This window comes from Actinomadura spongiicola, assembly GCF_003432485.1.
Taxonomy (GTDB): Bacteria; Actinomycetota; Actinomycetes; order Streptosporangiales; family Streptosporangiaceae; genus Spirillospora; species Spirillospora spongiicola.
In genome coordinates this window covers 284441-399783 of sequence record NZ_QVNQ01000001.1, presented here as the reverse complement: position 1 = coordinate 399783, position 115343 = coordinate 284441, and the positions used below count along the sequence as shown (strand labels likewise).

The following is a 115343-nucleotide window of genomic DNA, read 5'->3' as shown; positions in this document are numbered from 1 at the left end:
GGGATGCCCGGCCTCGCCGACGGGCTGCCCGCGCTCGCGACGCTGGCCCTGCGCGTCCGGGAGGGACGGCCCGCGCAGGTCGGCGACGAGACCCGGTGGGGGCCTTACGAGCCGTGGGCCCGGCCGTTGGTCCTGCTGGCGGAGGACCGCACGAACGAAGCGGCGGCGGCGCTGCGGGCCGCCCCGGAACCGCCGCGTGACCTGCTCTACGAAGCCATGTGGTGCTTCACCGCGCGGGCCGCCATGGCCGTGGGCGACCGCGAGACGATGGCACGCGCCCACGACGAGCTGGCACCCGCGATGGCTGAACTGGCCGGTGCGGGCAGCGGGCTCCTCACGCTGGGCCCCGTTTCCCGCTACGTACACGACCTCACCAGGGAGTAATCGGCTTCCACGTCCCGGCGTGTCGGATTTGGGTGGGTTTACCAACTTCGGACGTTGGGGCGCTCCCCTCTCGGGTAGGGCGGCACAGAAGCAGCGAGAGGAGAGCGTCGTGACGGACGTTTCGAGCAGGGGACCGGAACCGGGGGACGACCGTCCGGTACTGACCAACCGACAGGGCCATCCCGTCTATGACAACCAGAACCAGCGGACGGTGGGCTCCCGTGGCCCCGCGACACTCGAGAACTACCAATTCCTGGAGAAGATCAGCCACTTCGACCGGGAGCGGATTCCGGAGCGGGTCGTCCACGCGAGAGGCGTGACCGCGTACGGATTCTTCGAGGCGTACGGAAAATGGGGCGACGAACCCGTCAGCACGTACACACGGGCGAAGCTGTTTCAGGAGCACGGGAAGCGCACACCGATAGCGCTGCGGTTCTCCACGGTCATCGGTGGACGCGACTCGGCCGAGACCGCACGCGACCCACGCGGGTTCGCCATCAAGTTCTACACCGAGGACGGCAACTGGGACCTCGTCGGTAACAACCTGGCGGTCTTCTTCATCCGCGACGCCATCAAGTTCCCCGACGTCATCCACGCCCTCAAACCGGACCCGGTGACGTTCCGCCAGGAGCCGGCGCGCATCTTCGACTTCATGTCGCAGACACCGGAGTCGATGCACATGCTCGTGAACCTCTTCAGCCCGCGCGGCATTCCGGCCGACTACCGGCATATGCAGGGGTTCGGCGTGAACACCTACAAGTGGGTGAACGAGGCCGGTGACACGAAGCTCGTCAAGTACCACTGGATGCCCAAGCAGGGCGTGCGGAGCATGACGGAGGAGGACGCGGCGGCGATACAGGCCCACGACCTCGGGCACGCCACCCGGGACCTGCACGAGGCCATCAACCGCGGCGACTTCCCGGAATGGGAACTGCTCGTCCAGATGATGGACGACCACGAACACCCGGAACTGGACTTCGACCCGCTCGACGACACCAAGGTCTGGCCGGAGAACGAGTTCCCCGCGAAACCGGTGGGCCGTATCGTCCTCGACCGCAACGTCGAGGACAACTTCGCCGAGAACGAGCAGATCTCGTTCGGCACCGGCGTCCTCGTGGACGGTCTCGACTTCTCCGACGACAAGATGCTCGTCGGACGGACGTTCTCCTACAGCGACACGCAGCGGCACCGGGTGGGTCCGAACTACCTGCAACTGCCCGTCAACCAAGCCAAGAGCACGCAGGTACGCACGAACCAGCGCGACGGGCAGATGACCTACTACGTCGACAACGCCGGTGACAACCCGCACGTGAACTACGAGCCGTCCATCACCGGCGGCCTCCGGGAAGGCCAGTATCCAACGCACGACGAGCAGGGCCCGGAGATCCGGGGACGCCTGACGCGCATGCGCATCGAACGGACGCAGGACTACAAGCAGGCCGGTCAGCGCTACCTGCTGATGGAGGACTGGGAACGCGACGACCTCGTCCACAACTTCGTCGAGCTGATCTCCCAGTGCGCCCGTCCCGTCCAGGAACGGATGGTCTGGCACTTCCTCCTCGTCGAGGACGATCTCGGCCTCCGCGTCGGCAAGGGGCTCGGCATCGCCCCTGAGGACGTCGAACACCTCGAACCGCTGCCCGGCCAGGACCTCAACGACGAGGACAGGGAACGGCTGCGGAACCTCGGCAAGAACGGTCCACGTGACGTCGACGGCCTGAAGATGACGCACTGCGTCCCGAACGAACGGGCCGTCCACCACCGGTAGACGACGACGGTGAGCGCACTGGTCGACCGCACGGCCGGTCGGTGCGCTCAGGGTCGACTCAGGGTCACGCAACCCCACATCCGACCAACAACCCGCAGGTCAGAGCCTTCAACCTTACTGGAACGAAGCATTCCGTTCTGATACACTCAGACACGTACGAACACTCCGACTACGGGTCTCCCGGGGGATTACTCCACCACGGATGAGGGTTTTCCCCTATGGCGATGAGTTTGCCGAACCGGCAGAGTCATATTCAGCAGCAGGGGGACGAGGCCCCCTCCGCAGGAAGAAGGCAGACGATGTCACACACGCCACCCCCCACCTCGCTGAACACCTCCGACCTGGCCGAGGTCCTGTTCTGCTGCGGCCTCCAGGAGTCCGACCACCCCTCCGCCGAGCAGGTCCGCAAGGCCATCGACGACCGCATCGGCGCCTGTGGCGGCGACAGCGCCGCCTGCGTCGCCCTCGTCGCCCAGGAGGCCGGCGACCACCCCGAGACCTACACCCTTCGGATGCGCTGGGCCCTGTCCACCGTCTCCGAGGCCTACCGCGACCTCACCTCCGCCGCCTGACCACCACTGGGAGCCCATCTGATGCGTTCACCGTTCACCGACCGGCCCGAGGACATCGTCCCGCGCACACTCCGCGACCTGCTCGCCACCGACCCGTCCCCGCCCACGAACAAAAAGCGCCCGCGCCGACAACGAAGAACGAACACCACCCGAGGCACCACCTAGCACGCACCCCAGCGTGAATCCCTTGCCGGACCCTCGGGGCTCGTGCGGGCCGTGGGTCGTCTTCTGGCGGGCGGAAAACGTGGCGGCGTCCAGGCGCGATACTGGACGGCATGGTCGACGACGAGCGTTGGAAGGCGCGTTTCCGGGCCGCCCGGATGAGCCTGCCCCGATGGGCGCGTGACGCCCCTAGCCGCAGCATCTACCAGTCGAACATCACGGGGACGTGGGAGATCTACACGTGGGACCGTGACACCGGCGCGCAGCGTCAGGTGACGGATCGGCCCAACGGGACGTGGATGGGAAAGATCGACCCGCCCGGTGAGTGGGTGTGGTGGTTCGCCGACACGGACGGCAACGAGTTCGGTGTGTGGAACCGGGTGCCGTTCGACGCGGCAGAGGGCGCGGAGAGCGCTCCGGCCGTTCCAGAGTTGGAGCCGTCGTACCCGTCTGGGCTTTGTCTGGGTCGTGAGGGTTTCGCCGTCATCGGGCGGACCACTGACACCGGGAACACGATCCATCTGTGCCGTGCCGGTGCGCCGCCGGAGGTGCTCTATCACCACGCGGAAGACGCGCACGTCGCGGCGCTGTCGCAGGACGAGTCCCTGATAGCGGTCGGGCACAGCGAGCACGGCGACAGCCGACACATGGCGTTGCGCGTGCTGCGTCCCGATGGATCCACGGTCGCGGACCTGTGGGACGGCCCCGGCAAGGGCGTGTACGGAGCCGGGTTCGCCCCGGTCGACGGTGATTCACGGCTACTCGTCAACCATGAACGGCGCGGCCGGGACGAGATGCTGATCTGGGACCCGGTCTCCGGCACCGAGCGGGAGATCGTCCTCGATCTGCCCGGGGAGATCGGCGCGGGCTGGTATCCGGACGGGACGGCGCTGCTCATCTCCCATTCGCACGAGGCCCGCGACGAGCTGTACCGGTACGACCTCGCCGAGGAGACCCTGACCAGGGTCGAAACACCGCGCGGGGTGATCGGCGGAGCCGCTGTCCGGCCGGACGGGACGGTCGAGTTCTCCTGGTCGTCGGCCGCCGAGCCGCCGGTGATCCGTTCGACGTCCGGTTCGGTGGTGCTCACGCCACCCGGCCCGGTCGCGCCGCCGTCCGTCCCGGTCGAGGACGTGTGGGTGGACGGCCCCGCCGGACGCATCCACGCGCTGGTCAGCAGGCCGGACGGCGACCGGCCCTACCCGACCGTGTTCGACGTCCACGGCGGGCCGACCGCGCAGGACGACGACTCGTTCGTCCCGTCCGCCGCCGCGTGGGTGGACCACGGGTTCGCGGTCGTCCGCGTCAACTACCGGGGCTCGACGGGATACGGGTCGGCGTGGCGCGACGCCATCGAGGGACGGGTCGGGCTCACCGAACTGGAGGACATCAAGGCCGTCCGCGACTGGGCGGTGTCCAGCGGCCTCGCGGACCCGGCGCGGCTCGTCCTGACCGGCGGCTCGTGGGGCGGGTACCTCACCCTCCTCGGCGTCGGGACGCAGCCGGACGACTGGAGCGTCGCGGTCGCCGCCGTCCCGGTCGCCGACTATGTCGCCGCGTATGAGGACGAGATGGAGGGGTTGCAGGCGTTCGACCGCTCGCTGTTCGGCGGCTCCCCCGACGATGTTCCGGACAAGTACCGCGAATCGTCCCCGATCACCTATGTGTCCCAGGTGAAGGCGCCGGTGCTGATCCTGGCCGGGGAGAACGACCCGCGCTGCCCCATCCGGCAGATCGACAACTACCTGGGCCGCCTCGCCGAGTTGAACCGTCCGCACGAGGTGTACCGGTACGACGCCGGGCACGGCTCCCTCGTCGTGGAGGAACGCATCACGCAAATGGCCGCTGAAATGGACTTCGCCCGCAAACATCTGGGCATGTCCTGATCTTCCGGGGGGCGGACGGAGGCCCGTCCGTCCCCCGCGTTTACAAGATCGAACCTCGGGCATCGCTCCACCGGCCACCCCCCGGTCACCGGACATCACCGATCGGGGGGATCACATGACACGGCCGTACATGACCCGCGCCCGGCGGACGACCCGGCTGTCGCGCTTCCGGACGCCCGAGACCGTCACAACGCACAGCCCGTTCTTTCGCCTGACGGCCGTGCTGACGACCCTTTCCATGGTCACCGCCGCGCTCGTCGTCGCACCGCCTCCCGCGGCCGCCGACCACCCCATGCGATTGCCCGTCCCCGGCGAACCAACGCTCGCGCCCCCGCCACCCTCGCCTGCCCCACCCGTCCCGGAGCGCGAACCGGTCGTCGCTCCGCCGCGATCCGAGGGCGAGGTGCCCGGCCAGGCCGCGAGTCCACCGGCGGGGACGGAGGCGGGCATCGGCAAGGCGTTGGAGGACCTCGCCGACCGGCCCGCGTCGGCGCGGCTGGAACATCGGCTGGTGGAAGAGGTGCTGCGCGCCAACGGCATCGGCTGGCGGTCGAGCGGACGCTGCTCCGACCGGTTGATCGCGAAGTGCACGTCGTTCGAGACGATCCGGTGGGGGACGGTCCAGGGGCTGATCCGCTTCGCGGCGTCGAGCGGCTGCGAGATCACCGTGACCGGCGGTACTGAGCGGGGGCATGCACACGGCCCCCGCAGCCACTGGAACGGCTACAAACTCGACATCGCACCGAGCGCCTGCGTCGACCGAGCGGTCACCCGCTACCCGTCCGTCGGAGTCCGGCGCGACGGCGCACGGCTCCACCGTTCACCCGACGGCGCCCTCTTCGCCCGCGAAAAGAACCACTGGGACATCGCCTTCCCCTGAAGCCCGACTCAGGCGCGGACCTCGCGGACGATGCCTACCAGTTCCCGGGTCACCGACTTGAAGCCCGGCAGGCGTGACATCGACACCATGCGGTTGACCAGCGGGACCGTCCGTTCCACGAGCAGGTAGGTCTTGCGGCAGCCCGGTGAGCTGTCGTGCACCCAGTACAGGACGATGCCCATCGAATAGATCCACAGCAGTTCCGGCAGTTCCTCACGGAACTCTTTGTCGATCTTCAGGTCGGAGCCGTTCACGACCTCGCGGTAGATCGCGACCGCGGACTCGCGGGCGGGACCGGACTCGGCGCTGAACGGGTTGAGCGGGCTGGTCGGCTCGGCGGCGAACTTGAAGAACTTTCCCGCGAACTCGTGGTACGGGATCATAGTGTCGACCCGGGCCTTCAGGACTCCGAGCAGCCGGGGCGCGAACGCCGTCTCCGCGTCCAGGACGGCGCGGCAGGCGGCGACGTGCTCGTCCTGCAACTCGTCGTAGTACGCCTGGATCAGTTCTTCCTTGGAACCGAAGTAGTAGTAGGCGTTGCCGACCGAGACGCCCGCCTCCTTGGCGATCGCGCGCATCGTCGTCGCCTCGTATCCGCGTTCCCTGAACAGCCGCAGCGCCGTCTCGACGATCAGGGACCGTGTCTGCTCCGACTTCACGGCCTTCGTCTCGGTCACGCCTGCCACCCTACGACCCACGTCGCCGTCCTGCTCACGCGGCGGATCCGGGCCGCGCCGCCCCCCTCCCGCCGTCACCCCGTCTGTTCGGCGGCGACGAGTTCGGCGATCTGGGCGGTGTTGAGGGCGGCGCCCTTGCGCAGGTTGTCGCCGCAGAGGAACAGGTCGAGGGCGCGCGGGTCGTCGAGGGAGCGGCGGACGCGGCCCGCCCATGTCGGGTCGGTGCCGACGACGTCGGACGGCGTCGGGAACTCGTGGGTCTCCGGGTTGTCGCACAGCACGACGCCCGGTGACCGGGCGAGGATCTCCTGGGCCTCCCGCTGGTTGGTGCGCTCCTCGAACACCGCGTGGACGGCCACCGAATGCGCGGTCACCACCGGGACGCGGACGCACGTCGCCGACACCTTCAGGTTCGGTAGCCCGAGGACCTTGCGGGTCTCGTTCCGGACGGCGATCTCGTCCGACGTCCAGCCGCCGGGCGCGGGCGTTCCCGTCCAGGGGACGACGTTCATGGCGAGAGGCGCCGGGAACGGTCCGAGTTCGCCGACCACGCCGCGGATGTCGCCCGCGCGGTTGCCGAGGGCGCGGTCGCCGCCGACCTTCTCCAGCTGCGCGTACAGCGTGTCGGTGCCGCTGCGGCCCGCCGACGACGCCGCCTGGTAGGACGCGGCGACCAGTTCCCGCAGCCCGTACCGGCGGTGCAGCGCGCCCAGCGCGACGATCATCGACAGGGTCGTGCAGCCGGGGCCCGCGACGATGCCGCGCGGACGTTCCCGCACCCGCTCGGGGTTCACCTCCGGGACGACGAGCGGCACACCCGGGCCGGACCGGAACGCGGGCGAGCCGTCGACCACCACGGCGCCGCGGGCCGCCGCGACCGGTGCCCACTCGGCGGCCACGGGCGTGGGGACGGCGAAGGCCGCGATGTCGACGCCGTCGAAGACCTCCCGGGTGAGCGGTACGGCCTCCACCGACCTGCCGCGCACGCGGAGGATCCGTCCGGCGGATCGATCGGAGCCGACGAGTCTGATCTCCCCGTACATGTCGCGGCGGGTCGACAGCAGGTCGAGCATCACCGCCCCGACCGCGCCCGTCGCGCCGATGACCGCGAGGGTGGGCAGCCCGGAAGCCGAGTCCATCGTCGCACTCACATCCTCAGAACTACCGTCGTCCACGGCCGGTTCCCGGACGGGATGCTGCCACCGTCCAGGACGTCCAACTGCGTCACGTGACCCGCCCCCACGCGCACGAACACCAGAGCCGCAGATCCGGGGCTCGACGCTCACCTAGAGCCTGTCTCAAAGAGCCTGCCTGAAGGCACTCGCCGCAGCCAGGCCGTCAGCAAGGTCACCATCACTTCACAGGTATCCCCCATACCCGCTTCCCGTCGCCCTTCGGACGCCAGCACGTGGCTGAGGACCATCTTGAGACATGGCCCAGGTCTGTTCCGGGGTGCCCTCAGCCCGCACGCGAACGCGTTACCCGCCCGGTGGAGCGAAGCCGAAGGCGAGCGGAGCCGGGCGGATCGCGAAGCGATGTCGCGTTCGCACCAGGACAGGGCACGTAGCGAGCCGCCAGGCGAGCGCAGTGGGCCTGGCCTGCGAAAAATCAGCGGCCGGTGCCTCCGTAGACGACGGCCTCGACCTGTTCGGCGTCGAGGTCGAACGCGCGGTGCGCGGCGGCGACGGCGGTGTCGATGTCGTCCTGCGCGACCACGACCGAGATCCGGATCTCCGATGTGGAGATCATCTCGATGTTGACACCGGCGTCGGCGATCGCGCCGAACAGGGTGGCGGTGACGCCGGGGTGCGAGCGCATCCCGGCGCCGATCAGCGACACCTTGCCGATCCGGTCGTCGTAGCGCAGCGACTCGAAGCCGATCCGCTCCTTCAGCTTGTTCAGGGCGGTCAGCGCGCTCTGCCCGTCGGTGGACGGCAGCGTGAACGAGATGTCGGTGCGTCCGGTGGACGCCGCCGACACGTTCTGCACGATCATGTCGATATTGATCTCGGCGTCGGACAGCACCCCGAAGATCGCGGCGGCCTCACCGGGCTTGTCCGGCACCCCCACCACGGTGATCTTGGCTTCGCTCCGGTCGTGCGCCACACCGGAGATGATCGCCTGCTCCATGTCCTGTCCTTCGATCTCGCTGCTGTCGACCACCCATGTGCCCTCCTTCTGGCTGAACGAGGACCGCACATGAATCGGGATGTTGTACCGGCGCGCGTACTCCACGCAGCGCAGATGCAGGATCTTCGCGCCGCTCGCCGCCATCTCCAGCATCTCCTCATAGGAGATCTTGGGGATCTTGCGGGCGGCGCCGACGATGCGCGGGTCGGCGGTGAAGACCCCGTCGACATCGGAGTAGATCTCGCAGACGTCGGCGTCCAGCGCGGCGGCCAGCGCGACCGCCGTGGTGTCGGAGCCGCCGCGGCCGAGGGTGGTGATGTCCTTGGTGCCCTGCGAGACGCCCTGGAACCCGGCCACGATGCAGATCGAGCCCTCGTCCAGCGCGGTGCGGATCCGTCCCGGCGTCACATCGATGATCTTGGCTTTGCCATGCGAGCCGTCGGTGATCACACCGGCCTGGGAGCCGGTGAACGAGCGGGCCTCATGGCCCAGATTCGCGATGGCCATGGCGAGCAGGGCCATCGAGATCCGCTCGCCGGCCGTGAGCAGCATGTCCAGCTCACGGGCCGGCGGGAGCGGGCTGACCTGCTTGGCCATATCGATGAGATCATCCGTCGTGTCGCCCATGGCGGACACCACGACGACGACGTCGTTGCCCGCCTTCTTCGTCGCGACGATGCGCTGGGCGACCCGCTTGACGCCGTCGGCGTCGGCGACGGAGGAGCCACCGTACTTCTGCACGACTAGAGCCACGAGTGGCGCTCCTCGGATCGGGGTCAGGCGTTCCGGACGTCGAGTCTACCGAGCCGCCTCCCGTGCGTTACGGGCAGGTAACCGCCGTGCTCAGCCGACATCGACGATCTCGCCGGGTTCGCGGACGGGTTCGTGGACGGCTTCGACCGGACGCGCCGCACGGGCACGCAGCCCGAACGCGGTGATCAGAGCCGCCAGCGCGGCCGCCGCGAACGGGACGATCAGCGCGGTCCGGACGGCGTCGAGGCCCGCGGCGGCGGAGCCGTCACCGCCGAGCGCGGCGACCTGGACGGCGGTGGCCGTGGAGAGGCCGAGCGCGGTGCCGAACTGGATCGCGGTATAGAACAGGCCCCCGGCCAGGCCGTGCTCGCGCTCGTCGACGCCGTCCGTGGCGGCCATCGTCAACGGCCCGTAGGCGAAGGTGAACCCCATCCCCAGCAACACCATGATCGGAAGCATGGTGGTGTACGCCCAGTCGAGCCCGAGCGGCAGGAACAGCCCGTACGCCACGGCCGCGAGGGCGAGACCGCCGAACAGGACGCGGAGGTTGCCGAAGCGTTCCACCAGGCGCGGGGTGAGGGTGGGCGCGAGGACGGTGTCGATGCCGAGGACGAGCATGGCGAGGCCCGTCTGCCAGGTCGTCCAGTCGCGTAGTTCCTGAAGGTAGATCGTCATGAGGAACTGGAAGCCCGCGAACGCGCCGAGGAACAGCGCCGCGCTCAGGTTCGTCCGCACGAGCGGCGCCGACCGGAGGATGCCGAGGCGCAGCAGCGGGTTCGCGGCCCGGCGTTCGACGGCGACGAACACGGCGAGCAGGGCCAGCCCGCCGAGGAGGGTGGACGCGGTGAGCGCCACCCCGTGGTCGGGCCGCTCCAGCCGGACGACCCCGTACGCGAGCAGCAGCATCGCACCGGTGACGGTGAACGCGCCCACGAGGTCGAACCCGCCGCTCGCCTCGGGGCCGGGCTTCCACGTGGCCTCCGGTTCCTTGACGAGCGGAATGGCGGCGGCCAGGAGCAGCGCCGCGAGGATCACGGGGGCGAAGAACACCCAGCGCCAGCCGATCGAGGTGAGCAGCCCACCGGCGACGAGACCGAGCGTGAAACCGCCCGCGCCCGTCCCCGCGTAGAAGCCGAGCGCCCGGGTGCGCGCCGGACCGGCCGGGAACGTGGCGGTGATCAGCGCGAGCCCGGCGGGCATCATGAACGCCGACGCGACACCGGTGACGAAACGGGCGAGCAGCAGCATCCAGCCTTCCGTGGCGAATCCGCCGAGCCCGGAGAACGCGAGGAAAACCACCAGCCAGAAGAGGAAGACGCGGCGACGGCCCAGCAGGTCGGCGGCGCGCCCGCCGAGCAGCATGAACCCGCCGTAGCCGAGCACGTAGGCACTGATGACGCCGCTGAGCATCCCGGTCGACAGCCCCAGATCTTCCCGGATCGACGGGAGTGCGATGTTGAGCATCGCCACGTCGATCCCCTCCAGGAAGACCGCGCCGCACAGCACGAACAACGACGCCCATGCGCGTGCGCTCGTCCGGGCCGGGGATGTGGACATGACAGGCTCCTCTCTCCGGAGGGCCCGGTTCCCGATGGGGAGGCCGGTTCCCTCTTGTTACCGGCCACATCCTGGGACATCATCAGATGTCATGGAAGACGGAACTTTCGCGTCCCCTGGTGACTGCGTGTATACCGCCGTCGACGACGACGTCCTCCAGTGGGACACCCGTAACGACTGCGAGGTCCGGCAGATCCTCGACCGGATAGCGGACAAATGGTCGCTGCTCGTCATCTCACTGCTGGACAAGCAGACGCTCCGGTTCACCGAGCTGCGCCGCCTGATCGATGGCATCAGCCAGCGGATGCTCGCCAGGACGCTCCGGCATCTGGAGCGGGACGGCCTGGTCAGCCGTACCGTGCATCCGACCGTCCCGCCGCGCGTCGACTACGCCCTCACGTCCATGGGTTGCACCCTTCACGAGACGATCCGTTCGCTGGTCACCTGGACCGAGGAGCACCAGAACGAGATCGCCGCAGCGCGCGCCGCCTACGACGCTCGCGTCGAGGCGGAGCGCAAGGCGGCCGAAGAGGAGGCCGCCGAGCGCGCCGCCCTGGACCACGAAATCCTCATGGCCCGCCGCTGAGCCCGTGTCCGACGGTGTGGTGGGGCACCCGGCGTGGTGGGGCACCCGGCGTGGTGGGGCACCCGGCGTGGTGGGGCACCCGGCGTGGCCGGGTGCCCCGCGCGAGCGGAACGGGCCCCGGTCACTTCAGGGTGAGCCCCTGGGACTGCAACGCCTCGTCCAGCGGCTGGAAGAACGACTGGTAGTTGGCCCGGCAGGATCCCGTGGTTCCTCCGGACACGATGCCGACGGCGGTGGTGCCGCTCTGCAACGAACCCCCGCTGTCACCGGGCTGGGTACAGGCGGTGGTCTCGATCATGTCGGTGACCGCGCCCTCCCGGTAGTTCACCGTCCGGCCGTAGCCGACGAGCCTTCCCGAGGTGGTGCCGGTCGTGGAGCCCTTCTTCTGGATCTGGGTGCCGGCCGGTGGACGTCCCACCTGAGTGAGCTGGGCGTTGTCCAGCGGCACCTGGCCGGCACTGCGGATCGTGCCGTAGTCGTTTCCGGGGAAGCTGCTGGCCTGCCTGGTACCGACGAGTTGCCCGTCCCTGGTGCGCCACTCGGCGCCGTTGTTGGTGCAGTGCCCGGCGGTGACGACGTACTCCGTCCCGCCGCCCACACCGATCGCCGCCACCGAGCAACGCGACGAACCGGTGAGGATCGCGTCGCCGGGGCCGAGTTGCAGTCGCGGCGCAGCGGGAACGCGCTTGAACCGGACGACGGGTCCGATGGCGCGGGCCCGCTTGACGAACGCGTCGGTGGCGTCGTTGGTGTCGTTTTCCGGCACGCTCACGACGACGGTGTTGGACATGACGTCGATGCCCCAGGACAGCCCGATCGTGCCGGGGCTTCCCGCGAGGCGGTCGAGTTCCTTCTTGGCGTCCGTCAAGGGCGTGATGCCGTGTTCGACGACCCGGGGTTTCGCCCCGGCGGCCCTGACCTTGTGGGCGGCGGCAGCGTTCGTCACGTTGACGACCAGGTCGCCGTTGCCGTCGACGAACGAACCGGCGTGCTGTGGGCCGAGTCGACCGCTCAACTGGTCGGCCAGCCGTGCGAGCGGGAGATGCGCGAGCCGGACGGTCGCGGCAGGCGGCCGAGTCTCGGCCGACACGGGAACGGATCCGAACAGGGGGAGCGTGATCAGCGCCGCGGCACTGATCAGCGGGAGCACCTTGATGAGGTGCGACGCACGATTCACTCTGGTCCACCTTTCACCGCCGACCACCTTGTCGGCGGCATCTCGGGGGTTGGCGGGAGGTTACGAGCCTGGTGGTATAAGGCGTCGTGATGGGAGCAACGTACGCCGACAACGCGAAAACAACCAGTTATCAGCAGGTAATGAAATTTCATCCTGCCGTTAATTTAGATGATCTTCATTGGCGGGTACGGAAAACACCGACCCGGTCGGTACGCAGCCGTTTCACCTCACGATCGGCCGCTTTCGGTATTGCAAATCGGCGTTTCCGAACGCCTTCCACGCGTTTAGCCGCGGCCTCAACCGTCACCTGAGCGGACGGCCTTGCCCAGTGCGGCAATGGCGGAGTGGGCGGCGAACCTCACGCGTGCATACCGCGAGGCGATACCCCGTTCATACCGGGCCCGGGTCCGCTCGCCGCGTGAGGAACGCCGCCGTCTTCTCGTCGGCGGGCAGGAACGCCTCCAGACGCAACTCCGACAACGTCACGTCCACGGCGGTCGCGAACGACGTCAACGTCGTGATGAGCCGCAGTTCGCCTTCCCCGGCCCGTAGCCGCAGCGGCACGGCGAACCCGAGATGGTCGGCGGACGGCTCCACATCGGGCACGTAGGCGTCCAGTTCGGCGATGAACTCGTCCAGGCGCGGGTCGGGGCTGCGCCGGGCCCGGTCGCGGAGGCTGCCGGTGATGTGGCGCCCCCACTCGGTGAGGTTCTCGACCCTGCGGGCCATGCCGTCCGGATGCAGGGCGAGGCGCAGCACGTTGACCGGCGGTTCCAACAGTTCGGGCGCCGCGCCCTCGGTGAGGACGTCGAATGCCGCGTTCGCGGCGACCAACTCCCCGTACGGGCGGACGACGACCGCCGGATACGGCAGGTGCCCGTCGAGAATGCGTTCCAGCGCCTCCCGCACCGGACCGAGTTCGGGGGCGTCGAGACCCGACTCGGCGTAGATCGGTGCGTAACCACCGGCGAACAGCAGCTCGTTCCGTTCCCGCAACGACAGGCCCAGGGCCTCGGCGAGCCGCACCACCATGGCGCGTCCGGGACGTGAGCGTCCCCGTTCGAGGAAGCTGAGATGACGCTGGGTCGTGTCCGCTCTGATCGCCAGGTCGAGCTGGCTGACGCGGCGCCGGGTCCGCCAACGCCGCAGCTCGCTGCCGAACCGGCCCGGTTCCGCCAGCACCGTCATGGCTCCATTCATATCTGGACGTCCGCGGCGCCGCCGATTCCCTGGAGGGAATCGCGCCACCGCAGGGGCGGGTCCGACACTGCTGCGCATGAGCCCTTCAGTTGAAGCGAAGCAGTTGGTCGAACGTTATGTCGCGCAATGGAACGAGCCCGATCCGGCGCTTCGGAGCAAGATCGTCCGCGAGCTCTGGGCGCCGGACGGGGTGCATGTGCTCGTCGACCCGCCGCAGGAGATGCGCGAGGCCGCCGCGGCGCTCGCGTTCCCCGTGCCGCCGTTGGAGGTCCGCGGCCACGACGCGTTGGACGGCAGGGTGGCGCGTGCCTACGCGATGTTCCTCGCGTCGGGCGAGCACGTCTTCGAGGCCGCGAGTGAGCCGTCCGTCCTGCTGCCCAACGTGATCGCGTTCCGCTGGTCGATGCTCACCACCGGCACGCGGAAGGTCGTCGGGGGCGGCCTCGACGTCCTCGCCTTGGACGACGAGGGCCGCATCCGCAGCGACCACCAGTTCATCAACGCGACCTGAGCAACGACCGGAACTGAAGCCCCGGCCTACAGTTCGTACAGACGCGCCCTAGTACTGGGAGGTAGCCCGAAGGCTTGGGCCGCTTCGGTATCCGGGACTTCTACGTATCTGCCCAAACGATCGCGCCGGTCGAATTCGGCGAGGGCACGCCTGGAGAACAGGCGTTCCATGGCGGGACGCCACTCGCTGCCGTCGCCCGGCTCCGCCACGTCCCGGACGACGGGCACGGCACCGCTGTGATCCAACGTCGCCAGCACGTGAGTGCTTACCCCCGCATGAGTCACCAGGCTCGCGCCCACACGGGCGTAGTCGCCGCAATGAACTGCGAGCGACACACGTACCTGGGAACCGCGCCGCTCCGTCTCGATCGGGACTTCCGCGCAGAACCAGCGCGGTCGCAGCCGCGCGGGCATGGAGGTCGGCCATACGACCGCGCGACCGGCCTCCAGATGCTGGTCGATCACCGGCAGTGCCGCGTCGGCGACCCGTTGGTCGACCTCCGGTAAGGGCGGCCACACGCGCCACGAGAACTCCCACACCGTCCCCCCGCCGACGAGCGCCACGCCGGTGAGGAGAGCCGCCCACGTCTTCCGTTTCATTTGATCCTCCGCAGGACGCCCCCGACCTTGTACCGGGGAGGATTCGAACACCGATGATCAAACCCTCGCACATCGGGCCGGGGCGCGGAAGGAGTGGCGACGAACTCCGGGGCGCCCGGCCCCGGAGTTCGTCGGCGGGGTCAGATCTCCTTGAGGAAACCCGAGTCGACGGCGAAGTCCGCGCCGGTCGTGCTGCCCGAACGCGGCGACGCCAGCAGCGCGACGACGTCCGCGACCTCCTGCGGGGTGGCCAGGCGGCCGGTCGTGAGGCTCATCATCTCGGCGGCGCCGCCGTCCAGGACCGCGTCCCGGTCGGCACCGGTGGCCCCGGCGATGATGTCGGCGGCGCCGCCCTCGTCCGTCCACCAGTTCGTCCGGACCGGACCCGGCGACACCGTGTTCACCCGGACGCCCTGCGGGCCGTACTCCTCCGACAGCCCCTTCGTCAGGTTCGTCACCGCCGCCTTCGCCGCGTTGTAGTCGTAGTTCATCGGCCCGGGACGGCGCGCGTTCCCCGACGAGACGTTCACGATCGACGCCGCGTCGCTCTTCAGCAGGTGGGGGAGCGCCGCCCGCAACGTCCGGACGACGGCGAGGACGTTGAACTCGACCATGTCGCGCCAGTCGGCGTCGTCCAGGGTCAGGAAACCGAACCGGGGGAGGTTCGCCCCGGGCGGGGGGCCGCCCGCGTTGTTGACCAGCATGTCGAGGCCGCCGAACGCCTCCACGGTCTGCTCCACCGCCCGCGCCGGGGCGTCCGGGTCCATGAGGTCCGCCGCGATGTGCAGCAGGTTCGGACCGGCGAGCGCGTCCAGGTCCCCGCCCGATTTGCGGGACACCGCCGCGACACGGGCGCCTTCGTCCAGCAAGGTCCGCGTCACGGCCAGCCCGATCCCCTTCGACGCGCCGGTGACGAGCGCGACGCGCCCAGCAAGCTGCAAGTCCATGGAGTTCGCCTCTCATAGTTCGGGCACGCCCCTCCCGGACGTGCCTCGCCCCATGAACCCCGGCCCGCGCCGTCCGGTTGCACAGAAAGGCCCCCACCACGCCCGGACGTGACATGTTCGAGGGAGATCCGCTGATGTGACGGCGAGGAGAACCCCATGAGCGAGTCACCGGCCGAGGGCGAGCTGCGGCGCCGCCTCGGCGTGCCCGACGCCGTGGTGATCGGTCTCGGGTCGATGATCGGTGCGGGCGTCTTCGCCGCCCTCGCCCCCGCCGCCCGCGCCGCCGGGGCCGGTCTGCTCATCGGGCTGGGCGTCGCCGCCGTCGTCGCCTACTGCAACGCGACGTCCTCGGCCCGGCTCGCCGCCCGCCACCCCACGTCCGGCGGTACCTACGTCTACGGCCGGGAACGCCTCGGCGACTTCTGGGGCTACCTGGCGGGCTGGGCGTTCGTGGTCGGCAAGACGGCCTCCTGCGCGGCCATGGCACTGACCGTCGGCTCCTACGTCTGGGAAGCCCACCCGCACGCCGTCGCGGTGGCCGCCGTGGTGCTGCTCACCGCCGTCAACTACGCGGGCGTCGAGAAGGCCGCGTGGCTCACCCGCGTCATCGTCGCCGTGGTCCTGGCAGTGCTCGCCGCGGTGGCCGTCGCGTGCCTGACCTCCGGCGCGCCGGACGTCGGACGCCTGGACATCGGCTCCGGCACCTCGCCCGGCGGCGTCCTGGAAGCGGCCGGCCTGCTGTTCTTCGCCTTCGCCGGATACGCCCGCATCGCCACCCTCGGCGAGGAGGTCCGCGACCCGGCGCGGACCATCCCCCGAGCCATCCCCCTCGCGCTCGGCATCGCGCTGGCCGTGTACGCGGCGGTCGCCGTCGCGGCCCTGGCGACCCTCGGCGCCGCCGACCTCGGTGCCGCGACCGCGCCGCTGGCCGACGCCGTCGAGCGGGCCGGGGTCCCCGCCCTCACCCCCGTCGTCCGCACGGCCGCCGCCATCGCCGCGCTCGGGTCGCTGCTCGCGTTGATCCTCGGCGTCTCGCGCACCACCCTGGCCATGGCCCGTGACCGCCACCTGCCGCACGCCCTGGCCGCCGTCCACCCTCGCCGCAAGGTGCCGCACCGCGCCGAACTCGCGATCGGCGCCGTCGTCGCCGTCCTGGCGGCCACCACGGACGTGCGCGGCGCCATCGGCTTCTCCTCGTTCGGCGTGCTGGTGTACTACGCCATCGCCAACGCGTCCGCCTGGACGCTCGCCCCGGACGAAGGTCGTCCACCCCGCGTCATCCCCGCTCTCGGCCTGGTCGGCTGCCTCGTCCTGGCCTTCGCGCTGCCGTTCTCGTCCGTGACGTCCGGTGCCGCCGTCCTCGCCGCGGGCGCCGCCCTCTACGGACTCCGCCGCGCCGCCGGGCATGGGGTACGGCCCACCGGGTAGGGGACGCCAAACCCGAAACGAAGGAGGCAGAACCATGGCCGTGACACACGAGACCGGCGACATCACGGGCACCAAGGACAAGGACTACAACCTGATCTGGTTCGTCGAACAGTGCCTGAGCAATGCCCTGCGGCTGGAGACCTACATCGACGACGCCGAACGCGCGGGCGACCGCGAACTGGCCGATCTCTTCCGCCGCGCCCAGGCCGAAAGCCGCAAGGGCGCCGAACAGGGCAAGGAGCACCTGCGCCGCCGCATCGCCGGCTGACCAGACGCGCGAGCCGACCCCGCTCCGCCACATCACCGTGGCCTTGGAGCAAGCGACGCGGTGGCCACCACAGCCCTGGAACGGCGACCTGATCGGCTCGCACCTCACGTCCTACGACCGGTGACGGCACAGCAACCACGGACGTAGGAACGCGATTCTCCTCGGTCCCGATGCGGGGCCCAGCCGTCCGGCCCCATCGGGTTCGCCACAGGCGGGCCATAGGTGACCGTGCCGTCTGGTGGCTAGTCGCTGCGTGACGTCCCAGCCATACTTTAGGCGGCACAGTCAGCGGCCATCCACGGTCGGCATGCTGGACGCACATTTCCCCGTGCCGAACGTCGAGGCGCCGATCGGTGACGAGGAGGCCGATGTGGCAAGACGAAGGCGGAAGTTACGCACCCGAGCAGCGGCCGTGATGGCCGGATCCATCGTCCTGACCGCGCCCGTGGCCACGGCCGGGGCGGCAACCGGTAACGATGCCGCGACCGGCGCCCCGGGCGACCAGGCGACATCGACCGATATCGCCAAATGGGTGGTGGAGATGGACGCCACCAAGTTGCGCGATCTGCTCGCGAGCGGCAAGGTCACCTCGGTCCGCCTGATCAAGGCGTATCAGGCACGCATCGACGCCTACGAGGAGGCTTACGCCGACCAGCCCGGTGTCAACGCGGTCATTCGCCGGGACCCCACGGCGATCGCCGATGCCGCCCGTCTCGACGCCGAGCGACGGCGGGGGCGCGTCCGCGGCCCGCTGCACGGGATCCCAATCCTGATCAAGGACAACTTCGACACCGGAGACCTGCCCACGACCAGCGGCTCCGTGGCGCTGAGGCGCTGGCGCACCGCCGATGACGCCGAGCAGGTCGCGCGGCTGCGCGCGGCCGGCGCGATCATCGTCGCCAAGACCAACATGCACGAGTTCGCCTCCGGCATCGAGACCATCAGCTCGCTTGGCGGGCAGACCCGCAACCCCTACGACCAGACCCGCAACCCGGGCGGCTCCAGTGGCGGCACGGGTGCCGGTATCGCGGCCGGCTTCGGCGCGGCCGGTCTCGGCTCGGACACCTGCGGCTCCATCCGGAACCCGGCGGCGCACAACAGCCTGGTCGGGTTGCGGCCGAGCCAGGGCCTGTCCAGCCGTGACGGCATCGCACCTCTCTCCGACACCCAGGACGTCGGCGGCCCCATGGCCAAGTCGGTCAGCGACATCGCACTGATCCTGGACGCCACCGCCGGGTACGACCCCGACGACCCGTCCACCAAGGCGTCCATCGGACGGATCCCCCGCACCTACACCGCCGCACTGGACGACGCCGCTCTCGGCAACGCCCGCATCGGCGTGTTCACCGACTACCTGAGCACGTCGGAGCCCGCGCAGGCGGCGACGGCACTCGTCCGGGCGGCCGCCCGGGACATGGCCTCGCAGGGCGCGACCATCGTCGAACTGCCGTCCCAGCCCGCGCTGACGGCGGCGGTGGACGGTTCCACCGTGTTCCCCGACGAGACCGAGCGCGACCTCAACCGCTACCTGGCGGCGCCGGGCTCGCGCTTCCCACGCTCGCTGGCCCGCCTGGAGCCACCGGCCGACATCGTGACCCTGCACGACATCGTCACCTCCGGCCAGGTCACGCCCACGGTCCTGCAACGGCTCAAGGACCGGCTGGGCACTTCGACGGGCCCGCAGGACGCCTACCATCAGCGGCTGGCCCGGCGCGTGGAGGCGCAACGGTTGCTCCACAAGCTGTTGAAGAGCCGCGACCTGGACGCCCTGGTCTACCCGGCGGTCTCCCAGCAGGCCGCGCCGATCGGGCAGCCGCAAGGAGGGCTCAGGATCTGCGCCCTCGCCGCCAACACCGGGTTTCCCGCCCTGACGGTCCCCGCCGGTTTCACACCCGACGGCATGCCGGTGGGCGTTGAACTCCTCGGACGTCCGTTCAGCGAGCCGACACTGCTCGGGCTCGGGTTCGACTACGAGAGCGCGACCCAGCACCGCCGACCCCCGTCCAGCACCCCACCCCTGAACTGATCCGCCCCTGAACCCACAGGGACACGGCGACCTCACGCCGAAACCAACCGCCCGAAGGGCCGGGTATCCGTACCTGGCCCTTCGGCCCTCGCCGGACACCGGAGGGCCGACCTCCGAACGCAAAGAACCCCGGAGCCTGCCGCTCCGGGGTTTGTTCCGTCACCGTGGGGTACCGACTTCCGTCGCCACCCGACGAGTGGGCGAGGAGGGATTTGAACCCTCACATCCTTTCGGACACACGGACCTGAACCGTGCGCGTCTGCCGTTCCGCCACCCGCCCTGGGCGTCGACCCGATTTCGGGTCGCTGAAAAGGCTAGCACGGGTATGACAGTGGTTAGGTACCAGATACGCCGCGCGAACCTTCGCACCGATACGATCGTCTACCAGTGGGGAAGGGAGGTGCCCGTGGGCGTCATTCAGCGCTTCGAGCGACGGCTCGAGGGCATGGTCGAAGGGGCCTTCGCCCGTGCCTTCAAGTCTGAGCTGCAGCCTGTCGAGGTGGCCAGTGCTGTGCAGCGCGAGATGGACGATCGGGCGGCGATCGTGGCGCAGGGTCGCACGCTCGTTCCGAACGACTTCGTCGTGGAGATCTCTCAGCAGGACGGCCAGCGGCTCCAAGTGTACGCGGACAGCCTGAGCCAGGAACTGGCGAACCTCGCGCGTGAGTACGCGAAGGAACAGGGGTACTCCTTCGTGGGTCCGGTGCGCGTGCGGTTCGAGAACGCCGGTGACCTCGCGACAGGCATGTTCCGCATCCGGTCGGGGGTGATCCGGGGGTCGACCGTGGAGGGCGGGGAGATCCGCCAGCCGGTGAGCGATGTTCCGCGTGGAGCGCGTGGTGGGGTTTTCGGGGGAAACCCGCGGCTGCTGGTGACCACGGCCGTCGAGGGGTCGGACACGACCCAACGCACCTACGAGATCAATACGCCTGTGACCCTGCTGGGTCGCGGCACTGACTGCGACCTGCGCCTTGTCGATCCGGGCGTATCCCGGCACCATGCTGAGATACGCGTAGAAGGTCCCGAAATAGCTCTTGTGGATCTAGGGTCGACCAACGGCTCGTTTGTGAACGGGCAGCCGATCCGGCGGGTCACGCTGGTGGACGGCTCCCGCGTCACGATGGGCCGGACCACCCTTGTGTTCCGCCGCGATAGGGAGTAACCCCGACTCCGATGTCCCCTTTCACCCTCACCCTGATCAAGCTGGCGTTCCTCGCGGTCCTCTGGCTGTTCGTCATCGCGGCCGTCGGCGTGATCAGGGCCGACCTGTTCGGCTCCAAGGCCGCGACGAGGGCGGCGCAGCGCGCGGCGCAGCCGGAGCCGAGCCGAGCGCGACAGCCCAGGCAGTCCCGGCAGTCCAGGCAGTCCAGGCAGTCGAGCGAGCCGCGCAACGCCCAGCAGGGCGCCCCGACGAAGCTGGTGGTCGTGCAGGGCGAACGGGCCGGTACGGTCATCGATCTCACCGGGGTGCCCATCACCATCGGTCGGGCGAATGACGCCACACTCGTAGTGACCGACGACTACGCTTCGAGCCGGCATGCCCGACTTTATGCGCAGGACGGTCAGTGGATCGTGGAAGATCTCGGCTCGACCAATGGCACGTATCTCGGACGCACGAAGGTGAGCCGGCCGATGCCGGTTCCGCCCGGCGTACCGGTCCGTATCGGCAAGACCGTGATCGAGCTGCGCAAATGACACTGGGAATCCGCTACGCCGCGCGCTCCGACGTCGGCATGCTGCGCGAGGGCAACGAGGACTCGGCGTACGCGGGTGCGCACCTGCTCGCGGTCGCCGACGGCATGGGCGGGCACGTCGGCGGCGAGATCGCCAGCGCGGCGGCGATCGAGGCGCTGCGGGCGCTCGACAAGGACCTGCCCGCGACGGAACTGCTGGCCGCGCTGGAACGCACGGTCAAGGCCGCCAACGACAACCTTCATCGGATCGTGGAATCCGATCCCGCGCTCCAGGGCATGGGCACGACCCTGACGGCGATGCTTTGGGCGGGCAACCAGGTCGCGCTGGTCCACATAGGAGACTCGCGGGCGTATCTGCTGCGGGACGGCAGCCTGTTCCAGATCACCCATGACCACACGCTCGTCCAGTCGCTGGTGGACGAGGGCCGGATCAGCCCCGACGAGGCCGCGTCGCATCCGCAGCGCTCGCTGCTGCTGCGGGCCCTGGACGGCCGCGGCGAGGTCGACCCCGACCTGTCGCTGCGGGAGGCGCAGGTCGGCGACCGGTACCTGCTGTGCTCGGACGGCCTGTCCGGCGTCGTCACGGCAGAGACGATCTTCCAGGTGCTGACGGACGTGGACGAGCCGGAACAGGCCGTCCGGCAACTGATCGACCTGGCGAACCGCGGCGGCGGTCCCGACAACATCACCTGCGTGGTGGCCGACGTCATCGACCTGGAGCGGCAGCCGCCGACGGGCGGGCCCGGACACGCGGTGGGCGCGGCGGCGAACACCACGCCGCCGGAGCCGCCGGGCGGGGGTCCCGGCGCAAACACCACCGCGGCGGACACACCCGCCGGGCGGGCCGCGCAACTCCGCGACACCAGGCCACAGCCGCCGGTCGCGGTGGACGAGATGCCACCGCCACCCGCCCCCGCGCCGCTGCACGATCCGCGAGGCGGCCCGCCGATGCCGGGCGGGATGCAGCAGGCGCCGACGCAGCAGCTGCGGCGGGGCGGTCTGCGCAGATGGACGTGGCTGGTCGTGGTGGCGGGCGTGGTCGTCATCGCCGTGGCGGTGGGCGGGTTCGTGCTGGTGCAGAACGTCCGCAACGGCTACTACATCGGGCAGGAGAACGGCCAGGCCCTCCTGTTCCGGGGCACGCCGCAAACGGTACTGGGCTTCGACATGTCCCGTCGCGCCAACGCCAAGAACCTCCAGAAGATCATGGTGGACGACCTCCCGCAGGACCTCCAGCAGCAGGTGAAGGCCACCTACACGGTCGACGGTCCGGGCGAGTGGCGGATGCTGGTCGACCGCGTCTGCAAGTACAGCCTCGTCGACCAGTCCGGCAACGTCGGCGTCGTGCGCGGGCGCGGCCAGCAGGACTGCAAGGAGAAGAGCGTCAAGACCGCCGCCCTCGCGATCGCCGAGCTGCCCGTCTCGGACGCCACGGCGATCACCAAGGGCGATGTCAAGAACATCATCGGGGCCGACGTGGCACAGGCGAAGGTGCGGGACCTGACCGCCCGCCGCGACGAGTGCAAGCAGCGTGACCCGCGCATCGCGGACTGTCCCTCCGGCGGAGGGAAGTCCTAGATGCAGTCGATCGGCGACCAGATCCGGGCACGTCTGCCGTACCAGCGGCGCAACGCGGCCTCGTTCGCCCTGCTGATCTTCGCGATGGTGCTGACGCTGTCGGCGTTCGCGGAGGTCGGGCTGGCCCGTGACGGCATGATCCCCGGCGGGTTGGTCGTGTACGGCGGCGGTCTCGCGGTACTGGCCTTCATCGCCTACTTCGTGCAGTTGCGCTTCACCCCGTACGCCGATCCGCTGCTGCTGCCGCTGGCGGTGGCGCTGAACGGCCTCGGGCTCGCGATGATCTACCGGCTGGACCTCGACACCAGCGCCGACCGCAAGATCGCCCTCGCCGCGGGCAAGGAGATCCTGAAGGACGCCGCCGACGCGCCCAACCAGCTGATGTGGACGTTCGTCGGCATCGGCCTGTTCGTCGCCGCGGTGCTGATCATGCGGGACACCGACAAGACCGACGCGCCGCTGTCGTTCACGCCGAAGACCGCGCAGCGCTACACGTACCTGATCGGCCTCAGCGCCCTCATGCTGCTGATGCTGCCGATCGTCCCCGGTATCGGCGCGGAGATCAACGGCGCCCGGGTGTGGATCCGGGTGGGCGGGTTCTCGGTCCAGCCGGGCGAGTTCGCCAAGCTGCTGCTCGTCGTGTTCTTCGCCGGTTATCTGGTGAACAAGCGGCAGGCCATGTCGTTGATCGGCAAGAAGGTCGGGCCGCTCAGCCTGCCCCGGGCCCGTGACCTCGGCCCGATCATGGTGATCTGGTTCTTCTGCCTCGGCGTCCTGTTCATGCAGAAGGACCTCGGTACCGCGCTGCTGTTCTTCGGCCTGTTCGTGTCGATGCTGTACATCGCGACACAGCGGGTGTCGTGGGTGTTCATCGGCATCGGTCTGCTGGCGATGGGCGTGTTCGTCGCGACGTTGCTGCCGTTCATGGGCCACGTCAACCAGCGCATCGACATCTGGCAGAACCCGAAGCCGTACTTCGACGGCGGCTGCCTGCTGGAGAGCGGCAAGGTCGTCCCCGTCAACCCGAACACCGAGATCTACAAGAAGTTCGACGCCCAGGACGCGATCTCGCCCGGCGCCTCCGCCTGCGCCGAGCTCGGCGGGACGTACGCCGACAGCGCGCAGCTGATGAAGGGCCTGTACGCGCTCGGGCAGGGCGGGGTGCTCGGCACCGGGCTCGGACAGGGCGAGCCGTGGCGGACGCCCCTGTCCTTCAGCGACTTCATCTTCGACTCGATGGGCGAGGAGCTCGGGCTGACCGGGCTGATGGCGTTGTTGTTGATCTACGCGTTGATCGTGCAACGCGGGATGAAGACGGCCGTGGCCGCGCGTGACCCGTTCCTGAAGCTGTTCGCGGGGGGTGTCTCGTTCGTCCTGGCCCTCCAGGTCTTCGTGATCGTCGGCGGCGTCACGAAACTCATCCCGCTCACCGGTCTCACGACACCGTTCCTGTCGCAGGGCGGTTCGTCGCTGATGGCCAACTGGATTCTGATCGCGATCCTGGTGCGGATGAGCCATGACGCGCGCAAGCCGGCCCCGCAGGCGATCCAGGACGAAGGCATGACCCAGATCGTGAGCACGAGGTGATTGGCGTCCCATGAGCATGGACAAGCCGGTTCGACGGGTGGCGATCTTCGCATTGCTGCTGTTCTTCGGCCTGATGGCGCAGGTCAACTACGTCCAGGGCAGCCAGGCGGAGGACCTGCGGACCGACTCCAACAACGCCCGGCAGTACGCCGACGTGTTCAACTCGCCGCGCGGGCAGATCTCCGCGGGCGGCGAGGTTCTGGTGACGTCGACGGAGACCGGCAAGGACAACCCGAAGTACGGCCGGACCTACAAGGACGGCCCGGTCTTCGCGCCGATCACCGGGTACTTCAACGGTAACGCCACCCAGCTCGAACGGGCCTACAACTCGCTGCTGGGCGGCAAGGACAAGCGGATCACGCAGCAGCACTGGTTCGACACGTTCATCGGCAAGAAGGCGGACGGCGCGAACCTGGAGCTGACGATCGACCCGGACGCGCAGCGGACGGCGTACGAGCAGCTGAAGGCGAAGACGCAGCAGGGCCGCCGCGGCGGCGCCGTGGTGATCGACGTGAAGACCGGCGCGATCAAGGTCGCGGCGTCGTGGCCGTCGTTCGATCCGAACGAGGTGGCGCCGCAGACGGGTGAGAAGGGCGCCAAGCGGCTGGAGGAGCTGAACAAGGGCAGCGGAGTCCTGCGGCCGCTGGTCGACAACGCGCTGAGCCAGACGTTCCCGCCCGGCTCGTCGTTCAAGGCGGTCACGTCGGCGATCGCGATGGAGCGCGACGGACTCAACAGCTCCACCACCGTCAACACCGGACAGCTGATCCTGCCGGAGTCGGGCAAAGCGCTGCCCAACTCCCACGACAGCGGCAGCTGTGCCGGCACGGCCACGTTGAAGAACGCGTTCGCCGAGTCGTGCAACACGACATTCGGCAAGATGGCTCTCGACATGGGCATCCAGCAGCTGCACGACGGATCCACCAAGTTCGGGTTCGGCGAACGCGTCAAACTGGAGCCCGACATGTTCGCGGCCAAGAGCGAGGTGCCGGTGTCGTACACCGACGCGGAGGGAAAGACGGTCCCGACGGGCAAGGACGGGACCGCCCGATCCGGCATCGGCCAGGAGAACGTGCGCGCCACCCCGCTCCAGATGGCGCTGGTCGCGGCCGCGATCGCGAACAAAGGCAAGATCATGAACCCGTACGTGGTGCAGAAGGTGCGCGCCAAGGACCAGAGCGAGCTGCAGAACGCCTCCCCCAAGGAGCTCGGCACGGCGATGAGTGAGGACCACGCGGAACAGCTCGCGGACATGATGCGGGCCGTGGTCGCCAGCGGCACCGCCACGAACCTGCGAGGTCAGCGGGTCGCCGGTAAGACCGGCACCGCCGAGCAGGACCCGGCGTCCGGTCTGCCGAACTCCCGGTGGTTCGTCGGGTTCAGCCCGGTCGAGAACCCGCGTTACGCCTTCGCCGTGGCGACCGAGGGCCCCGGCGACGGCGCGGCCAACGCCGGACCGATCGCCGCGGCGATCATGGCCAAGGTGTTGAAGAAGTGAACGGGGGCCTCGTCCTACACGGTCGCTACCGGCTGCTCGAGCGGCTGGCGGTCGGCGGGATGGGCGAGGTCTGGCGTGCGTCCGATGACGCGACGGGACGTCTGGTGGCGGTGAAGCTGCTGCGGCGCGAGTTCGGGTCGGACGCGACGGCGCGTGGACGGTTCGCCGCGGAGGCACGGTTCGCGGCGGAGCTGCGGCACCCCGGGATCGCACGTGCCTTCGACTTCGGCGAGCAGGACGACCGGGCGTTCCTGGTGATGGAACTGGTGGCGGGCGAGCCGCTGGACAGGATCCTCGCGCGGGACGGCGGGCTGCCACTGGAGGCCGTCCTGGACCTGCTGGCCCAGGCGGGCCGGGCGTTGACCGTCGCGCACCGGGCGGGCGTCGTGCACCGCGACGTGAAGCCCGCGAACCTGATGGTGTCCCCCGACGGCATCCTGAAGATCACCGACTTCGGAATCGCGCGGCAACTGGCCGCGGCGTCGCAGACCGCGACCGGGATGGTCATGGGGACGGCGCACTACATCTCGCCGGAGCAGGCGCAGGGCCTGGAGCTGTCCCCGGCCGCCGACCTGTACTCGCTGGGCGTGGTCGCGTACGAGTGCCTGACGGGAGCGCCTCCGTTCGACGGTTCCACCCCGGTGGAGGTCGCGCTGCGGCATGTCAGGGAGGCGCCCGCGGAGCTGCCGGGGCGGATCCCCGTGGCGGCCCGTGACCTGATCATGGAGATGCTGGCGAAGCGGCCCACGGATCGTCCGGCCGACGCGGCGACCGTCGCCGAACGGGCGCTGGAGATCCGGGCGAGCCTCGCCACGGGCCGGATACCCCGGGTCGATGTGGGCGGCCGGCGCTCACGACCCACCCTTGTTGCCCAATCAACCCCTTTGTCTGGATTTGACGCGTCCGACGCGAGGGATAACCTCGCTTCGAGGCCGTGGCGCGGACAGCACCGACTCAGCGGGCGACCGGTGATGACGTACACGTCGGTGGCGGCGGTCCTGCTGGTTGTGTGCGTCGTCATGGCCGGATCGCTGTGGCGCGGATACACCGGTTTCAGCGAGAACAAGCACGAGCCGCCCGGCGCACCCGCCACACGACCGGTCGGCGACGGAACCTTCGACAACCCGGCCGCCTCCCCGGGCGGCGCGGCGCGACACTGGTCACGTACCACACCCAGGCCGACTGTCATGCCACGGCAACCGACGCGTAGGATCCGTCCGTCAACGCCGGAGACGACCGAAGCGTCCCCTACACAGAGGACACCCACGAAACCACCCGGGGCGACCCCCACCGCCCCCGAGCCGACACCCACCCTGCCGGAGAACCCCAGGACTCCGTCAACTCCGAGCCCGGATCCCTCTCCCACCGAGAGCGGGAAGCTAGGTTCAGGAGACAAGGTGTAGACGTACGAGGGAAAGTGCGCATATGAGTCAACCTCGGCTGCTCGGCGGCCGCTACGAGCTCGATACGGTGATCGGGCGAGGCGGCATGGCCGAGGTCTACCGTGCCCGTGACCTGCGCCTCGATCGCGTCGTCGCGGTCAAGACGCTGCGATCCGACCTGGCCCGCGACCACACGTTCCAGGCCCGGTTCCGCCGTGAGGCCCAGTCGGCGGCGTCCTTGAACCACCCCTCCGTCATCGCCGTGTACGACACCGGCGAAGACATGATCGGCGAAACCTCCATCCCGTACATCGTCATGGAGTACGTGGACGGAAGCACGCTGCGCGACCTGCTCAGAGAGAACCGCGCGCTGCTTCCGGAGAAGGCCCTGGAGGTCACCGACGGCATCCTCAGGGCCCTCGACTACAGCCACCGCGGCGGGATCGTCCACCGCGACATCAAACCGGCGAACGTGATGCTGACCCGGCAGCACGAAGTCAAGGTCATGGACTTCGGCATCGCCCGCGCCATGGCGGACTCCGCCGCCACGATGACCCAGACCGCGCAGGTGATCGGTACGGCGCAGTACCTGTCACCAGAGCAGGCGCGCGGCGAACGCGTCGACGCCCGCAGCGACATCTACTCGACGGGCTGCGTCCTGTACGAACTGCTCACCGGCAAACCGCCGTTCACCGGTGACTCCCCCGTCGCCATCGCCTACCAGCACGTCCGGGAGGAACCCGTCCCGCCGTCGCAGGTCGACCCGCAGATTCCGCAGTGGGCCGACGCGATCGTGCTGAAGGCCATGGCGAAGGAGGCCGACCACCGCTACCAGAACGCGACGGAGTTCCGGCAGGAGCTCCAGCGCGTCCTCCAGGGCCAGCCGGTGGCGTCCACGGCCGCGTCCACGATGCTGATGGGCGCCCAGCCCCACGGCACCCAGGTCATGGGCGGATACCCCGGCCCCGCGCACACCCAGGTGCGGCGCCCACCCGACGACTACGGCCTGCCGCCCGTCCGGTACGACGACGACCAGCCCGAACGCGGCGGCGGAGGCAAGAAGGCCGCACTGTGGGTCGGCCTCGCCGTCCTGTTCATCGGCGGGGCCGCCCTCATCGGCTGGATGTTGAGCGGCGGCGAAGGCAGCAAGACCGAACAGGTCGCCATCCCGCAGAGCATCGTCAACGTTTCCGCGCAGGACGCCACCGCCGAACTCACCAAGCTCGGCTTCACGGTCGGCGACCCGGAGAAGAAATACGACGACGACATCAAGCGCGGCTACGTCATCAGTTCCACCCCCGAGCCCGGAACCAACGCGGCCAAGGGCGCAGCGGTGACGCTGATCGTCTCCAACGGCCCCAAGCCCCCCGACGACGTCGAAGTCCCCGACGTGACCGGCAAACCGTACGCGGCCGCCAAGGCCCTACTGCTGAAGAGCGGCTTCGACGTCGAAAAGAAGGTCGAGTCGAACGACAACGTCCCACGCGGCACCGTCGTCAGCACCAATCCGGCCGGCGGCTCCAAGGAACCCAAGGGCGCGACCATCACCGTGGTCGTCTCCAACGGCCCCACCAACCTCAAGGTGCCGGACCTCTTCAACAACAGCGAACGCGCGGCCTGCGGCAAACTCGCCCGCCTCGGCCTGAAGTGCAAGGTCCAGAAGGGCCCGCCCCCGCCGGAGAAGTCCGTCGCCCCCGGCTTCGTCTTCGACCAGCAGCCGACCCCGGACGCGACCGTCGCCCCCGGCGAGACCGTCACCATCTTCGTGGCGCAGGAACAACAACCGCCCCCGACCGACGGCCCGACCGGCCCCCCGAACTCCAACCTCCCCTGGCCACCCGGGGGCGGAGGAGGAGGCTGACCTGGGCGTTCGTCCGGCGCTACGGAAGATCTGAAAATTTCTGTTCAAATCCGTAACGTCCTAGGGCGCCGTGACGAAGACCATAACGAGGGCTTCCGCCATTGCCCCCGAGTGGCGGAAGCCCTCGTGCTTATTGCAGTGCACTCCTCCTTCGGGCGCTGGGCGCCCTCCATCGTCGTGCACTGCGTGCGATCGCTGCATCGCTCCGGCTCGCCTTGCGGCTCGCTGCGCGATCAGGTTCTCGCTTCGCTCGCACCTGCCTTCGGACGCGATCGCAACGGCCGGGGTCGTCGCGTGGTTGCTGTAGCGGGCTGAGGCAGTTGCGTCTCGAAGGCTGACCACGTCCCAGTGCTGTGTCTACGGCAGTGGGGTTGTCGCGTGGTTGCCGTGGCGCTCTGAGGTAGTGGCGTCTCAGCGGCGTGGCGTGTCCGGGCGGTGCGGCATGCGCGTGACGGCTGGGGGTGAGCCTTCTTCGTTTTGCGTTGTGGGGGTTGTTGGGGCGGTGAAGGTGGGGTGTGGTGCTCCTGGTGGGGGTGGGTCCGCCTTGGGTTAGGGGGTGGGGGTTGGGGTGCAGGTGGTTAGCCAGTTGTGCAGGAGGTGGTGGCCGCCTGTGGAGAGGATGGATTCTGGGTGGAACTGGACGCCTTCGATTGGGCGGGTGCGGTGGCGGAGGCCCATGATTACGCCCTCGGGGGTTTGGGCCGTTGTGTGCAGGGTGGCGGGGATGGTCTTTGGGTCGACGGTCAGGGAGTGGTAGCGGGTGGCGGGGAAGGGGGAGGGGAGGTTGTGGAAGACGCCCTGGTTGTTGTGGATTATGTCGCTGGTGTAGCCGTGGAGGAGTTCGGGGGCGCGGGAGACCGTGGCGCCGTAGGCGTGGGCGATTACCTGGTGGCCTAGGCAGACGCCCAGGAGAGGGGTTCTGCGGCGGTCGGCTTCGTGGACGAGGTCCAGGCAGACTCCGGCGTCGGCGGGGTGGCCGGGGCCGGGGCTGAGGAGGACGCCGTCTACGGACGCGGCGTCCTGGACGGTGACGTCCGAGCGGTCCTTCACCTGGCAGTCGGCGCCCAGTTCGAGCAGGTACTGGACGATGTTGTAGACGAAGCTGTCGTGGTTGTCGACGATCAGGATGCGCATGGGCGTCATCCGGGGATTGTGGAGCTGGTGGGCGTTGGGCGGTCGACGACGCCGTGGTCGAACTGGAGTTTGGGCTCCAGCCAGGGGAAGATCATGTACCAGAAGACGGCCGCGACGGCGATGACGAGGCCCAGGGCGGTGGCGGTCTTGGTCGGCCACTCGCCCGGTAGGCGGCGCCAGATCCAGGCGTACACGAGGGCCTCCTAGGTCTTGGCCACGCGGGGCAGGGTCGAGGCCAGCTCGCCAAAGATGATCATTCGTTTGGCGGCGGAGTACTTGGGGTGGCAGGTGGTGAGTGTGATCATCCGCTTGGTGGGCTTCCGCTTCGGATGGCGCGGGACGGGTGCGGTCACCTCGGTCGCCGACGGTTTCACGATAGCGCGGTCGGTCACCTGGTAGACGTACTGCGTGTCGCGGGTGTCGATGAGGATTTTGTCGCCGCGGTCGAGTTCGCCCAGGCGGTTGAACGGGGCGGAGTAGGTCGTGCGGTGGCCGGAGACCACGAAGTTGCCGACCTGGCCGGGCAGGGCGGTGCCGGGGTAGTGGCCGGGGCCCTTGCGCAGGTCCTCGCGGTCGACGCCTTCGATGATCACGTAGTTGTAGTCCTTGCCGAAGCGGGGAATGCGGATCGTCGCGAGGCCCTTGCCGAGCTTCACCCGTTCCGTGGTGACCTTGCGCCAGTCCTTCTGGAGTTCGTCGCCCAGGCGGGTTTGTTGGGCCTGGGTGTAGCGGCCGGTGCCCCACAGTTCGTAGGTGACGAAGAGCATGACGATCAGTCCGGCGGTGATGCACAGTTCGCCCAGGCCACGGATGATCGTCCGCAACTCGTGTCCTCTCGGTCAGCCGGTCGGCGTCGCGTACTTCATCGTCACGTTGCCGGTGTAGGGGGGCAATGTGGCGCGCTCCACGGTCCGTACCGTGTAGCCGAGCCCGTGGGCGCGGACGTACCTGCGGTAGATCGCGATCTCGCGGGACGCGCCGAGCGCCGCGTGGAGCCGGGCCGGGTCGCCGACGGCGGTGATCCGGAACGGCGGCGAGTACACGACGCCCTGGAGGATCAGGGTATTGCCCACGCAACGGACGGCGCTCGTCGAGATCACGCGCTGGTCCATGATCTGCATCCCGGTGGCGCCGCCCGCCCACAGCGCGTTGACGACGGCCTGGACGTCCGCCTGGTGGACGACGAGGTCGTCGGGGCGGACCCCGCTAGGAAGATCACCACGTGCTGGTGCGTCGTCGAGGGAGACCTGCACCGCCCGGCCGGAGAGTGGGGTGAATCCGGCGTTGGTCGCCAACCGGTCCGCCTCGGACTGGGCTTGTTTCACCCGGGCATCGTGACGTCCGGCCTCGCGAGAGATACCGTCGACTTCGTGGCGGAGCCGCCGGTACTCGGCGCGCTCCTGGCGGATGGCACGTTGTTCCGCGGCGATGAGCTCGGTGATCCGGGTGCGGCCCTGCTCGCGCAGGCTCGTACCGCGGGCCGTGCTCGCGCTCGCCGCGAACAGGGTCCCCGCAAGGAGCGTGAGAACTGGGATGATGCTTCCCCACGCTGGAAGCCGTACTCTGCACACCAGCGACTACGCTAACCGACAAAACACCCATGCGCGGTCCGGCGCTCCGGCCGCCGGACGCCCGAGGAGATCGAATCCACCGTGGCCAAGTCGAAAGTGCGCAAGAAGGCCGTTTACACGCCACCGCAGAAGTCCAAGGCTCCCGAGGTCAGCCCGCGCTGGCTGGTGCCCACGATGGTCGCGCTGTGGCTCATCGGCCTGATCTGGATCGCAGTCTTCTACGTTACCGCCAGCACCGGCACCGACGTGCCGTACATGACCGACCTGCACAACTGGAACCTCGGCATCGGTTTCACGGCGATCATTTTCGGCGTGATCCTGTCGACCCGTTGGCGCTGACCGCCAGTTATCCACAGGCTGGGGACCTCCCACCCCGGCTTTCCCCAGGTTTTCCACAGGAACGCCGCTGCCGTGTAATGCGGGCAGCGGCGTCCGTGGCTAGAGCGTCGGGTTCAGTTCCGCCGTTCTGAGCAGGACGAGGGCCGTCAGCAACACGAAGACGAGGACGGGCGCCCCGATGTGGAACAGGTTCCGCCGGGCGGACGGCGCGTAGCCGTACGCGGCGGCCAGGGCCGCGCCGACGACGAGCCCGCCGACGTGTCCCTCCCAGGAGATGTTCGGCACCGAGAACGTGATCACCAGGTTGATCACCAGCAGGAACACGATGGACCCGACCGGGCGGCCCAGCGCGCGGCCGAGGACGAAGTACGCGCCGAGGAGGCCGAAGATGGCACCGGACGCTCCGACGGCCGAGGACTGCGGGGCGCCGACCATGTACAGCAGCACCGAGCCGCCCAGGCCCGACAGCACGTAGAGGGCGAGGAAACGCCACCGTCCGAGCACCTGTTCCAACGCCGGGCCGACCGCCCAGAGCAACCACATGTTGAACAGGATGTGCGTGACGCCGAACGTCCCACCGCGCTGGTGCAGGAACATCGCGGTGAACAGCCGGTACCACTCGCCCTCGGCGACGCCGCCGACCTCCCCGTCGGGCATGATGGCGCGGCCGAGCATCATGAACTCCCACACGACGTTCCACGACGCCAGCTCGGCGAGGTAGGCGGCCACGCAGGCGCCGATGAGCGTGTACGTGACGACCGGCGTGGTCGACGCGGCGGCCCGCGCCCCGACCGGAGTCCGCGGAACGGCCGTGCGGACGCCACGGTTGCCCTCGCGGACGCACTCGACGCACTGGTGCCCGACGGCCGCGTCCCGCATGCACTCCGGGCAGATGTAGCGGTCGCACCGGGTACAGCGCACGTACGTCTCCCGCCCCGGATGCCGGTAACAGGTCGGCACCGAGGTTTCGGACGGATGACTCTGTTCTGTGCTCATCTGGGACTCCGGCCGTCGCGGGTTCTCACCCTGTGAACGACTAACGCCGTTCGATCGTCACCGACTCCAGAACGACGTCCGTCTTCGGACGGTCCTGGCGGCCGGTCTCGACCTTCCCGATCCGGTCGACGACGTCGGTGCCTTCGATGACCTTGCCGAAGATGGTGTGCCGCCCGGTCAGGTGCTGGGTGTGGCCGACACTGAGCGTGATGAAGAACTGGGAGCCGTTGGTTCCGGGCCCGGCGTTGGCCATCGCCAGCAGGTACGGCCTGTTGAACGTCAGGTCGGGGTGGAACTCGTCCTTGAACTCGTAGCCGGGGCCGCCGGTGCCGGTGCCCAGCGGGTCACCGCCCTGGATCATGAACTGGCTGATGACGCGGTGGAAGATCGTGCCGTTGTAGAGCGGCGCGTTCGACTTCTGGCCGGTCCGTGGATCATGCCAGGTCCTGGTGCCCTCGGCCAGCTCGACGAAGTTCGCCACCGTCTCCGGCGCCTGCTCCGGGTACAGCTGGACGACGATCGCGCCCAGGGACGTGTTCAGCCTCGCGAAGATCTCGTTGGCCACGCTCTCTCCTCGTATTTCGGTGATGGTGATGCGGCGGGCTCCGTCATGCCCGAATATGTCACGCAGAGTAATCGAACGGTCGCGTGTTCAGGGTTTACCCCCCGGTCTCTGGGAAGGCTGCATGACAGGACCTCGCAAACAGGGAGGTTAGCGTGTCCCTAATGATCAATATCCGTCGGAAGCCGCCGGAGGACGTGCGGTCGCCGATCGGGCGCGCCCAGGACGCGGCCCGGCAAGGCGCCGAACTGTGCCGACAGGGGGCGTCTTCGGCGGCGGAGCGGATCATGCCCGTCGCGGGTGAGCGGGTCATGATCGTCCGTGGTTGGAGCGCACCGAGGCTCCAGCGCGCCGCCCGGTATGTGGAGACCGGGCTGGCTCCGCGGGTGAGCTCGTTCCTGAGCGATGTCGCCCATCGGGTGGAGCCGCCGAAACCGGCGAAGCCCGGGCGTGGCGGCCTCATGACGATGATGGGGGTGGTCGCGGCCGTCGGCGTGGCCGGTGCGGTGGCGACCCGGCGCGGTGCCCTCCGCGACCTGACCAAGGGTTCCGATGAGCACGCGGCGGACGCCACCTCGGCCGACTCCATGACCGTCAGCGGTTCCGACGTCGACGGTCAGGTTCAGTCGCCGCACTGAGCCGTCCTGAGTAGGTTTCGGCGGAGGGCCCGGCCACGGAAGGCCGGGCCCTCCGCCGCGCCGCCTCCGGTAACTACCTACCGGTACGGTGAACGCCATGTCGCGGAGACACTCGTTCCGGCGTGAGGTGGCGGCGCAGGCACGCCAGGGTGTCCACCGGGCCGTGCATCATGTCTGGGAGTGGGTCCGACGGCACGGTGAGATCACCCCGCAGACACCCGGTGGCCGGAAGTTCGCGTACCTGGGGGAGGGCGCGTGCATCGGGTTTCCCGTCGGCGCCATCTACGGCGAGCCGTGGATCTCGATCGGCGACCACACGCTCGTCGGAACGCATGTGACGATCTCGGCGGGATTCGTGCCGGGCCTCGACCTCGGCCCGGACGTCATCGTCCGCATCGGCCGGAGCTGCTCGATCGGACGCGGGACGCACATCGTCGGCCACCAGTCGATCGAGATCGGCGATGACGTGTTCACCGGCCCGAACGTGTACATCACTGATCAGAACCATACGTACGGCGATCTGGACACGCCCATCGGACGGCAGTGGCCGGAGAACAACCCGGTCGTGATCGGCGACGGCTGCTGGATCGGCACCGCCGCGATCATCCTGCCGGGCACCCGCCTCGGCCGGAACGTCGCGGTCGCGGGCGGCGCCGTCGTCCGCGGCGAGTTCCCCGACCACGCGGTCATCGGCGGCGTGCCCGCCAAGATCCTGCGCAGACATGACGGAGAGAGCTGGCAGCCACCGTTGCGAGGCGCCCCGATGGCATCCCTGGACGACCTCACGTCGCTACCGATGCCCGGCGTCGACGGTCTTCAAATCGTCCGGGACGGGGAAGGCCCTGCCGATTCCCGTGACGGCGGCGTACTCAGCGAAGAGGCCGGATAGGCCCAACGCCCTGCCCGAGAGATGGTCGGGCAGAGCGCCGATGGGTCCGTTGTGGCGGGCCGTTAGGCCGCGGCGGGCAGAGTTACACGGGCCTCCGCCCGCCGAATGTCGTGAGAACTGCCGCCCGTGCCGGGTCGCCAGCACTCCGCTCACCACGGCCGGAGTAGAGCCCCAGCGCCATGCCCAGAAGCGGTCGGGCAGAGGGCCGATGGGTCCGTTGTGGTGGGCCGTTTGGCCGCGGCGGTCAGAGTTGTAAGGGGCCGTTGCCTCGGCGGTCGCCGCGAGAACCGCCGCCCGAGCCGAGGCGCCTCCACCGCGCCGCTCGTCGGCGTCGGAGTAGAGCCCCGGCGCCCTGCCCGGGATGGTGGGCGGGCAGGGCGTCGTGGGTCAGTTGTGGCGGGCGGTTTTGTCGCGGCGGTCGGAGTTGTAGGGGCCGTTGCCTCGGCGGTTGCCGTGGGAGCCGCTGGTGGTGCGGGGGCCGCCGCGGCGTTCGCCGTTGCCGGAGTAAGAGCCTCGGTGGTCGCCCTCGCGGCGCTCGTGGGAGCCGCGACGGCCGTCCTTGCGGTCGAACGAGCGGGGGCCGCGGCCGCCGCGACGTCCACCCGGGCGGCCTCGTCCGCCCTCGCGGCGCGGACGTTCCGGGATGATCGGGCCCTCGATCGGGATGCCGGACGGCGGCCTGGCACCGGTCAGCCTGACCAGTTCCTCGTCCCCGGTGGTGACCCGGACGCGGGGCGCTTCGATCCCGGCGCGGCGCGTCATCGCGGACGTGGAGCGCACCTGGTGCGGCAGGACGAGCGTGACGACGGTGCCGTGCTCGCCGGCCCGCGCGGTGCGGCCCGCGCGGTGCATGTAGTCCTTGTGGTCGGCGGGCGGGTCGACGTGCATGACGAGCGACACGTCGTCGACGTGGATGCCGCGGGCCGCGACGTCGGTGGCGACGAGCACGCTGATGGAGCCCTCGCGGAACTCGGCGAGGGTGCGGGTGCGCAGCCCCTGGCTCTTGCCGCCGTGCAGGCCCGCCGCGCGGACACCGGCCTGGACGAGCTGCTTCGCGAGCCGGTCGACGCCGTGCTTGGTGCGGGCGAACAGGATCGTCCGGCCCTCACGGTTGGCGATCTCGGCGGTGATGGCGGCCTTCTCCTTCGGCGCGACGAGGAGGAGGTGGTGCTCCATCGTGTCGACGGACTCGTCCACCGGGCCGATCGCGTGCGTGACCGGGTCGTGGAGGTACCGCCGGACGAGGACGTCCACGTCCTTGTCGAGGGTCGCGGAGAACAGGAGTCGCTGCCCACCGGGCTTGGCGGCGTCGAGGATGTCGGTGACGTCGGGCAGGAAGCCCATGTCGGCCATGTGGTCGGCCTCGTCCAGCACCGCGATCTCGATGTCGGACAGGTCGCAGGCGCCCTGCCGCATCAGGTCCTTGAGCCGTCCGGGCGTGGCGACCAGGACCTCGACGCCGCGGCGCAGCGCGTCGATCTGCTTGAACATGGAGGTCTGGCCGATGACGGTCTTGAAGTGCAGTCCGAGGCCGCGGCCGAGCGGCTCCAGGTTCTTCTGGACCTGCTGGGCCAGCTCGCGGGTGGGGACGAGGATCAGCGCCAGCGGGCGCTTGGGGGCGGCCTTGCGGCCGGAGAGACGGACGAGCAGCGGCAGCCCGAAAGCGAGGGTCTTGCCGGAGCCGGTCTTGCCGCGGCCGAGGACGTCACGTCCCGCCATGATGTCGGGGATCGCGGCGGCCTGGATGGGGAACGGATTGTCGATGCCCTGACGGCTGAGGGTGTTCACCAGCGCCGGCGGTATACCGAGGTCGGCGAACGTGGGAACCCGCTCGTCGCCCGTGTCGGCGGGCAGGGTCGGGTTCGGTGCAGGGGCAGCTGTGGTCACGCATTACCTTCCGAGAGGGGGCACGTCTCGGGAGGCACCACGGAGTGTGTGGGCTGCAAGGACGAGCCGGACGCCCTGGAGGCGTCGAAGAATGATTCCTCAAGTCTAACGGCGGTGGGGTACCCCGTTATGCCCCGTCCCTAAGGGAACATTCCGGCTCGTTCACCCCATCGGGCCTCAACAGGCACAGGAACCGGCGTCGACAGGCACGGTCAGCGGGTCGGGAGAGCGGCGCGTGACGGTCCCCGGAGCGGTCTCCACGGGGAGCCCTTCGCGGGCCCAGTACTCGAATCCGCCGATCATCTCCTTGACCGGATGGCCGAGCTTCGCGAACTCCAGCGCGGCCTTAGTGGCGCCGTTGCAGCCGGGTCCCCAGCAGTAGACGACCACGGTCGCGCCGGTGGGGACGAGGGACGCGGCGCGTTCCGCGATCTCGGCGGTCGGAAGGTGGAGGGCGCCGGGGATGTGTCCTTGGTCCCAGCTTTGGGTGTTGCGTGTGTCGATGACCACGATGTCGTGGCTAGTCATTTGGGCGGCCACGTCAGACACGTCCGTCTCGAAGGACAGGCGTGCCGCGAAGTGTCGGATGGCCTCCTCGGTGGAGGCGGCGGGCGGGAAGGCGTTCATGACGGCTCCGAGAGTCGGGGGTCTGTACGCCTTCATGCTGGGGGGTGGTCGGTCCGGCTCGACAGTGGCGCGATCGCCTGGTGTCGATAAGATCTCGCCATGCGGGTCGCTTCGCCGGGGCGGCGGCACACGGTGTCGGTGCTGGCCTTCGACGGCATGACGCCGTTCGAGCTCGGCGTGGTCGTGGAGATCTTCGGGCTGCCGCGGCCTGAACTGGACGTCCCCTGGTACGACCTCCGGATCTGCTCGCTGGAGCGCGGCCCGATGCGCACGGTCGGCGGCCTGACGATGACCGCTGAGCATGGGTTGGAGGCGTTCGCGTCCGCGGACACGGTCATGGTCGTCGCCGTGCCCGACGTCCGGGACGATCCCGCGCCCGAGGTCGTCGCCGCGCTTCGGCGGGCCCGCGCACGCGGCGCCCGCGTCGTGTCGATCTGCTCGGGCGCGTTCGCGCTCGCGGCGGCGGGTCTGCTGGACGGGCGCGAGGCCACCACCCACTGGCGGTACGCCGACCTGCTGCGGCGCCGGTTCCCGAAGGTGCGAGTCAACCCGGACGTCCTCTACGTGGACGGCGACGACGTGCTCACCGGGGCCGGGAGCGCCGCGGGGCTCGACCTGTGCCTGCACCTGGTCCGCAAGGACCACGGCGCCCGGGTCGCGAACGCGGTGGCGCGGCGGCTGGTCGTCCCGCCGCACCGGGAGGGCGGGCAGGCGCAGTTCGTGGAGGCCGCCGTGAACCGTCCGGACGGCGACGGCGACGGCGACGCGGTCGCGCGCAGCATGGCGTGGGCGCTCGCGCATCTCACCGAGCCGATCACGGTCGCGCGGCTGGCACGGGAGGCGTGCCTCGCGCCGCGCACCTACATCCGGCACTTCCACCGGCAGACGGGGACGAGCCCGCTCCGCTGGGTCATCGCACAGCGGATCATGGCGGCGTTGCCGTTGCTGGAGGAGGGCGGCATGCCGATCGAGCGGGTCGGCGCGGCGGTCGGCTTCGAGAGTCCGGTGACGTTCCGGCACCATTTCGTCCGGGCGATGAAGATCTCACCGTCCGCCTACCGGCGCGCCTTCCACGCGACGACTCCGAGCTGACCCCGGTTACGGGAGGCTTTCGAGGCCGGTCAGAAGGCGTGCGACGTCCAGGCCGGAGGTCAGGTAGTCGACGAACAGATGGTTGTTCAGGGCCCATTTCGACCGTCGATACCGGATGAGGAACACCGCGTCGTCCCCGGCGATGTCCGCCAGGCGACACACCGCCTCCAGTTGAGCGGCGGTCAGTGGGCCGTCGGGCATTCCTTCGTAGTGGTGGTCGACGTGTAATGGCGGGCCGTGCCCGTCCCGCTGGTACAGGCTGATGACGGTGTCGAACTCGTCCCGCACGATCGCGGGGACGCGTTCCCCGGACGCGGCGGTGTGGTGGTGCCCGCCCATCCACAGGTTCGGGACGATCTCGTTCCACGGATGTTCCGCGTCCGGCGCCCCTCTGCCCTTGGTCCGCATCGGCCGGGTCAGCCGCCCTAGATGGCGACCCGGCCGGCGGCGGACGCGGAGGCCGTGGCCTGCCGGTCGATCTCGCGGCAGAGGGCGGTGACCATCGCGTCGAAGGACGCGGCGCCGTAGCGGGAGCGGAGGGCGGGGAAGACGTTCTTACGCGCGGCTTCCTTGAGCATCCAGCTCAGGTCCTGATGCGGGACGCGTCGTCCCTGAGCCAGCCGGTCATGGGTCTGCCGGGTCACCCGGAGCAGTTCCGGGTGCGCCGCGGACTCGGTGAGGATCATGCGCGTCGCGTCCCCGAGGTCCATTCCGGGAGTGTAGATCAACAGGTTCGATCGGGCGGGCGGATGTGGCACGGTGTCATGACAACACGTAGAGCTTACGAACAGTTACACTCTGTGCCATGCACTGGGTGACAGGCAGATTCGGCGGCGCGTCGACTTTGCAATTTCTGCCCATTTTGTCGGGTCTGTCCAGGTCGGCCGAATCTGATTCTTCCTGCGTGCCGAAAGCCCGGCTACCATCGCGCTGCCAGCACGCTCGACGCCGGTACGAGCGATGTCGGTACCCGGGGGGCCCGAAACACCGCCATTGCCGATCCGCTTCGCTCCCACCCGCCACCCGAGTTCACTGAGAGGACCCCCCGCCATGCAACGACGCATTATCGGCGCACTCGCCGCAGCGTTCCTCGGTGCCGCGACCCTGACCGCCGGTACGTCGTCCGCCGCGCTCGCCGCCCCGGCGCCCGCACCCGCGTCCGTGACCGCACCCCGGCCCGTCAAGGCTCCCAACTTCACCTCGATCATCGCGCTCAGCAACTGCTCCGGCTCGCTGGTGCGCGTTCCCGGTGCGGCCGACACCGATCCCGCGCTCGTGCTCACCAACGGGCACTGCATCGACGGCGGAATGCCCTCCGCCGGTCAGGTCATCAAGAACCAGTCGTCCAGCCGGTCGTTCACACTGCTGAACTCCAGCGGGGGGACCCTCGGCACCCTGCGCGCGACGTCGCTGCTGTACGCGACGATGACCGACACGGACGCGGCCCTGTACAAGCTCAGCAGCACCTACGCCGACATCCAGCGGCAGTACAGCACCCCCGCGCTGGAGATGGTGCTCTCGCGTCCGTCGTCCGGTGGCACCCTGCACGTGGTCTCCGGTTACTGGAAGCGCATCTACACGTGCAGGCTCGACGGCTTCGCCTACCGCATTCGTGAGGCCAACTGGACGTGGAAGGACTCCCTGCGTTACACGCGCGAGTGCAACGTCATCGGCGGGACGTCCGGTTCCCCGGCCATCGACGACGCGTCCGGGAAGGTCATCGGTGTCAACAACACCATCAACGAGAGCGGCGGTCGCTGCACCATGAACAACCCCTGTGAGGTGGACGAGCAGGGTCAGGTCACGGTGCGTCGCCAGATCGGGTACGCCCAGCAGACCTACACGCTGGCCAACTGCATCGCGCCCGGCACCCGTCTCGACATGAACCGCCCGGGCTGCACCGCCCCCCGGTAACCCTTCGCGAACGTCTTCGAGGACCAGAGCCCGCGGCCCGCACCGGCCGCGGGCTCTGCTGTGATCGATATAACGACGCGAGGTAGTACTACAGCTCGTAGTATGTTCCACAGGTCGTAGTACTACAGCTTGTAGTAGATAGCCGGAGAGGCCCGCGCCATGGACACGGTCGACATCGCACGGTGGCAGTTCGGGATCACCACCGTGTACCACTTCCTGTTCGTCCCGCTGACGATCGGGCTGTCCGCGCTGGTCGCGGGGCTGGAGACGGCCTGGCTGCGGACGGGCAGGACGGCCTACCTGCGCGCCACCAAGTTCTGGGGCAAGCTCTTCCTGATCAACTTCGCGATGGGGATCGTCACCGGCATCGTGCAGGAGTTCCAGTTCGGCATGAACTGGAGTGACTACTCCCGGTTCGTCGGCGACGTGTTCGGTGCGCCGCTGGCCATCGAGGGCCTGCTCGCGTTCTTCGTCGAGTCGACGTTCCTCGGGCTGTGGATCTTCGGTTGGGACAGGCTGCCGAAGAAGATCCACCTGGCCTGCATCTGGCTCGTCGCCATCGGCACGCAACTGTCGGCGTTCTTCATCCTCTCCGCGAACTCGTGGATGCAGCACCCCGTCGGCTACCGCGTCGACGAGGAGACCGGACGAGCCGTCCTCACCGACTTCTGGGCCGTCCTGACCAACTCCACCCATCTCGTCGCGTTCCCGCACACGATCACGGCGGCGTTCGTCACCGGCGGCATGTTCATGGCGGGCGTCAGCGCCTGGCATCTCGCCCGCCGCAAGAACGTCGAGGTGTTCCGGCCGTCGCTGCGGCTGGCCCTCGCCGTCACGGCCGTCGCGTCCATCGGCGTCGCCGTCACCGGCGACCTCCAGGGCAAGGTCATGGCGGAGCAGCAGCCGATGAAGATGGCCGCCGCCGAGGCGATCTACGAGACCGAGCGGCCCGCCGGGCTCTCGCTCCTCACGATCGGCACGCTCGACGGCGACGAGGAACTGTTCGGGATCAAGCTGCCGCGCGTCCTGTCGTTCCTCTCCACCGGCAGCCTCGACGGGGAGGTCGAGGGCATCAACGACGTCCAGGCCGCCGAGGAGGCCCGGTACGGGCCGGGGGACTACCGGCCGTTCGTCCCCGCCATCTACTGGAACTTCCGGCTCATGGTCGGTGTCGGGATGATCACCGCGTTCGTCTCGCTCGCCGGGCTGTGGCTGCTGCGGCGCGGGCGCCTGCCGTCCAATCCCTGGGTGTACCGGATCGGGATGGCGTCGCTGACGCTGCCGTTCATCGGCAACTCCGCCGGTTGGATCTTCACCGAGATGGGACGCCAGCCCTGGTCGGTGTACGGCGTGATGAAGACGTCGGCGAGCGTGTCGCCCAGCGTGACGGCCACGTCGATGCTCATCTCCGTCATCTCGCTGACCGCGCTGTACGCCGTCCTCGCCGTCATCGAGGCGGGCCTGATGCTCAAGTACGCCAAGGCCGGACCGCCGTCGGAGGACGAGGTGCTGCCGCCCCCGCCCGACGACGACGATCCCGACCGCGACTCCGAGCGCTCGCTCGCGTTCGCCTACTGAGAGGGCGCCCGGTCATGGAACTCACCACCGTCTGGTTCATCGCCATCGCGTTCCTGTGGACGAGCTACTTCTTCCTGGAGGGATTCGACTTCGGCGTCGGGATGCTGCTGCCCGTCCTCGGTCGCGGCAACGTCGAACGCCGCGTCGTCATCAATACGATCGGGCCCGTCTGGGACGCCAACGAGGTGTGGTTCATCGTCGCCGGGGCCGCGATCTTCGCGGCGTTCCCCGAGTGGTACGCCACCCTGTTCAGCGGCTTCTACCTGCCGCTGCTCGCGATCCTGCTCGCGTTGATCGTCCGTGGTGTCGCGTTCGAGTACCGGGGCAAGCGGGACGACGCGCGGTGGCGGTCCCGCTGGGACAAGGCGATCTTCTGGGGCAGCCTCGTGCCCGCGTTCCTGTGGGGCGTCGTGTTCGCGAACATCGTGCGGGGCGTGCCGCTGGACGCCGACCACGAGTTCGCCGGGACGCTCGGCGACCTGTTCAGCCCGTACGCGCTGCTCGGCGGGCTCACCACGATGATCCTGTTCGTGCTGCACGGGGCGGTGTTCCTCGCGCTCAAGACGTCCGGGGACATCCGGGAGCGGGCCCGGCTCGTCGCGGGTATCGCCGCGATCGGGGCCGTCGCCGCCGGTGGGAGCTTCCTGCTGATCACCCAGGTGGAGCACGGTGAGCCCGTGACCTGGCTGACGGCCGCGGGGGCCGCCGCCGGGCTGGTCCTCGCCGCCGTGGCGATCCGGCGCGGGCGTGAGGGATGGGCGTTCATCGGGACGGGCGCCGCGATCGTCCTCGCCGTCGCGACCCTTTTCGTCGCGCTGTTCCCGGACGTCCTGCCGTCCACCCTCGTCGAGGCGCACAGCCTGACCACCGACAACGCGTCCTCGTCCCCCTACACGCTCAAGATCATGACGTGGACGGCCGCGGTGTTCACCCCAATCGTGCTGGTCTACCAGGGCTGGACGTACTGGGTGTTCCGGAAGCGGATCGGCACCGACCAGATTCCCCGGCCGAAGAACGAGCCGGTGCGATGAAGCCCCTCGACCCCAGGCTGCTGAAGCACGCCAGGACGACCCGGATCTTCCTGGTCGCGTCCGTCGCGCTCGGCACCGCCACCGCCGGGCTGATCATCGCGCAGGCCACCCTGCTCGCCGACATGATCACCCGGGTGTTCCTCGGCGGCGCCACGCTCGGCGACCTGCGCACGCCGCTGCTCCTGCTGCTCGCCGTCGTCCTCGGCCGGACGCTCGTCGCCTGGCTCCAGGAGGTCGCGGCGCACCGCTCGTCCGCCGCAGTGAAGTCCCAGCTGCGCGGCAGGCTGCTCGCGCACGCGCTGCGGCTCGGCCCCCGCTGGCTGTCCGGCGAGCGCAGCGGCGAACTCGCCACCCTCGCCACGCGCGGGATCGACGCGCTGGACGACTACTTCTCCCGTTACCTGCCGCAACTCGTCCTCGCGGTGATCGTTCCGGTGGCGGTCGGGGCGCGGATCCTGCTCGGCGACTGGCTGTCCGCCGTGACCATCGCCACGACGCTGCCGCTCATCCCCGTCTTCGCGATCCTCGTCGGGCTCACCACCCAGCGGAAGATGGACCGACAGTGGCGCACGCTGTCCGTCCTGTCCGCGCACTTCCTGGACGTCGTCGCCGGGCTCCCCACGCTGAAGATCTTCGGCCGCGCCCGCGCCCAGGCGGACAAGATCCGCGAGGTCACCGACCGGTACCGCCGGGCGACGATGTCGACCCTGCGCATCGCGTTCCTGTCGGCGCTCGTCCTGGAACTGCTGTCGACGCTCTCCGTGGCGCTGGTCGCCGTGTCCATCGGCCTGCGTCTCGTCGAGGGCGGGCTCGGGCTGGAGACCGCGCTGCTCGTCCTGATCCTGGCGCCGGAGGCGTACCTTCCGCTGCGGCAGGTCGGCGCGCAGTACCACGCCAGCGTCCAGGGCCTCACCGCCGCCGGACGGATCTTCGAGGTGATCGAGACACCCGCCCCGTCCACCGGAACGCGCACCGACCTCCCGGTCGACCCCGTCCTCCGCCTCGACGCGGTCACCGTCGCCTACGAGGGCCGCGACACGCCCGCGCTCGACGGGTTCTCCCTCACCGTCCACCCCGGCGAGACGGTCGCGCTCACCGGCCCGAGCGGCGCGGGAAAGTCGACCGTGCTCGCCGCGCTGCTGGGGTTCGTCCGGCCGGACTCCGGTCGTGTCCTCGTCGACTGGGACGACCTCGCCGACCTCGACCCCGACGCCTGGCGCGCCCGGATCGCCTGGGTCCCGCAACGACCCCACCTGTTCGCCGGGACGGTCGCGGCGAACATCCGCCTGGGCCGCCCCGACGCCAGCGACGCGGACGTCCGGGAGGCCGCACGAGCCGCCAACGCGCTGGACTTTCTCGACACCCCGCTCGGTGAACGCGGCCTCGGCCTGTCCGCCGGGCAGCGGCAGCGGGTCGCGCTGGCCCGCGCGTTCCTCCGCGACGCGCCGCTCCTGCTCCTGGACGAACCGACCTCGAACCTCGACGCGGAGAGCGAGGCCGCCGTCATCCAGGCCGTCCGCAGGCTCGCCGCGAACCGCACCGTCGTCCTGGCCGCCCACCGCCCCGCCCTGGCGGCCCTCGCCGACCGCGTCGTCTCCCTCGAACCCGCGGCGGTGACGGCATGATCCTCCGGCTCCTCTCCTTCGCGCGTCCCGCCCGGGGACGGCTCGCCCTCGCCGTCCTGTTCGGGGTGCTGGCACTCGGCAGCGGCGTCGCGCTGATGGCCACGTCCGCCTGGCTGATCTCGCGGGCCGCGCAACACCCACCGGTCCTCATGCTCATGGTCGCGATCGTCGCCGTCCGCGCCTTCGGCCTCGGACGCGGCGTCTTCCGCTACCTCGAACGCCTCACCGGACACGACGCGACGTTCCGGATCCTCGCCGACCTCCGCGCCCGCGTCTACGAACGGCTGGAACGACTCGGACCCGGATTCCACAGCGGCGACCTGCTGAACCGGCTCGTCGCCGACGTCGACGCCGTCCAGGACCTCTTCCTGCGCGTCCTGCTGCCCTGCACGGTCGCCGCCGTCGTCGGTGGCCTGTCCGTGGGCCTCGCCTGGGCACTGCTCCCCTCGGCGGGAGCGGTACTCCTGTGCGCCCTGCTACTCGCGGGCGTCGTCGCGCCTTGGCTCACCGCCACAACGGCCCGACGCGCCGAACATCGCACCACCGACCTGCGCGCCGACCTGACGTCCCACGTCGTCGACACCCTCCACGGCGCCCCCGAACTCATCGCCTACGGCGCCGCGCCCGCCCGACTCGCCGAAGCGGCCCGGCTCGACCGCGACTTCACCCGCGCCTCGGCCCGTTCCGCGACCACCGCCGGTGCCGGTGCGGCCGTCTCCGCCCTCGCCGGTGGCCTGGCCGTCTGGGGCAGCCTGGCGGTCGGCGTCCCGGCCGTCCGCTCCGGCGCGTTGGACGGCGTGCTCCTCGCGGTCATCGTCCTCCTGCCCCTGGCGGCCTTCGAGGTCGTCAACGGCCTCCCACTCGCCGCCCAGTACAGGGAACGCGTCCGCCGCTCCGGCACCCGCGTCTTCGCCGTCCTGGACGCCCCCGAACCCGTCCCCGACCCGGAAACCCCCACTCCCCTCCCCGAAGCGCCCTACACCCTCGAAATCACAAACCTCCAAGCCAGATGGACGCCCACAGCGCCCCTGGCCCTCAACGACATATCCCTCACCCTGACCCCAGGCCGCCGCTGCGCGATCGTCGGCCCAAGCGGCTCAGGCAAGACGACCCTCACCGCCGTCCTCCTCCGCTTCCTGGAACCATCGAGCGGCCAGGCAACCCTCAACAACACAGACATTCGCGACCTCACCGGCGACGACGTCCGCCGCGTCATCGGCCTCTGCGCCCAGGACGCCCACCTGTTCGACTCGACGATCGGCGCCAACATCCGCCTCGCCCGCCCCACCGCCACCGACGAAGAGATCCGCGACGCCTTGAACCGCGCCCGCCTCCTCGACTGGATCGACACCCTCCCCCAGGGACTCGACACCCACGTCGGCGAGCACGGCGCGCAAGTCTCCGGCGGTCAGCGCCAGCGCATCGCCCTGGCCCGCGCCCTCCTCGCCGACTTCCCGATCCTCCTCCTGGACGAGCCCGCCGAACACCTCGACGTCGCGACCGCCGACGCCCTCACCGCCGACCTCCTCACCGCCACCGAAGGCCGCACGACCCTCCTCGTCACCCACCGCCTGACCGGCCTGGACGCCGTCGACGAAATTATCGTCCTAGACGAAGGCCAGGTCATCGACCGCGGAACCCACACCGACCTACTCTCCCGCCCCGGCCTCTACCGCACCCTCTGGCACCACGAACAACCCCCCGAACCCACACTCATCCAGTCCGCGTAACACGGAGTGTTACGCGGGCCGTATGACCAACAAGCGGTTCAGCATCTCGATGGACCCGCAGGTACACACGGCGATCAAGGAGCACGCGGACGCCACGGGCCTCGACATCTCCGGTTACATGGTCGCCGCGGCCGTGGCCCAGATGGCGGCGGACGCCGCGGCCGAGGCCGTCTTCGCCCCCTGGACGCCGACAACACCGAAGCACTGAACGAGGGCGCGACACTCCAGCCGCCCCCGCAGCCGACGCTCGAAGACCTGAGCGCCGAAGATCAGGCAATGGTCCGCAGAATAATCTCCTCGGCCCTCGGCACAGACCAAACCGACGTCGCGTGACCACCCGAACGGTCGTCTACGACACCGGCATGCTCCTGGCGATGCTGGCACGCGACCTACGAGCCCTGACACTGCACCATGGCCTGCGCGCCGCACCACACCGGCCCATCGTCATAGGCCCCGTCCTGGCACAGGCCTGGCGCCCTGACCCGAAGAGCATTTACACCTTCAGCGGCTACCTGAAAGACTGCACGGTCCCCCAGACACGCGGCAGCACACCGATCCGCGGAGCAATCTCGACCTCAGGATGCGTGGCGTGCGCGAAGACCGCCACCCTGGACGTCTGCAAACGGGCCGGATCGATGCTCGCCAAGGCCGACCTACCGGCCAAGAAGCGTCCAGACGCCATCGACGCGCTGGTCGTGATGACCGCTGCCCTACACGTCCCCGCCCAAATACTTACACGCCTTCGGCCTTCCGACCGCCGGGCCACTACGTCGGGGGCAGGTCAGGCGGGCACGAACTTCCGGGCCTTTTCGAACTGGACCTGTACCGGCAGGTCGCTCACGGTGGGCCAGTTCGGTGTGGCCCCACCAGCAGCGTGTGCTGCCGTGCGAATGATGTCCAGAGCACGTGTCAAGGCAGCCCTGGGGTCTGCGGTGTCGAGGATCAACAGCTCGATCCTGATGGTGTTCGCTTCGGCGTTGGTGCTGACCGCCGAGTCGGTGAAGTCGCCGCTGCAGCCCTCAAGGTGGAGAAGCTCCTGCATCACCCGCTCACCGTGGGCGTGCACGTCCTCACGGCTGGCTCCCGGCGCCAGGAGTAGCGGAAACTCAATACCGAGCTGAGACGCCTCCGTCTGACTCACGGCCCCTCCTTCCCCTCGGGTTCTCCTGGCGGGCATACGCTCCTGCACCACCTCACGGCTTGCCTGAAGTAGTTCGGGTTCGACGGGCTGAGGTGGATCTGACGCTGATGCACGCCGCACGGGCACTTGACGGTGTAGTACGTGGGTGGATCTTCAACCCGCCAGCCCATGGCCGAGATCTGCTGCAGCGCGTCCTCGCCTTCTTTCTTAGCGTGCTTCTTCCAGTTGGCCAACTGCCTGTCGCCTTTGAGTGTACGTACCCGAGTGGCCTCGGGTTATAGCGATTCTGTGACAACGCTACGACGTACAGTGACGGTCCGGTGGTTGGCGCTGGTAACTCCTGGTGGCCACATCGTGCCAGGTCCGTTAGGCGCGCGGAGGCTCGGCGGGGTCCCCGGCGGTTGCGGACAACCGCAGACCCTTCAGCGCTTCGAGGGCGTCCATGCACTTGGCGTGGTGGTCGTGCCTCCACGTCATGAACACCCAAGTGGCGTGGACGCTCGGCGATCGTGGTGAGGTCATCGACGCCCGGGTGGTGGGCCAGGCCACCGGGGGCCGTGGGGTGGCAAGGCGCGTTTCTGTGCGGCGGTGAAGCGGTTGGTGGCCTGCTCAGGCGGCCGGGTTTGTTCGTTGGCCTTTGGTGGCTGGGAGTGGAGAAAGGCCTACTTGGTGGGGTGGTGCGGTGGGAGAGTTGAGGGAGCGTCTCACCCGTCCGGAGCCGAGTTCATGAGCCATGCCGTTGTGAGGTTCGACGTCACGCTGCCCGCGGGCGCCGATGTGCGCGTCGCGAGCGATTTGCGTAGTCATCTGTTGAAGTCGGGGGCCGAGGCGGTCGAGCCCGTCCGTGTCCGGCACACGCCGTCGCGGGGGCGGCCCGGGGAGGCCGAGCGGCCCGCCGAGCTCGTCGAGATCGCCGGGCTCGCGGTGAGCTTCGCGGGTGATCTGATGCAGGCGATCGACGTGCTGGGCTCCTGGCTGGGATACCGGCGCAACGCCGGGACGGACGATGACGAGGAAAGGCAGGTCACCTCGATCCGCTTGGAGATCGACGGGGACGTCATCGAGATCACCAATCCGCTGCTCGAACACGAGCGGGCGCTGGTGGAGTTGTTCGTGCGCAGGCACGGCGGGCGGGTGTCCTGGACGGAGCGGCCATGACGACCTTCGAGGCGCCGGATTCCGACTCGCTGACGACCCTGGACGTGCGTGCCAGGGACAAGGGTGACGGCACCGCGCAGTACCTCTACCAGTTACGGTCCGCCGAGGGCTCCGCGATAGGTCCGCTGGAGCAGGAGTACTCCGTGGACGTCCACCAGTCGCTGGTCCGGATGCTCTGCACCAAGATGAACAAGGTGCTGCGCGCGAAACCGACCACGTCCGGCCAGTCGCGCGTGGTGGACCTGAGCAGGGTGGGCCACGCCCTCTGCGAGGCGCTGTTCCCGTTGCGGTACGGAAATGTGCCCGACCTGGTCACGCGGCTGCGGGAGTCGTCCGGGCCGCTGCTGGTCCGCACCGATGAGATGGTCGTTCCCTGGGAGCTGCTCTTCTTCGAGGACGAGTTTCTGGGGCTCAACCGTGAGATCGGGCGGCGCTCGGTCGTGCAGCGGCGGGTGGTGCACGGACGCAGGATTCGCGGCATCAACCGGGCTCTCATCGTCGGCGATCCCCTGGGTGACCTCCCCGACGCCGCCCGGGAGGCGGAGAACGTCGCCGAGTGGATGCGGGCGAAGGGGACCGAGTGCACGGTGCTCCTGCGTGACCAGGCAAATCTCGCCGACGTGGTCATGGAGCTGTCGGAGCGGCGCTACGACCTGTTCCACTACTGCGGGCACGTCGCGACCGCGTCCGGTGCGGGGACCACCGGGCTGGTGCTGCATGACCGGATGTTGCTGGACGAGCGGGCCCTCCCGTCGGAGGTGCCTCCCGTGGTGTTCATCAACGGGTGCAAGTCGGCCGGACGTGTGGAGAACATCTGCGTCTCGTTCATGGTCATGGGAGCCCAGGCCGTCGTCGGCACGAGGACGGAGGTCCCCGAGGAGAAGGCGCGGCGCTTCGCCGAGGAGTTCTACCGGCTGCTGACCGACATGACCACCGGGGCGGCCGTGCGGGCGGCGCGGCTGGCGCTGTCGGCCGACGACGATGACCTCACCTGGGCGTCCTTCATGCTGTACGGCGACCCGACCGTGCGGATCACCGGTGGCGGCGGGAGCGATCAGCAGGGCGGGCGGCAGGACGAGAAGCTCGACTTCGAGGACGGGGCGCAGGACGTGCTGAGCCGCGCCTTCGACGCCGCGAAGGGGCAGCGCCTGCTCACGTCCGTGCATCTGCTGCTCGGTCTGATCGGCAGCGCCGAACTGCGTCCGCGGATCACGGCGTCGATCGGCGCCGACCGGCTCACGCAGGTCACCGAGCGGCTGACGTCCGTCGGGGTGGTGGACCCACGGGAGGAACCGGAGGTCTCGCAGGAACCCGACGAGGGCGGCGGCACGGTACCGTCCGACACCGTCACCCATGTGATCATCCGGGCGGACGAGTTGGCCTCCGCGGTGGGTCGCACGCGGGTGTCCGTCCACGACCTCACGGTCGCGTTCCTGGAGTCGGGCGCGGGCACGTCCTCCCGCGAGGTCGAGTCGTGCGGGGTGACTGTCGAACAGTTGCTGTCGGTCGGAGCGATGGGCGGTGAATCCGGGCCCACCCCGACGGTCGGCACGCCGCTCACCGGTCGCGGCCGGATCCAGCCGGAGCAGCTCGACCCCGCCGTCGCACACGCCGTACGGACCGCCCTGGCGTTGTCCGTGCCGCGCGGCGAGGTCATCGGCACCTACGCTTTGCTGCTCGGCTTCGGCCTGTCGGGAAGTTCCGTGCTTCGCGAGGCGTTGACGGCGCAGGGCGAGCGGGGGCGGCGGGCGCTGCGCCTGCTGTTCGGCGAAGAGGACCCGGGCGGTGCCGCCTTCTCCAGGCGGACGCTCGCCGCGCTCGAAGCCGCCCACGCCGCCGAGCCGGACCGGCCGCTCGGCGAGGCGGCCGTCCTGCGGACCCTCCTCAAGCCCGGGTCGACCGCCGGGGGGCTGCTGAAGTCCCTCGGCGTCGACCCGGAAGCGGTCAGGAAGAGCCTTCCACCACCAGGCTGAGGCCGCGGCGGGCGAGGGGATCGTCCGGGCGTCGCTCGCACACCAGTTCCCAGTGTCGGCGCGCCTCCGTGACGTCGCCGAGACGGTACCCGGCCAACGCGAGGGCGTTGCGCGCCTCAGTGTCGGTCGGACACCAGTGCACCACCGCCGCGAAGTGGTCGCGCGCCACCGTCAACCGGCCCGCACGCGCCGCCGCCAACCCGCGGTTGAACAGGTACGCGGTGTACGCCGTCAGCCGGGCGTGGCCGCGCACCGGTGTGCCGCACCGCTCGCACTCGTCGGCGTCGAACGGGTTGTCGGCGCGGCACCGGGCCATCGGGCACGGGATCACGGGACCGCTCATGCCGCTCCTACCATTCCTCGGCCACCTTCCCCCCTGCGGGCGGGCGGCCGGGGCCGTCGCCGCCGACCGGGTCGCCGGTCGTGCCGCCGGATCCGCCGCCGGGCTTCTGGCGGAGGACGTTGTTCAGCTGGGACAGCCGTTGCAGAAGCCCGGGCGTCCGTTCCAGGACGCCGCGCGCATCGTGACCGACCCGCTGCGACAACTCGTTGATCTTCTGGGTGATCTCATCGACCTGGGCGCACAGGTCGGCGCGACCGGCCGCCTCCGCCAACTGCCGGACCTTCGCCGCCGACCGGCGGCACAGCTCCAGCGCGTCCACGGCGCGTTCGGTGTCGGTCTTCTGCGGTTGCGGATGCGCCCGCCGGTACACCGCGACCATGTGGTCCTGGTATCCCAGCAACTGGCGGATCGCCTCCCCGTACGCCCGCTGGTCGCCCGCCCGGTGGGCGTTCTCGCCCTGGTCCCGTTGCGCCTCGATCGACCGGGACATCTCCTGCGCGTCGTAGGGCTGCTTCAACTCCCCGGCGTTGCGCTGGAGGTGGGAGTTGAGGTCGACGCAGTCGCCGACGAGCTGGTCGAACTCCTCCTTCGGCGGTTCGAGGACGGTACGGAACTTGGCCGCCTCGACCTCCAGCTCCTCCAACTGCTCGAACTCGTGGACGGCACCCGCCCGGTCCCTGGCCCGCAACGCCTCCTCCAACGCCTGCCGGGCCATCCGCCGTTTGATCTCGAAGTTCTGGCGGTCCCCGGCGGGGAGGAAGGCGGCGACATCGTCCAGCCTGCGGTCCAGCCGCGTCACCTCGTCGCGGGTGGGCATCTCCCGCTCGGGCGGCAGTTCCACCGCGGCCTCGAACTCGTGCTCGCCCACGCTGCCGCGGACGGTGATGAACGAGTGCTTGTCGACGTGCAGGTCGAACCGGATCGGCGTGCCCCGCGGGGTCGTCGGCGGCACCGGCACGGTGATGACCTGGATCTTCTTGCTGCGCTGGTACAGCGGGAAGATCACCGCTTCGGTGTCGCCGGGGTGGCTGAAGGCGTACTCCACGCTCGTCGGCAGCTCCTCCAGTTCCGGGACGAGCACCTTGCGGTAGGTCTTGCCGCCCCTGGACACCTCCAGCAGCACCGGCTTCGTGGAGATGGCCAGCGAACTCGGCCGGGGCAGGCGGATCTCGGCGTCGTCGCTGTGGGTCACGGGACGGCCCACGGTGGCGATCACGTCGTCGTCGGCGTCGAGGACCTCGAAGCCGAACTGCGACTCGACCCCGGGCTCCAACGGCACCCCGGTGAACGCGAACGCGCCGGACGGGTGCAGGTCCGCCTCGTCCTCGTCGCCGTCGGGGGTGATGAGCCGGACGCGGCCGTCGCGCAGGTCCACGCCGGGCGCGAGCGCGTGGACGGTCCCGCCGATGTGCGTCCTCGTCGCGCCGGTGGCGGAAGCGCCGCGGAACGACACCCGGACACGGCGGTCGGAGTCGTAGACATCCAGCCCACCCGTGACGGCCGCGCGGACCGCCGCGCCCAACGCCACCACCGTGTCGACCTGCTCGTAGACCGGTTCGTCGCAGCGGGCCCCGGCGCACAGCTCGGCGGTCACGATCTCCCGGACCAGCGGCATATGGGTGGAACCACCCGCCAGGATCACCTGGTCGATGTCGGCGAGGTCGACCTTCTCCTTCAGCTTCGTGCGTTCCAGCGCCTCGTGGCAGTAGGGGATCGTCCGTTCGATGAGCGGGCGGGCTACGGCCTCCAGGTCCGTGCGGTCGAACCCGGCGTCGATGGTGACGTGGTTGCCCAGCTTGTCGATGATGCGGCCGTTGTCGCGCAGGGGGAAGTCGCTGCTCGCGCTGAGCCCCTTCTTCACGCCCTCAGCCAGGAGCATGAGCTGGTTGAAGCGCAGCCGGTCGCCGGGGTCGTCGGCCGGGTTCAGGTCGAGCGCCCAGCCCATCTCTACGAGCATGTCCTGGAGCCGCCGGGCAAACGCGGTGTCGATGTCGTCCCCGCCGAGCCGGTTGTTCCCGCTGATGCCGAGCACCTCGTACACGCCCGCGGTGGCGCGCACCACGCTGACGTCGAAGGTGCCGCCGCCCAGGTCGTACACGAGGAACGTGCCGTCGCGGGTCTTGGTGCGCCAGCAGTGGTAGCAGGCCGCCGCGGTCGGCTCGTGCAGCAGGTCGAGGACCTCCAGCCCCGCCATCTCCCCCGCCTTGCGGGTGGCGTCGATCATCGGCAGGTCGAAGTAGGCGGGGACGGTGACGATGGCGCGGTCGACCAGCCAGGACGTGTCCGCGGTCGCCAACTCCGCCACGTTCTGCTCGATCTGCCGTTTCAATTCGGCGAGGATCGCGGCGGAGACCTCCTCGGGCGTCATCGGCTGACCGCTCACGTCCACGGTCGTCGCGCTGCCCATGAGCCTTTTGATCGACCGGATCGGCTCGGGTCGGCCGCCGATCCGGTTGAGCGCCTTGCGGCCGACGACCAGCTCGCCGGTCGCCGGATCGCGCCATACGCAGCTCGGCGTCGTCCGGGCCCGTGACACCTCGTCCCGGTGGATGATGATCTCGGTGTCGCCCGGGTCCATCACCCCGACCGCGCTGTTGGTGGTGCCGAGATCGATCCCGACCGCCTTGCTCACGACCTGTGTCATCCCTGCGGTTCCTCCTCGTCGGATTCGTCGTGCTTCCCGGCGTCCCGCGGCGGCGCGCCGACGGTGATCCGGCCGAGCCGCACCACCGTTCCCCGGTGGCGGACGACGGCGTCGTGCACCTGCGCCACCACCTCGGCGGCGTACTCGTCGGAGTGCAGCCAGCCGAGCACCTCGACCCGGTCGGACACCTCCGCGAGCGGCCGTCCGCGCAGCTCCTCGACGGTCACGCCGCCGCCGCGCAGCGCGTCCAGCATCTGCTCCCTGACCAGCCGCAGCTCCCGGTGCACCCGGTCGAGCCCGGCGTCGGCGAGCGCGCCGCGGTGGCGTTCCAGGACGTCCTCCAGCTGCGCCACCAGGACCGCCTGGTCGACGGCGACGGCCAGCACCTCCTCCACCGCGTCGCGGCGGCGTGCCCGCTCCTCCCTCAGCGCGGACATGTACCGCCGCAGGACCGCGCGCATCTCCTTCGCGGGGGAGTCGAACTCCATCTCTTCTGGCGCCGGACGTTCGTCGAAGGCGTCCCAGCCGTACGGCGGTTCCTCGGTCGACGGCAGTGGCTCAGCCGAAGAGGACATCGGTCACCTCCAGCGGCGGGGCGCCAGGTCCGGGCGGCAGCGGCGCGTGGCGCAGGGCCTCGGCGACGTCGACCGTCGGTGGTGTCAGCAGCCAGTCCAGGATCAGGTCGAGGACCGCGGGCAGGTCGATGTCGGTGTCCCGCAGCGTCCCGGCCGACTCCTTGAGCGCCTTCACGTTCGCGGGGTTGCGCCGGTGTCGGCGCGCGAAGTCCCGCCACTCCTCGTCGCGGTACGCCGCGCCGGGCGCCTCCGTCAGCGCGTGCACCAGCCGGACGCCGGGCGCGCCGATCAGCTCCCGCATCGCCCACCCGCACAGCGTCCGCTCCTCCTCGGTCGCCGCGAGATCCGACAGCTCCCGACCGCGCCGGGCGATCGTCTCGCGGTCGGCGTCGGTCGGCAGCCCGAGGACGTGGAACGGGTTGGTCCAGGTCTCGTCCCTCATCAGCCTCACCTGTCGTATTGGTCGAGATAGCGGCGGGCCAGTTCGTTCTCCGGGTCCAGTTCGAGCGCCTCCACCACCAGCCGACGCGCCCGCTCGCCCCGGGCCAGGGTCCGGGCGGCGGAACCGGTGGTGACATCGCGCAGGTTGATCGCCCACAGGGTGAGGACGGACGCCAGCCGCTCCCGGACGAGCTGGACGTCATCGGGCCGCTCGGCGAGTTCGAGGGCCCGCCGCAGCTCGTCCGCGGCCTTCTCGAACCGCTGGTCCGGGGGCAGAGGGCCCGCCAGCCCGCGGACGGCGTGCTCGTCGTTCGCGATCCGTGTGCCGCGCCCCAGGTAGGACTGGAAGAGCACGCGGGTGGCGTTGTCGTTGGCGGGGTTCCAGCGCAACGCCTCCTTCATCTCGGCGATGGCCTTCTCGTCGGTGTCCGTCACCACCCCGCGCAGCAGCAGGTACCTCGACACCGCCTGGTTCTCGGGCCGATGCGCCTCCCCGGGCGCGCAGAGCCGGACGAGCCGGTCGCAGAACTCCCGCCCGGACGCCAACACGTCCTTCATCTGGTCGAACGCCCTGTTGTTGTAGTGGCACATGGCCCAGTCGTTGTGCCATTCCATGCCGGTGACGAGGACGCGCCGGACGGCGACTCCCAGGCGGATGAACGGTGCCAGCCTGCCGATCCCGGCCTCGTAGTCCTGGTCGATTCCGTCGGGTAGGGCGCCGACCGCCACCGGGTCCGCGACGCGGCTCTGGGCGTCCTCGACGAGGTCGTCGCACCACCGGTCGACGGCGGCGGCGGCCAGGCGCGCCGTTCCGGTCAGGCGTCGTGGGTCCACCCGGCGGTCGTTGCGGACGCCGAACTCCTCAAGCAACTCCCGGACCGCTTCGGGGTCACCGGAACGGCAGGCGTCCAAACAACGCAGGTGCAACCGGGCGGACACGGCCCGGTCGGCGGCGAGCGCCCGGGCGCCGTGCGCGGCGTGCAGATCGAGCAGACCTCCGATGATCTTCTCGCGTGGGGCGTCCTCGTCGTCCCGGGCGACCCCGGCCCGCCGCCAGAACGCCTCGTCCGCCAGGAGCAGCGCCCACAGGGTCGTCGCGACCGCCAGGCGCTCGCCCGCCGAACCGGTGCGGGCGTTCTGCCGCAGCGCCCGTTCCCGGTAGAGGACGGCCAGGTCGTGGTGCAGGTCGAGGTCGCTCGTCCGGGCGTGCAGGCATTGCCGCCACCGCTCGCCGATCCGTGTGTCGTCCCGCGCGAGCAGCGCGGCGCGTAGCTCGGCGTCGCCCTCGATCACCGTTTCGAGGACGCGGTGCCGCCCGGCCCGGTCGGGCGGCACCGGCTCGTCCTCGCCGATTTCGGGGAAGATGTGGGCGAGCAGCCTGTCGGTGCACACCTGAAGTTCGACGGCGGCGGCGAGCGCGCTCAACGACTGCACGGTGGGCGCCATCAGGACTCCCAACGTCCGCGCAGGGACCCGGTATGGGCCAACGCCTGCATCTCCTCGAAGTGCTGAAGCGCCTTCGCGACGTTCCCGCTGGTCGCGAGGCTCCTGAAGCGTTGGAGGGCACGGCCCCACTCGGCGGTCAGCACCCGGGCACGGGTGCCGGTGAGGTTCGCCAGCCGCTCCTCGTAGAGCCGCCGCACCGCGTCGACCTCGTCCTCGTCCGGCAGGAACTGCTCCGGCTCGTGACCGTCCAGGATCCCGGCGCCCTTGCGCAGCAGCCGGACCGCGTTCAACGGGTCGCCGCGACGCCACGCGGCCGTGGCGCGATGGCACAGGAAACGCCCGTACTCTTGCCGGACGACATCGTTCTCGCCGGGCCCGGCCGCGCGGAGCGCGTCCCGCCACGCACGATCGGCCGTCTCGTGATCGCCGACCGCGGTGGCGCAGCGGGCCAACGTCAGCGGATCGAACGGAACGGTGGCGGACACGGTCCGCAGGACCGCCGCCAACTCCCGGGGCCGGGCGCCGCCGCCGCGTCCCGGAGCCGCGCACAGCGCGGGCATGACCCGGCTCAGATTCACCAGACCGGTGATGTCGTGCGCGGCCGCCGCCTCCAGGAGCAGGGCCCGGCCGCGGTCAGGATCGGTACCGGCGAGACCGGCCGCCTGGACGAGGCGGAGCGCGGCGGCGACCGGGGTGGGTGCGCCGTCCGGCGGGGCTGGGTCCTCGACGGGCGCGCCACCGAGCCCGGCGACGAGGATGCCGTGAATCCTCGCCTCGCCCGCATCGGCCGGAACCGCCTCGCCAAGCAGCCGCAGGCCCTCGGCCCGGTCACCACGGGCAAGCGCATGCCGTGCCACGACCAGGGCCCCAGGCACGTCGGTCAGCACCTGCCCCGAGCCACCTGGCGTAGGCGCGCCGCGCAACGCGGCAGCGCGCGAAAGCCGAAGCAGCCGCCCCAGATCATGCGGCCCCGCATCGAGAACGGGGTCTCCGGCGGGAGGAAGGTCCCCCGCATCCGGCGAAACGGCAAGGGAGGCCAGACCGCTGACCATGCCGGACAGCGTGACCGCTAGTTCACCGTCCCCCGCCAGGACAACGGCCCTGGTCAGAACCCCCACCAGAGCCGCCACGGCCGAAGCGGCGGGCAGCGGCCGCACGCTGTGAAGCTGGGTCACCAATTGCCCGCACAAAGCCAGGTCCAGATCGGCGCCGAGCCGGTCGCCACCAAGCTGGTCAACGTTGCGCTGCCCGCTCCGGCGCTGCTGAACGCCGGACCGGCCGCTGCTCGGCTGGAGACTGCTGGCCTGGTGGGCAGCAGGCTGGTGACCGCCGGGCAGCTGGTTACCGGACGGGTCGCTGCCGGACTGGGCTGCGCCGGGCTGGTTGCTACCAAACTGTTGGGCGCCAGACTGGCGACTGCCGGATCGATGGGCGCTTGGCTGATGACTGCTCGGCTGAAGACCGCCTGGCTGAGGACTGCTGGCCTGGTGGGCGCCGGGCTGGTCCCTACCGGACTGGTGGAAGCCTGCCTGATGACTGCCCGGCTGAAGACTGCTGGCCTGGTGTGCGGCGGGTTGGTGACTGCCGGGCAGCTGGCTGTCGGACCGGTCGCTGCCAGGCCGGTCGGCGCCGGGCTGGTTGTTACCGGACTGTTGGGCGCCGGGCTGGTGACTGCCGGATTGATGGGCGCCGGGCTGAGGGACGCCCGACTGTTGGGCGTCGGGCTGGTGGACGCCGAATTGGTGGGAGCCGGGCTGATGAGCCGCGGACTGATTGTCGCGGAGCTCGTGGGCGCCGGGCTGGTGACTGTCCGGCTGGTGGGTGGCGGGTTGGTGGGTGGTTAGTTCTGCGAGGCCGAGGATCCAGGTGGCCCACGAGTTTGCGGTGGCCTTTCTGCGCAGTTTGCTCAGATCGGCGGTTTCGGCGTGTCCGGTGGCGAACAGGTCGGCGGCCGTGGCGAGGGCGCGGGTGTCGGGCGGGATCAACCGGTGTCCCGCCTCGGCCGCGGCGTCGAAGTCCTCCTTCGCCTTGAGCGCGAGCCGGGTGGCCTCGTCCGGACGGCCCCGGTCCTGCTCCCTGACCGCCTGGTGCAGACGCAGATGTCCGACGGAGTAGCGGGCCTTCGGCAGCGGGTGCACGGTCAGGCGTTCGAGCTCGTCGACCGTGGCGCTGTTGTCGAGGCTCACCGTGAGCCAGGTGCGCAGCAGGTCGGCCTTGGGCCCGGACGGGACGCCGTGCTCGTCCAGCAGGCGCAGCGCCGACGCGGTCTGGCCGTCCTGGGCGTCATGGGTCGCGAGGACGAGCGCGGCCCGGCCGTATCCATGGGTGCGTGCGGCCTCGGTGAGCAGCTCACGAGCCTGGTCGGGCCGGTCCAGCAGTGCGGTCACGCCCGACCACAGCAACCGTTCGGGCGCGGGCAGCCGTTGGAACAGCGGCAGGGCCATGGCCTGGTCGAGCGCATACCGGTTGTGTCGGGCGAACCGCAGGGCGAGGACGGTCCGCAGCGCCTCAAGATGGTCCGCGAGGGCGCCGCCGTCCGCCAGCCAGGAGGGCGGTTCGGCGCGCGGGCGTCCACCCTTGATCAACTCCGTGCGCGCCTCGGCCAGCTCGGCGTAGGTGTCGGGCGCCGCCGTGTCCGGGGCGGCCGCCGGGTCGACGTCGCGCAGAAGGCAGCCCACGGCCCACGCGCCGGGCCGTCCGCGCACACGATCGAACCGGTGCGCGACGCCCACCCGGTCATCGCGCAGGATTAGGGCCCAGGCGGCGTGGTAGTCCCAGCCGGGCCGTCCCGGATACGCCTCGGCCAGGGGTGGCAGCAGTTCCGCCGCCCGGAGCGAGTCGCCTTCCAGCAGGTACAGGCGGCCGATCGCGTAGTCGAGCCATTCCCCCGCCAGCGCCGTGACGGTGTACCTGGTGAGGCGGTCCGCATCAGCCGGTGCGGGACCTGGCTCGGCCGGGTCGTCCAGCCATGCGAGTACCTGGCTGAGCTGGATCAGCTCGTCGGCGGCTCGTAGGGGTGGGCGTGCGGGGTCTGCGGCCATCCGCGCGAGCTGCGCGTGGTCGCCCGACCGCAGCAGGGCGGCGAGCAGACCCGCGAACGCGCCGCCGTCCCCCGGTCGGGCCCGCCACGCCCGCGTCAGCGTCGCGACCGCCTCATGTGCAACGCCGTCGACGAGGAGGCGGTGCAGGCCGAGGACGCGGTCCAGGTCAGGGTGGGTGGCCCCGGAGCGCGCCAGCAGGTCGGCGACCTTGGCCGCCTGGGCGATCCGGATAGTGCCCGCGTCGTGTTCGACCGCGAGCAGGTCCGTCACGAGCGCCGCCACCCCATCTGGAGGACGAGCGGGCCTGCCCAGCACGTCGGCGTAGATGCTCAGCTGCTCGGGCCCCACGGCCCCGAGGGCCGCGAGGTCGTCCGCGGCCTCCGCCCGAGCATGATCATCGGCGTGTGGCGAGCGGCAGAGTCGGGTGAGCAACGCGACGGCCGCGTCCAATTCGCCGCGTGCGTGACGGGCCCGGACGAGTGGACGCCAGGCCGCCAGGAGCACGGTGCCCGGTGGCCCGGCCGCGCCATCGTCGGCGGCTGCCTGGGCGTTCTGCTCGCCGTAGGTCGCCAGGGTGTCGAAGTCAGCTTCGGTCAGCACCGGCAGAAGCCGGGCGTCCAGCATCGACTCCAGGAAGTCCGGCCAGACCTCGACGGCGATGGACGGGTTGCGCGCGAAACCAGCGGCGGCCTCGCGCATCCGTTCCACCGCCCGCACCGGATCGGGTTCGTCGACCGCGGCGGCCCAGAGCCTGCGCAGCCGTCCACCTCGGCTGAACCGGCTCCCGAACGCACGTTCCGAACTCATGGGCCACCGTGGCTCTCTTCACGGCGGCGGAGTTCGTCGAACCGGTTCGCCTGGTAACGGTTGCCCGCGTTCGTGTACGCCTCCGCGATCCTCCTGAGCAGTGAGACGCGTTCTTCTCTGGTGCGCAGCAGGCTCGGAGAGCGTTCGAGCAGTTGCCAGGCCGTCTTGTACCGGAGCGCGGCCTCCGCGTGGTCGCCCAGCACGCCGAGGGTCTCCGCCGACTCGTGCAACAGCGCGAACTCGTCGGACGGTGGCCAGGTACGTCCGTCCAACAGGTGTTGCAGGGTCGCGCGGGCGCCGTGCGGGTCGCCCTGTTCTCGCAGGTTCCGCGCCTGCCGGATCTCCTCGCCCACGTCCGGGCGGGCGTGACGCCTGGACGAGCGCGGCGCGTCAATCTCCGCGAGGACCTCCTCCGCGGTGGCGAACCGGCGGGCCGGGGAGTGCTCCAGGCAGCGCAGGACCAGGGCGTCCAACTCCCGGGGCACGGTGTTGTTCAGCAGCGACGGCGGCTCGATCCGGCATTTCGCCCGCGCGTCGAACAGCCAGTCGCCGTGCAGCCGCGTGGGCAGATCGTCCGGCGGGTGCAGGTGGCTGAACGGGAGGCGACCGGTCAGCCCCTCGTAGATCAGGAGCCCCAGCGAGTAGAGGTCGGAGGCGGGGAAGCTCTCCCCCCGCCATGTCTCCGGCGCCATGTTGGAGAGCGTCCCGGCGACCCCTTCGGCGTAGCCGGTCTCCAGCAGCCGGGCCGCCAGACCGAAGTCGACCAGTCGAACCGTGCGGTCCAGCCCGAGCAGCACGTTGTCGGACTTCAGGTCGCGGTGCAGCAACGGCGGCACCATCGCGTGCAGACCGCGCAGCGCGACACAGATCTGCCGGGCCCATTTCATCAGCAACGGCGCCGGCACACCTCTCGGGTACGAGTCGAACTGCGCGGCCAGCGTCGAACCCTGGACGTACTCCATCGCCAGATACGCGCGCCCACCGACGTCGGCCGCGACCCCACCGTCGTACAGGTGGACGAGATGGGCGCGGGCCTCGGTGTCGGTCATCCCGTCCATGGTTTCGGCCAGGATCAGCGCGTCGGAGAACAGCTTCCGCGCCGTCTCCTCCGTCATCCCTTGGCGCCGGGACAGTTTCACGGCGACCCGCCGGATCGGTACGCCCATCACCTGCTGCTCGCTGCGGAACACCGCGCCGAACGCGCCCTCGCCGAGCCATTCACGGAGCCGGTACCGGCCGTCGACGACGCGTCCCTCGAGCCCCTTCAGTTCGCCTCTCACGCCCCCGCCTTCCGCAGCCGGACCCTCCGGTCACCAGGGGCGGCGGCCCCGTCGACGGCGGGGTCCTGTTCCTCGGGCGTCAGGAAGACGGCCTCCACCTGCGGTTCCCCGCCGGGTCTGAAGCGCAGTTCGACCCGTCCGCACCGGTGGAACGCGTCCGGCGCCCGCTCGGCGGCGATCGTGATCGGATCTTCGACGAGTTGGGACACCAGCCGGGAGATGATCCGCCCGCCCCTGGCTCCTCCGGCGGCCTCGTTGGCGGCGTGGCCCCGGTCGGCGATATGTCCGATCAGCGCCTCGGGGACGACGAGGCGCTTCTCCCTCCGGTCCCGCCAGAACCGGCGCTGCCTGGCGATCTCCTGGCGGCAGATGCCCTCCATCGCCGCCCGGTCCAGTGGACGGAAGATGACGATCTGGCGTAACCGGGCCAGGAACTCCGGTGGGAACACCACCTCGCCGGACCGCGGATGGCGCACCTGGCGCAGATGCCGCTCGACCGCGTCGGCGGTCTCCTGCATGGGACGGCCCTCCGCCGCCATCCGGGCGATGATGTCGTGACCGGCGTTCGTGGTAAGGACGAAGATGGCCCGGTCGCCGAACGCCTTCGTCCCGCGCTGGTCGACGATCCAGCCCTCGTCGAACAGGTTGAGGAAGGGCCGCCACACCTCCGGGTGCGCCTTTTCGGCCTCGTCCAGCAGGAAGACGCAGTACGGGTCGGCGTTCAGGTCGTTGATCAGCCGTCCGCCCTGGTCATGACCGACGTATCCGGGCGGCGACCCGAGGATCCCCGCGACGCTGTGCGGCTCGGTGAAGTTCTCCATCGGATACGTCTGGATGCGTTTCGAGGCCGAGTAGAACCTGGCGATGGTCTTGGCCAGTTCGGTTTTGCCGACCCCGGTGAGCCCCGCGAACAGCATCACCGAGGCGGGACGTCCCGGAGAGGCGAGCCCCGCCTTGATCCTGCGCAGCTCACCGGCGACGACCCGCACCGCCTCGGGCTGCCCGACCACCGACTCGCCGAGGGCCCGCTCCAGATCGATCCGCTCACCGCCGGTACCTGCGATCTGCGCGACCGGCACCCCGGAGAACTCGGCGACCACCGCGGCGACGTCGTCCGGACGCACCGCCTCCTGGTCACTGCCCGCCTGGGTCCGGCGGTAGTGCAGGTCTTCGCAGGCGCGGCGCAGCACCCGCACCGCCTTCGCGGGCAGCCGTTCGTTCAGCATGAAGTCGACCGACAGCAGCACTGCGCGTTCCACGGCGCGTTCGTCCACCCGCAGCTTGAACCGGGAGGCGAACTCCTCGGCCGCCTGCGCCGCCATCTCCAACGCCTCGGCGCGGCCCGGCTCGTCCACCTCGATCCGGGCGCACAACTCCGACAGCGCCCGGTCGGACGCGATCAGGTCGTCATGGTCGTGGACGGACAGCACGCCGATGAGGTGGATTCGCCGCTCCTTCATCGCGGCGCGCAACGGCAACCGGTGGTCGGCGCCGGACGGCCCGCGCAGCAGGGAGCCCAGCCCGTCCACGCACACGACCAGGTCGGTGCGTCCGGTCACGTGCTCGATGAGCCCGCTCAGCTTCGTGCCGCTCTCCGTGGGCGTCACGTCCCGGCAGTCCACGTAGAGGAACCGCTTGCGCCGCAGGAACGGGATCTGTCCGATGGCGGCCCGGCGCGCCAGTTCCCGCACCAGCGTGGTGGTGCCCACCCCCGGCATCCCGGTGATCAGGACGTGCGGGGCGCTCGCGCGGTGCAGCGCCCGCAGCAACGGGTCGAAGTAGCGGTCGACATGAAGCGCCGGTGCGGGCTCGTCGGTGCGGGCGAGCCAGGTGAGGTCCTGCGCGGGCGGCAGGGTCGCGGGGAGCCGGAACGCGACCTCGCGCGGCTGCGTCGTGGCGCGCTGCCGCAGCGCCTCGTCGAGATGGTCGCGCAGCAGGCTCGGGTCGAGGCGCAGCGGCGGCGCCCGCAGGACGTTGTCCAGCCGGGGCGGCATCTCCGCCAGGACCGCGCCGAGCAGATGCGGCGCGTCGATCCGCTCGGCGTTCCACGAGGCGGCGGCGCGCCGGGCCCGTCCGAGCATCGCCAGGAACGGTTCGCCGAGCCCGGCCCGGTCGAGAGGCAACGGTTCGGTGGTCCGCGGGCGTTCGATCAGCCGGAACGCGTCGGCGACCGTCGCGGCGACCTTCGCGGGCCCGACCTGCGGCGCGACCTGAAGCCGGACGAGATGTTCGGCCAGCCCCTCCGTCTCACCCAGCAACGCCAGCAGGCAGTGCGGTGGGAGCACCCGGTCGTAGCCGAGCAGCGCCGCCTGCTCGGCCGCCTGTTCAAGCGCGGACCACGCGTCCTGGGTGAACTCCTCCGAGCGGAGCCTTCCGGACTCCTCGTCCAGCAGAGAAGGCAGCGGCTCCCGCGCGGCCCGCACCTGGGTACGCAGCACCGCGGCGGCCGCGGGGGCGTCCAGGGTCACCAGGTTCTGCCGGTCGCGCGCCTCCAGGTGCTCCAGCACGCAGGCCACCAGCAGTTCCAGTGCCGTGGCGCGCCGTTCGTCCGGCGATGACTTCCCGTACTCCTCACCGAACGCGTCAAGTGCCGCGAGGCTTTCCGCGCTGAACTCGTCCCGGCCACCGCCGAACTCGTCGGCCCCGGAGCCGGGCGCCCGCGCGGGGCTGTAGATCTCGATGCCCTCCAGAAGGTGACGCACCTGCACCCCATCGGGCAGGGCCCGGCCGAGCGCGGTCAGCAGCGGCGCGTCCTTCGAGGCGAGAGCGGCCCGCAGCAGATCACTGGTCCGCACCGAACCGGCGGCACGCTCGACGGCGGCGTGCAGGACGTCGACCGTACGCGGATCGTCGACGGCCCGAGGATCGAAAACACCGTTGTCGAACAGCAAAAAGAGCGCTCCAGACGTTTCAGGAACGGCCGTTCTTTCCTTGCTGCGGGGCCTCTCATGCTCTCAAACCCACCACCCCCCGACCACATCCTTTCCATGATCCCCGTGGCACATTGGGAATATGGCCAACCACGGCCATCCCCGCAGGCAGACCCACCTCCACCCAAACGATCAACCGGCGCGCCCGAACCCGCCGACGCCGCCTCGAACCACGGTCACAATGCCTTACTCAGCCCCCAATTTCGCCACGATAATGATCAAGTACCGATCTCCGGGCATGCCGGGTACGCCCCACCCTGCGATGATCGAGCCATGCCCACGGAGTTCCTGAACCATGGCGGGACGGTCTATCAACTGCTCAGCTTCTACGCCCTGCCCGATGACGCCTGGAGCGTCGAACTGACCGACGGCAACGGGGACGGCGCTCCGCTGGCGCATGTCCTCGTTCCGGACGAGGACATGGACCGCCCATGCGAAGTGCTGGCACTGGACCCGTCACGCATCCCCACAGAAGTCCTGCGGCACCTACTTCTCGCCGTAGCAGAGTGCGGCCGACACGCAGGAGCAGTCTTCGTCCGCGAGCAACAGCCCCCATCAACCTGACGCCGCCCACCCTGCATCCCATCGTGCACGGACCGGCATCGTGGGAGCATGACGGATGACCACTCATGAGCACGCCCAAATCTGGGCCGGCGACAAGTCCGACGGTCAACCGGCCTATGAGATGGTGCCCGTAGAGCGCTTACCAGACGGGCAATACAAGATCGTCGGAACACCCGCGCTCGTGCTCGGATGCGCCGCCGGCGACACCGTCACCCTCGACGAGGCGATGCGAGTTCGAGTGCTCCACCATGGCGGAAACCTGGCGATCCAAGCGTTCCCAATCAAGGAATTCGCCCACTCGGATGTCGAGCGATTGCGCGAAGCGATGACTCCGTTGAGTGGCCTGGTCGAAGCCCCCGCCAACCTCCGATTCATCGTTGTGACCGTCCCCATGTCGGCGGGCATCCCTCACATCAACTCGACCATGAACGAATGGGCCGCCACGGCCAACGCCGAGTGGTCGTACGGAAACGCCCCAGACGCCCTGTGCTCTACCGCTTCAGGGCCCGATACCGCCTGAGCAGTACCGCGATTCTCGCGGGGTCCCGGCCTCCGTTGAGCTCGGCCAGAAGATCGTCGGGGCACAGCTCGTAATGGTCCCCCCCACCACCTACGCCCCTTGGTGTCCCAGACGCGGTAGCCGCCGGGCACCCCACGGGCCACGTAGCGCCTCTTCGCCCCAGGACACCACCCCAGACAGCCGCTCAACCACGCCACCGAGCCTACGAACGGGCCTCGACGAAAGCGACCGAATACGCCCCGCACGTTCCCCGGGATCCCTGCACACGATGACCGGCGCGGAACTCAAGAAGCGATCGGGCACGCAAGCGAGAGAGGCGATCGTGGGAAACGAGAGCCCAGGTCGGGCTTCGGGTCTGACCTGGGCTTCTGCCGGGTGGAGCCTAGGGGATTCGAACCCCTGACACCTGGCTTGCAAAGCCAGTGCTCTACCAACTGAGCTAAGGCCCCTCGATCTCCTGTTGTCTACCTGCGGAAACACCGAATCGGCGCAACCGACGTCGATCGTACACCGTGGAGACAGCACAGGCTTTCCGGACGGGGCCAGCCAGTGGGGCGCCGGCGTTCAGCCGTCCCTCCGAAGGCCGAGGCCAGGGTGAGTCGGCTCGACCCTTACTCGCCGATGACGAACTGCACGCTCCTGGGCATGTACAAGGGCGTCACGGCGGGAAACGGCGATCGCGCCGAAGGTTCGGCCCACCTCCGGCACACCCGCGAACGCCTCGGAGACCCAGGACATCGTCCCCGCCGTGGACCCTCACCCCCATGGCACCGCTCGCCCGCACGTTCGGTAGATCTATTCATCGACCTTTTTGCTGTAGAGCGTGATCGTAGTGTTCTCGGTGACCCGCGTCCCTGCGCGGGGACGCTGCTTGACGACGACCCAGTTCCGGTCCCACAGCAGGAGACGCCCTTGCCCGGTGGCGTCCTCCTCCATGAGTCGGAACAACCCGACCGCCTGCATGGCGTTCTGGGCTTTCTGGTGGTTCATCCCCACCACCTGCGGGACGCGGATCCGCTTCGGACCCGTCTTTGACGGCGTGGCGGAGGGTGTTGTCCTGGCTGTACCCGTCGCCGGGGCAGTCGTTTCAGTGGACTTCGGCGTGGGCGTGGCCGTGACGGTACGCGTCCCCCGCGAAGCCGGTGGCTCCTCAGGGGCCGCACAACCCGCGGCGAGAACGGCGACGGTTGTGGCGGCAAGGAGGTGGATCGGGGTCCGCATGGGATTCCTGTCTGTGAGGGCTCCAAAGCGGGGGGTGATCGTGAGACGTCTGGAGGCCGCGTCCGGTTCACGGCTGTCCGGTCACGGTCGAGGCCGCGGCTCTAGGCCGGGTTCGCGCCCACACATCCGGCCCGACCTCCAAGGTTGTGCGCCGAAGTATGCAGGTCGCGACACGATCTGCGGGTAGCACGACACGCCCCCGCCCGGGACGCGTTGGAACGAGGCGGCGCGCCCCTTCTCGGCACATTCGCCGGGCACGTCACCCACTGACAGGAACCGACGGCACAGCCCCGGCCCTGGGAGCGTGCCGGTCGCGTGACCTGTGGGGGACGGCAGGCCCGCCACCGGCACGCTGAAACGGGTGGCGCGTAGCGGAACGCTCGCCGGGCACGCCATCCACCCGCCTATCCACCGGGGCCGCGGGAGTCTGGACTGAGGAACCGCCCGCGCCGCCCCAGGTTCAAGGCCCGCCGTCGCCGTCGAGGGTCGTCCGCACGTCCATGGTTGGCACGATCACCTTCGCGGCGTCCTCCGGGTCGGCGCCCAGCGTCTCCCACGGGCCGTCCTCAGACCGCCACCGGTACGTGGCGCCGGTCCACTCGGCCAGCATCGCCCCGTCCCGGTAGGCGATCCGGACCTGCGACAGGCCGGTCTCCTCGTCGCGGACGATGTCCACGCCCTTTGCCCGGCCGCGCCCGCGGATCGCGGCCAGCAAACGCTCGGCCCGGCCGAAGTCCTCAGGTGTCTCCATGGTCGTCCTCTCAGGGTGGGCCACCCCCGGGCACCCGCGCAGGCTCCGGGGGATGTGGCGTTGGGAGGGGCGGCGCGGCCGGGACGGCGAGCACCAACGGCGCCGCCCCGGTCTACGGCGAGCCCGCCCGGCGCTCGCGGGCGCGGGCGGCGCCCCGCTCGATGATGGAACCCAGATACCGCTCCCGGTCGACGTCTTCAGCGCCCCTGACGTACCGCGACGCGGGGACGATGACCTCGTCCATGAGCTTCATGTAGGCCGCGAGCGAGAACTGAAGGTCGGTCCACCCGGGCGGCGGCTCCGGCGGCTGGGTCACAGCGCCGACCTCAGCGCCCCGACGATGGCGACCGCCGCGTCGATGACGCGATCGGCTTCGGCGATCGGGTGTGGCTTGGGGCCGTGCAACCAGAACCACAGCCTCTCGCCGTCTCCCGGCCGGGGATAACACATCACCAGGACGCACAGACGGCGCCCCATATCGTTCACCGGCGCGATCACCAGCAAGTCATTTCCGACGGTTTCGGCCTCGAAGCCGCGCACCTTAAGGTGTTCTGCCAGCGCGCGCAGCCGTACGGCGGCGTCGGGGTGAGTGGCGGGAGCGTCCGCGGGAATCCCGTCGAGCGCCTCCGGGACCTTGCTCATAGCCGGACTCCGTTTCCGGTCAGGCCCCGGAACCCCCGGCGTTCGCGCGCCGGCCGGGGCCGTTCTGCGTTGCGGTCACTCTTAGTGACTCTGTGGCGAGTGCCACACATCCAGCGGAGAGTTGGGGAGAAGAAGGGGAGCGATGGGGAGTCGCTCCGGGCAAGAGCGTCGTCGACGATGCCTTCGAGGTGGGCGATGCGCTCCGAATTCTCGCGCTCACCTTGCCAATACCGCGACTCCGGCACGATCTCATCCAGCCAGCGCATGTATCCGAGGACCGCCATGCCCAGGTCCCGGGCGTGGTCGCGCCGGTCTTGGGGGGTCACGCCTCGGTCCAGGTCAATTCAGCCCACATGGTCTGGCCGGTGGCGGTGATGTCGTGGCCGACCTTGTCGGCGAGGGCGTCCACGAGGATCAGTCCGCGACCGTAGTCGCCGAGGGTCTCAGTGGCGTCCGGGCGGGACCAGTCACCGGCCCCGGAGTCGGAGACGGCGATGCGCGTCCGCCCCGGGCCGACCTCGACGGTTACCGACAGGTGGCCGCCCTCCCCGCTCGGTGTGTGCTGTAAGGAGTTCGCGGCCAACTCGGCGACGACGAGTTCGGCGTCGTCCACGCGAGGGGAGTCGGTTAGAAGGCCTCGCACGTATGCCCTGATGGCTGGCACCATGGACGCGCGACCTGGGTAGGTCTGAGACCACGCCATGACAGAGACACCCCCAAGCGATCGTGTCTTAACGCTGGGTGAAGCTGAGTACTCAGCTTGCAAGCGGAGTACTCAGGTTGTCAAGCTTGGTCTGGAAACTGTCGCCGCCAGTCACCCGGGAGCCGCACGTGGCCCAGCCCGCATACCTGCGCATCGCCGATGACCTGCGACGCCAGATCGTCGAGGGCCGCCTCACGCCGGGCGACCGCGTGCCCTCCCGCCACCAGCTCGCCGAGCAGCACGACGTGTCCGACCGCGTCGCAGTCGAGGCGGTGCGCCTGCTGGTATCCGAGGGCTACGTCGAGACCCGCTCCGGATCGGGCACCTACGTCCGCCACCGCCCGCAGGTCCGGCGCCTCACCCGGTCGTGGTACCGGGAGCGGCGGGGCTCGCCCTTCGCCGCGGACATGCAGACCCAGGGTCGAGCCGGGACGTGGCGCTCATCGTCGGAGACGACGACCGCACCACCGGCCATCGCCGACCGGCTCAGTGTCGCCGAGGGCGCCGACGTCATGCGGACCGCCTACACCTTCCTCGCCGATGGGGAGCCCGTCATGCTCTCCACGAGCTGGGAGCCCCTGGAGCTGACGCGCGGCACGCCGGTGATGCTGCCCGAGGCCGGGCCGCACGCCGGCGCCGGTGTCGTCGCGAGGATGCGGGCGATCGGGCAGACGGTGACGCTCGCCGCCGAGATCGTGACCGCGCGGGCGATCCTCGCCGAGGAGGCCGATCGGCTCGGCGAACCGATGGGGTCGATCGTCATGGTGATCCAGCGAACCTACTCGGGCGACCGACCGGTGGAGACCGCGGACATCATCGTGCCGGTCGACCGGTACGAGCTGGCGTACGTGATTCCGGTGGACTGAAGCGGCCGGCTATAGGTAGCCGATCCATCCCAGTAGGAAGACTAGGGCGGCGAGGAGCCAGTAGAAGGCCGTCACGCACAGGGCGGTGACAGCCGTCCGACGCCAGATCGATGGCGACGGCACGTTGCGCGAGGCGGGGGCGGGCTCGTCGTAGTAGTAGAGGTAGCCGGTGGCGAGGTGGCCGTGCGTGATCTCGGCGAACCGGGCGGTGTCGCCGCCGGACGCCTTCCATGTGGCTTTGCGGACGCGGCGCCTCGCGGTGATGCGGGCGTAGTAGTGGGTCCGGCGGGCGTCGCTGGTGAGCATCTCGTCTCCTGACCGGAGACGAGAGACCTGGTTACAGCACCACTGGCCACCTGCGCTAATCCCTGGTCGTGCACCGATTGACCTGGGAGCTAGTGCTCTGCCAAGCGAGCTAAAGCCCCTTGCTTCCCGCGGGTCTGCGGCGGGGCAAGCCTACCCGTGGTCGGCGGTCACCGTGTCGGCGACGGGGGCGGGGAGGATCAGAGCGGGAAGGGCGGCGACGCTGGGGAGGACGTGGGTGGCGCCGGCGGCGACGAGGCGGGCGCGGTCATGGGCGCCGGTGAGGACGCCCGCCACGATGGACGCGCCGGAGCGGCGACCGGACAGCATGGCGTTCGCGGTGTCACCGCAGACGGCGATGTGGCGGACGTCATCCACGCCGAGCCGGAGGGCGGCGGTGAGAAGGAGGTCGGGCCACGGACGGTCGCGCGGCACGTCCTCGGGACAGAGGGTCAGGTCGACGCGGTCCCACCAATTGAGAGTGTCGACGATGCGGGCCTGCGTGTTGCGTCCGAAACCGGTGAACAGGCAGACGCGGACACCGGCGGCGCGGATCCGCAGGAGGGCGTCGGCGGCGCCCGGAACGGGTTCCAGGCCGCGGCGGTCGATGAGATCGTCGTAGGAACGCTGGAACGCCAGGTTCGCCGCCTGGGCGCGGGCCTCGTCGAAGAGCGAGCGGAAGACACCGAGCTTCGATGTGCCGCGGGAGTCGACGAAGCGCGCCAGGGCACGGTCGTACGCCGCCGTGCCGGAGACGATCCCGAGCGCGGCGATCGCCTCGGCGAAGGCGGTGCGGACGGCGTCGCCGTCGACGACAGTGGTCCCGGCGAGATCGAGGCAGGCGACGGTGATCGGGGCTGCTTCGCTCACGCCGGGGCCTTGATCGCCGGTCTCTGGGTGAACGCTTGTCATCCTCCGTGCCCGTGCGAACAGGCCGGATGAAAGTTGTTCAGTTTTCGGACGACGTGGCCTCGGTCCACAGGTCCAGCTCAGCGCGGTCCTGCTGCAGCCGGCGCCAGACAGCGAAACCACCGAGTGCGACGACGGCGAGGATGAGCAACTTCTTCACGGTGGGACCCCTTCACCTCGGCTATTCATTCAGCCCCGGGGAAAGGATTACCTCAGTGCCTGCTTCCCCCCGGGCTCTCCGCAGCCTAGCAACCGTTCCCGGGCGATCCGCACCCCGTCACCGTTATCGGACCCAACGTCCACACTTGGTGCGGGTGCCGTCACCTCCAAGCCACCTGGCCGGGACGACCGTCGCGGCCCCCTTGATCGGCGAGCCTCTGCGGTTGGACGAGCGCACCGATCGGACGGCCTGGTTCCTACCGGGGCGTCGAGGTCACCGGGGACGCGGCGCCGCTCGTCCTGTGGCGGTGGGCAGGCCATGCGAATCCTTGCGGCAATTGGGCGAGGAACGGTAGGGACAAATCCGGATCCCCAGGTGATAATCCGGACAGTCCCGCTTGATCAACGGGACGAGTCGGGCGCAACGTCCCCCTGGGCGGCACCCCCCGCCTGCCGTCTGCGCCGCCGCGAGGAGGTCTGCCATGTGGACGGGACGGACGACGGCGATCGGGGCGGCGGCCGTGACCGTCCTGTCCCTGACGGCGCTGCCCGCGCGAGCGGCGGACCCCAAGGACGCGACGGTCGTGCCGGTCCAGGTCACCGGCGACCCCGCCAAACGCTTCAACCTGGTGATCCTCGGCGACGGGTACACACCGGCGGACATGCCGAAATTCCGCACCCACTACGCCGAACACCTCAATGACCTGTGGACGATCGAGCCGTTCAAGTCGTACCGCAGCTACATCAACGTGTACGCGGTCGAGATACCGTCCGGGGAATCGGGGGTGAGCTGCGACCCGTCGCTGTCGTCCCCACGCCGCAAGACGCCGCTGAGCATGGCGTTCTGGAGCGACTGCCGGACGGACGGCGTCCAGCGACTTCTCCTCATGGACTCCGCGGCGGCCAAGACGTACGCGGACCTCGTCCAGGGGACGACCACGGCGAACCGGCAGATCCTCGCCCTCGCCAACAGCGACACCTACGGCGGCGCGGGCGGCACCTACGCGACGGCGTCGGGCGGGAACGCGATGTCCGCTCTCATCGCACCCCACGAACTCGGCCACTCACTGGGTGCTCTGGACGACGAGTACGACTACTACCAGCGTGGGGTGCCCGGTGGGACGTACACCGGTACTGAGCCGGAATCCATCCACCACACGCTGCTGACCGAGCAGGAGATGAAGTCACAGAAGAAGAAGTGGTGGCGGTGGCTCGGTGAACGGAGCGAATCCGGAGGAACCATCGGACGCTACGAAGGTGGGCTCTACTTCAGTAAGGGCGTGTGGCGGCCGAGCCAACACTCGATGATGAAGTCACTCGGCTACTACTTCGACCAGGTCTCGCGTGAGCGGATGACGGAACGTATCGCGTCCAAGGTCAACCTCGTCCAGGACCACACCCCGACGACCGCGCCCGTCGGCGACGACCGCGTCCTGTGGGTGGAGACGATGCATCCGACCGGTCACCAGTTGACCGTCACCTGGACGGTGGACGGAAAGACCGTGCACAACAAAACGAACCTCGACCTGTCGAAGCTGAACCTGAAAGAGGGGACGCACACCGTCCAGGCCACAGTCACCGACCCAACGGCCTTCGTCCGGGACCCGGCCATACGTTCGTCGGCCGCGCTCCGTCAGGTACGCACATGGACGGTCGACACACGTGTGACCACCCCGCCAGACAACGCACCGGTCGATTTCAGCTCGTCCACACCGACTGACAAGCCCGTCGGAAGCGACTCGGTCGTATACGCGGAAACAACTCACCCCGTGAAGAACGTGCCCGTCGTCCGATGGGAAGTCGACGGAAAACGCGTGAGCGGCGGCGACAGGAACATCGATCTAGGACGGCTCCGCTTGTCGAAGGGCACCCACCAGCTGGTGGCACGCGTCGATTCCAAGAGCCGAACCTGGACGATCGACGCCCAAGCCCCCACGGTGAAGTACGAACTGTCCAAGGCCGCAAAGACCCGGACACGTCCCGGCCGTACACCCGAGTACGTCTTCGACGGTCCGTTCACCATGCGCCTGACCGGCTCGGACGACCGTCCAGGTGTGGTGGTCTCCGAGTTCCGCATCGACGGGGACGGCTGGTTCAACTACTTCGGTTGGCCGACCGACTCGTCCGCCCCCTGGCTGTTCACCGAGAACGGCACCGTCATCGACGGCCTCACCCACGGCAAGCTCGGCAAAGGCCGTCACACCATCGAGTACCGCGCCATCGACCCCGCAGGCAACATCGGAGCCCCCGGCAAGTTCATCGTCACCCTCCGCTAGCCACCTCTCCCCCTTCGACTACGACTCTCACCCGATAAGACATGCCATCAGCCAAAACACCGACCCACCACACGACAAGCCGGAACTTAAGCCCCGCACCTCAAGCACCCTCTGGGCCCCTCTTGGCGTCGTGGTACCCAGCCCAGAATCTGATGGACTTGATGCCCAACAGGCTCGCCACAGGCTGGCGTAACCCCACTCCACCGACAGCCCAGTCAAGTTCTGCCCCCGGCGCGGACATCTCCCTCGCCAGTGCTGGACGGGCACACCACAGCCCGACCGCACCACAAACAAGCACCTTGCCGATGCCGCTCCCTCCCCAACACAGACCCCCCCCGGGAACAGCACCGCCGAGTGGGCCTCGACTGAGTGACGCCCAGGAGGCAGGCACTTGGATCGGCCGAGGCGTTCGGGCCGGTGCCGGAATGTTCGCTACCGGCCGTACAGCCCCGAACCGTCACCTTGGCTGGGTGGTTTCGTTTTGTTCGCTGTGGACGTCGCGCCGGTGTTGCGCCTGATCCTCTGTGGTCTTCGTGGATGGGGCCGCTGAGGGGCGGTCCGCGCTGCGATTCGCGGTGGCGAGGACGGAGCCGCCGAGGATCAACGCGAATGAGGCGACGATCGTCCCGGTGAGGGGCTCGCCGAGGAAGGCGATTCCGGCGACGACCGCGACCGCCGGGTTCACGTAGGTGAAGACCATGCCCCTGGACGTGCCGACCTCGCGGAGCAACTCGAAGAACAGAATGAAGGCGAGTGCCGTGCACACCAGGCCGAGCCCGGCGAGGGCGACGAGGACACGGCCGCTCGGCATCGACCCGGGCCATGTCGCGGCCGCCGGGACGGTGTAGATGAGTGCGGCGATGGTCAGCGCGAACGCGGCCAGTTGCAGGCTGGGGAGGTCCCGCATGTGCCGGACGGCGATCACCGGGGCGATGGCGTAGCCGAGCACGACGAGCAGGACCTCGCCGATCGCCCACGCGCTGCCACCGCCGAGATGCGGCCCGGCCAGCACACCGACACCGGCCAGCCCGACCAGCAGCCCCGCCCACCGCACCGGGCCGAGCCGCTCCCCGTCGCCGGCGAGCATGCCCACCAGCACCGCGACGATCGGCACGGCGGCGATCAGCAGCCCGGTCATGGAGCTGGTCAGCCGGTTCTCGGCGTCCGACAGCAGCGCCCACGGGCCGAGGATCTCCACGGCGGTGAACACCAGGAGCGGGCGCCAGTGTCGGCGGACGACGTCCAACTGCCCGGCCCGGATCGCCAGCGGCAACAGGACGGCGGCGCCGAGCGCGGTCCGGGCGAACACCACCATGGGCACCGAGACTTCCTCGACCGCCACCTTGATCATCAAGTAGGGCGTGCCCCAGATGACGCTCATCAGCGCGAACAGCACCCAGCCACGACGACTCACCACGACCTCCGTTCTCCGTCCACCCGTCGCTGCACGACCGGGGTAACGGAAATCAGGATGCGCGCAACCGGACGATGCCGTCTTGAACGCTGTTGCGGTACGCGCCGGGTGTGACGCCCACGACACGCCGGAACCATCTTGTGAGGTGCGCCTGGTCGGCGAACCCGACGAGCGTCGCCGCCTCCGCGGGCCGGTGTCCGGCGTCCAGCAGCGCTCGGGCCCGCGTCACCCGATGCTGGGCGAGCCACGCGTACGGCGGCATGCCCACAGCGTCACGGAACGCGCGCAGCAACTGGTAGCGCGAGAGGTCCAGGTCTGCGGCGACCTCGGCGAGGGTCGGCGGGTCGAGCATTTCGTCGGACAGGCGTGCCGCGACCAATCGGGCGATCCGGGTGGAGTCGGCCCGCCGGTGCCGCGGAACCTCTACCGGACCCGAGCCCCCGTGGCGCCGGACGAGTGTGCCGAGCACCCCGAGCAGTCGGGATTCGCCCTCCAAGGCGTCCTGGCCGAGCCGCAGGGCCCGGTGCGCGAACCGCAGCGCCTCACCGAGTTGCCGATCGTCGATGATCGGTTCCCGGAAATGCGGCCACACCGGCTCCTCGTCGGAGGTCGTCGCGGCGCCCAGCAACCCGGCCCCGGGGTAGAGGCACAGGTAGGAGAACCCTTCGGCACAGGCCGGACCACCCGTGTGCGTCTCTCCCGGCTCGACGATGACGACGGTTCCGGCATCGGAGTAGATGCGCTCGCCTCGGTAGTGCATCGTCTCCAAGCCGGAGAGGGTCACGCCGATGGCGTACTCCTCGTGGATGTGCGGCGCGTAGTGTCGACGGCCGATCCGCGCCAACAGCAGGTCGAGCGGCGCCCCTTGAATCCCGTCGACCCGCGTCCACAGCGTCCGATCATCGGTTCGCCCGCCCGCCACTCTCCCCCCGGCGGGCCGCTCATCCTGGAGTTCGTCAGCTCGATACACACTTCTCCCCTGCCCCTGGACGAACCGAGCCCCCGCCGAAGGCCGCCAGCCCATCAACGCCCCGCCTTTCCGGGGTTCTTCGCCGGCGCCCCACACCCGGAACGCGACGTACTCGGCAACGCCTCTGAAAGAGCACGCCGCTCCGACCAACCCCCGAAACTCCTGACCGGCGACCCGCACCCAGGACACGACGTCCTCGGCAACGCGACTGGAAGAGCACGCCGCTCCGACCGGCTGCCGGAACTCCTGACCGGCGACCCGCACCCAGGACACGACGTCCTCGGCAGCGCTCCCTAAAGAGCACGCCGAGCCGTGACGAGATGATGTGGTCGCGCTGTGCCCACCGGCTCATGACGAACTGTGGCGGAGGCAGGGCCACCGGGGTCTCCAGCCGGTGCGAAACGCCGTGGGCGGCCACCGGTGTCACGTCGCTTGGCGATGGAACTGGTGTCAGGCTGCGAGCCGGCGGGCCGAGGGGAGGCTCGTCAGGCCGAGAAGACGTGCCGGATCCGCCATCGGTCTTCGTCACGGCCCAACTCCGCGACGGCCACGCCTTCGGCGCCCGTGACGCGGACGCGGTAGACCCGGCCCTCCGGAGCCGTCCCGTAGGTCTTCAGGACCTCGTTCACGGCGTAGCGCGTCCCCCGCCACTCGTAGGCCGTGAGCCGGCCCACCGTGTCGTGTTCGGCCCGGATCGGCTCGTTCAGCAGCTTCCCCATGCCGGGAGACTAGCACGCATTCGAACTGGTGTTCGCAGGTGAGGAGGGGTTTTCGGGGCCTTCCCGCACCGGCGCCGGGCCATCGCGAACCCGCAGGTTCCTGCGGGGCCGGGCGTGGCGCGGTGGCTGACGTCATGAGGCCATTTAGCCGGAACGGGACGGCCGTGTACAGGGTGCCGGGGACCACCTCCCTCGTTCCGGCGGTTCGGCACGTACCGCCGGGAAAGGATCGGAACAGGGGATCGAGGGGGACTAATGATCAACGGGGCGCATGTCATCATCTACAGCCGCGACGCCGAGGCCGACCGAGCGTTCATCCGGGACGTCCTGGGGTTCGCCAACGTCGACGCGGACCACGGCTGGCTGATCTTCAAACTGCCACCGGCCGAACTCGCCGCCCACCCCACCGAAGGTGAGCCGCGGCACGAGTTCTATCTGATGTGCGACGACATCCAGAGCACGCTCGAAGGGCTGGGCGCCCGTGGCGTCCAGGTGGACGTGCCCGTCACCGAGCAGAGTTGGGGTCTGCTCGCCGCGATCAGACTGCCCGGCGGCGGGGAGTTGCCGATCTACGAGCCGCGCCATCCGGTGGCGAAGGACCTCTAGGCCTATTTATCCACAGGCTGGGGACAACCTCCGTACACACCTCCTTCGCCACGTCGGCAGGCGTTCGAGGGGGTCGCGTCCACAGACGGATCCCCAGAACAGCCCGCTCTTCCACGGGATTCGCGACGTTTGACTCGTCGTCCCCTCCAGCATCGGTCAGAGCGGAGGGCCATGCACGGAATCCACAACCTGTGGATAACTTTTGTGCACAGCCTGGGCACAACCGGCGATCACACTGTCCACCATTCTTCCCCAGGTCGTCCCCAACCGGTGGGACCACTCGTCCACACCGTGGATAACGCGTTGACCAGCGGATAAGCCCCCTGCGCGACACCTTCCCCCACACCCCTTTCACAGACTGTGGACGACCGGCCTCCACAACCCCGGTCGACAGGTGGACAACGCTGCCCACCGACAATCCCCAGCCATGTCCCCAACCGCGGGTGATCAGACTGGAAGTGCGCGCCCGGTTCGGGTTACCTGAGATCCGAGATCGACATCGGGCTCGTCCGCGACCTCCACACCCAACTCAAGGGGCAACTCCGAGACTGCGCATCGAGTTATCCACAACCTGTGGAAGATCGCCCCACTTCACCCTTGACCTGCGCCGACCAGCCGCCTGACCGTGATGACAGCGCGACTCTGGTGTGAACATCCAGCTGTGCCAGAAAGTCCCCCGCGCCCTTAGACCGCCGCGGGGGCGGGCGCCGGGGGCGTGCTGCGGGAGAAGTCGGTCGTGGTGAAAGTCGGCCTTTTCGCTGGTCGTTCGGGCTCCGGCAGTTCGTGTTGGCGCACCGCCGGCGCGTCGACGAGTACGGAGACGAACGAGGCGGACCGGACGGGCGTGCATCCGGCCCCTGCCGCGTCCGCCCGGGACGCTCGAAGGGGGCGAGCGTCGGGTGCGGCGCCTACTGGCGGAACGGGTGGGGCGAGTTCTCGTGGAGCTCCTCGACTAAGCCGCTCGGGACCGCTGCCGTAGACCGGCGGCCGTACTGCCGGGGGAGAGGCAGCCGGTGCGCAGTGGGCGGCGGCGCTCCCGCAGAGCCGTCGCAGCGTGGTCGGGGAGGCTACCGACGGCCATTTCGAGCACGAAGTACGAGAAAGGAAGCCGCATGCGCATGCGCTCGGCTCTGCTGGCGTTGACCATGGCGACCTTCGGCGTCGGGGTCCTGAGCACCGGCACGGCGAACGCCGCCTCTCTGACGGCGTCCATCACCTGCGACAGCGCGACCAACCGGATCTCGACCCGGCTGACCGGGCCGTTCATCTCGAACCGATCCTTCGTCGTGAGGTTCACGGTCCTGACCGGCAGCCGGGTCACGACCGGCGGCGCGATCGGCCCGCTTCCGGAGTCGGGTAGCAGCGTCTCGGTGCCGATGACCACCGGGTCCGACCCGAATGTGGACGTCGCGGGCTACACAAGAAGTTGGAACGCCTCCGACTATGCCTTCTACAGCGAGACCGTCCGGGTGTCGCTCCTCACCCCGGAGGGGGTCCAGTACACATACCGTGATGCGTCCTGCAGCCGTGACGAGCGCACCACGGTCCAGCTTCGCTGTGACCCCGAGGCGCGTACCATCACCGCGACCACGACGGGCGTGAACTTCGCCCAGAACCGTCCAACTCAGACGGAGTATCGCTGGCTCACGACGCATCAGGCGGAGAAGAACAGCCCGCGGTTCTCCGGCCCGTACGGGGACGACCGGCCGTTCGTGACCCGCAGGGTCACGGTGTCCGAATCCGGATCCTGGTCCGACACCGGATACGTCCATAACATCAGCGAAGACCCGTACTACTACGACCAGACGGTCACGTTCAAGGTCCGGGACGTCTGGTCGAACCTCCTGGTCGGGCAGGGCACCGCTTACTGCCTGTACGCCAACAAGGGTCGCTGACGCGGCTCCCGCACAGCCGGATGCTGCCAGGCCTGCGCGGCGGCCGAGACCCCACTCCGACAGACGTGCGCTAATGCCCGGCAAGGTTCTGTCCACAACCACGGCATCGGGCGGCCCGCGCTGAAGGTCGTGCGGTAGGCCGCGGCTGCGAGAGATCACGCGGACAAGTCCCGTTGGTCGATGACCGGCGGGGCTCTCCGCCGTCCACCCATATTCCGTCGTCGACGATGCCGCGCGGCGTGTCTGGGGTGCGCGAGACCGCAGTCGCGGCTGACACGGTCCGGCCACAGTGGCCGCACTACCGACACACCCGGCGAGCAGCGAGAACGCGCACAGGGCGATGATGCCAAGGCAGGGGCACCTTTACGCTGCCGTGTTGATGGCGGGTAGCCCTGCGATCAAGGATCGGTACGACCGCCTGCAAGCCCGGCGACGGCGAGGGAGGCCGCTGGACGGCTGGTTCTGAACGAGCTTCAAGGCGCGGAAACGGCAGGCCTTACCGAGGTGCCTGGGATCGGTGGGGATTGAACCCACGACCGCCTGTATATATAAGACAGGTGCTCTTACCGGGGGAGCCGTTCGGGACGGCGGAGAGCTGAGCCGTTGCTGTCACTACCGCTGTCAAGAGCCTCCGCCGGTGACTTGGTGGGGGCTTGAGCTGGTGGGCCTAGATGGACTTGAACCATCGACCTCATCCTTATCAGGGATGCGCTCTAACCGACTGAGCTATAGGCCCGGGTTGTGCCGCTGTGCTGGCGGCGCAACGTGAGGTTACCCCATCTGGCAGGGCAACCGGAAATCGGTTACTCGGCCTCCTTGAGGGTCACTTCGACGCCGCCGACGAGGTCCGCCGCGAGGTTGTAGATGACGGAGCCGACCGTGGACAGGGCGGTGATGAGGAGGACGTTCAGGGCGCCCACGAGGACCGTGTAGCCGAAGACGCGGAAGAAGGAGAACCAGTTGCCCGCGTCGACGCTGCCGGTCGACTCGCCCTGTTCCTTCGTGAGGCTGTTGATCGTGTCGCTGATGGCGTCGAACACCCCCAGGCCGGACAGGATCGCGTACAGGACGATCACCGCGACGAGGAGGACGACGAAGCAGACCAGCGACATGACGAAGCTGAACTTCATCACCGACCACGGTTCGAGCCGGGCGAGTTGCAGTTGGGCCTTGCGGGCCGACTTGCCGCCGGTCGTGGTGGTGGACGGGCGTTTCACCGGGCTCGTCGACGGGGGACGGTCTTCGAGGACGGTCCCGGCGAAACCCGGGCGGTTCGAGCCGCCCGACGACGACGTGCCGGAGCCGGAGTTCATGCTGGGCGAGCCGCTCGGTCGCGACGTGCTGAACGGCCTCTTCAGCTTCTCCTTCCGTCCCGCGGGGGGCGGGTCGGACGGCTTTCCGGCCGGGCCGGAGGAGCGGCTGGGCGTGGTCGACGTCGACGTGGCGGTCGAGGTGGAGCGGGCGGGTGTGGCGCTTCCCGAGGTCGAACCGGCGGGCCGTCCGGTGGACGACTTGTCGGAGGGCGCCGGGTCGGTGGGACGCGAAGCGGGTTCGGCCGGGGTGCCCGTCGACGGTGTCGAGTCGACGGGCTTGTCGTCCTTGGGCGGTTCGGTGGTGTCCTCGACGGGAGCGATCTCCGGCGAGTCGGTCTTCTTCACCGGCTCGTCGACCTTGGTCAGGTCGGTCCTGGTCTCGTCCGCGCCGGGCGTGATCTCCACGGTCGCCTCGTCCCGGCCCGGCTTGGCGGACGCCGCGGACACCACCTTGCCCGATTTGGACGACTTACGGGGGCGTTTGGCGCCGGGTTCGGCCCCGGGCTTCTCGGCGGGACCGTCCGGCTCATCCGTGCCGGGCCCGTCCTTGCTCTTGCCGGGCTCGGTGCTCACGTGTCCTCCTGGCCTAGCGGTTCGGTGACGAAGGCGAAGGAAATGACGCGACCGGAGTGGTGTGCGTCATTCACCGTCGCTCCCCTCTGCCTCGTCTGAGTCCTCCATGGACTCTACGTTCCTCGCGATGGCCACCACGCTGTCCCCGTCCGCGAGGTTCATCAGGCGGACGCCCATGGTCTGCCTGCCGGACTGCTTGATCTCCGCGGCCGTGGTACGGATGACGCCGCCGTTGGACGTCATCGCGAACACACCGTCGTCCGGGCCCACCATCAGAGCGCCGACCAACATTCCGCGAGATTGCACGATCTTAGCGGTGAGAACGCCCTTACCCCCACGTCCCTGCAAGGGGTACTGGTCGATGGGGGTCCGCTTGGCGTAGCCGCCCTCGGTGGCGACCAGGACGTCCTGGGACGAGTCCTGCACGACCAGCATGTTGAGGACCTCCTGGTCCTCGTCGAACCGCATGCCGATGACGCCGGACGTGGCGCGTCCCATCGGTCGCAGCGACTCGTCGTCGGCGCGGAAGCGGATCGCCTGGGCGCCGGTGGAGACCATCAGCAGGTCGTCGTCGGCGGAGACGAGCCGCGCGGCGATGACCTCGTCGTCCTCGACCAGGTTGATCGCGATGATGCCGCCGGTGCGGGGGGAGTCGAAGTCCTGGAGCGCGGTCTTCTTGACGCGGCCCTTCTTCGTGCCGAGGACGAGGTAGGGCGCCACCTCGTAGTCGCGCAGGTCCATGACCTGGGCGATGTGCTCGTCCGGCTGGAAGGCCAGGAGGTTCGCGACGTGCTGGCCGCGGGAGTCACGTCCGGCGTCGGGCAGTTCGTACGCCTTCGCCCGGTAGACACGGCCCTTGTTCGTGAAGAACAGGATCCAGTGGTGCGTCGTGGTGACGAAGAACTGGTCGACGATGTCGTCCTGCTTGAGCTGCGCGCCACGGACGCCCTTGCCGCCGCGCCGCTGCGCCCGGTACAGGTCGGTGCGGGTGCGCTTGGCGTAGCCGCCGCGGGTGATCGTGACGACGACGTCCTCTTCGGCGATGAGGTCCTCGTACGACACGTCGCCGTCGAACGGGATGATCTGCGTGCGCCGCTCGTCGCCGAACTTCTCGACGATGGGGGCCAGCTCGTCGCCGACGATCCGGCGCTGCCGCTCCGGCGAGGCCAGGATGTCGTTGTAGTCGGCGATCTCCGCCATGAGCTTGTCGTACTCGTCGGTGATCTGCTGGCGTTCCAGGGCGGCGAGCTTGCGCAGCTGCATGTCGAGGATGGCCTGCGCCTGGATCTCGTCGATCTCCAGCAGCCCCATCAGGCCCTGCTGCGCCTCCTGCGCGGACGGCGACCGGCGGATCAGGGCGATGACCTCGTCGATGCGGTCGAGGGCCTTCAGCAGGGCGCGCAGGATGTGGGCGCGCTCCTCCGCCTTGCGGAGCAGGAACCGGGTGCGGCGGACGATGACTTCCACCTGGTGCGCGACCCAGTGCCGGACGAACTGGTCGATCCGCAGCGTGCGGGGCACGCCGTCGACCAGCGCGAGCATGTTCGCGCCGAACGTCTCCTGGAGCTGCGTGTGCTTGTACAGGTTGTTCAGGACGACCTTGGCGACCGCGTCGCGCTTGAGGACGATGACGAGGCGCTGACCCGTCCGGCCGGACGTCTCGTCGCGGACGTCCGCGATCCCGTCGAGCTTGCCCTCCTTCACCCCGTCCGCAATCTTCAGGGCGAGGTTGTCGGGGTTGACCTGGTAGGGCAGTTCGGTGACGACGAGGCAGGTGCGGCCCTGGATCTCCTCGACCTCGACGACGGCGCGCATCGTGATGGAGCCGCGGCCGGTGCGGTACGCCTCCTCGATGCCCTTACGGCCGACGATCAGCCCGGCGGTCGGGAAGTCGGGGCCCTTCACCCGTTCGATCAGCGCCTCGAGGAGTTCCTCGTCGGACGCGCCGTAGTTGTCCAGGTACCAGCGGACGCCCTCGGCGACCTCCCGCAGGTTGTGCGGCGGGATGTTGGTCGCCATTCCCACCGCGATGCCCGCGGACCCGTTGACCAGCAGGTTCGGGTACCGGGACGGCAGGACGTCCGGTTCCTGCGAGCGGCCGTCGTAGTTGGGGGAGAAGTCGACGGTCTCCTTGTCGATGTCGCGCAGCAGCTCCATCGCGAGGGACGCCATGCGGCACTCGGTGTAGCGCATGGCCGCGGCGGGGTCGTTGCCGCGCGAGCCGAAGTTGCCGTTCCCGTCGACCAGCGGGTACCGCATCGACCAGGGCTGTGCCAGCCTGACCAGCGCGTCGTAGATGGCGGAGTCGCCGTGCGGGTGGTAGTTCCCCATGACGTCGCCGACGACGCGGGCGCATTTGAAGTATCCGCGGTCGGGCCGGTACCCGCCGTCGTACATCGCGTACAGGACGCGGCGGTGCACGGGCTTCAAGCCGTCGCGGACCTCGGGCAGCGCACGTGCGACGATGACCGACATCGCGTAGTCGAGATAGCTCTTCTGCATCTCGACCTGGATGTCGACGGGTTCGATCCGTTCGCCGGGGCCGTCGCCCTCTGTGGTCACGTCCGTCACTCTGAAGACCTCTTCTGCTCGTTGGGATGCAAGTACGGTCGCCTGTGGGAGTCAGGCCGGGAACTCAACCGTCCGCGGGGCCCTTCGTCGCGGGTTCCCATCGCGGTCCGGTCGTCCGCCGGTGTCCGGGCCGGACGCTTCGCGCTGCCCGACCGGCCTTGACCGTGGGCTGCGGGCGCGTCCGCCGGGGGACTCCGTCTCCGGCGGCCGGGGGCACTGGCTCGGGACGCCTGGCCGCTAAGGGGCGGGTCATCGGGAGCTTGGCCGTCCGGCCGCTGGGAGCTCGGCGTGGGCCGTCCTCAGATGTCAAGGAAGCGCACGTCCTTGGCGTTGCGCTGGATGAATTCCCGGCGGGGCTCGACCTCCTCGCCCATGAGCACGCTGAACAGTTCGTCCGCCTGGGCGGCGTCGTCGAGCTGGACCTGGAGCAGGACCCGGTTGTCGGGGTCCATCGTGGTGTCCCACAGCTCGTTGGCGTTCATCTCGCCGAGGCCCTTGAAGCGCTGGACGAGGTCGCGGGGACGGGGGTCGCGCTTACCGGCGGCGACACCGGCCTCGATGATCGCGTCCCGTTCGGCGTCGGAGTAGGCGTAGTCGGCCTCCGTGCCCCGCGCATCCCACTTGATCTTGTAGAGCGGGGGCTGGGACAGGTACACATGCCCGGCCTCGATCAGCGGCTTCATGAACCGGAACAGCAGCGTCAGCAGCAGCGTGTTGATGTGGTGGCCGTCGACGTCCGCGTCCGACATCAGGATGATCTTGTGATAGCGGAGCTTGGCGATGTCGAACTCGTCGTGCACGCCGGTGCCCAGCGCCGTGATGATCGCCTGCACCTCGTTGTTCTTCAGGATCTTGTCGATCCTGGCCTTCTCCACGTTGAGGATCTTGCCGCGGATCGGCAGGATCGCCTGGAAGTGCGGGTCGCGGCCACCCTTGGCGGAACCGCCCGCCGAGTCGCCCTCGACGATGTACAGCTCCGACTTACCGGGGTCGGTGGACTGGCAGTCCGACAGCTTGCCGGGCAGCGACGTCGACTCCAGCAGGCTCTTGCGGCGGGTCAGGTCACGGGCCTGCCGCGCCGCCACCCGCGCCCGCGCCGCCTGCGACGCCTTGTTGATGATCTCCTTGGCCTCGCCGGGGTTCTCCTCGAACCAGTCGCGCAGGTGCTCGTTGCAGGCCTTCTGGACGAACGACTTGGCCTCGGTGTTGCCGAGCTTGGTCTTCGTCTGCCCCTCGAACTGCGGGTCGGCGAGCTTGATGGAGATGATCGCGGTGAGGCCCTCGCGGACGTCCTCACCGGTGAGGTTGTCGTCCTTGTCGCGCAGCAGGCCCTTGTCGCGGGCGTACCGGTTGACGATCGTGGTCAGCGCCGCGCGGAACCCCTCCTCGTGGGTGCCGCCCTCCGCCGTGTTGATCGTGTTCGCGAACGTGTGGACGGACTCGGCGTAGGACGAGTTCCACTGCATGGCGATCTCGATCGACATGCCCGTGGTGTCGTCGCCGAAGTACACCACCGACTCGTGGACGGCGTCCTTGCGCGCGTTGATATAGCGGACGAAGTCTTCGATACCGCCGTCATAGTGGTAGCGGATGACGTTCGGCTCGCCGTTCACATGGTCGGGACGTTCGTCGCGCAGGGTGATGGCGAGGCCGCGGTTCAGGAACGCCATCTCCTGCATGCGCCGCGACAGCGTCTCGAAGTTCCACTCGGTGGTCTCGAAGATCTCCGGGTCCGGCCAGAACCTGATGAGGGTGCCGGTCTCGTCGGTCTCCTCCCCCTTGCGAAGTTCGGTCTCGGGCCCCTGCCACGTGTACGACTGCCGCCATATGTGGCCGTCACAGCGGACCTCGGCCTCCATCCGGGTGGACAGCGCGTTCACCACCGCGGAGCCCACCCCGTGCAGACCGCCCGAAACGGCATAGGACTTGCCGTCGAACTTGCCGCCCGCGTGCAACGTGGTCAGCACCAACTCGATCGCCGGTCGCTTCTCCACGGGATGCTCGCCCACGGGGATGCCGCGCCCGTTGTCGAGCACGCTCACCCCGCCGTCGGCCAGCAAGGTCACCACGATGTCGTCGGCATATCCCGCCAAGGCCTCGTCGACCGCGTTGTCCACGATCTCGTAGACCAGATGGTGCAGGCCGCGCTCACCGGTCGAGCCGATGTACATGCCAGGGCGCTTGCGAACCGCCTCAAGCCCTTCAAGCACAGTGATCGAACTAGCGTCGTACGCCAAAGGAGATCCTCCTGCCGGGGATGTCTGCCGCTCCGCGCCCGAGGGAGGCACGGTGTGCCCCGAACACACATGAGAGGGCGCCCGCGTGCTCTGCGTCGTGCTCGGTCAGAGCCCTGGGCACCCGTTGGCGGCGCAGCATCCTGAACCGATTCCATTCTACCGGGTGACACGACGAAAAGTGGCACTGTCGAGCGCTGTGTGCGCGTGTGGCGGCCCAGCGTCCCTGGAGACACATCCCCCTACAGGGTTGGGGGTGTTCATTGGCCTACGCGCCGCTCGCCGTTGAATCACCGTCTGGCACCCCGAACAGATGTTCTCATCCGCCACCGACGTTCATCCCCGCTGTGGACGCGCCGATCCCGGGCACGTCGAGCCGCGCGTCGCCCCTTGGCCACAAGGGATTTCGGGGCTCGGCTCGACATGGACGCGGTCCACCGATCTATCGGGCGCGCCAGGCTCCGGTGCGGCGCGGCCCGGACGGGCCCACCACCTTGACCCGGCGGACGGTGCCGTGGCCGAGTTCCTCGTTCAGGCGACGGACGAGCGTGGACGACAGCAGTCGAAGCTGTGTCGCCCACGTGGCCGAATCGGCGACGACGGTGAGTTCGCCGTCCTCGAAGTGGTCCGGGCGGGTGTGCTCGGCCAGTTCCGCGCCGACGATGCCGGGCCAGTTCCCGAACACCCCGCCGACCGCGGCCCGCTGTTCCCACCCGCGGGAGGCCAGCAGGTCACGGATCGCCGCGCCGAACAGTTTAGGGTCACCGCCGCGTCCCGGTTCCCTCACCCGGACGACGCGTCCCCCGCTTCTGCGCCTGCCTTTCTGTCCGGGGACGGAGCCGCGTTTCACCGCGTCCGCCTTCGCCTGGGCGAGGGCCTCGCGGGCCAGCTCGATCCCGGACTTTCCCGACACCCCGCTTTCCGGCTTCGTCGAAGGGGTGTCCGTGTCCGCGTTCGTGTCCGGGGACGGCTCGGGGGAGTTGTGCACATCCTGTGGGTCGTCGTTCACGCGCTCGCCCTCCCGGTCAATCGCGCACGATCTGGCCGTCGGAGACGGTATACGAGCACCCCGTCAGTTCGGCGGGGACGTCGGCGGGGACGGCCGCCGTGATGAGCACCTGCTCGGCCGGGGCGACCATCTCCGCCAGCCTGCTGCGGCGCCCGGTGTCCAACTCGGCGAACACGTCGTCCAGGATCAGCACCGGGTCGTCGCCGTCGGCCCTGAGCAGGTCGAACGCGGCGAGACGCAGCCCCAGCGCGAACGACCACGACTCGCCGTGGCTGGCGTAGCCCCGCGCGGGCAGCTCCCCCAGCCGCAGGACGAGCTCGTCCCGATGCGGGCCGACGAGACTCACTCCCCGTTCCAGTTCCTGTTTGCGCGACTCGCCTACCGCCGTCAGCAACTGTTCGGCCAGTTTTCCACGGTCTGTGGACAACTCCACGTCCCCCAACGAGCTCTTGTAGAGCAGGTCGGCCTCGTCACCGCCTGGGGCGAGTGCCGCATAGGCGCGGACGACGAGCGGACGGATCGCCTCGACGAGACTCAAACGCGCCGCCAGCAACTCCGAACCGGTTCGCGCGAGATGCGAGTCCCACACGTCCAGCGTCGCGAGCACCTCAGGGCCGGGCGAGCGCCTGTGCGCGGCCGCCGATTTCAACAGGGCGTTGCGCTGTTTGAGGACGCGGTCGAAGTCGGAACGTACGCCCGCGAACCGGGGAGCCCGCGCGGTCAGCAGTTCGTCCATGAAACGCCGCCGCTCCCCTGGGTCGCCTTTGACGAGCGCCAGGTCTTCAGGGGCGAACAGGACCGTCCGGAGCATCCCCAAGATGTCGCGCGGCCGGGGGACCGGGGACCGGTTGAGCCGCGCCCGGTTCGCCTTCCCCGGGTTGATCTCAAGCTCGATCAGTGCCCTGCGGTCGTCCTTCACCACCCCGGCCCGCACGATCGCGCGTGGCGTGCCGTGCCGGACGAGCGGCGCGTCCGTCGAGGCCCGGTGACTGCCGTGCGAGGCGACATATCCGATGGCCTCGACCAGGTTCGTCTTTCCCTGCCCGTTCGGCCCCACGAACGCCGTGACTCCCGACTCCAGCGCGACCTCGGCGGTCGGGTAGGAGCGGAAGTCCTGCAGGGAGAGGTGGGCGACGTGCACGAGACACGAGCGTAGAGCCTCCGCCGCCCCTACAGCCTCGTGGGGCACGGACGTGAGCCTGTGGACAAGCCTTGTCGACAAGCCCTGTCGACGAGCCTGGGGACGCGGCCTGTGGACGGAGTCTCCGGTCAGACGGACGGGGGAGTCACGTCGGCGCCGGGGGAGTCGCCATCGTCACCGACGCCCTGGACGGCGTGGCCGCCGAACTGGTTGCGGAGGGCGGCGACGACGCGCATGGCGGGGGAGTCGTCCTGGCGGGACGCGAACCGGGCGAACAACGACGCGCTGATCGCGGGCAGCGGAACGGCGTGCTCGACCGCGGCCTGGACCGTCCAGCGGCCCTCTCCGGAGTCGGCGGCGTAGCCGCGCAGATCGTCCAGCTCGGGGTCGGCGGCGAGGGCGCGGTTCAGCAGGTCCAGCAGCCAGGAGCGGATGACCGTGCCCTCCTGCCAGCTCAGGAACGTCTCCGGCACCCTGGTCACGAGGTCGCTGGCCTCGATGAGCTCGTAGCCCTCGCCGAACGCCTGCATCATCGCGTACTCGATGCCGTTGTGGACCATCTTCACGAAGTGCCCGGCGCCGATCTTGCCGGAGTGGACGAAGCCGTACTCCCCCTCGGGCTTCAGCGTCTCGAAGATCGGCATCAGCCGTTTCACGTTGTCGTCGTCGCCGCCGACCATCAGCGCGTAGCCGTTCTCCAAACCCCAGACGCCGCCGCTCACACCGCAGTCGACGAACCCGATGCCCTTCGCGGCGAGCTGCTCACCGTGCTTCTGGTCGTCCACATAGTGTGAATTGCCGCCGTCCACGACGAGGTCACCAGGCTGGAGGACTTCCCCCAGGCTGTGGATGGTGTCCTCGGTGGGCTTGCCCGCGGGCACCATCACCCACACGGCGCGCGGCGGGGACAGCCGTTCGACCAGTTCCTCCACCGAACCGACGTCACTGACGTCCGGATCACGGTCGTAGCCGATGATCGTGTGGCCGCCGCGGCGCAGCCGCTCGGCCATGTTGCCGCCCATCTTGCCCAGACCGATGATCCCAAGCTCCATGACACTCTCCCTCTGCGTAACTGCACGTCGCCAGGTATCCGCGCGTGCGCGGCCGTGCGGGCGGCTCCCCCGCGGTACGTCGTCCGAGGGGCGGCCCCGGGTGCGCTCGCGGATGCGGGCTCCAGGGCGCGGTCGCCGGTGGGGCCGCGCGAGCCCGGGGCCCCGCGCGGGTCGCCGTCCTGTGGGGGTGCATGCCCTGGAGTGAGCCTTTCATCCGGCGTGTCCCACCGCGTCACCGAGACGAAAGGCTCACCGCACTACCCGGAAAGCCGGACCGGCATGATCAGGTAACGGTAGTTCGGGTTCTCGCCGTCCTGCGGGGGTTTGCCGGTGAGGACGGCCGGCTTCGTCGGCGTGGTGAACGACAGCCGGGCGACGTCCGAGCCGATCGCGGAGAGCCCGTCGAGGAGGAACGCGGGGTTGAAGGCGATGTCGATGTCCTCGCCCTCCAGCGTCGCCTCCAGCGCCTCCACGGCCTGGGCCTCGTCCCCGGTGCCGGCCTCCAGGACGACCTCGCCCTGGCTGAACGACAGCCGTACGGGGGTGTTGCGCTCGGCGACGAGGGAGACGCGTTTCACGGCCTCGATGAACGGCGCCGTCTGGATGTCGGCGAGGCCCGCGTACTCGCTCGGCAGCAGCGACCTGTACTTGACGAAGTCGCCGTCCAGGAGGCGGGACGTGGTCCGGCGGCCGCCGCCCTCGAAACCGATCATGCCTTCGCCGGTGCCGCCCGTCCCGCCGAGCGCGATCGACACCTCGGCGCCCGCCGTCAGCGACTTGGCGGTGTCGGCGAGCGTCTTGGCCGGGACGAGCGCGACGGCGGAGAAGTCGGGGCGCTCCGGCTTCCAGTGCAGCTCACGGACGGCGAGACGGTAGCGGTCCGTGGACGCCAGCGTGACGGTCTCGCCCTCGATCTCCACCCGGACGCCGGTGAGCATCGGGATCGTGTCGTCCTTGCCCGCGGCGATCGCGACCTGCCCGACGGCCGCGGCGAACTCGTCGCTGCCCACGGACCCGGCGGCCGGGGGCATCTCCGGCAGGGTCGGGTAGTCCTCCACAGGCATGGTGAGGAGTGTGAACTTCGCGCTGCCGCAGCGGAGCATCACCTTCGCGCCGTCCGTCGTCACCTCCACAGGGTGTGGAGGAAGGCTGCGCGAGATCTCGGCGAGGAGGCGGCCGGAGACCAGGGCCGTGCCCGCCTCCTCCACGTCGATGTCCGTGGACACCTGCGCGGAGACCTCGTAGTCGAACGCGGACAGCTTCAGCCGGTCGCTGTTCTCCTCCCCTCCGGCGACGATGTGCATGCCCGCGAGGACCGGCACCGGGGGACGTACGGGGAGCGTGCGCGCGGTCCAGGCCACGGCGTCGGCGAGGGCGTCTCTGTCGATGCGGAACTTCAAGGGGACCCGCCTCCTGCAGGTGTCGAACAAGGCTGAGGTGATCCTGGCATGGCCGGGGCACTCGGGTCGGGTTGTCCCCAGGCCCTGACTTGAGATGGATCTTTTCTTGGGTAGAGAAGTAGTGCAGTACTAGTAATAGGGGCTGTGCATACTGTGGACAGACCGCGTCTGCCCAGGTGAGACCCCGTTTCTCTGTCCACCGGGGCTGTGCATGGACGGTGGACGGCGCAGCGGCGCCTGGGGACGACGAAATCGTCCCCACACGTCATCCTCAAGCTATCCCCCGGTTATCCACGAGTTCTCCACGGGTATGCCGTCTGTTTCGGCGGCTTGTGGACACTGGGCGGATGACCACGTGGTCGGCCCACCGGGCCGTCCCCAGGCCTTCCCCAGGTTGTCCACCGGTCATCCACGGGTTTTCCCCAGGGCGCCGGGTGTCCGTGCACGGTAATCCACATCCGTCCACTGTTCATCCTCAGGTTCTCCAGGGGTTGCCCACCGGGTTATCCACGAAAATCCCCAGAGTTTTCCACAACTTGTGAGTAGCGACTCGGCTTCTTGGGCGAAGCACGTCTTTTGTCGGATCCGTCCGGCGGACGGGGTGTGGACAAGGCGATCGGCGGCCGTCCACAGGGGTGTCGCCGGTCTGTCCACACTGTGCACAACGGCGACGATCAGCGTTTGCGGGCCTGGTGCTTGATGCGTCCGGTCAGCTCCGTGACCTGGTTGTAGATGGCGCGACGCTCGGCCATCAGCGACCGGATCTTGCGTTCGGCGTGCATGACCGTGGTGTGGTCACGGCCGCCGAACTGCTGCCCGATCTTGGGAAGCGACAGGTCCGTCAGCTCGCGGCACAGGTACATCGCGATCTGCCGCGCGGTGACCAGCATCCGGGAGCGGGACGGCCCGCACAGGTCGTCGATCGTCGTGCCGAAGTACTCCACGGTCTGCGCCATGATCATCGCGGCGGTGATCTCGGGCCCGGAGTCGTTCGGGATGAGGTCCTTCAAGACGATCTCGGCGAGCTTCATGTCGACCGACTGCCGGTTCAGGCTCGCGAACGCCGTAACCCGGATCAGCGCGCCCTCCAGCTCGCGGATGTTCGTCGCGATCTGCGAGGCGATGAACTCCAGCACGTCCGGCGGCGCGGCGAGGCCCTCCTGCCGCGCCTTCTTCTGCAGGATCGCGATGCGCGTCTCCAGCTCGGGCGGCTGGACGTCGGTCGTCAGCCCCCACTCGAACCGGTTGCGCAGCCGGTCCTCCAGCGTCACCAGCTCCTTGGGCGGACGGTCGCTGGAGATCACGATCTGCTTGCTGGCGTTGTGGAGGGTGTTGAAGGTGTGGAAGAACTCCTCCTGCGTCTGTTCCTTGCCCTCAAGGAACTGGATGTCGTCGACGAGGAGGATGTCGACGTCCCGGTAGCGGCGGCGGAACCCGTCGGCCTTTCCGTCGCGGATCGAGTTGATGAAGTCGTTCGTGAACTCTTCGGAACTCACATAACGGACACGCGCGCCATTAAAGAGGCTTTGCGCGTAATGCCCGATCGCGTGGAGAAGGTGTGTCTTGCCGAGACCCGAGTCGCCGTAGACGAACAGCGGGTTGTACGCCTTGGCCGGTTGCTCGGCGACCGCGACGGCGGCCGCGTGCGCGAACCTGTTCGACGAGCCGATGACGAACGTCTCGAACGTGTACTTCGGATTGAGACGGGCGTGCTCGGACGCCACGGCGCCCGCGTTCCCTCCGGACCCGGGCGCCGGAACGCCCGGGCCACCTGCGGGGGCGCCGCCCGGGGCGCGGGCGTCGGAGGCCTCCTCGTCCCGAAACCCGCCCTCGCCGCGGTACGGCTCCTCACCGCGAAACGGATCGCCGCCAGCGCCGTACTGCTCGGAGCCGCTGCCGTACTGGTCGGACCCCAGGAAGGGCTGCTCTCCTCCAGGGAACGACGGGTGCTCACCCTGGAGGGTGTCCTCCGCGTGGCCGAGCGACGGATCAGAGCCGCCGTGCTGGGGTTCGCGGCCTGGTTGCTCCACGCGCCCGCCCGGACGCATCGGGCCGAGTGTGCGGTCGTTCAGATGCGAGTGCGGGGGACGCCCCGGGGGCTCCCCACCGAAGCCTTCCTGCGCGCCGTAGCCCGGATAACCCTGCGGACCCCGACCTTCGTACGACGGGCCCGGGCCCCGTCCACCCGGACCGGGTCCGTAAGGGGACGGATACGACTCGCGCTCGTCATCCTGAGCCTGTGGATAACCTCCGGGGCCGCCACCGGGGCTGTGGGTAACTCCCGACTGCGGTCGATACCCAGGGTCGCCGTACGGCTGCTCCATGTACGGACGGTCCGACCGTTCGCCGTAGGGCTGCTCGGTGTAAGGACGCTCGCGGTCACGTTCCCGGTCGCGGTCGTCGCGCGACGGGTCCGGGTAGGGATCGCCATAAGAAGAAGGTGCGGGCTCGTGCATTCCGAGCCCGCCTCCAGGACCTGGACCGGGAAGCGGCGCCGTCAGCGGCTCGCCCGCCCCCGCCCGCGACGCCCCACCGGGCGGCTCCGGCTGGACGGTCACCGCGACGCGGATCTCCCTGCCAAGCTCGCGGGAAAGGGCCTGCGTGATGAGGTTGCGCAGGCGTGTTTCCAGCGCGTCCTTGGCGAAGTCGTTCGGCGCCGCGAGGAGGGCCGTCCCCTCAACCAGTGCCAGCGGTCGGACCATCGGCAGCCATGCGCGGTAACTCGGAGACAGGTCGCTCTCGGCCAGGGCGGTGAGGGTGCGGGCCCAGACTGATCCGAGATCCTGACCGTCCATGCGCAAGCTCCCCTCCCCCTCCGTCCGACGGAGTACCTCACTGCCTGGTTCTCCCACAGGACACGTCCGGCCTCACAGAGCACGGCCGCGACGCGGAAGACTTACTCTCTCACGAGTTGTCCACAGAGTTGTCCACATGCTGTGCATAAGCATGAGGCGCCCTGTGTAAAACCCGGCACGCGGGTTCCTGTGAACAGGGTCGGGAGTCTCCGGCCTTCACGTGGCCGATACGGGGTGTGGTTCTGAACGGGGGCTTGAGTGGGCAGAGTGCCCGAGGGGGGTTCGACGGACGTCGGTTCGCCCGGACGACCCTAACCGCTGCCGCCCCCGCCCGCAACACGGCCACGACCCCTCCGACCTTACCGATCATGGTCCGTCCGGGGGTCGGCGGCGGTCGCCTCGTTTGACCGTCTGCGCCGGAGCCCGTAACGTTCTGAGGTCGAGTCGCATCGACGGGGATGACGCGTGCCCGCCGACAGCCCCTCCAGACAGGCTCGGGTGGGCCCCCGCTGCGGGGGACCGGACGCGGCCCTCGATGCGAACTATCGAGCTTTTTTCGCCGACCAACCGACCGCAGCACTGGAGCCTCAAGTGAGCAAGCGTACTTTCCAGCCGAACAACCGTCGTCGCCACAAGAAGCACGGCTTCCGGCTGCGCATGCGCACACGCGCCGGACGCGCGATCCTGTCCAACCGGCGCGGCAAGGGCCGTGCTCGCATCGCGGTCTGATCCACCGCTCAGCGTGCTGCCGTCCGGAAACCGGATGCGGCGGCGGGACGACTTCACGTTGGCCGTCCGGCGCGGTCGCCGCGCCGGACGGCCGAACGTCGTGGTTCACCTGCTTCACCCGGACCAGGCTCCCGACGCGGCCCCCGCGCCGCTGGTCGGGTTCATCGTGGCGCGCACCGTGGGAAACGCGGTCGTCCGCAACACCACGCGGCGGCGGCTGCGCCATCTGATGCGCCCGCACCTGGACCGGCTCCCAGCGGGTAGCCTGCTCGTAGTACGCGCCACCCCCACCGCGGGGACGGCGCGTCCTGACGAACTGGCCGCGGATCTGGAGTCGGCGCTCGACCGGCTGCTGCGGCCCACGTCCAAGGGGCGGAGATGAGGAGTCAGGGGATGACGTTCCCCTCGGATCACCCGGCGGGTCCCCCGGGCCCCGTCGCGGGCCTGCTGATCCTTCTCGTCCGCGCCTACCGCCGCTTCTTGAGTCCCCTGCTCGGGCAGCAGTGCCGATTCCAGCCCAGTTGCAGCGCCTACGGCCTGGAGGCCCTCCAGGTGCACGGCGCGTTGCACGGCACATGGCTGACGGCCCGCCGAATCGCGCGGTGCCACCCCTTCCACCCCGGGGGTCACGACCCGGTGCCGCCGAAGAAGTCGTCCAGGACGCGCTTCTCCGAGGGGCCTGAGGGGACGACCCCCCAGGCGCGATCCGCGGCGGCTTCCTCGAACTCCGGCCGCCAAGAGAGCGGCCCCGCCCTAGCAGAGCCCAAGGAGCTGCCCGGTGCTTGACTGGTTGTACGAGATCGTCGCTCAGCTCATCGCGTGGATCCACACGGGGCTGAGCACCGTTCTCCCCGAGGACAGTGGATGGGCCTGGGGCGGCACGATCATTCTGCTCACCGTCCTGCTGCGGCTCGTCATGGTTCCGCTGTTCGTGAAGCAGATTCACGCTTCGCGGAAGATGCAGGAGCTGAACCCCAAGGTCCAGGCGCTGCGTAAGAAGTACAAGAACGACAAGCAGCGCCTCAACCAGGAGGTCATGAAGCTCTACCAGGAGAACGGCGCCAACCCGCTCTCGGGCTGCCTGCCGCTCTTGGTGCAGATGCCCGTCTTCATCGGCCTCTTCCAGACGCTGCAGAAGATCTCGGACGCCAAGGAGGGCGAGTCCGTCTTCGCCCTCTCCGCCGAGGTGGTGTCGAGTGCCCAGAAGGCCAGCATCTTCGGCGCCCACATCCCCGACACCTTCCTGAACGCCTGGGGCGACGACCCCAAGAGCTGGACGGCCATCGTCGTCACCGGCCTCGCCGTGATCATCAGCTCCTGCACCACGTTCTTCACCGTCCGGGCGAGCATCAAGCGGCAGCCCGTCACCGACGACGCCAACCCGATGATGCAGGCGCAGAAGATGATGGTCTTCCTCGCGCCGCTGTTCGGCCTCTTCGGGCTCGGCTTCCCGCTGGGCGTCCTGATGTACTGGGTCACGTCCAACACCTGGACGCTGGCGCAGCAGCACTACATCTACAAGAAGTACCCGCCGCTCGGTAAGGACGGCGAACCCGCGCCCACCGCCAAGACGGGTCCGAAGAGCGCCGGGTCCAAGAACGGGCAGCCTCCGTCCGGCACCAAGACCAAGCTGAAGAAGGCGGCCGAGCCCGCTCCCGAGCCGGACGACAAGCCGAAGGTCGTCCGCAACCAGCCGACCCGCAAGCCGCGCAGCAAGCGCAGCGGCACCCAGAAGCGCTAGTTTGAACCCCGAGTACGTGCCGGAGAAGGAGAACCCCGTTGAGTCAGACCGACACCACCGAGGTCGACGTCCAGGCGCTTGAGCAGGAAGGCGAGATCGCCGCCGACTACATCGAGGGCCTCCTGGACATCGGTGACTACGACGGCGACATCGACATGGACGTCGAGGGCGAACGCGCGATCGTCGCCGTCGTCGGCGGTTCCCTGGACGAACTGGTCGGCAAGCGCGGCGAGGTCCTGGAGGCGCTGCAGGAACTGACCCGCCTGGCCGTCCACCGCCAGACGGGCAACCGCACCCGGCTCATGCTCGACATCGGCGGCTACCGCGAGCGCCGCCGCGCCGAACTCACCAAACTCGGGACGGACGTCGCCGACGAGGTCAAGCAGGCGGGCGAGCCGAAGCCGCTCGCGCCGATGACCCCCTTCGAGCGCAAGATCGTCCACGACGCGGTGGCCGCCGCGGGCCTGCGCAGCGAGTCCGAAGGCGAAGAACCCGACCGCTACGTCATCGTCTACCCCGCCTAAGCCTCACCCGACACGACTCACTGCTCCACCGGCCCCGGCGCCCACCAAGCCCGGGGCCGTCCCGTATCTCCACCCCGCCAACCAAGAACCCGCCCCCCCACCACCCCACGCCGTGCACCTGCTGCACGTCAGGCAGGCCGCACCCGGCCCGTGCCCGATCGTGTGCGACAAGGGATGCGCCGGCGCCGGGGTGGAAAAGGCCGCCGCCGACCTGGGCCATGTCCTGATCTGCCCCCGTCCGCCACGACGAGCCTCAGCCCGCGGTGAAGGTGTTCCCGGGCTGGTTACGCCAGCGCATCGAGCTGTTGGGCAGGGTGCGGTTGAGGAGTTTGAGCAGCTCTTCCCAGTGGCGCCGAAGTCCGGAGGGGTCGAAGGCGTCGGTGTCGGACATGGTGAACCCATGGCGGGTGCCGGGGTAGACCTCGATGGTGTAGTCGACGCCTGCGGCGTCCAATGATCGGTTGAGTTCGCTGATGGCATCGGACGACAGGTCCCCTTCGGCGAGGCCGAGATGAACCTGGGCGGTGAGCGTGGCGGCGTGGCGGTGCGGGCTGTCGGGCGCGTCGGTGACCAGGGCGCCGGGGTGGAAACCGGCGACGGCGGCCACCTGTTCGGGGTGGGCCGCCGCGGTGCGCATCGCCAGGACCGCGCCGAAGCAGTAGCCGACCACGGCGACCGGTCCGGCCCCGACCTCGGGTCGGGTGGTGAGAAAGCTGAGGTAGGCGTCAGCGTCGCGCAGGATCCGTTCGGGGGTGTGCTCCTTGATCCAGGACAACGCCCGGGCGATGAGCACGGGCCGGGTCTCCTCGCCGATGTGCTCGGGAAGCTCGAACACCGGTGCCGGGCCGTGCCGATAGTAGAAATTGGGGACGAGTACGTAGTACCCGTGCTCGGCCAGTTCGCGAGCTTTGCCCTCCAGTTCGGGCCGGACACCGAAGGCGTCGGTGTACAGCAGCACTCCCGGGTGCGGCCTGCCATCGTCGGGGAAGGCGACGAAAGCGTCGGCTCGGCCGTCCGCGGTGAGGATCTGCAACGTCTCGCTGGGCATGAACTCTCCTGTCGTGGGCGAGCCTCTGATCAACACGACAGGTGGGGAGCCCGCGCCGCAACGCAAGGTCCTCTGTCGTCTGGAACCACACCCCGCCCGCAGGGCGGTCGACAGAGCACCGGGCCACCAAGCCGTGCGTGGCGCAACGCCCCTTCCGGTAGTTATCGCCTTACCACCTAACCATCCAGCAGATGACCACATGCCCGGACGACGCCTCTTGACCTCTCAGTCCTCTCACCGACGAGCGTCCATCTCGCCACCGAGTTGGCGTGCTACGCCGCGCAAGACCGCTGACCAGATGCCCGCCACGACACTCGAGTTCCGGGAACGCTACGCCGATCCGCTCCGCCGCATCACCGGCACCTCTCCGGACGCCCCGGTCAGCCGAACTACAAGGGCGGTGGCGCACAGGCTCGCCGAACGGGCCGTGCAGCGGGACGACGTCGGTTCGTGGACGCAGGCGGCGGCCTGGGAACGTGAAAGCAGGGGAGGGCCCCGCGCCGCGGGAGCGCGGGGCCCGGGTGCTCGGTGTGACCGCCGCCCAAGACACACCGAGCGGGATCGGACGGTCTGTTCCGTGTCAGCGGGTCGTTCGGCGCCACCTGCGTCGCTGGGTGACGGGTCGCGCCGGTGAGTCGACGATGGACGTGGTGTTCTCCGTGGCAGGGTCCTGGGCGTGCGCCGGGTCCTGGGCGTAGGCCGGGTCCTGCGCGAGATGGCCGGTCGGCTGTCCCGCGTCCGCCGGGTGCTCGATCACACGTTCGACTCGCTCGGCGGGACGGCCGACCGGCGCCGGGTCCTCGATGATGTGCTCCTCGCGGACTATCGTTCCGGGCTCGTCCCCGTAGGCGGGGTCCGCGCCGACGACACGACCGACGCGGCGCCGGGGCCGCGTGTACTTCAGGGTGAAGCCCATGCTGATCAGCCCAACCAGGATGAGGATCCAGCCGACCAGGTGAATGTCAATGCCGCTGAGATCGACGCGAAGGGCGAACGCGAGGATCGCACCAAGGGCGATGAATGCGAGACTGACTCCGATTCCCATCTGTCGGAGCTCCTTCCGGGGGCTAGGGGGGCGACACAGCGGGCCCTATACCCGACCGGTGCGGGATATGCCACAGGGTGATGTGGTTCTTGCCATGGCGTGAGGGTCCCGGCGCGTGGGCTCCGCTTTCACCGGCACGTTTCGCGTGCACGCTCCCCGGTGCTTTTGTGGAACGATTCGTCGGGTGGGGATTGGACGTGAGGTGGTCTTCGGTGATGCGCTCCCGGTCGCGGAACGCTACGCGGCGTTCCTTGAGACGGCCGGGGTCGAGCGCGGGCTCATCGGGCCGCGGGAGACCGATCGCCTCTGGGAACGTCACCTGATCAACTGTGCGGTGGTGGCGGACGTGATCCCACCGGACGCGCGGGTCGTGGACGTCGGGTCCGGGGCGGGCCTTCCGGGTATCGTCCTCGCGATCGTCCGGCCCGATCTGCGGATCACCCTGCTGGAGCCGCTGCTGAGGCGCACCACCTTTCTGACCGAATGCATAGAAATGCTCGATCTGCGCAATGTCGACGTGCGGCGGGGACGGGCCGAGGACATGGTCGGGGAGATCACGGTGGACGTCGCCACGGCACGCGCCGTCGCACCCCTCAAACGCTTGGTGACATGGGCGCTTCCGTTGCTGCGTCCGGGCGGAGAACTGCTCGCGCTCAAGGGAGAACGGGCCGCGGTCGAACTGGACGAGGCGGAGACCGTCCTGAAACGGTTCGGTGTGCAGAGCACGGAACTGCTGCAAGTCGGGCGCGGTATGGTCGATTCGCCGACAACGCTCGTCCGTGTCGTCGCCGGCCGGGGCGAGGTCGTCGGGCGACGACAGCGCGCGCCCCGGCGTGCTAAAGGGTCGAGGAAGAGGTCTTCATGAGCACGGGACCAGGACTTGGTAGGCCTGACCGCGCCGACGAATCCCCCGACGAACAGCCGTCCGGCCCGGCCGGGCCGGATGAGGACGCCGCTCGGACGGCCGTGCCCGCCGGGACGCGGGGGGAGGCGGCTCCGGGCACTTCACCGGGGCCCGCGCCCTCCGGACACGCGATGTGGAGCACCACGACGTCCGGAACCGCGGAGAACGTCGGCCTTGTGCCGACGAACGCCGGTGGCGCACGGCCGCCGGCTCCGCGCAAGGGACCAAATCAGGGGGAGTCAGAACTCGTGCGCGAGGCGCTCAAGGACGCCAAGGTTTCACGTGAAACAACGGCCACGGCGGTGAAAACGGCATCGAGCCGCAGGGACAGGGAATGGCCGCGGCCCGACCACTGCCGTGTGGTCACCATCGCCAACCAGAAAGGCGGCGTGGGGAAGACCACCAGTTCGGTGAACCTGGCCGCATCACTCGCCATGCACGGCGCCCAGGTCCTCGTGGTCGACCTCGACCCCCAGGGCAACGCGTCCACCGCGCTCGGTGTCGAGCACCACGCTGAGGTCCCGTCGATCTACGAGGTGCTGATCGAGGACATGCCCCTGGACGACATCGTCGTCCCGGCCCCGGAGATCCCCAACCTGTACTGCGCGCCCGCGACGCTCAACCTCGCCGGAGCCGAGATCGAACTCGTCTCCAAGGTGGCGCGCGAGTCGCGGCTCCGGCGGGCGCTGGACGCCTACGACACCAACAAGTTCGACTACGTCCTGATCGACTGCCCGCCGTCCCTCGGGCTGCTCACCGTGAACGCTCTCGTCGGCGGGGACGAACTACTCATCCCCATCCAATGCGAGTACTACGCGTTGGAGGGCCTCGGGCAGCTGATCCGAACCGTCGACCTCGTCAAGGCGCACCTCAACCAGAAACTGAGGGTGTCCACGATCCTGCTCACGATGTACGACGCCCGGACGCGCCTCGCCGCGCAGGTGGCCGAGGACGTCCGGAGCCATTTCGGTGACGTCGTCCTCAACACGGTCATTCCCCGCAGCGTCCGGGTGTCCGAGGCTCCGAGCTACGGGCAGTCCGTGATGACGTACGATCCCGGTTCGAGCGGCGCGCTCGCCTACAGCGAAGCCGCCTACGAAATGGCCCATGGAGGAGCCGTCCAGTGAGCCAGCAGCGACGCGGTCTCGGCAGGGGACTCGGCGCCCTCATTCCCACCGCCCCGGTCCCACCACCGTCCGGCGACCCGGACGGCGCACGCGAGCCGGGCCTGCCGGGCGGGACGAACGGCATCGGCGTGTCCGCCCCGGCTCTGGAGCCGGTCGCGGGCGCCCATTTCGCGGAGCTTCCCGTCCGGTCCATCACCCCCAACCCGCGTCAGCCCCGCAGCCACTTCGACGACGCGGCCCTGGAGGAACTCGCCGAGTCCATCCGCATCGTCGGACTCCTCCAGCCGGTCGTGGTCCGCAGGGTCACCTCGGGTGAGAGCGACTACGAGCTGATCATGGGTGAGCGCCGCCTGCGGGCGGCCACCCAGGCCGGACTGGCCGTCATCCCGGCCATCGTCCGCGACACCAACGACGATGATCTGCTCCGTGACGCCCTCATGGAGAACCTCCACCGGCAGCAGCTCAACCCGCTGGAGGAGGCGGCGGCCTACCAGCAACTGCTGCAGGACTTCGGCGCCACCCACGAGCAACTCGCCGGACGCATCGGTCGGTCGCGCCCGCACATCACCAACACGCTCCGGCTTCTGAACCTGCCGCCGACCGTGCAACGCCGTGTCGCCGCCGGTGTGCTGTCCGCTGGACACGCCCGCGCCCTCCTGTCGCTCGACAGCTTCGAGGCACAGGAGCACCTGGCGCTGCGGATCGTCCAGGAGGGCCTCTCCGTCCGCGCGGTCGAGGAGATCATCGCCCTCCGCGAAGTCGACGACGAGCCGAAGGCCCCCCGCGCGGGCCGCCGCAAGAAGCCCGTCGCCCCCGGGCTCCAGGAACTCGCCGACCGTCTCTCCGACCGCTACGAGACCAAGGTCCGCGTCGACATGGGCCGCAACAAGGGCAAGATCGTGGTCGAGTTCGCCACGCTGGAGGACCTGGACCGCATCATCAAGTCCATGGCCCCCGACGACGGCATCGAAACCTGACCTTCCTCCAACGCCCCGGCAGCCCAAACGAGCCGCCGGGGCACGTCACCACGCCCCACCCGAAACGCACCGACCACACCATCCCCGCCGCGCCACCAGCACGACGCCGCCCGGCGCGCGCTCGCACCTTCCAGCTGCCCTTCCGGTCCCGCACCTTGCCCACCCCTTCGGCCCATGAGCCAAACAAGGTGCAGCCGTGACGCGTCCTTGATGCACGAACCGCATCATGTCCCCCGATACACCGCTGACCGAGCGGCGAACGATGGCCCACTCGTTCGACTGCCGGAGCACGCGGCACCGTAGCGGTCCTCCCAGCGAAAATCCCGGTCGGACGCGGCCCGGCGGCGGGAAAGCGAGTAGGACCGGGCCCCTCGCTGACGTCCGTAGCGAGGTGCTGGAGGCGACGGTGATCGGCCGCTCGACCCGAGAGAGGCCGTCGGACAACCAGCGAATCGACAACGAGGGTCACGCACGGGTTAGCCAGATCCTCCTGGAGCGGCCCACCGCCGGGGGCGTTCGACAAGTGGCTCGTAAGGGCATGCACACGCCCCAGCGCCGGACGATGCCACACCCGGAAACGCGCTACGAACGACAGAGCTGTTTGCTTCGAGAGGTCTTCGTTCAACGTGGAACCCGCCCCGCAGGCAACCAGCCCCGCTAGCACCGCGATGTTTCCCGTGAAACATCGCGGATTGATCGAGCGTTCGTTCGCTTGTTTGCGGTGGGTTCGTCGGGCTTCGGCTGGAGTGGCGTGGTGAGGCGTCCGATGGCCTCCGGGTGGCGGTCCGATGTTTCATGGGAAACATGGGGACGGATGGCGATCGTCGGGGGCGTGTGCGGTGTGTTCAGGAGTGGTCGGAAGGGGGTCCACCTACGGCGTGTGCCTCATGGGTGTGAGAAGTGAGGGTCAGGTATCGATATGTCGACCCTTGGAGATCTCGTCCCTGCGCAGGTGCGCCGTGGTCGACAACTTGCCGGGCGGGACCAGCGCGTGATCGGCTGGCTCGGCGACCGTCCCGCCGGGTGGCTCGCGCTTCAGGTCGCCGCGTCGTCGCGCACCGGCGGCGTGCTGGTTGGGCCCGCATGGTCGTGGAGCCGACGTTCACATCCCGGCCGATCAGGATTGCCGCGTCGGCGCGGGTCTGCAGGGCGGCCAGGGGGCTGCGCCCAGGCGCCGCTGTGCTGCCAGTGGCGAAGTAGTCCGTAGGCGTTAGGTGAGGCGGGTTAGGAGGAGGTCGCGGCAGACCTCGCCCAGGTCGAGGCCGGCGACGCTGATGGCGCGGGGGAAGAGGCTTGTTTCCGTCATGCCGGGGGCGACGTTGACTTCCAGGAAGTGGACTTCGCCGTCGGGGGAGATGATGAGGTCGGTCCGGGACAGGTCGCGGAGGCCCAGGGCGCGGTGGGCGGTGACGGCCGCGGCGGTGGCGCGGGCGGTGGCGTCGGGGGTTAGGCGGGCGGGGGTGATGAACTCGGTGTCGCCGGCGTCGTAGCGGGCGGTGTAGTCGTAGAGGCCGCCGGGGGCGACGATCTCGACGGCGGGTAGGGCGGTGGGGTCGCCCTGGCGGTCGATGACGCTTACGGAGACTTCGGTGCCGGAGACGTACTGCTCCACGAGGGCGGCGTCGCCGTAGGCGAAGCAGCCGACCATGGCGGCGGACAGGTCCGCGGCCTCGTGGACGACGGACGCGCCCAGCGCGGAGCCGCCACGGGTGGGTTTGACGAACAGCGGAAGGCCGAGGCTGCGGATGATCTGGTCGAGCACGGACGAGGCGCCAAGGTCGTGGAAGACCTCTTTCGGCAGCGCGACCGAGTCTGGGGTTCGCAGGCCCGCCCGTCGGACGACGGACTTGGCGGTCGGCTTGTCCCAGGCGACACGACACGCGTCCGGTTGGGCGCCGACATAGCGGACATCGAGGAGTTCGAGGACGTCGCGAATCGAGCCGTCCTCTCCGGCGGCGCCGTGCAGGACGGGGAACACGACGTCCGGCGGGTCGTCGGACAGCGAGTCCAGGAGTGTCGCGTCCGCGTCGCGTAGTTCGACGGGAATGTCGAGGGCGCGGAGCGCGTCGGTGATCCGGCGGCCGGAGCGGAGCGAGACCTCTCGCTCATAGGAGAGTCCTCCGGCCAGGACGACGACATGACCGAGTTCCACTGAGGCTGCCCCTTAGCTGGTGCGGTGATCAGAGACGGCGACGCGATCGCGCCGAGGCGACGCGTTTCACGTGAAACATTCAGATGATGTCCGGTCCGGGAGCCTGGAAGCCGGTGGAGGCGTCCGCGGCGGTTCCACCGAACATGTCCCGGAGGCGGATCTCCTGTTCCACCACCGCGGCGAGGCGGCGGACGCCCTCCCGGATCCGGTGGGGTTCCGGGAAGCAGTAGGACAGGCGCATATGCCGATGGCCGGACCCGTCGGCGTAGAAACCGGTGCCCGGGACGTACGCCACGCGCTCGGCGATGGCGCGTGGGGCCATCGCCTTGGCGTCGAGGCCCTCGGGGAGGGTCAGCCAGACGAAGAACCCGCCCGCGGGACGTGTCCAGGTGCAGCCGTCCGGCATGAGCTGCTCCAGGGATTCGAGCATCGCGTCGCGGCGGGTCCGGTAGAGCTCCCGGAAATCCTTGATCTGCTCGCGCCATGGCTGGGTGGCGAGATACTCGCGGACGGCCAGCTGAGAGAAGTTCGACGGGCAGAGGATCGCGGACTCGGCGGCCAGGACGAGCTTCGCCCGGACCGCGTGCGGGGCGAGCACCCATCCCACCCGGAGCCCGGACGCGATCGTCTTGGAGAAGGAACCGAGGTAGATGACGCGTTCGGAGTCGTCGGCGCGGAGGGCGCGGATGGGATCGTCCTCGAAGCCGAGGAGCCCGTAGGGGTTGTCCTCGACGACGAGCACGTCGTATTCGGCGCAGATCTCCAGAATCTGGGCGCGGCGGGCGGTGGTGAGGGTGACGCCCGCGGGGTTCTGGAACGTCGGGACGGTGTAGAGGAACTTCACCCGGCGGCCGGCCGCCCGGAGCCGAGCCAGGGTTTCGCGGAGGGCGGTGGGAATGAGGCCCGCCTCGTCGAGCGGGACATGGACGACATCGGCCTGATACGCGGCGAACGTCCCCAGCGCGCCGACGTAGGAGGGGGCCTCGGCGAGGACGACATCGCCCGGATCCACGAAGATCTTGGTGATGAGGTCGAGCGCCTGCTGGGCGCCGACCGTGACGACGATGTCGTCCGCGGACGCCTGGACGCCTTCGAGCGCCATCACGTCGCAGATGTGCTCGCGGAGTCGTTCGTCGCCCTGCGCGGAGCCGTACTGCAGCACCTCGGCGCCCTTGCCCGCGACGAGGTCGCCGATCATCTGACCGACGGCGTCGAGGGGCAGCGCGGAGACGTACGGCGCGCCGCCCGCGAGGGAGACGATCTCGGGACGGGCCACCATCGCGAACAGAGCCCGGATCTCCGAAGGCACCATGCCGGCGGCACGGGCGGCATAGCGATCGGTGTAGGCATCCGTACGCGAGTGCTGTTCCACGAGGCACCTCCGAAATGAACTGGCCTTCCTGCAAACTACGGCATCGAACGTCCTGCACCTCGGTGACCCCCCGGACGGCCGGCGGCAGAAGTGTCTTCCGGACGAGCTCGCATGCGGGCACTTCACCCATTTCCGGCCAGTACCGGCTGACTTCGCGCCCATCATGGGGCGTCCATCTCGTTGGGAAACGCGTTCTTTGCGGGGAGGTGGTGCCGCTGGTGACGGGGGTGTGGGGCGCCGTCCGATACGATGCCCGAGGATCCCGGAAAAGTCCGGGAGCTTCAGCGAAGAGGCGTTCCGTCAGGCCGGCGGACGAGGATCGCAACAGGGGGTGCCGTCCCGGTGTCGCGTCGTCTCGTCAACATCACGCTGGACAATCTGAGTGATCTGCCGCATCGCTGCCGCGGTTGCGTGTTCTGGGAACTGGATCCGGTGAGCCGGGACCGCGCGCTGGACAGCGGTGACTCGGGCCTGGAGAAGGAGGCGTGGATCTCCTCGACCCTGCTGGAGTGGGGCAGCTGCGGCAAGATCGTCTACGTTGACAACGTTCCGGCGGGTTTCGTGATGTACGCGCCGCCCCTGTACGTGCCGCGGTCGGTGGCGTTTCCGACGAGTCCGGTGAGCGCGGACGCGGTGCTGCTGATGACCGCGCACATCCTGCCGGAGTTCGCGGGCGGCGGGCTCGGGCGCATGCTCGTCCAGGGCGTCGCGAAGGACCTGACCCGGCGCGCGGTGAAGGCGATCGAGGCGTTCGGTGATCTGAAGGGCGAGGAGGGCGGGTGCATGGTGCCCGCCGACTATCTGCTGTCGGTCGGGTTCAAGACCGTCCGCCCGCATCACCGGTATCCGCGGCTGCGGCTGGAGCTGAAGTCGGCGCTGTCGTGGCGTGAGGATGTCGAGGTGGCCCTGGAACGACTTCTGGGGTCCATGACTCCGGAAGGGGCGCTACGGCCCGTCTGAGATGTTCTGAGGCGCTTTGCACGTGTGGCCCGCACTCTCGAACGGAGTGCGGGCCACACGGCTGTGGACGGTCAGATGAACTCGGCCAGTTCGCGGAGCAGGGCCGCCTTCGGCTTCGCGCCCATGATCTGCTTGACGACCTCACCGTTCCGGTAGATGTTCATCGTCGGGATCTGGATGACGCCGTACTCCTGCGGCACCTTCGGGTTGTGATCGATGTCGAGCTTGACGATCTCGATCTTGTCGCCGTGCTCCTTGGAGATCTCCTCCAGGATCGGCGCCACCATCCGGCACGGGGGGCACCACTCGGCCCAGAAGTCGACCAGGACGGGCTTGTCGCTGGCCAACACCTTGGACGCGAAGTCCGCGTCGGTCACCGCTTTCATCGTTCTCCTTATGCCTGGGGCACGGTCTCCGCGGCGTCCCGGTCCTGCAGCCACCGTTCGGCGTCGATGGCGGCCGCGCAGCCGGTGCCGGCGGCGGTGATGGCCTGACGGTAGATGTGGTCCACCACGTCCCCGCAGGCGAACACGCCGGGCAGCTTCGTCCTCGTCGACGGCGCGTCCACGAGCAGGTAACCGTCGGTGTCGGTCTCCAACTGGCCCGCGAACAGCTCGCTGCGCGGATCGTGGCCGATCGCGATGAACAGTCCGGTGATCTCCAGCGCGGACTGCTCGCCGCTCTTGGTGTTGCGGACGGTGACACCGGTGACGCGGTCCTCGCCGTGGATGGCGGTGACCTCGCTGTCCCACAGGAACTTGATCTTCTCGTTGGCGAACGCCCGGTCCTGCATGATCTTCGAGGCGCGGAGCTGGTCGCGGCGGTGGATCACGGTGACGGAGCGGGCGAACTTGGTGAGGAAGATCGCCTCCTCCATCGCGGTGTCGCCGCCGCCGACGACCGCGATGTCCTGCTCGCGGAAGAAGAAGCCGTCGCAGGTCGCGCACCACGACACGCCACGTCCCGAGAGGCGCTTCTCGTCCGGCAGGCCCAGCTCGCGGTACCCGGACCCGGTCGCGACGATCACGGTCTTGGCGAGGTGGGTCTCGTCGCCGACCTTGACGACCTTCGGGTCGACGGTGAGGTCCACCTCGGTGACGTCGTCGGTGACGAGCTCGGCGCCGAACCGTTCGGCCTGCTTGCGCAGGTTGTCCATCAGATCGGGGCCCATGATCCCGTCCGGGAAGCCGGGAAAGTTCTCCACGTCGGTGGTGTTCATCAGCGCACCGCCGGCCGTGACCGAGCCTTCGAACACCAGCGGTTTCAGGTCGCCGCGGGCCGCGTAGACGGCGGCCGTGTAGCCGGCGGGGCCCGAGCCGATGATGATGACGTTGCGGACGTCGCTCACAGTTCTGCCTCTCCTCCATGGCCGCCGGTGCCGCGCGACCCGGCCTGCCAGTCGCGTCAACAGATCCTAGGCTGTATTTATTCGCTCCCGCTCAGGCACGCCCGCCCGGCGACCGTGTTCACTGAAACCTGTACAAGGCCGCTCGCAGCCCTGCGCGTAATGTGCGAGCGCTGCGCCGCTTCGCGACCTGTTCGAGAGGCTGCCTACGGCGTCGCCGGCTCGATCAGCCCGGTGATGTCGACGACCTCGAACACTGCAAGTGGCGGACCGGGAACGCGGACATCCAAAGCTCACCGTGTGGTGGACGGGACGCCCGCGCTGCACGCCGCACGTTTCTCGGGGGCGCACCGGTCCGGTGGGTCGCTGCGACCGTTCCCCGGTCGGTTGGAGGCGGGGCGTCTTGGGGCGCGTTCGTGGGGGGCTTCTAGGGTGGGGGTATGGCACGGGTTCTGCTTCTTCACTCGATGTACGGGCTGCGTCCCGCGGTGCGGCAGGCGGCGGACAGGCTGCGCGCGGCGGGGCATGAGGTGCACGTCCCCGACCTGTACGACGGTCGGGTCGTCGACACGGCCGAGGAGGGCATCGAGATCAAGGAGGAGATCGGACGGGACGAGCTGCTGCGCCGCGCGATCGCCGCGGCCGCGCCGCTGGTGGACGACGGCGGCCTCGTCTACGCGGGGTTCTCCCTCGGTGGCGCGCTCGCCCAGAACCTCGCGTTCGCCGATGCGAAGGCGGGCGGGCTGCTGCTGATGCACGGGACGTCCGACATGGCGGACGACGCGTCCACCGACATACCGGTGCAACTGCACGTCGCCGACCCGGACACGTGGGAGCCCGTCGACTGGCTGAACGCCTGGTATCTGCGGATGCGGAAGGCGGGCGCGGACGTGGAGGTCTTCCAGTACCGGGGCGCCGGGCACCTGTTCACCGACCCGGACCTGCCCGACTACGACGCCGAGTCCGCCGAACGGGCCTGGGCGATCGCGCAGGACTTCCTGGCGTCTCTGTAACGCAAAACCCCTGGACGGTGGTGGGCATGTCGCTCGCCGCCGTCCAGGGGCCTTCGAGGCGGGTGGTCAGCCGTTCTTCACCGTGTGGAGAACGTGCTGGTTCTGGGCCGAGCAGTCGGGGCCGACGACCCACAGGTGCAGTTTTCCGGGCCGGTCACCGGGCACGGCGATCACGGTCGCCGGGTTGCCCTCGTACTCGGCCCGGTCGACGAGAACGGGCTTCTGGTCCCGGACGATGCCGAGGACGCAGCCGCGGAGACGGGTGTCCGGCGCGTCGGCGGCGCGCAGTTCCCGGTTGCCGGACATGACCTGGGCGGCCTGCTCGGCGAGCGTCCCGGCCCGGTAGTGGGTGCGGCTGTGGGTGACCGCGAACGCGGTCGCCGGCTCCGCCTTCGGGGCCGTGCCGCGCTCCCCGGCGATGCTGGGGTGCGCCTTGTCCTGCGGCGGGGTCGCCGCCCGGGTGCTGTCGCCGCCGGTGTCGTCCATGGCGATCTTTCCGACCGCCGCTCCGCCGCCTAGCACGACCACGGCCGCGGCGGCGGCCGACAGTATCCGCCAATGCCGCCTTCCGCGCCGCTGCTCCAGGCTCACCACGGTGGCAGAGTTCAGCGACTCCGCCGCGATGGCGGTGTCGATGCGTTCGGCCAGTTCGGCGGGCATGGACGGCGCGGGTGCCTCCGCCAGGAGCCGGGACACGTCCGCAAGGTCGGCGGACAGGTCACGGCATTCGGCGCAGGTGTCGAGGTGCGCGTTGACGGAGGCGGCTTCGTCGTCTTCGAGTAGTCCCTCGGCCAGGTCGGCCAAGACGTCGTAGTCGAGATGTGCGGGGTTCACTTGGGCATGCCACCTCCTTCCACACCTCCGACGTTTTTGCGTTCCCGTCGGTTCCGGTGGTGGTGGAGAAGGGGGGCCAGCCTGGCGCGTCCCCGCGCGCAACGGCTCTTGATCGTTCCGGGTGGGACTTCCATGACCTGCGCGGCGTCGTCGACGGAATAGCCCATCATGTCGACGAGGACGAGGGCGGCGCGCTGCTCGAAGGGGAGCTGCCCGAGCGCGGTGTGGACGTCGAGGGAGACGCCGTGCGCGTCGGTCGGGTCGGGCATCTTCGGCGCGACGGAGTCGAAGGCGGCGTCGTCGCCCATCGGTGTCGCCGGGCGGACGGACTTGCGCCTGATGCGGTCCAGACAGGCGTTCACCACGATGCGGTGCAACCATGTGGTGACGGCGGCGTCGCCACGGAACCGGCCGGCGGCGCGGAACGCGGAAAGGCAGGCGTCCTGGAGCGCGTCCGCGGCCTCCTCGGGGTCGCCCAGGGTGCGCAGCGCGACGGCCCACATGCGGTCGCGGTGCCGGTGGACGAGTTCGGCGAAGGCGTGCGGGTCCCCCTGGGCGTGACGGGCGAGGAGCTCCTTGTCGGGCACCTCGTCGACGCGACGCATGCTCACCGACGTCATGAGCGACCGCTTTCTCGTTCGGGACGCCCGGAAGGCGCCGGACGTCCACGACCGGCTGCTGGGGTTGGCACCACAGGTTCCTGGGGGGGCGAAGGGACAATCTGCTCACAGGCACGATACAGACAAGCGCCGCCCCACGTCACAGCCGTGAGTTCCGGTGAGTGGAGGCGGATCAGTTACGCGAACCGAGGACGGTGACCTCGCTGACCTCGGCGCGCAGTTGCCCGTCCGAACCGTTGGAAAGCTTGGTGAACCACAGCAGCACGTACTGCGCGGTTCGCGGGCTGGGGAACTTGACCGACGTGGAACCGGACCGGGACGTGGTGATCGTCTGGACCTTCTGCATCGCGCTCGGATCGGACGAGTTGCCGACCTTCAGCTGGATCGTGGCTCCGGCGGATTCGGGGAGCCGGGCCTTGACCTCCTTGATCGTGACCGGCCGGCCCATGTCGAGCAGCAGCCCGACACCCTCCTTGAGGTTTCCGAACTCCGGTGACGTGTAGTAGGAGCTTCGCCAGACGGTGCCGTCCTTGCCGTCGATGGCGAGCCGCCCCTTCTCCGGGCCCTTCCCGCCGTCCTGGCCGACGGGGTCGATGCCCGCCGCGCTCTGGATGTCGAGTTCGGTGGCGGAGGGGGTGGGAGGCGCGCTGGATCTCTTCGGGTCGGCGACGCCGGTGGTGCCGGGGTCGTTCTCGGAGTCGCCGCCCATGAGGGCCCAGGCGCCGAGGCCGACGATGACGGTGAGCGCGGCCGCCGCGACGCCGAGGAGGGCGCGGTTGCCGAAGCGGCGCGGGGCGCCGTGCGCGGCGCGAGCGGGGCGGGTGGCCGCCGACGCCGGGGGCGGAGGTTCGGGCCGGTTGCGGGTCCGTGGCGGCGGGACGTGCGACGAGACCGTCGTCTCGGGGGGCGGGGCGGGCTGATGATGGTGCGAGGTTCTGGGGGCGGGCGCGGCACCGCGGCGGTGGGACGGCGGGTGCGGCGCGTTGGGCCGTCCGGCCGGTGGCGCGGGACGCGGGGTCGGCGGCTGGGGGTGGCCGAGCCCCGCGAACAGTGGCAGCGGGGTGCGGGGCACGCCGCGCAGGGCCTTGGCCAGGTCGGCGGGGGTGGCGAGCGGTTCGCCCGGTCCGATGCCGAGGCAGCGGCAGACGATCGCGTCGATCGCGTGTGAGATTCCGGCCTGGACCTGGCGGGGCGCGTGCGGAACGCCGTCGGTGGCGGGCGCGGCGGGCAGGTCGGACCGGTCGTCGTCGCCGGGCCAGTGCGCGGTGAGCGCGGCGTACAGCATCCGGCCGAGGCCGCGGACGTCGTCGCCCGCGGGGTCGTCGGAGTGCCGGTCGCCGAGGACGGCGTCGGTCGCGATACCGAGGATCTTGACGGTGCCGCCCGTCGTCCAGACCAGGTCGCGGGGCGTGAGACACAGATGCGACAGGCCCGCGGCGTGCGCGGCGGCGATCGCCTCGGCCGCCTCGTACAGCAGCGTCGCGGCGCGTCCGGGTTCGAGCGGCGCCTTGCCGAGCATGACCTCCAGGGTCTCGCCGACGACCCATTCGCTGACGACATAGGCGCTCTCGCCGCTGTCGTCGGCGTCGAACACCTGGGTGAGGCGCGGGTCGGTCAGCCGGCTCGCCGCGCGGGCGGACGTGACGACGTCGGCGATCCTGGGATTTTCGGGATCGAAGGTGCGGACGGCGACGGCCCGCGCGAGGATCTCGTCGATGGCCTTCCAGAGGGATGATCCGCCGGAGTCGCGGATGCGTTCCTCGAGACGGTAGCGGCCGGCGAGACGGGTACCGGGCTCGATGACTGACGTGCTCACGGCAACGTCCTGCACAGGTGGTCAGATCCCATGTTCGTGGCGTGGCAGCTTACGCCTCCGACCCTCCTCTTTGCGTTCCCCAGGGTGTCGCCCCGCAAGCCGTAGTCCCCCACATGGTAGTGGCTACTCGTCCGAGTGGCCGCCTTATCGCCGCGCGTCCTTTTTACTTTGCGTCTTTCCTTTGCCCGGCTTTCCGACGTCCGGCCGGGTCACCGTGCGATTTCGGGCAAGCGGGACAAAACACCTAGAGGGTCGGTGGGTCGGCCCGCGGAGCCGCCGGTCAGCGTCCCGGGAGGCGGCGGGCGAACATGGCGATCGTCGACTGGATCTCCTCCACCCGCAGCAGCTTGGCGAAGACCACGTACAGCAGGCCGCCGCCCGCGGAGCCGACGACCAGGGTGACGAGCGCCGTGAGGAGCGACCCGGTGTCGCCGAGGGCGTCCGCGACGGTGCGGGCGGCGTACGCGAGACCGATCAGCGGCCAGAGCGCGACCAGCAGCTTCAGATGTCCGCCGACGATGCGGCGCCCGTCGATGCCGCCGAGTTTGCGGCGCAGCACCAGCCAGCAGGTGAGGGCGCCGACCGTGTTGGTGACCGCGAATCCGCCCGCGATGCCGACCACGATCCACTTGACGTCCAGGACGTTGTACGCGGCGAACGCCATGACGATGTTGCACGAGACGGCGACGAGGCCGATCAGCGCGGGCGTCCGGGTGTCGCCGTGCGCGTAGAAGACCCGCAGCATCAGCTGGTACGTGGAGAACGGCACGAGCGCGATCGCGAACATCTGCATGACGCGGGCGATGACCAGGGCGTCGTCGGACGTCGTGTTGCCGTGCGCGAACAGCACCGTGGTGATCTCGGGCCCGAGCACCAGCATCAGCGCCGCCGCGGGCATGATGATCACTGAGGAGAGCCGGAGCCCGCTGGAGAACGCGGCGCGCACGTCCGCGGTCTTCCCCTCGGCCGCGAACCGGCTCATCCGCGGCAGCAGCGCGGTGATCACCGAGACGCCGACGATCGCGTAGGGGAGCTGGAACAGCTGGTAGGCGTTGAAGTACGGCGTGTACCCGTACCCTTCGCCGAACCCCTGGACGGTGGCGAGTTTCCCGGCCCGGTTCGTGAGGGCGGTGACGACGGCGAGCCCGGCCTGGGTCGCGAGGACGTACACCAGCGTCCACCCGGCCATCCGCGCGACCTCGCCGATCTCGCCGCGCTGGAAGTCCAGCCGGGGCCGCCACCGGAACCCGACCCGGCGCAGCGACGGCCACAACGCGATCGTCTGCAGGACGATCCCGCCGGTGGTGCCGAGGGACAGCAGCATCATCTGACCGTCGGAGATCGAGGACGGATCGACCCGTCCCGTCGTGACCGCCAGGAACGCGCCGCCGACCGCGATCACCACGATGTTGTTGAGCACCGGCGCCCACATCGGCGCACCGAAACTCCCGCGCGTGTTGAGGATGGCCCCCGCGAACGCGCCGACGCCGTAGAAGAAGATCTGCGGCAGGAAGAACTGCGCGAACAGGACGGCGACCCTGCGCTGGTCACCGGTGTAGCTGCCCGCGAGGACGTCGATGAACAGCGGCGCGCACAGGACCGAGACGACCGTGAGCACCCCGAGGCCGAGCACCGCGAGCGTGAAGACGCGCTGCTCGTACCGTTCGCCATAGGCGCGGTCGCGTTCCTTGGCCCGGACCAGGATCGGCACGACGACGCTCGTCAGGATGCCGCCGAGCAGCAGGTCGTAGATCTGGTTCGGGATCGTGTTGGCGGTGTTGTAGGCGTTGGCGAGCAGCCCGGTACCGAGCGCGGCGACGATGACCGCGGTACGCAGGAAGCCGGTGACACGGGACGCGAGCGTGCCGATCGCCATGATCGCGCCGGAGCGCAGGACCCCACCGGACCCGCCGCCCTTCTCACCATCGCCGGGGGCGGCGTCGACGACGGTCTCCCCGATGGGGGCCCTACCACCCGCGGTGGGGATGTCGATCGCCGTCTCGGCCGCGAGGTTTCCCGCGCCCGGAATCGGCGGGGGCCCCGGGCGCGTCGCCGGGTTCGGCGGCGCCTGCCTCCGGTGTCGCGGCCCCCGCTCTGGATATCCGGAGAACGGCTCCCCGGGCGACGACTGCCCCTGAGGCGCCTGTCCTTGAGGGAGGTGCGGGTGGTGCCCCTGACGTGCCGCTCCTTGGGACGCCGGTCCCTGAGGTGTTGGTCCTTGGGGTGCCGGTCCTTGAGGCGCTTGCCCTCGGGGGGCCTGCCCTTGGGGTGCCGGTCCGTGGGGTGCAGGACCTTGAGGCACGTGCCCTTGAGGCGCCGGCCCCTGGGGCGCTGGTCCGCGAGGTGCCGGTCCCTGGGGCGCCCAGCCGTGAGGGACGTTCCCTTGAGACGCCGGTCCATAGGGCGCCGGTCTCTGAGGTGCCGATCCCTGAGGCGGCGGTCCGTGGGGGGCTGGCCCCTGGGGCGCTGGTCCTTGAGGGGTTTGCCCTTGAGGGGCCGGTCCCTGAGGTGTAGGTCCTTGGGGTGCCGGTCCCTGAGGGGTTTGCCCGCGGGGGGCCTGCCCTTGAGGTGCTGGTCCTTGGGGGGCTTGCCCTTGGGGTCCGGGACCTTGGGGCGGTCGGCCGTAGGGAGGTCGTCCGTGTTGGGGCGGCCTTTGGGGTGCCGGGCCCTGAGGTGGTGGGCCTTGGCGCGGGCCTTGAGGTGGTCCCTGGTATGGGGAGCCCTGGTGCCGTGGGCCCTGTGCCGGGGGGTGGCCTGGTGTCGGGTAGCCCTGGCCCTGCGGCGGACGTGCGTGGGACGGGCGGCGTCCGGGCGGGTCAGCCGGGCCCGTCGGGCTGCCCTGCGCCGGATACCCCGGGCCCCGAGGGTCGCTCTGCGTGGGGTAGCCCGGTCCCGGGGAAGCGCTCTGGTCCGGAGGCGGGGGCGGGCCCTGCGTCGGGGAGCCCTGTCCCGGGTGTTCCGGGGAATTCGGCGGCGGATAGCCCGGACCCTGGGAATCCGGGTCCGGGGTACCCGTTTCCTTGTCCCGTCGTCCCTGCCGATCCCGATCCGATCGACCCGTCACCGGCTGCCTCCGATTTCCGGCGGCGCCTTGCTCTGATGGCCCGCACTCCGACGCCCACGAAGAGTACGGCAAGTCCGCCACCGGTGATGAGCAGGGCGATACGTCCGTATCCGGTGGTCCGGACGATGATGGTCTCACCGCTTCCGAACGTCCGGCCGCCCGAGTTCGGGATCACCAGCGTGAGGTCCACCTCGAAGTTGCCGTTCCCGGCGGCCTTCGCCGGAATCCAACGCTGGGCCCGTTCCCCGGGGCGCAGTTCGATCACCGCGTCCTCGGGGTCGAGTTGCCCGAGCCGCAGCTTCGCCTTGTTCTCCGACTTCGCGACGAGGCGGACCTTCACGGACTGGTTCTTCAGCGTGTTCTCCACGAGCACCGGCAGTTTGCCCGTGCTGCCGCCCATCAACACCCGTTTGTTCTTGGTGGTGACGATGCGGACGCCTTCCATGTGCTCGTCGAGTTCCGCCGCGAGGGCCCTGCGGGCGACCTTGGCGCGGCCGGGGCCCGTCCGCCACGACACCGACTCCATGCGCAGGACGGCCCGCTCGTACGAGATCACGATGTCGCCGACCATGACCGCCCGGAAAGCGGCGGCGTCCCGGGCGATGTCGCGCGTCTGTTCCAGGTGCGCGTCGCTGAGCTCCAGGGCCTCGTTGTCGTCGTCGTAGATCTGGAGGACCCTGTCCTGCGGTTTCACGGACGCGATCCTGCTCAGCGGCTGTTCCCGCAGCCAGGGCGCGTCCTTGGTGTAGGACAGCAGCCGTTCGGCGAAGCCCGGTGCCGGGTCCCACTGCCGGTCGGGCGCGACGACGACGGTCCGCGACAGGCTCGGCGTCTCCGCCGCGATCATCGCCGTCTCGGCGAGGAACCGCTGCTCGGCCAGTGCCGCCCCGGCGGCGGACTTCGTTCCCTTGCTGACGATCCGGCTGAGCTTCTCGTCGTAGACGAGCGCCGTCTTCCGGCCCG

General features: G+C 69.5%; 104 protein-coding genes and 4 tRNA genes (2 of these 108 running past the window's edge). 46 read left to right on the top strand and 62 right to left on the bottom strand.

What is annotated here, in order from left to right; all coding sequences use genetic code 11:
- The 6 genes from D0T12_RS01915 to D0T12_RS35755 all read left to right on the top strand — a co-directional run.
- Positions 1-384, top strand: the final stretch of a protein-coding gene (locus tag D0T12_RS01915; RefSeq protein ID WP_117398000.1) for an AfsR/SARP family transcriptional regulator. Its footprint begins 1560 nt before the window's first position; 384 of the gene's 1944 nt are visible here — the last part of the coding sequence; its start codon lies off the left edge, out of view; its stop codon occupies positions 382-384.
- A 109-nt stretch (positions 385-493) separates the two neighbouring features.
- On the top strand, positions 494-2152 hold the full coding sequence (locus tag D0T12_RS01910; protein WP_117397484.1) for a catalase: 1659 nt from the start codon (positions 494-496) through the stop codon (positions 2150-2152).
- A gap of 299 nt (positions 2153-2451) precedes the next feature.
- Positions 2452-2724: a hypothetical protein gene (locus tag D0T12_RS01905; protein WP_199487237.1), complete on the top strand. Its 273-nt coding sequence runs from the start codon at positions 2452-2454 to the stop codon at positions 2722-2724.
- A gap of 21 nt (positions 2725-2745) precedes the next feature.
- The gene (locus D0T12_RS35200; RefSeq protein WP_158581368.1) at positions 2746-2889 is read left to right on the top strand and encodes a hypothetical protein; all 144 of its coding nucleotides are present in this window, start codon (positions 2746-2748) and stop codon (positions 2887-2889) included.
- Between the two features lie 110 nt (positions 2890-2999).
- A complete protein-coding gene (locus tag D0T12_RS01900) occupies positions 3000-4772 on the top strand; it encodes a S9 family peptidase (protein WP_117397483.1) in 1773 nt (590 codons plus the stop codon).
- A gap of 115 nt (positions 4773-4887) precedes the next feature.
- Positions 4888-5652: a hypothetical protein gene (locus D0T12_RS35755; RefSeq protein WP_199487236.1), complete on the top strand. Its 765-nt coding sequence runs from the start codon at positions 4888-4890 to the stop codon at positions 5650-5652.
- Between the two features lie 8 nt (positions 5653-5660).
- Here the strand turns inward: D0T12_RS35755 and D0T12_RS01890 are convergent, their stop codons facing one another.
- The 4 genes from D0T12_RS01890 to D0T12_RS01875 all read right to left on the bottom strand — a co-directional run bounded on the left by D0T12_RS01890 (position 5661) and on the right by D0T12_RS01875 (position 10769).
- Positions 5661-6329, bottom strand: coding sequence for a TetR/AcrR family transcriptional regulator (locus tag D0T12_RS01890; protein ID WP_117397482.1), 669 nt, complete (start codon positions 6327-6329; stop codon positions 5661-5663).
- A 74-nt stretch (positions 6330-6403) separates the two neighbouring features.
- Complete coding sequence (locus D0T12_RS01885) at positions 6404-7468, bottom strand: aspartate-semialdehyde dehydrogenase (protein WP_117397481.1); 1065 nt, start codon at positions 7466-7468, stop codon at positions 6404-6406.
- Positions 7469-7937: 469 nt separating this feature from the next.
- On the bottom strand, positions 7938-9212 hold the full coding sequence (locus tag D0T12_RS01880) for an aspartate kinase (protein ID WP_117397480.1): 1275 nt from the start codon (positions 9210-9212) through the stop codon (positions 7938-7940).
- Positions 9213-9302: 90 nt separating this feature from the next.
- Positions 9303-10769, bottom strand: coding sequence for an MFS transporter (locus tag D0T12_RS01875; RefSeq protein ID WP_117397479.1), 1467 nt, complete (start codon positions 10767-10769; stop codon positions 9303-9305).
- Positions 10770-10860: 91 nt separating this feature from the next.
- Here D0T12_RS01875 and D0T12_RS01870 point away from each other — a divergent pair, with 91 nt between their 5' ends.
- Positions 10861-11355, top strand: a complete 495-nt coding sequence (locus tag D0T12_RS01870) for a winged helix-turn-helix transcriptional regulator (RefSeq protein WP_117397478.1) — start codon at positions 10861-10863, stop codon at positions 11353-11355.
- A 121-nt stretch (positions 11356-11476) separates the two neighbouring features.
- On the opposite strand, the gene D0T12_RS01865 is transcribed toward D0T12_RS01870, so the two are convergent.
- Together D0T12_RS01865 and D0T12_RS01860 are read right to left on the bottom strand one after the other, a co-directional pair.
- Positions 11477-12532, bottom strand: a complete 1056-nt coding sequence (locus D0T12_RS01865) for a S1 family peptidase (protein WP_158581367.1) — start codon at positions 12530-12532, stop codon at positions 11477-11479.
- A gap of 390 nt (positions 12533-12922) precedes the next feature.
- Positions 12923-13720, bottom strand: coding sequence for a helix-turn-helix domain-containing protein (locus D0T12_RS01860; RefSeq protein ID WP_117397476.1), 798 nt, complete (start codon positions 13718-13720; stop codon positions 12923-12925).
- A gap of 88 nt (positions 13721-13808) precedes the next feature.
- Between D0T12_RS01860 and D0T12_RS01855 the strand changes: the two genes are divergently transcribed.
- On the top strand, positions 13809-14243 hold the full coding sequence (locus tag D0T12_RS01855) for a hypothetical protein (RefSeq protein WP_117397475.1): 435 nt from the start codon (positions 13809-13811) through the stop codon (positions 14241-14243).
- 26 nt (positions 14244-14269) lie between these two features.
- Here D0T12_RS01855 and D0T12_RS01850 read toward each other — a convergent pair whose 3' ends face one another.
- The gene (locus D0T12_RS01850; RefSeq protein ID WP_117397474.1) at positions 14270-14842 is read right to left on the bottom strand and encodes a hypothetical protein; all 573 of its coding nucleotides are present in this window, start codon (positions 14840-14842) and stop codon (positions 14270-14272) included.
- Between the two features lie 140 nt (positions 14843-14982).
- Positions 14983-15789 carry an SDR family NAD(P)-dependent oxidoreductase gene (locus D0T12_RS01845; RefSeq protein WP_117397473.1) on the bottom strand — a complete coding sequence of 269 codons (807 nt, stop codon included), beginning with the start codon at positions 15787-15789 and terminating at the stop codon, positions 14983-14985.
- 156 nt (positions 15790-15945) lie between these two features.
- Between D0T12_RS01845 and D0T12_RS01840 the strand changes: the two genes are divergently transcribed.
- The 3 genes from D0T12_RS01840 to D0T12_RS01830 all read left to right on the top strand — a co-directional run bounded on the left by D0T12_RS01840 (position 15946) and on the right by D0T12_RS01830 (position 19511).
- Complete coding sequence (locus D0T12_RS01840) at positions 15946-17217, top strand: APC family permease (RefSeq protein ID WP_117397472.1); 1272 nt, start codon at positions 15946-15948, stop codon at positions 17215-17217.
- Positions 17218-17251: 34 nt separating this feature from the next.
- Positions 17252-17485: a hypothetical protein gene (locus D0T12_RS01835; RefSeq protein ID WP_117397471.1), complete on the top strand. Its 234-nt coding sequence runs from the start codon at positions 17252-17254 to the stop codon at positions 17483-17485.
- Between the two features lie 415 nt (positions 17486-17900).
- Positions 17901-19511: an amidase gene (locus tag D0T12_RS01830; RefSeq protein ID WP_199487235.1), complete on the top strand. Its 1611-nt coding sequence runs from the start codon at positions 17901-17903 to the stop codon at positions 19509-19511.
- 197 nt (positions 19512-19708) lie between these two features.
- Here D0T12_RS01830 and D0T12_RS01825 read toward each other — a convergent pair.
- A tRNA-Leu gene (locus D0T12_RS01825) sits at positions 19709-19791 on the bottom strand.
- Positions 19792-19917: 126 nt separating this feature from the next.
- On the opposite strand from D0T12_RS01825, the gene D0T12_RS01820 reads away from it, so the two are divergent.
- From D0T12_RS01820 to pknB, 7 genes are read left to right on the top strand one after another with little or no spacing between them, the layout of a single operon-like run.
- On the top strand, positions 19918-20673 hold the full coding sequence (locus D0T12_RS01820) for an FhaA domain-containing protein (protein ID WP_117397997.1): 756 nt from the start codon (positions 19918-19920) through the stop codon (positions 20671-20673).
- A gap of 11 nt (positions 20674-20684) precedes the next feature.
- The gene (locus tag D0T12_RS01815; RefSeq protein ID WP_117397469.1) at positions 20685-21206 is read left to right on the top strand and encodes an FHA domain-containing protein FhaB/FipA; all 522 of its coding nucleotides are present in this window, start codon (positions 20685-20687) and stop codon (positions 21204-21206) included.
- On the top strand, positions 21203-22783 hold the full coding sequence (locus D0T12_RS01810; RefSeq protein ID WP_117397468.1) for a Stp1/IreP family PP2C-type Ser/Thr phosphatase: 1581 nt from the start codon (positions 21203-21205) through the stop codon (positions 22781-22783). The genes D0T12_RS01815 and D0T12_RS01810 overlap by 4 nt, the downstream gene beginning before the upstream one ends.
- Complete coding sequence (locus tag D0T12_RS01805; RefSeq protein WP_117397467.1) at positions 22784-24370, top strand: FtsW/RodA/SpoVE family cell cycle protein; 1587 nt, start codon at positions 22784-22786, stop codon at positions 24368-24370.
- Positions 24371-24380: 10 nt separating this feature from the next.
- The gene (locus tag D0T12_RS01800) at positions 24381-25868 is read left to right on the top strand and encodes a peptidoglycan D,D-transpeptidase FtsI family protein (RefSeq protein ID WP_117397466.1); all 1488 of its coding nucleotides are present in this window, start codon (positions 24381-24383) and stop codon (positions 25866-25868) included.
- Entirely contained in the window at positions 25865-27271 is a 1407-nt protein-coding gene (locus D0T12_RS01795) for a serine/threonine-protein kinase (RefSeq protein ID WP_117397465.1), read from the top strand. Before D0T12_RS01800 ends, D0T12_RS01795 begins: the two co-directional genes overlap by 4 nt.
- A gap of 22 nt (positions 27272-27293) precedes the next feature.
- Positions 27294-29111, top strand: coding sequence for a Stk1 family PASTA domain-containing Ser/Thr kinase (pknB, locus tag D0T12_RS01790; RefSeq protein ID WP_117397464.1), 1818 nt, complete (start codon positions 27294-27296; stop codon positions 29109-29111).
- A gap of 549 nt (positions 29112-29660) precedes the next feature.
- Here the strand turns inward: pknB and D0T12_RS01785 are convergent.
- From D0T12_RS01785 to D0T12_RS01770, 4 genes are read right to left on the bottom strand one after another with little or no spacing between them, the layout of a single operon-like run.
- A complete protein-coding gene (locus tag D0T12_RS01785) occupies positions 29661-30254 on the bottom strand; it encodes an anthranilate synthase component II (RefSeq protein ID WP_117397463.1) in 594 nt (197 codons plus the stop codon).
- The gene (locus tag D0T12_RS01780; protein WP_117397462.1) at positions 30251-30439 is read right to left on the bottom strand and encodes a hypothetical protein; all 189 of its coding nucleotides are present in this window, start codon (positions 30437-30439) and stop codon (positions 30251-30253) included. Before D0T12_RS01780 ends, D0T12_RS01785 begins: the two co-directional genes overlap by 4 nt.
- 9 nt (positions 30440-30448) lie before the next feature.
- The gene (locus tag D0T12_RS01775) at positions 30449-31069 is read right to left on the bottom strand and encodes a class E sortase (RefSeq protein WP_147339337.1); all 621 of its coding nucleotides are present in this window, start codon (positions 31067-31069) and stop codon (positions 30449-30451) included.
- A 15-nt stretch (positions 31070-31084) separates the two neighbouring features.
- A complete protein-coding gene (locus tag D0T12_RS01770; protein WP_117397461.1) occupies positions 31085-31816 on the bottom strand; it encodes a DUF881 domain-containing protein in 732 nt (243 codons plus the stop codon).
- A gap of 81 nt (positions 31817-31897) precedes the next feature.
- On the opposite strand from D0T12_RS01770, the gene D0T12_RS01765 reads away from it, so the two are divergent.
- Entirely contained in the window at positions 31898-32155 is a 258-nt protein-coding gene (locus D0T12_RS01765) for a cell division protein CrgA (RefSeq protein ID WP_117397460.1), read from the top strand.
- Between the two features lie 99 nt (positions 32156-32254).
- Here the strand turns inward: D0T12_RS01765 and D0T12_RS01760 are convergent, their stop codons facing one another.
- On the bottom strand, positions 32255-33151 hold the full coding sequence (locus tag D0T12_RS01760) for a rhomboid family intramembrane serine protease (protein ID WP_117397459.1): 897 nt from the start codon (positions 33149-33151) through the stop codon (positions 32255-32257).
- Between the two features lie 40 nt (positions 33152-33191).
- Complete coding sequence (locus tag D0T12_RS01755; protein WP_117397458.1) at positions 33192-33716, bottom strand: peptidylprolyl isomerase; 525 nt, start codon at positions 33714-33716, stop codon at positions 33192-33194.
- 161 nt (positions 33717-33877) lie between these two features.
- Between D0T12_RS01755 and D0T12_RS01750 the strand changes: the two genes are divergently transcribed.
- Entirely contained in the window at positions 33878-34351 is a 474-nt protein-coding gene (locus tag D0T12_RS01750; protein ID WP_117397457.1) for a hypothetical protein, read from the top strand.
- Positions 34352-34448: 97 nt separating this feature from the next.
- A complete protein-coding gene (locus D0T12_RS01745; protein ID WP_117397456.1) occupies positions 34449-35240 on the top strand; it encodes an acyltransferase in 792 nt (263 codons plus the stop codon).
- 387 nt (positions 35241-35627) lie between these two features.
- Here D0T12_RS01745 and D0T12_RS01740 read toward each other — a convergent pair whose 3' ends face one another.
- Together D0T12_RS01740 and D0T12_RS01735 are read right to left on the bottom strand one after the other, a co-directional pair.
- Positions 35628-37127 carry a DEAD/DEAH box helicase gene (locus tag D0T12_RS01740; RefSeq protein ID WP_233525797.1) on the bottom strand — a complete coding sequence of 500 codons (1500 nt, stop codon included), beginning with the start codon at positions 37125-37127 and terminating at the stop codon, positions 35628-35630.
- Between the two features lie 177 nt (positions 37128-37304).
- A complete protein-coding gene (locus D0T12_RS01735; protein ID WP_199487234.1) occupies positions 37305-37754 on the bottom strand; it encodes a rhodanese-like domain-containing protein in 450 nt (149 codons plus the stop codon).
- Positions 37755-37853: 99 nt separating this feature from the next.
- Here D0T12_RS01735 and D0T12_RS01730 point away from each other — a divergent pair, with 99 nt between their 5' ends.
- The gene (locus tag D0T12_RS01730; RefSeq protein ID WP_117397454.1) at positions 37854-38846 is read left to right on the top strand and encodes a helix-turn-helix domain-containing protein; all 993 of its coding nucleotides are present in this window, start codon (positions 37854-37856) and stop codon (positions 38844-38846) included.
- 6 nt (positions 38847-38852) lie between these two features.
- On the opposite strand, the gene D0T12_RS01725 is transcribed toward D0T12_RS01730, so the two are convergent.
- Together D0T12_RS01725 and D0T12_RS01720 are read right to left on the bottom strand one after the other, a co-directional pair.
- The gene (locus D0T12_RS01725; protein ID WP_117397453.1) at positions 38853-39254 is read right to left on the bottom strand and encodes a protein phosphatase; all 402 of its coding nucleotides are present in this window, start codon (positions 39252-39254) and stop codon (positions 38853-38855) included.
- A gap of 17 nt (positions 39255-39271) precedes the next feature.
- Positions 39272-39556 (bottom strand): hypothetical protein, encoded by a 285-nt coding sequence (locus tag D0T12_RS01720; RefSeq protein ID WP_117397452.1) that lies wholly within the window; start codon positions 39554-39556, stop codon positions 39272-39274.
- Between the two features lie 340 nt (positions 39557-39896).
- Here D0T12_RS01720 and D0T12_RS01715 point away from each other — a divergent pair, with 340 nt between their 5' ends.
- The 6 genes from D0T12_RS01715 to D0T12_RS01695 all read left to right on the top strand — a co-directional run bounded on the left by D0T12_RS01715 (position 39897) and on the right by D0T12_RS01695 (position 46932).
- Positions 39897-40760, top strand: a complete 864-nt coding sequence (locus D0T12_RS01715; protein ID WP_117397451.1) for a S1 family peptidase — start codon at positions 39897-39899, stop codon at positions 40758-40760.
- 159 nt (positions 40761-40919) lie between these two features.
- Entirely contained in the window at positions 40920-42338 is a 1419-nt protein-coding gene (locus D0T12_RS01710; protein WP_117397450.1) for a cytochrome ubiquinol oxidase subunit I, read from the top strand.
- A gap of 14 nt (positions 42339-42352) precedes the next feature.
- The gene (gene cydB, locus D0T12_RS01705; protein WP_117397449.1) at positions 42353-43369 is read left to right on the top strand and encodes a cytochrome d ubiquinol oxidase subunit II; all 1017 of its coding nucleotides are present in this window, start codon (positions 42353-42355) and stop codon (positions 43367-43369) included.
- Positions 43366-44994: a thiol reductant ABC exporter subunit CydD gene (gene cydD, locus D0T12_RS35750; RefSeq protein WP_199487233.1), complete on the top strand. Its 1629-nt coding sequence runs from the start codon at positions 43366-43368 to the stop codon at positions 44992-44994. The genes cydB and cydD overlap by 4 nt, the downstream gene beginning before the upstream one ends.
- Positions 44991-46724, top strand: a complete 1734-nt coding sequence (gene cydC, locus D0T12_RS35745; protein ID WP_199487232.1) for a thiol reductant ABC exporter subunit CydC — start codon at positions 44991-44993, stop codon at positions 46722-46724. Before cydD ends, cydC begins: the two co-directional genes overlap by 4 nt.
- A gap of 22 nt (positions 46725-46746) precedes the next feature.
- The gene (locus D0T12_RS01695; RefSeq protein ID WP_117397448.1) at positions 46747-46932 is read left to right on the top strand and encodes a hypothetical protein; all 186 of its coding nucleotides are present in this window, start codon (positions 46747-46749) and stop codon (positions 46930-46932) included.
- 573 nt (positions 46933-47505) lie between these two features.
- Here D0T12_RS01695 and D0T12_RS01685 read toward each other — a convergent pair.
- Both D0T12_RS01685 and D0T12_RS35195 read right to left on the bottom strand, forming a co-directional pair.
- A complete protein-coding gene (locus D0T12_RS01685; RefSeq protein WP_233525796.1) occupies positions 47506-47865 on the bottom strand; it encodes a hypothetical protein in 360 nt (119 codons plus the stop codon).
- 366 nt (positions 47866-48231) lie between these two features.
- On the bottom strand, positions 48232-48387 hold the full coding sequence (locus D0T12_RS35195; RefSeq protein ID WP_158581366.1) for a hypothetical protein: 156 nt from the start codon (positions 48385-48387) through the stop codon (positions 48232-48234).
- 204 nt (positions 48388-48591) lie between these two features.
- On the opposite strand from D0T12_RS35195, the gene D0T12_RS01675 reads away from it, so the two are divergent.
- Together D0T12_RS01675 and D0T12_RS01670 are read left to right on the top strand one after the other, a co-directional pair.
- Positions 48592-49023, top strand: a complete 432-nt coding sequence (locus D0T12_RS01675; protein WP_147339336.1) for a hypothetical protein — start codon at positions 48592-48594, stop codon at positions 49021-49023.
- A complete protein-coding gene (locus D0T12_RS01670; protein ID WP_117397444.1) occupies positions 49020-50996 on the top strand; it encodes a CHAT domain-containing protein in 1977 nt (658 codons plus the stop codon). Before D0T12_RS01675 ends, D0T12_RS01670 begins: the two co-directional genes overlap by 4 nt.
- Here the strand turns inward: D0T12_RS01670 and D0T12_RS01665 are convergent.
- From D0T12_RS01665 to D0T12_RS01630, 8 genes are read right to left on the bottom strand one after another with little or no spacing between them, the layout of a single operon-like run.
- Positions 50968-51339 (bottom strand): tetratricopeptide repeat protein, encoded by a 372-nt coding sequence (locus D0T12_RS01665; protein WP_117397443.1) that lies wholly within the window; start codon positions 51337-51339, stop codon positions 50968-50970. The genes D0T12_RS01670 and D0T12_RS01665 overlap by 29 nt on opposite strands.
- 7 nt (positions 51340-51346) lie before the next feature.
- Entirely contained in the window at positions 51347-53983 is a 2637-nt protein-coding gene (locus D0T12_RS01660; protein WP_117397442.1) for an Hsp70 family protein, read from the bottom strand.
- A complete protein-coding gene (locus tag D0T12_RS01655) occupies positions 53980-54558 on the bottom strand; it encodes a hypothetical protein (RefSeq protein ID WP_117397441.1) in 579 nt (192 codons plus the stop codon). The genes D0T12_RS01660 and D0T12_RS01655 overlap by 4 nt, the downstream gene beginning before the upstream one ends.
- Positions 54542-55000: a hypothetical protein gene (locus tag D0T12_RS01650; RefSeq protein WP_147339335.1), complete on the bottom strand. Its 459-nt coding sequence runs from the start codon at positions 54998-55000 to the stop codon at positions 54542-54544. Before D0T12_RS01650 ends, D0T12_RS01655 begins: the two co-directional genes overlap by 17 nt.
- Before the next feature lie 5 nt (positions 55001-55005).
- Positions 55006-56445, bottom strand: coding sequence for a tetratricopeptide repeat protein (locus D0T12_RS01645; protein WP_117397439.1), 1440 nt, complete (start codon positions 56443-56445; stop codon positions 55006-55008).
- Positions 56445-60293, bottom strand: coding sequence for a hypothetical protein (locus D0T12_RS01640; protein ID WP_117397438.1), 3849 nt, complete (start codon positions 60291-60293; stop codon positions 56445-56447). Before D0T12_RS01640 ends, D0T12_RS01645 begins: the two co-directional genes overlap by 1 nt.
- Positions 60290-61573: a serine/threonine-protein kinase gene (locus D0T12_RS01635; protein ID WP_117397437.1), complete on the bottom strand. Its 1284-nt coding sequence runs from the start codon at positions 61571-61573 to the stop codon at positions 60290-60292. Before D0T12_RS01635 ends, D0T12_RS01640 begins: the two co-directional genes overlap by 4 nt.
- Positions 61570-64464 (bottom strand): AAA family ATPase, encoded by a 2895-nt coding sequence (locus tag D0T12_RS01630; RefSeq protein WP_117397436.1) that lies wholly within the window; start codon positions 64462-64464, stop codon positions 61570-61572. Before D0T12_RS01630 ends, D0T12_RS01635 begins: the two co-directional genes overlap by 4 nt.
- A gap of 312 nt (positions 64465-64776) precedes the next feature.
- On the opposite strand from D0T12_RS01630, the gene D0T12_RS34695 reads away from it, so the two are divergent.
- Positions 64777-65067, top strand: a complete 291-nt coding sequence (locus D0T12_RS34695) for a hypothetical protein (protein ID WP_147339334.1) — start codon at positions 64777-64779, stop codon at positions 65065-65067.
- 55 nt (positions 65068-65122) lie between these two features.
- Positions 65123-65587, top strand: a complete 465-nt coding sequence (locus D0T12_RS01620) for a DUF4265 domain-containing protein (protein WP_117397434.1) — start codon at positions 65123-65125, stop codon at positions 65585-65587.
- A 376-nt stretch (positions 65588-65963) separates the two neighbouring features.
- On the opposite strand, the gene D0T12_RS01610 is transcribed toward D0T12_RS01620, so the two are convergent.
- From D0T12_RS01610 to D0T12_RS01585, 6 genes are all read right to left on the bottom strand, one after another.
- Positions 65964-66036 (bottom strand) — tRNA-Ala (locus D0T12_RS01610).
- Between the two features lie 346 nt (positions 66037-66382).
- Positions 66383-66808 carry a PASTA domain-containing protein gene (locus D0T12_RS37270; RefSeq protein WP_117397433.1) on the bottom strand — a complete coding sequence of 142 codons (426 nt, stop codon included), beginning with the start codon at positions 66806-66808 and terminating at the stop codon, positions 66383-66385.
- Between the two features lie 460 nt (positions 66809-67268).
- Positions 67269-67559 carry a hypothetical protein gene (locus tag D0T12_RS01600; protein ID WP_117397432.1) on the bottom strand — a complete coding sequence of 97 codons (291 nt, stop codon included), beginning with the start codon at positions 67557-67559 and terminating at the stop codon, positions 67269-67271.
- A gap of 112 nt (positions 67560-67671) precedes the next feature.
- Positions 67672-67875 (bottom strand): hypothetical protein, encoded by a 204-nt coding sequence (locus D0T12_RS01595; RefSeq protein ID WP_117397431.1) that lies wholly within the window; start codon positions 67873-67875, stop codon positions 67672-67674.
- Positions 67872-68201 (bottom strand): hypothetical protein, encoded by a 330-nt coding sequence (locus D0T12_RS01590; RefSeq protein ID WP_117397430.1) that lies wholly within the window; start codon positions 68199-68201, stop codon positions 67872-67874. Before D0T12_RS01590 ends, D0T12_RS01595 begins: the two co-directional genes overlap by 4 nt.
- Before the next feature lie 322 nt (positions 68202-68523).
- Positions 68524-68868: an ATP-binding protein gene (locus tag D0T12_RS01585; protein ID WP_267900383.1), complete on the bottom strand. Its 345-nt coding sequence runs from the start codon at positions 68866-68868 to the stop codon at positions 68524-68526.
- Between the two features lie 164 nt (positions 68869-69032).
- Between D0T12_RS01585 and D0T12_RS01580 the strand changes: the two genes are divergently transcribed.
- Complete coding sequence (locus tag D0T12_RS01580) at positions 69033-69770, top strand: GntR family transcriptional regulator (protein WP_117397428.1); 738 nt, start codon at positions 69033-69035, stop codon at positions 69768-69770.
- A gap of 9 nt (positions 69771-69779) precedes the next feature.
- Here D0T12_RS01580 and D0T12_RS01575 read toward each other — a convergent pair whose 3' ends face one another.
- From D0T12_RS01575 to D0T12_RS36310, 3 genes are all read right to left on the bottom strand, one after another.
- On the bottom strand, positions 69780-70076 hold the full coding sequence (locus D0T12_RS01575; protein ID WP_117397427.1) for a hypothetical protein: 297 nt from the start codon (positions 70074-70076) through the stop codon (positions 69780-69782).
- 150 nt (positions 70077-70226) lie between these two features.
- Positions 70227-70943, bottom strand: a complete 717-nt coding sequence (locus tag D0T12_RS01570) for an HAD family hydrolase (RefSeq protein ID WP_233525795.1) — start codon at positions 70941-70943, stop codon at positions 70227-70229.
- A 79-nt stretch (positions 70944-71022) separates the two neighbouring features.
- Positions 71023-71142: a DLW-39 family protein gene (locus D0T12_RS36310; RefSeq protein WP_233525794.1), complete on the bottom strand. Its 120-nt coding sequence runs from the start codon at positions 71140-71142 to the stop codon at positions 71023-71025.
- Between the two features lie 481 nt (positions 71143-71623).
- Here D0T12_RS36310 and D0T12_RS01565 point away from each other — a divergent pair, with 481 nt between their 5' ends.
- Complete coding sequence (locus tag D0T12_RS01565) at positions 71624-73417, top strand: M64 family metallopeptidase (RefSeq protein ID WP_117397425.1); 1794 nt, start codon at positions 71624-71626, stop codon at positions 73415-73417.
- A gap of 457 nt (positions 73418-73874) precedes the next feature.
- On the opposite strand, the gene D0T12_RS01560 is transcribed toward D0T12_RS01565, so the two are convergent.
- From D0T12_RS01560 to D0T12_RS01550, 3 genes are all read right to left on the bottom strand, one after another.
- A complete protein-coding gene (locus tag D0T12_RS01560) occupies positions 73875-74831 on the bottom strand; it encodes a DMT family transporter (RefSeq protein WP_117397994.1) in 957 nt (318 codons plus the stop codon).
- Between the two features lie 52 nt (positions 74832-74883).
- Positions 74884-75801 (bottom strand): helix-turn-helix transcriptional regulator, encoded by a 918-nt coding sequence (locus D0T12_RS01555; RefSeq protein ID WP_233525793.1) that lies wholly within the window; start codon positions 75799-75801, stop codon positions 74884-74886.
- A 485-nt stretch (positions 75802-76286) separates the two neighbouring features.
- Positions 76287-76520: a hypothetical protein gene (locus D0T12_RS01550; RefSeq protein ID WP_117397424.1), complete on the bottom strand. Its 234-nt coding sequence runs from the start codon at positions 76518-76520 to the stop codon at positions 76287-76289.
- Between the two features lie 255 nt (positions 76521-76775).
- Between D0T12_RS01550 and D0T12_RS01545 the strand changes: the two genes are divergently transcribed.
- On the top strand, positions 76776-77126 hold the full coding sequence (locus D0T12_RS01545; RefSeq protein WP_117397423.1) for a VOC family protein: 351 nt from the start codon (positions 76776-76778) through the stop codon (positions 77124-77126).
- A 1112-nt stretch (positions 77127-78238) separates the two neighbouring features.
- Positions 78239-79021 (top strand): hypothetical protein, encoded by a 783-nt coding sequence (locus tag D0T12_RS01540; RefSeq protein WP_117397422.1) that lies wholly within the window; start codon positions 78239-78241, stop codon positions 79019-79021.
- 516 nt (positions 79022-79537) lie between these two features.
- Here D0T12_RS01540 and D0T12_RS35190 read toward each other — a convergent pair.
- From D0T12_RS35190 to dnaA, 10 genes are all read right to left on the bottom strand, one after another.
- Positions 79538-79598 (bottom strand) — tRNA-Ile (locus D0T12_RS35190).
- An 82-nt stretch (positions 79599-79680) separates the two neighbouring features.
- Positions 79681-79757, bottom strand: a tRNA-Ile gene (locus D0T12_RS01535).
- A gap of 67 nt (positions 79758-79824) precedes the next feature.
- Positions 79825-80907 (bottom strand): DUF3566 domain-containing protein, encoded by a 1083-nt coding sequence (locus D0T12_RS36305; RefSeq protein ID WP_233525792.1) that lies wholly within the window; start codon positions 80905-80907, stop codon positions 79825-79827.
- A gap of 66 nt (positions 80908-80973) precedes the next feature.
- Entirely contained in the window at positions 80974-83478 is a 2505-nt protein-coding gene (gyrA, locus tag D0T12_RS01525; protein WP_117397421.1) for a DNA gyrase subunit A, read from the bottom strand.
- Between the two features lie 299 nt (positions 83479-83777).
- On the bottom strand, positions 83778-85715 hold the full coding sequence (gyrB, locus tag D0T12_RS01520) for a DNA topoisomerase (ATP-hydrolyzing) subunit B (protein WP_117397420.1): 1938 nt from the start codon (positions 85713-85715) through the stop codon (positions 83778-83780).
- Between the two features lie 439 nt (positions 85716-86154).
- Complete coding sequence (locus D0T12_RS01515; protein ID WP_407642028.1) at positions 86155-86721, bottom strand: DUF721 domain-containing protein; 567 nt, start codon at positions 86719-86721, stop codon at positions 86155-86157.
- Between the two features lie 16 nt (positions 86722-86737).
- Positions 86738-87862 carry a DNA replication/repair protein RecF gene (gene recF, locus D0T12_RS01510; RefSeq protein WP_117397419.1) on the bottom strand — a complete coding sequence of 375 codons (1125 nt, stop codon included), beginning with the start codon at positions 87860-87862 and terminating at the stop codon, positions 86738-86740.
- Positions 87863-87990: 128 nt separating this feature from the next.
- On the bottom strand, positions 87991-89028 hold the full coding sequence (gnd, locus tag D0T12_RS01505; RefSeq protein ID WP_117397418.1) for a phosphogluconate dehydrogenase (NAD(+)-dependent, decarboxylating): 1038 nt from the start codon (positions 89026-89028) through the stop codon (positions 87991-87993).
- Between the two features lie 143 nt (positions 89029-89171).
- Positions 89172-90314: a DNA polymerase III subunit beta gene (gene dnaN, locus D0T12_RS01500; protein ID WP_117397417.1), complete on the bottom strand. Its 1143-nt coding sequence runs from the start codon at positions 90312-90314 to the stop codon at positions 89172-89174.
- Positions 90315-90988: 674 nt separating this feature from the next.
- Positions 90989-93109 carry a chromosomal replication initiator protein DnaA gene (dnaA, locus tag D0T12_RS01495; RefSeq protein ID WP_117397416.1) on the bottom strand — a complete coding sequence of 707 codons (2121 nt, stop codon included), beginning with the start codon at positions 93107-93109 and terminating at the stop codon, positions 90989-90991.
- Positions 93110-93700: 591 nt separating this feature from the next.
- On the opposite strand from dnaA, the gene rpmH reads away from it, so the two are divergent.
- Genes rpmH through D0T12_RS01470 form a run of 5 tightly spaced genes read left to right on the top strand, consistent with a single transcriptional unit; the run spans position 93701 to position 96103 of the window.
- Positions 93701-93838, top strand: coding sequence for a 50S ribosomal protein L34 (rpmH, locus tag D0T12_RS01490; RefSeq protein ID WP_117397415.1), 138 nt, complete (start codon positions 93701-93703; stop codon positions 93836-93838).
- A gap of 13 nt (positions 93839-93851) precedes the next feature.
- On the top strand, positions 93852-94220 hold the full coding sequence (gene rnpA / locus D0T12_RS01485) for a ribonuclease P protein component (protein ID WP_117397414.1): 369 nt from the start codon (positions 93852-93854) through the stop codon (positions 94218-94220).
- A gap of 11 nt (positions 94221-94231) precedes the next feature.
- Positions 94232-94624 carry a membrane protein insertion efficiency factor YidD gene (gene yidD / locus D0T12_RS01480; protein WP_117397413.1) on the top strand — a complete coding sequence of 131 codons (393 nt, stop codon included), beginning with the start codon at positions 94232-94234 and terminating at the stop codon, positions 94622-94624.
- Complete coding sequence (gene yidC, locus D0T12_RS01475; RefSeq protein ID WP_117397412.1) at positions 94617-95579, top strand: membrane protein insertase YidC; 963 nt, start codon at positions 94617-94619, stop codon at positions 95577-95579. The genes yidD and yidC overlap by 8 nt, the downstream gene beginning before the upstream one ends.
- A gap of 38 nt (positions 95580-95617) precedes the next feature.
- The gene (locus D0T12_RS01470; protein WP_117397411.1) at positions 95618-96103 is read left to right on the top strand and encodes a Jag family protein; all 486 of its coding nucleotides are present in this window, start codon (positions 95618-95620) and stop codon (positions 96101-96103) included.
- Positions 96104-96356: 253 nt separating this feature from the next.
- On the opposite strand, the gene D0T12_RS01465 is transcribed toward D0T12_RS01470, so the two are convergent.
- Together D0T12_RS01465 and D0T12_RS01460 are read right to left on the bottom strand one after the other, a co-directional pair.
- Entirely contained in the window at positions 96357-97151 is a 795-nt protein-coding gene (locus D0T12_RS01465; RefSeq protein WP_117397410.1) for a dienelactone hydrolase family protein, read from the bottom strand.
- A gap of 580 nt (positions 97152-97731) precedes the next feature.
- Positions 97732-98196: a DUF6458 family protein gene (locus D0T12_RS01460; RefSeq protein WP_117397409.1), complete on the bottom strand. Its 465-nt coding sequence runs from the start codon at positions 98194-98196 to the stop codon at positions 97732-97734.
- Between the two features lie 175 nt (positions 98197-98371).
- Between D0T12_RS01460 and rsmG the strand changes: the two genes are divergently transcribed.
- From rsmG to D0T12_RS01445, 3 genes are all read left to right on the top strand, one after another.
- Positions 98372-99061, top strand: a complete 690-nt coding sequence (gene rsmG, locus D0T12_RS01455; protein ID WP_407642036.1) for a 16S rRNA (guanine(527)-N(7))-methyltransferase RsmG — start codon at positions 98372-98374, stop codon at positions 99059-99061.
- 287 nt (positions 99062-99348) lie between these two features.
- Complete coding sequence (locus tag D0T12_RS01450; protein WP_117397407.1) at positions 99349-100227, top strand: ParA family protein; 879 nt, start codon at positions 99349-99351, stop codon at positions 100225-100227.
- On the top strand, positions 100224-101204 hold the full coding sequence (locus D0T12_RS01445) for a ParB/RepB/Spo0J family partition protein (protein WP_117397406.1): 981 nt from the start codon (positions 100224-100226) through the stop codon (positions 101202-101204). Before D0T12_RS01450 ends, D0T12_RS01445 begins: the two co-directional genes overlap by 4 nt.
- Before the next feature lie 1210 nt (positions 101205-102414).
- Here the strand turns inward: D0T12_RS01445 and D0T12_RS01435 are convergent.
- Together D0T12_RS01435 and D0T12_RS01430 are read right to left on the bottom strand one after the other, a co-directional pair.
- Positions 102415-103356, bottom strand: a complete 942-nt coding sequence (locus D0T12_RS01435) for a D-alanine--D-alanine ligase family protein (protein ID WP_117397405.1) — start codon at positions 103354-103356, stop codon at positions 102415-102417.
- A gap of 79 nt (positions 103357-103435) precedes the next feature.
- Entirely contained in the window at positions 103436-104668 is a 1233-nt protein-coding gene (locus D0T12_RS01430; protein ID WP_117397404.1) for an aminotransferase-like domain-containing protein, read from the bottom strand.
- Positions 104669-105070: 402 nt separating this feature from the next.
- Between D0T12_RS01430 and D0T12_RS01425 the strand changes: the two genes are divergently transcribed.
- Positions 105071-105688, top strand: coding sequence for a GNAT family N-acetyltransferase (locus D0T12_RS01425; RefSeq protein ID WP_117397403.1), 618 nt, complete (start codon positions 105071-105073; stop codon positions 105686-105688).
- A 71-nt stretch (positions 105689-105759) separates the two neighbouring features.
- Here the strand turns inward: D0T12_RS01425 and trxA are convergent, their stop codons facing one another.
- Positions 105760-106074, bottom strand: a complete 315-nt coding sequence (gene trxA, locus D0T12_RS01420; RefSeq protein WP_117397402.1) for a thioredoxin — start codon at positions 106072-106074, stop codon at positions 105760-105762.
- An 8-nt stretch (positions 106075-106082) separates the two neighbouring features.
- Complete coding sequence (gene trxB / locus D0T12_RS01415; protein WP_117397401.1) at positions 106083-107036, bottom strand: thioredoxin-disulfide reductase; 954 nt, start codon at positions 107034-107036, stop codon at positions 106083-106085.
- Positions 107037-107473: 437 nt separating this feature from the next.
- On the opposite strand from trxB, the gene D0T12_RS01410 reads away from it, so the two are divergent.
- Positions 107474-108046 carry a dienelactone hydrolase family protein gene (locus tag D0T12_RS01410; RefSeq protein ID WP_117397400.1) on the top strand — a complete coding sequence of 191 codons (573 nt, stop codon included), beginning with the start codon at positions 107474-107476 and terminating at the stop codon, positions 108044-108046.
- A gap of 66 nt (positions 108047-108112) precedes the next feature.
- Here the strand turns inward: D0T12_RS01410 and D0T12_RS01405 are convergent, their stop codons facing one another.
- The 5 genes from D0T12_RS01405 to D0T12_RS01380 form a co-directional block, all read right to left on the bottom strand.
- On the bottom strand, positions 108113-108880 hold the full coding sequence (locus tag D0T12_RS01405) for an anti-sigma factor family protein (RefSeq protein WP_117397399.1): 768 nt from the start codon (positions 108878-108880) through the stop codon (positions 108113-108115).
- The gene (gene sigM, locus D0T12_RS01400) at positions 108877-109500 is read right to left on the bottom strand and encodes an RNA polymerase sigma factor SigM (RefSeq protein WP_199487230.1); all 624 of its coding nucleotides are present in this window, start codon (positions 109498-109500) and stop codon (positions 108877-108879) included. Before sigM ends, D0T12_RS01405 begins: the two co-directional genes overlap by 4 nt.
- Positions 109501-109672: 172 nt before the next feature.
- A complete protein-coding gene (locus D0T12_RS01395; RefSeq protein ID WP_117397398.1) occupies positions 109673-111316 on the bottom strand; it encodes a protein kinase family protein in 1644 nt (547 codons plus the stop codon).
- 280 nt (positions 111317-111596) lie between these two features.
- Positions 111597-113210 (bottom strand): murein biosynthesis integral membrane protein MurJ, encoded by a 1614-nt coding sequence (gene murJ / locus D0T12_RS01390; protein ID WP_267900387.1) that lies wholly within the window; start codon positions 113208-113210, stop codon positions 111597-111599.
- 922 nt (positions 113211-114132) lie between these two features.
- Positions 114133-115343: the 3' portion of a DUF6049 family protein gene (locus tag D0T12_RS01380; protein WP_117397395.1), read on the bottom strand. 1156 nt of this gene lie beyond the right edge of the window; the window shows 1211 of its 2367 coding nt (coding positions 1157-2367); its start codon lies beyond the right edge, outside the window — the gene reads right to left on this strand; its stop codon occupies positions 114133-114135.

Excerpts from the sequence above, each read along its gene's own strand:
- D0T12_RS01905 (WP_199487237.1), top strand. The coding sequence starts at position 2,452 with ATGTCACACACGCCACCCCCCACCTCGCTGAACACCTCCGACCTGGCC.
- D0T12_RS35200 (WP_158581368.1), top strand. The coding sequence starts at position 2,746 with ATGCGTTCACCGTTCACCGACCGGCCCGAGGACATCGTCCCGCGCACA.
- D0T12_RS01900 (WP_117397483.1), top strand. The coding sequence starts at position 3,000 with ATGGTCGACGACGAGCGTTGGAAGGCGCGTTTCCGGGCCGCCCGGATG.
- D0T12_RS35755 (WP_199487236.1), top strand. The coding sequence starts at position 4,888 with ATGACACGGCCGTACATGACCCGCGCCCGGCGGACGACCCGGCTGTCG.
- D0T12_RS01885 (WP_117397481.1), bottom strand. The coding sequence starts at position 7,468 with ATGGACTCGGCTTCCGGGCTGCCCACCCTCGCGGTCATCGGCGCGACG.
- D0T12_RS01875 (WP_117397479.1), bottom strand. The coding sequence starts at position 10,769 with ATGTCCACATCCCCGGCCCGGACGAGCGCACGCGCATGGGCGTCGTTG.
- D0T12_RS01870 (WP_117397478.1), top strand. The coding sequence starts at position 10,861 with ATGGAAGACGGAACTTTCGCGTCCCCTGGTGACTGCGTGTATACCGCC.
- D0T12_RS01860 (WP_117397476.1), bottom strand. The coding sequence starts at position 13,720 with ATGACGGTGCTGGCGGAACCGGGCCGGTTCGGCAGCGAGCTGCGGCGT.
- D0T12_RS01855 (WP_117397475.1), top strand. The coding sequence starts at position 13,809 with ATGAGCCCTTCAGTTGAAGCGAAGCAGTTGGTCGAACGTTATGTCGCG.
- D0T12_RS01850 (WP_117397474.1), bottom strand. The coding sequence starts at position 14,842 with ATGAAACGGAAGACGTGGGCGGCTCTCCTCACCGGCGTGGCGCTCGTC.
- D0T12_RS01845 (WP_117397473.1), bottom strand. The coding sequence starts at position 15,789 with ATGGACTTGCAGCTTGCTGGGCGCGTCGCGCTCGTCACCGGCGCGTCG.
- D0T12_RS01840 (WP_117397472.1), top strand. The coding sequence starts at position 15,946 with ATGAGCGAGTCACCGGCCGAGGGCGAGCTGCGGCGCCGCCTCGGCGTG.
- D0T12_RS01835 (WP_117397471.1), top strand. The coding sequence starts at position 17,252 with ATGGCCGTGACACACGAGACCGGCGACATCACGGGCACCAAGGACAAG.
- D0T12_RS01830 (WP_199487235.1), top strand. The coding sequence starts at position 17,901 with ATGGCCGGATCCATCGTCCTGACCGCGCCCGTGGCCACGGCCGGGGCG.
- D0T12_RS01815 (WP_117397469.1), top strand. The coding sequence starts at position 20,685 with ATGTCCCCTTTCACCCTCACCCTGATCAAGCTGGCGTTCCTCGCGGTC.
- D0T12_RS01810 (WP_117397468.1), top strand. The coding sequence starts at position 21,203 with ATGACACTGGGAATCCGCTACGCCGCGCGCTCCGACGTCGGCATGCTG.
- D0T12_RS01805 (WP_117397467.1), top strand. The coding sequence starts at position 22,784 with ATGCAGTCGATCGGCGACCAGATCCGGGCACGTCTGCCGTACCAGCGG.
- D0T12_RS01800 (WP_117397466.1), top strand. The coding sequence starts at position 24,381 with ATGAGCATGGACAAGCCGGTTCGACGGGTGGCGATCTTCGCATTGCTG.
- pknB (WP_117397464.1), top strand. The coding sequence starts at position 27,294 with ATGAGTCAACCTCGGCTGCTCGGCGGCCGCTACGAGCTCGATACGGTG.
- D0T12_RS01785 (WP_117397463.1), bottom strand. The coding sequence starts at position 30,254 with ATGACGCCCATGCGCATCCTGATCGTCGACAACCACGACAGCTTCGTC.
- D0T12_RS01760 (WP_117397459.1), bottom strand. The coding sequence starts at position 33,151 with ATGAGCACAGAACAGAGTCATCCGTCCGAAACCTCGGTGCCGACCTGT.
- D0T12_RS01750 (WP_117397457.1), top strand. The coding sequence starts at position 33,878 with ATGATCAATATCCGTCGGAAGCCGCCGGAGGACGTGCGGTCGCCGATC.
- D0T12_RS01745 (WP_117397456.1), top strand. The coding sequence starts at position 34,449 with ATGTCGCGGAGACACTCGTTCCGGCGTGAGGTGGCGGCGCAGGCACGC.
- D0T12_RS01735 (WP_199487234.1), bottom strand. The coding sequence starts at position 37,754 with ATGAACGCCTTCCCGCCCGCCGCCTCCACCGAGGAGGCCATCCGACAC.
- D0T12_RS01730 (WP_117397454.1), top strand. The coding sequence starts at position 37,854 with ATGCGGGTCGCTTCGCCGGGGCGGCGGCACACGGTGTCGGTGCTGGCC.
- D0T12_RS01725 (WP_117397453.1), bottom strand. The coding sequence starts at position 39,254 with ATGCGGACCAAGGGCAGAGGGGCGCCGGACGCGGAACATCCGTGGAAC.
- D0T12_RS01720 (WP_117397452.1), bottom strand. The coding sequence starts at position 39,556 with ATGGACCTCGGGGACGCGACGCGCATGATCCTCACCGAGTCCGCGGCG.
- D0T12_RS01715 (WP_117397451.1), top strand. The coding sequence starts at position 39,897 with ATGCAACGACGCATTATCGGCGCACTCGCCGCAGCGTTCCTCGGTGCC.
- D0T12_RS01710 (WP_117397450.1), top strand. The coding sequence starts at position 40,920 with ATGGACACGGTCGACATCGCACGGTGGCAGTTCGGGATCACCACCGTG.
- cydB (WP_117397449.1), top strand. The coding sequence starts at position 42,353 with ATGGAACTCACCACCGTCTGGTTCATCGCCATCGCGTTCCTGTGGACG.
- cydD (WP_199487233.1), top strand. The coding sequence starts at position 43,366 with ATGAAGCCCCTCGACCCCAGGCTGCTGAAGCACGCCAGGACGACCCGG.
- cydC (WP_199487232.1), top strand. The coding sequence starts at position 44,991 with ATGATCCTCCGGCTCCTCTCCTTCGCGCGTCCCGCCCGGGGACGGCTC.
- D0T12_RS01695 (WP_117397448.1), top strand. The coding sequence starts at position 46,747 with ATGACCAACAAGCGGTTCAGCATCTCGATGGACCCGCAGGTACACACG.
- D0T12_RS35195 (WP_158581366.1), bottom strand. The coding sequence starts at position 48,387 with ATGACCTCACCACGATCGCCGAGCGTCCACGCCACTTGGGTGTTCATG.
- D0T12_RS01675 (WP_147339336.1), top strand. The coding sequence starts at position 48,592 with ATGAGCCATGCCGTTGTGAGGTTCGACGTCACGCTGCCCGCGGGCGCC.
- D0T12_RS01670 (WP_117397444.1), top strand. The coding sequence starts at position 49,020 with ATGACGACCTTCGAGGCGCCGGATTCCGACTCGCTGACGACCCTGGAC.
- D0T12_RS01665 (WP_117397443.1), bottom strand. The coding sequence starts at position 51,339 with ATGAGCGGTCCCGTGATCCCGTGCCCGATGGCCCGGTGCCGCGCCGAC.
- D0T12_RS01660 (WP_117397442.1), bottom strand. The coding sequence starts at position 53,983 with ATGACACAGGTCGTGAGCAAGGCGGTCGGGATCGATCTCGGCACCACC.
- D0T12_RS01655 (WP_117397441.1), bottom strand. The coding sequence starts at position 54,558 with ATGTCCTCTTCGGCTGAGCCACTGCCGTCGACCGAGGAACCGCCGTAC.
- D0T12_RS01650 (WP_147339335.1), bottom strand. The coding sequence starts at position 55,000 with ATGAGGGACGAGACCTGGACCAACCCGTTCCACGTCCTCGGGCTGCCG.
- D0T12_RS01645 (WP_117397439.1), bottom strand. The coding sequence starts at position 56,445 with ATGGCGCCCACCGTGCAGTCGTTGAGCGCGCTCGCCGCCGCCGTCGAA.
- D0T12_RS01640 (WP_117397438.1), bottom strand. The coding sequence starts at position 60,293 with ATGAGTTCGGAACGTGCGTTCGGGAGCCGGTTCAGCCGAGGTGGACGG.
- D0T12_RS34695 (WP_147339334.1), top strand. The coding sequence starts at position 64,777 with ATGCCCACGGAGTTCCTGAACCATGGCGGGACGGTCTATCAACTGCTC.
- D0T12_RS01620 (WP_117397434.1), top strand. The coding sequence starts at position 65,123 with ATGACCACTCATGAGCACGCCCAAATCTGGGCCGGCGACAAGTCCGAC.
- D0T12_RS37270 (WP_117397433.1), bottom strand. The coding sequence starts at position 66,808 with ATGCGGACCCCGATCCACCTCCTTGCCGCCACAACCGTCGCCGTTCTC.
- D0T12_RS01600 (WP_117397432.1), bottom strand. The coding sequence starts at position 67,559 with ATGGAGACACCTGAGGACTTCGGCCGGGCCGAGCGTTTGCTGGCCGCG.
- D0T12_RS01590 (WP_117397430.1), bottom strand. The coding sequence starts at position 68,201 with ATGAGCAAGGTCCCGGAGGCGCTCGACGGGATTCCCGCGGACGCTCCC.
- D0T12_RS01585 (WP_267900383.1), bottom strand. The coding sequence starts at position 68,868 with ATGGTGCCAGCCATCAGGGCATACGTGCGAGGCCTTCTAACCGACTCC.
- D0T12_RS01575 (WP_117397427.1), bottom strand. The coding sequence starts at position 70,076 with ATGCTCACCAGCGACGCCCGCCGGACCCACTACTACGCCCGCATCACC.
- D0T12_RS01565 (WP_117397425.1), top strand. The coding sequence starts at position 71,624 with ATGTGGACGGGACGGACGACGGCGATCGGGGCGGCGGCCGTGACCGTC.
- D0T12_RS01550 (WP_117397424.1), bottom strand. The coding sequence starts at position 76,520 with ATGGGGAAGCTGCTGAACGAGCCGATCCGGGCCGAACACGACACGGTG.
- D0T12_RS01545 (WP_117397423.1), top strand. The coding sequence starts at position 76,776 with ATGATCAACGGGGCGCATGTCATCATCTACAGCCGCGACGCCGAGGCC.
- D0T12_RS01540 (WP_117397422.1), top strand. The coding sequence starts at position 78,239 with ATGCGCATGCGCTCGGCTCTGCTGGCGTTGACCATGGCGACCTTCGGC.
- dnaA (WP_117397416.1), bottom strand. The coding sequence starts at position 93,109 with ATGGACGGTCAGGATCTCGGATCAGTCTGGGCCCGCACCCTCACCGCC.
- yidD (WP_117397413.1), top strand. The coding sequence starts at position 94,232 with ATGACGTTCCCCTCGGATCACCCGGCGGGTCCCCCGGGCCCCGTCGCG.
- D0T12_RS01465 (WP_117397410.1), bottom strand. The coding sequence starts at position 97,151 with ATGCCCAGCGAGACGTTGCAGATCCTCACCGCGGACGGCCGAGCCGAC.
- D0T12_RS01460 (WP_117397409.1), bottom strand. The coding sequence starts at position 98,196 with ATGGGAATCGGAGTCAGTCTCGCATTCATCGCCCTTGGTGCGATCCTC.
- D0T12_RS01430 (WP_117397404.1), bottom strand. The coding sequence starts at position 104,668 with ATGGTGCCTTCGGAGATCCGGGCTCTGTTCGCGATGGTGGCCCGTCCC.
- trxA (WP_117397402.1), bottom strand. The coding sequence starts at position 106,074 with ATGAAAGCGGTGACCGACGCGGACTTCGCGTCCAAGGTGTTGGCCAGC.
- D0T12_RS01410 (WP_117397400.1), top strand. The coding sequence starts at position 107,474 with ATGGCACGGGTTCTGCTTCTTCACTCGATGTACGGGCTGCGTCCCGCG.
- sigM (WP_199487230.1), bottom strand. The coding sequence starts at position 109,500 with ATGACGTCGGTGAGCATGCGTCGCGTCGACGAGGTGCCCGACAAGGAG.